This window comes from Bacteroides sp. RCH18 (assembly GCF_058231005.1).
Window position 1 is genome coordinate 807,401 of sequence record NZ_JBIPTC010000001.1, and the last position, 115,343, is coordinate 922,743.

Here is a 115,343-nt window from a genome sequence, read left to right on the forward strand (position 1 = left end):
GCTACGCATATCCGCATAAAATGAACTGTCCACAATTTAACTGCCATATACTGTTTTAATATTGTTCCTTCTCGTTAGGGAAGTCGCAATTCTTCACGTCGGATACGTAACGGCTGATAGCGTCAGTCATCACCGTATACAGGTCTGCATAACGACGTAAAAAGCGAGGACGGAATCCGTTGTTCATTCCAAGCATATCCTGAATGACCAATACTTGTCCGTCAACATGACCACCGGCACCAATACCGATAATAGGTATCGTCAGTTCGGAAGCCACACGTTCTGCAAGGGTAGCCGGTATCTTTTCGAGCACGATGGCAAAGCAGCCTGCCTCTTCGAGAAGATGAGCATCACGAATCAGCTTTTCAGCTTCGCTGTCATCTTTGGCACGTACCGTATAAGTACCGTATTTATTAATGGACTGAGGCATCAGTCCCAAGTGTCCCATCACCGGAATACCCGCGCTGATGATACGTTTCACCGTATCGATGATTTCTTCTCCACCTTCCAGTTTCAAAGCATCGGCATGGCTTTCCTTCATAATGCGGATGGCAGAAGCAAGACCTTCCATTTCGTTACCCTGATAAGAACCGAAAGGCATATCGACTACAACCATAGCGCGTTTTACGCCACGTACCACTGATTTAGCGTGATAAATCATCTGGTCGAGAGTTATAGGCAATGTAGTCACGTTACCTGCCATCACGTTGGAAGCGGAGTCGCCTACCAAAATTACGTCCATTCCCGCACCATCTACGATCTGTGCCATCGTGTAATCATAAGAAGTAAGCATAGATATTCTTTCGCCTCTTTGCTTCATTTCAACCAGGCGATGAGTAGTCACCTTTCTTGTGTCATCTGATATATAACCAGCCATGTTTCTTAAATTTTAAATTAAAACTAGAAATTAAATAAGGCGTCAACGCCATCAAAAATTGCGGCAAAGTTATAACATTTCTTTCATAAGTGAGAAAGAAAAAGAAAAAATCCTTTCAAACACCTCCCCAAGTTAATGAGAAGGCGGCCAAAAGGACAAATCAAGAAGATAACAAGAAAAAACTAACGATGCAAAGCCAATAAGTGTTCAAAGGTCATTTCCGAAAAGTCATCTATTATATAATGTGCTTTTCCGGTGATGGCCTCTCTTGTATTGGTAGTGGCAAGACCGATAACGGTGGCACCGGAAGTCATTCCGGCTTGCAGACCGTGGAAGGAGTCTTCGAACACGTACGAGTTTTCGGGAGTAGCACCGAATATTTCCATACCGAGAAGGAAACAGTCGGGAGCGGGTTTGGAACGGGCAAACATTTCTCCGGTCAGGATGCGGTCTACCATTCCTTTAAATTCGGGATGGGCGTTATAGACGTTTTGCATCTTCTCTTCGTTGGAGCTGGTTACGACGGCTATCTTTGCTCCGTGTTTACGGAGATCGGCAATAAAGGCTTCTACACCGGGGATGTATTCGTAGGACATGCTTTTCTCATAAATATTGAGTCCGGCTGTAATCTCTTGCTGAGCTTCGGGCAGGTCCGAGAAATATTTCTCGTAAATCTGGGTCAGCGTCTGTCCCTTGATGCGACGGCCGAAATCTTCTTCATTCAGATATTTACGCCCTTGTTCATCCCAGAAAACAGTGTACTGTGTTTCCGTATCCATGATGACACCATCAAAATCGAACAGTGCCGCAATTGTCTTTGTTGTATCCATACGTAATCTTTCTTTTTACCTAAAACGTTAAACCTTGTGTATTGAATTGTGCAAAGTTCCGAATAATCATCGAATCAGGCAAATAATTCGTACCTTTGCCCCACTTAAAAAAACGTAACATTCGTTTTCATCCAACAATCCATACGAGCGCATGAGCAAAAACGATCCGCACATATTAGGAAAAGAAAGCATCGGTAAACTACTGTTGCAATACTCCATTCCGGCTATCATCGGGATGACAATCACGTCTATCTATAATATCATCGACAGCATCTTCATCGGTCACGGTGTGGGTGCGATGGCTATTGCCGGACTGGCGGTGAGCTTTCCTCTGATGAATCTGGTCGTTGCTTTCTGTACTCTCGTTTCGGCGGGTGGTTCTACCATTGCTTCTATTCGTCTGGGACAGAAAGACATGAAAGGGGCTACGGAGATTTTGTCACATACACTGATGCTCTGTATCACAAATTCTTTCTTTTTCGGCATCCTGTCTTTTATCTTTCTTGATGATATATTGACTTTCTTTGGTGCCAGTCCCGATACACTGCCTTATGCACGGAGTTTTATGCAGGTGATTTTATTGGGAACTCCCATCACATACACGATGATCGGTCTGAATAATGTGATGCGTGCCACCGGATATCCAAAGAAAGCGATGCTTACTTCTATGGTGACGGTAGTAGCGAATATCATCCTCGCTCCTATCTTTATCTTCCACTTTGAATGGGGAATGCGGGGAGCGGCTACGGCAACGGTTATCTCACAGTTGATCGGAATGGTATGGGTGGTGAGTCACTTCTGCAAGAAAGACAGTACGGTGCATTTTGAGGGAAAGGTCTGGAAAATGAAAGGAAGAATTGTTGAGAGTATTTTCGCTATCGGCATGTCTCCTTTTCTGATGAATGTCTGTGCTTGTGCCATCGTTATCGTGATTAATAATAGTTTGCAGGAACACGGAGGCGACATGGCTATCGGTGCTTACGGAATCATCAACCGGTTGCTGACGCTTTATGTCATGATCGTACTGGGACTGACGATGGGCATGCAGCCGATTGTAGGCTACAACTTCGGAGCACAGAAGATAGACCGGGTGAAACAGACGCTAAAGCTGGGAATTATTTCCGGTGTAGTGATTACTAGCAGCGGTTTTCTGATTTGCGAGTTTTTCCCTCATGCAGTATCGGCAGTCTTCACAGATAGTGATGAGTTAATCGGACTTGCGGTGGACGGTCTTCGGTTGACTGTACTTATGTTCCCGTTTGTAGGAGCACAGATTGTAATCGGTAACTTCTTCCAAAGTATAGGCAAAGTAAAAATAAGTATTTTCCTTTCGTTGACGCGACAGTTGCTTTATTTGTTGCCTTGCCTGTTGTTATTCCCACATTGGTGGGGACTGAAGGGAATATGGATCAGTCTGCCGGTATCGGACTCTTTGGCATTTATTACGGCAGTTATCAGTCTGATGATTTATATAAAGAAAGTATCGAAAGAACATCCGATAGCGGATAAAGTGGCGGAATAAAGCAAAAAGAACGCTATGTCAAAAGAGATATTATTCAGGCACGGATTACACGGATTAACACGACTTCTGCAATGAATGCATCTCTTAAAAACCGTGTTAATCCGTGTAATCCGTGCCTATAAAGATAATAATATTCTTATTCGCTCTTTATACTTTTCACCGGATTCTCATTGGCGATGTGCCATGCTTTCAACACAACGCAAACTACAATCAGCAATAAGACAAACAGCGCCGTACCCACAAACAATAACGGGTTCATATAAATCTGTTCGGCAAACTGGTCAAGCCATGCCTTTCCGACGAAATAGGAAACAATGGTACCAATCAATATGGAGGAAGCGGAGACATACAGAATCTCGCGTATCAGCAGACGCAAAATATGAGAGGCTTCGGCTCCATTCACTTTCCGGATAGCTATTTCTTTGCTTCGACGTTGCGTTTCATCATTCACATATCCGATCAATCCCATTATTACAATCAGCAGAATAAAGCTTGAAGTGATCCAGACTGAATTACGGAAACGATATACACTCTTGTATATATCCTTTATCATACCGTCTACAGAGCTGAAATGCAAGGCTACATTCGGAAATGTCTTATCGGCAAACTCGTTCAGACGTTTCAGATTCTCATCATACGGCTCTTTCAGACGGACATCAAATACATGATTGGCATTCTCCGATCCTATCAAGACAATAGGTGCCTGAGTTGAAAAGAAGCTATAGTTGCGGACATCCCGGAAGACACCGACAATCGTACCCTGTATATCATTCAGTTTCTTTCCTACCGCCCCATCTGTCCATTTCATCAGACGTACCAACTCTTCATTCACCAATAAATCGTCCTGTTTCTTAAGAGTGCTGCCTTCGATAATCTTTATTCCCATCACTTCGGGATAGTTATAACTGCAATAATTAAAGTTAAGTGTAGCGATTCTTTTGCCGTCATTACTCATCAGTCCGCGTGTCCAGTACTGTCCGATTACTCCGCTTGTAGCAACAGCCACTCCCTCTACCATAGGCTGGCGACGCAGTTCATCGGTGACATGCTCTACCGTTTCTTTCGGCAACCAGGTTCCTGCCTGAACCAGTCCCGGAACGTTTATTCCCATATCGCGGCTCATCAGATGGTTGTATTGCAGGAGCGTTACCAGCAGCAGTCCCAAAACAAAGGAGACACCTGTGAACTGTATAAACAACAACGAACGTTTCCAACCTGTTTTACCATCAGAGTAACGACGGAACACCTGCGTGACTGGTATGCGCGAAAACAGCCGTCCCGGTATGCCACCTGCCAAAAGGAAAAGTATCACAATCGTAAGCAAAGGCACCCATAGTGTCTCCCACGTAAAAAGTGAGGATAGACGGACGGAAAGCAAATCTTCGATTATTTCATGTGCGTTGACTATCAGCAGAAGACTAAGAAGTACGGAAAAGATAACAAGGATTCCCGTTTCCGCCAAAAACATGCCGAAGATATTTCCGGAACTGGCACCACTGCATTTATGCACTCCTACTCCTTTGGCACGACGGCTTAGGGTGGCAATAGATATCAGCATATAATTCATGATGGCCACAAAGAAGATTGCGAATCCCAGAAAGCCATATATGATCAAACGCTTCTGTACATCGGAAGATATCAAATGATACTTCACCAATGGGATGACACTGAAATTCATTTTCCAGTCATCATACTGGGCAGGAGTATATTTCTCGATTACCCGTTGGATGTTGTCATTCACCTTATCAATATCCACAGCATTACGCAGGCGGAGAAACGTGTAAAAGACATCATTTCCTTTCCAGCCATATCCTCCCTGATATCCTCCATCCCGATGGATGGAAACAACAAAGTCGTGAGTGAGCATCGTATTCTCCGGCATATCCTTGTATACACCACGAATAGTAAAATCGTTTTGTCTGTCTGCTTTGAGAATTTTACCGATAGGGTCCGCATCTCCAAACGTTTCACGGGCAAAATGCTCTGACACAAACACACTTCCCGGCATGATCATATCTTTCGGGTTCCCTTTTAAGACAGGGATACCAAAAGTCCGGAAGAAACAAGTATCAGCGTATATATAGTTAACGTCCGATAATAATTTATCTTCGTAATATATACTCATCCCTTGTCCGGTAAGGACGCAACTGGCAAACTCTATTTCTTCGGGCATATCCTGCGCCAAAGTAGATGCAACCACATCAAAAAGTGTGTAATCATAATTGTTGCCGTCGTCTCCCATTGTCTCCCCCGTGCTAAGGTTAGTGGTCAGGCAACGTGCAATAGCCAGTCGTTCCGGTTCCGGATAACAATGTTCATAACTCAATTCAAACGCAATCTGCGAAAAAAGCAAAATACCAATAGTAAGTCCCAGCGAAAGAGAAATTACCCTGATAATATTCGTGCCGCGTTCGCGCAGTAAGGTTCGGATGCTATAATAGATTTGTCTCATTGTCGTTTCGGTTTATGCCGTTACACTTGCCACTACACTTCCGTCAAACAGATGTACGGTACGATGTGCGAAGCTCGCATCGTGCTGTGAGTGCGTTACCATGATAATGGTGGTTCCTTCCTTGTTCAGTTCTGTCAGCAGGTTCATTACTTCCGCGCCATTCTTGGAGTCCAGATTACCGGTAGGCTCATCGGCAAGGATAATCTTTGGATTAGTCACTACCGCACGGGCAATGGCCACACGCTGTTGCTGACCACCGGAAAGTTGCTGCGGAAAGTGTTTGGCACGGTGGCTGATATTCATCCTTTTCAGGATGTCTTCTACCATGCGGCGGCGTTCGGAAGATTTGATACCAAGATAGGTCAGCGGAAGTTCTACATTCTCGAAGACATTCAGTTCGTCTATCAGGTTAAAACTCTGAAATACAAAGCCCAGTTTGCCCTTACGGACGCCGGTACGTTCCTTTTCTTTCAGTCCGGCAACTTCTTCTCCCAGTAATCGGTAAGAGCCTTCGGTAGGGTTATCCAATAAACCAAGAATATTCAGTAAGGTAGACTTGCCACAGCCCGAAGGTCCCATAATGGCTACAAACTCTCCTTCCTTTACTTCAAGGTTCACGTGATTTAATGCGACTGTCTCTACTTCGGTAGTACGGAATACTTTACTAATGTTTTCAATCTGTATCATCTTGTTCATTTATTATGTTGTTATACTTTTTATTTCTTCTTTATTCGCTCTTTATACTATTAACCGGATTTTCATTGGCAATCTTCCATGATTTCCAAAGTACGCATGCCACAATGACTGCCAGATTTGCAATTGCTATCAGAAGATAGGCAGCCCAACTGAGCGGAACATGTTCGGCAAACAAATCCATCCACATACCATTGACGTACCATGCTGCTACCACTCCGATTAAAACTGCAACAACAGCTACATAAAGTACATCTTTCACCAACAGTTCCAGAATACCAGTTGCTTCGGAACCATTCACCTTGCGTATAGCTATCTCCTTGGAACGACGGCGAACCTCATCCGTAGTATAGCCTATCAATCCCATCAACATCACAAAAAACATTGTTATTGCCGCCAACATCGTAGCATTACTGAAAACACGAACAGAGTTATAATTCTCTTTGATCATCTGCTGCATCGACCGAAATTCGATAGTCTTATCAGGAAATGCACTCTCCATCTCCTTATTCAGTTTGAGAAGATTCTCGGCAAAAGGTTCTTTCAACCGAATATGGATACAGTCACCAAACCTCTTGGTGTGCATAAGCAGCAACGGTTGTTGCGGGCTGGTAAAACTTCCGATGCGATAATCTTTCATCACACCCACTACCTTACATACGTATCCCGAATTATAAACCGTACGATTCAGTATATTGTTGCCCCAATGCATCCACTCAGCAAAAGTCTCATTGACAACTGTCTCATCATCACCACGGGGCATACGCCCCTCCTTCAGAACCATCTCCATCATCTTCGGATAATCATCCAAAGTACTGCAATAACGGGATGAAAATAGTGACTGTCCGCTTTCATCATTAATAATCGTTCCACTATATCCGTAGACAGGATGATAAGTGGCACTGGACACGGATTCCACATAAGGCATATCCCGGAAAACATTCAAGGCATAATTTCCTTTTTCTTCCTCACCGAAGCTGGCATTGGCCACCACTACACGCTTTGGATTATAACCCAAATCTTTATTCAAGATATAATAATATTGCATCATCACCACATACATCAGTCCGCAAATAAATGCTACACCGGCAAACTGGATAAACAGCAACGGCCGTTTCCAGCCCTTTTTACCTTCCGTGTATCGGCGGAATACCTGAGTAACGGGTATCCTTGCAAACAGTCGTCCCGGCAATACCCCACCCACAACGAAAAGTACAGCTACCGTTAATAAAGGTACCCAAATACGATCCAAGCTGAACAAAGCGCTTAACTTGACAGCTGCCGTATCTTCAAAGAAATCCTGAAAATTCAATAAGATCAATCCCATCAGGATCAGGGCAAACAGAATGATAATCGCTGTTTCCCAAAGAAACATACTCAATATGGTCATGTTTCCTGCCCCATTGCATTTATGCACACCGACCGCTTTCGCCCGATAGGAAAGTGATGAGACGGAAATCAACACATAATTCAATGAAGCGATGAAAAGAATAGTAATACCCAGAATAGTCATGATGTTCCGCATCCGCCTTACATCTTTATTATCACGATATACGTCACGGATTGGTTTTACAAAAGCGGTATATCCAACCACTTTTTGATCTTCCGCAGGACGATACTTCTGTATCATTGCGTCTATCCGGGCATTCACTACCGACTTATCGGCTCCGGGACGAAAACGGATGAACGCCAGCCAGCTGTCACCACCTCTCCATGAGTAATTTCCCCATTTGCGGCTCCATATCGACGGCAGAGAAATCACCGCTTCCGGTCTTACTGTCGCATTCTCCGGTATATCAGCATAGGTGCCTTTTACCGTAAGTTCTATCTCCTTGCTGTATGAAATAACCTTACCTATCGGATTCTCCGTGTCGAACATCTTTCGTGCCAAACGGTCACTCAGGTAAACGACATCCTTCTGTGCTAAATCTTTCACCGGGGTCCCGCTCAACACCTCGATTCCCATTGTCTGGAAAAAGAGGGAATCGGCCGCCAGCTTTCTGGCTTCAAAACGGACACTCCCATGATAAAGAGGATCGTGCACCCAAAGGCAGTAACTGGTAGCCGCCTCCACTTCTTTGGGAAAGTTCTCAAGAATTGCACCTGCTACAGGTCCGCAATTTTGATCCTGCGGTTCGAGTTGTTCGCCATTCATCGTAAAGATGGAAAAGACCTGATATAAGTTATCATAATCCTTAAAGCATTTATCAAAGCTTTGCTCAAAAGCCACGCGGGCAAATAATAAAATACTCATTGTCAGACCAAGCCCTAAAGAGATGACCTTGACAACATTGGAACTACGCCCCCGCAACAAAGTTCGAATGACATAATAGATTTGTCTCATGATTATATAATATATTCCTATTTTTCTTAATGATGCTATGCAGATAACGTGCCACAATAGTGAGGATACTCATTTTCAATCATTTATAGTTATCGGTCATATCATCTACTGTCTAATAATTAGACACATGCGTCTAATTATTAGACAAAGACAATCGTATTTCCTTTCTCAGTGGAAAGTATGCATTAATGCCTATTTATTGTTCCATTTTTCTTATTTCGCCCAAGCAATCGCCCATATCTCAACTGAAAACTCTATCTTCGCATCAAGTTTTCAATTAAATAAATTATTCTATTTATGGTAAACAAGAATTTATACACTCTCCTGGTCTGCCTGCTTCTGGCCGGATGCGATCTGATAGACTACCACCCCTACGATGTACGTATCAGTGGAGAGACAGACGTAAATGCTCATAACATTGAACAAATAGAAGCTAAGTGCAAAGGAAAGACAACCATCCGTTTTATCACGATGGGCGATTCACAGCGATGGTATGATGAGACAGAAGACTTTGTAAAAGAGGTCAATAAGAGAGATGATATCGATTTCGTCATTCACGGAGGAGATATGAGTGACTTCGGGCTGACCAAAGAGTTTCTTTGGCAGCGAGACATCATGAACGGACTGAAGGTGCCTTATGTCGTCCTTATCGGGAATCATGACTGTCTGGGTACCGGAGCAGAAACTTATCAGGCTGTTTTCGGACCTACCAACTTCTCATTCATCGCGGGCAATGTGAAATTCGTCTGCCTTAATACCAATGCGCTGGAATATGATTATTCGGAGCCTATTCCCAATTTCGGTTTTATGGAACAGGAACTGACGGACAGGGCGGATGAGTTTGAAAAAACCGTAGTCAGCATGCATGCACATCCTTTTGCAGATGTGTTCAACGATAATGTGGCGAAGCCGTTCCAGTACTACATCACCCAATATCCGGGACTACAGTTCTGCACGGCTGCCCATAATCACGGATTCGATGACAGAATCCTTTTTGATGACGATGTGCATTATATTGTCAGCGACTGCATGAAAAGTCGCAGTTATCTGGTATTTACTATAACCCCGGAAAAATACGAATATGAACTGGTTGAATACTAAATATATGATCCGCGCAGGAGTACTGACTATACTTCTACTCTTCCCCAGCCTGCTTTCGGCTACTTGCAGGACAGATACAATTATCAGGAACTATAAACCCGACTCGCTGAAACTGGTGATTAAGGCAGATTCTATCATAGCCTTTCATGAGGGTGATTCTGCGTTCACAATAGTCAAAGCAGACACAGTACTGCCTTATGTAGCCGAACCGGTTCTTCGCACCGGCTACGACAAACGTGTACATCGCTTTCGCAAAAACTGGGAACGCATCATTCCGACCCACTCTAAAATACAATATGCCGGAAATATGGGATTACTCTCCTTCGGTACCGGATGGGATTACGGAAAACGAAATCAGTGGGAAACTGACCTGTTGCTCGGATTTATCCCGAAGTATTCGTCCAAGAAGGCAAAAGTGACCATGACACTGAAACAGAACTATATGCCCTGGAGCATCAACCTGGGGAAAGGATTCTCTACCGAACCGCTTTCCTGCGGACTGTATCTGAATACCGTATTCGGCAATCAGTTCTGGGTCAGCGAACCGGAACGTTATCCGAAAGGATACTATGGTTTTTCAAGCAAAGTGCGTATTCATGTTTTCATGGGACAACGGTTGACCTATGATATTGACCCTAACCGCAGATTTCTGGCAAAGTCCGTGACTTTCTTCTACGAGATAAGTACATGCGATCTTTATCTAATCAGTGGCGTAACGAATAGTTACCTCCGTCCCCGTGATTATCTGAGTTTATCATTCGGATTAAAGTTCCAATGGCTATAAATTCAAATCCGAATTTTGAATTATGAATTACTTTTTCGTAAGTTTGTAGCGTACAAACCAATTCGAACATGAGTAAATCAGGAACAATCATCATTGTAGACGATAATAAAGGGGTGCTGACTGCGGTACAAATCCTTTTAAAAAACTACTTTTCGAAAGTCATCACGCTGTCGTCACCGGTCACACTGACCACCGTGATACGGGAGGAAACGCCGGAAGTGGTACTATTGGATATGAATTTCACTTCGGGCATCAATACCGGCAATGAAGGATTGTTCTGGCTGCACGAAATAAAGAAAGTACGACGGGAGCTTCCTGTCGTACTTTTTACTGCTTATGCGGATATCGATCTCGCCATCCGGGGAATCAAAGAAGGTGCATCGGACTTTATCGTCAAGCCCTGGAACAATCAGAAACTGGTAGAAACACTACAGGCTGCCGCCTCATCCGCACAACAAGAACGAAAGACGGGAAACAAAAAGGAACCGGTCAACACTCCGGCACTCTATTGGGGAGAAAGCAAGTCTATGCAACAACTCCGAATGCTGATCGAAAAGGTAGCCTCCACAGACGCCAATATCCTGATTACCGGTGAAAACGGAACAGGAAAAGAAATGCTTGCCCGTGAAATTCACGCTCTTTCCAACCGCAGGCAACAGGAAATGATTGCTGTGGACATGGGAGCAATCACCGAATCTTTATTTGAAAGCGAACTCTTCGGGCATGTGAAAGGTTCTTTTACCGATGCGCATACCGACCGGACAGGAAAATTTGAGGCTGCCGATCACAGCACATTGTTTCTGGATGAAATAGGAAACCTCCCCTATCACCTGCAAGCCAAACTATTGACGGCTATCCAACGAAGAAGTATCGTGCGAGTGGGAAGTAACACTCCGATTCCTATTGACATCCGTCTGATATGCGCCACCAACCGGAATTTGCAGGAAATGGCAGACCGGGAAGAGTTTCGGGAAGACTTACTCTACCGTATCAACACCATTCATATAGAAATCCCTCCTTTGAGGGAACGGAAAGAAGATATTGTCCCTCTTGCCGAAAGATTTATCATCCGCTTCTGCAAGCAATATGATAAGGAACCGATGAAATTCAGTCCGGCAGCGAAAGAAAAGCTTACCGCGCATCCCTGGTACGGCAATATCCGCGAATTGGAGCACGCAATCGAAAAGGTGGTCATCATTAACGACGGGGTGCAAATCCCTGCGGAATTGTTCCAGTTATCCTCCCGAAAGACAGAAACATCCGAAAAGAATATTTCCACCTTGGAAGAGATGGAAGTACAAATGATACGGAAAGCGCTGGATGCCTGTGCAGGAAATCTTTCGGCAGTAGCTGCGCAACTGGGAATTACCCGACAGACTCTCTATAACAAGATGAAAAAATTCGGATTATGAACCGGATTCTACAACAAGTAGCCAACCAATATTGGTTCAGGGTATCACTGACGGTCATTTGCTGTCTGGCAACCGTTTGGTTTGGTGTGTATCAGTCTTATGTCTGGTTCGGTGTCAGTGCCTGTCTGCTGATCTTAAGTATCATCTGGCAAGTCCGGCTTTATCGCCTGCACATCAAGCAGGTGCTCTTCATGATCGATGCGTTGGAAAATAACGACAGTGCCTTCCGTTTCCCCGAAGAGTCCGGTACTCCCGAGAGTAAACAGATCAATCGGGCACTCAATCGGGTGGGCCGCATTTTATATAATGTAAAAGCGGAGACTGCCCAACAGGAAAAGTACTACGAACTGATTCTTGACTTTGTCAGCACGGGATTGCTGGTGCTCAATGATAACGGAGCGGTCTATCAGAAAAACAAAGAAGCACTCCGGCTTTTGGGACTGAATGTATTCACCCATGTCCGCCAGTTGAGTAAAGTAGATGCTACGCTGATGAAGAAGATAGAAAATTGTTGTTCCGGAGATAAGCTGCAAGTGGTGTTTCACAATGAACGGGGAACGGTCAATCTGTCCATTCGCGTGTCAGAAATCAACGTACACAAAGAACATTTGCGCATCCTTGCACTGAATGATATTAATATTGAACTGGACGAAAAGGAGATAGATTCATGGATTCGCCTGACCCGAGTACTGACTCATGAGATCATGAACTCCGTGACTCCCATCACTTCGCTCAGCGATACGCTTCTCTCGATGGTGGAGGACAAGGATGAAGAGATCAGCCACGGACTGCAAACCATCAGTGCCACGGGAAAAGGGCTGCTTGCTTTCGTGGAGTCTTACCGCAAATTCACACGGATACCGACTCCGGAACCTTCATTGTTTTACTTGAAAGCATTCATCGAACGAATGGTGGAACTTGCCCGCCATCAGAATCCTTGTGACCACATCACGTTCCATACAAAGATCGATCCTGCCGACCTGATCCTGCATGCAGATGAGAATCTGATTTCGCAAGTAGTCATTAATCTTCTGAAAAATGCGATTCAGGCAATCGGCGATCAACCGGACGGTCAAATCGACATTCAAGTTTATTGTAACGAAACGGAAGAGGTGCTGATTGAGATAAAGAATAATGGCCCCGTCATTCCACCGGAAATAGCGGAGCACATTTTTATCCCTTTCTTCACTACCAAAGAAGGAGGCAGCGGAATCGGCCTAAGTATTTCACGTCAGATTATGCGGCTTTCGGGCGGAAGTCTCACCCTGCTACCGGACCATAAGGAAACGAAATTCATATTAAAATTCAAATAACGGACTAGCCTATGACACCTGCACTCATCAATAATCCATTGTTTCGGGGGATTACTCCGGAGAAGTTATCCGCCAATCTGGAAGAGATTAGTTTCCACACCCGATCTTATAAAAAAGGAGAAATACTAGCACGACAGGGAGATGTGTGCAATCGTCTCGTGATACTGACCAAAGGAAGTGTCCGTGGCGAAATGATAGACTATTCCGGACGACTCATCAAAGTAGAAGACATTGCCGCACCAAGAGCCCTTGCCCCTCTTTTCCTTTTCGGAGAAGAGAATCGCTTTCCGGTAGAAGTGACCGCCAACGAACCAACGGAGGTAATCGAAATCCCCAAAGCCAGCGTACTGGAGCTTTTCCGTAGGAACGAGCAGTTTCTGGAGAATTATATGAATCTATCCGCCAATTATGCCCGCACCCTATCGGATAAGCTTTTCTTTATGTCCTTCAAGACTATCCGGCAAAAGATAGCATCTTATCTGCTACGGTTATACAAACAGCAGCAACAGCTACAGATCACCCTCGACCGCTCGCAACAGGAACTGAGCGATTACTTCGGTGTCTCCCGTCCTTCTCTGGCACGTGAACTGTCGCACATGCAGGAAGACGGTATGATCATAGCCGACCGGAAACAGATTACTATCTTACAGAAAGAATGGCTGATCCGGCTGATTCAATGATCAAGAGTTCACTCCGGTTTCATTATAGCTAATCTTGTTTTCATTATAGCTAATCGGAATATGATTATAGCTAATATAATTTAGCTCATAGCATCCGATTTTTTCGCCCAATGTAACATTGGTTACAAACTTACCTCAAACTTTCCCCCTACTTTTGCGTTCATCATCAAGAAAACTAATTAAAACGTAAAAGTTATGAGTATGTTCTGTTATCAATGTCAAGAGACCGCAATGGGTACAGGCTGTACCTTAAAAGGAGTATGCGGAAAAACATCCGAAGTGGCTAACCTGCAAGACCTGCTGCTCTTTGTAGTACGAGGAATCGCCGTTTACAACGAACATCTGCGCCGGGAAGGACATCCTTCCGAAGAAGCAGACAAATTTATCTACGATGCCCTGTTCATCACCATCACTAACGCCAATTTTGACAAAGCGGCCATCATCAGAAAAATAAAAGAAGGACTACAACTGAAAAACGAACTTGCCAGCAAAGTAACCATTGCAAATGCTCCCGACGAATGTCTTTGGGATGGAAATGAAGATGAGTTTGAAGAGAAAGCCAGGACAGTAGGAGTACTTCGCACACCCGACGAAGATATCCGTTCGCTGAAAGAACTGGTACACTACGGACTGAAAGGTATGGCGGCTTACGTTGAGCATGCGCATAACCTTGGATACCAGTCGCCGGAAATCTTCGCCTTTATGCAAAGTGCATTGGCCGAACTCACCCGCAATGATATTACGATGGAAGAACTGGTTCAGCTTACTCTGGCAACAGGCAAGCACGGAGTTTCCGCCATGGCACAACTGGATGCCGCCAATACAAACAGCTACGGAAATCCGGAAATATCGGAAGTGAATCTAGGTGTCCGCAATAATCCCGGTATCCTTATCAGCGGTCATGACCTGAAAGACCTCGAAGAATTGCTGGAACAGACCGAAGGAACAGGTATAGACATTTACACTCACAGTGAAATGCTCCCCGCACATTATTATCCCCAACTGAAAAAATACAAGCATCTGGCAGGAAACTACGGAAATGCCTGGTGGAAACAGAAAGAAGAGTTTGAAAGTTTCAACGGACCGATCCTGTTTACCAGTAACTGCATCGTTCCTCCGCGTGCCAACGCTTCTTACAAAGACCGTATCTACATCACCGGAGCCTGCGGACTGGAGGGAGCACATTACATCCCCGAACGCAAAGACGGAAAACCGAAAGATTTCTCCGCACTGATTGCACATGCCAAGCAATGTCAACCGCCGACGGCCATCGAAAGCGGAACGTTGATCGGAGGTTTTGCCCATGCACAGGTAGTAGCTTTGGCGGATAAGGTAGTAGAAGCCGTGAAAAGCGGAGCGATCCGCAAATTCTTCGTTATGGCAGGATGTGACGGACGTATGAAGAGTCGTGAATATTATACCGAATTTGCCGAGAAACTTCCGAAAGATACAGTCATCCTGACTGCCGGTTGCGCTAAATACAGATACAACAAACTGGCTTTAGGTGATATTAACGGCATTCCCCGGGTATTGGATGCAGGACAATGTAACGACAGCTACTCACTGGCTGTCATCGCACTGAAACTGAAAGAAGTATTCGGATTGGACGACGTCAACAAACTTCCTATCGTATATAACATCGCATGGTACGAACAGAAAGCGGTGATCGTATTGCTGGCATTGCTGGCACTGGGAGTGAAGAATATTCATCTGGGACCTACTCTTCCAGCCTTCCTTTCACCGAACGTAAAAAATGTATTGATCGAACAATTCGGAATCGGTGGCATCAGTACCGCAGACGAAGATATTATGAAGTTCTTGTCATAAACACAAGACGTATATACATTCTAAGCCTTAACTATTAAATATAAAAAGGAGGGGTGTCAATAGTAACTAAACTGGGGCTGATTAAAAGTCGGTCCTAGTTTAGTTACTATTAACCTGGACACAGTCCTGATTATTTCAAGAACAGAGTCAATCGTCCTTCGGTAATATCAAATTGAGAAGTACTCCGACCAAAGCGGCCAGTCCGATGCCGGATAATGAAAAGTCTCCCCACGTGAGAACAGCTCCGCCAATACCGACAGTCAATGTCAGAGAGACAATGATGATGTTTCTTGTACGGCTCAGATCAATGCAGTTATTCACCAGATTACCTATTCCGGCACAAGCGATGGTTCCGAACAGCAAAAGCATAATTCCCCCCAGTACCGCACTTGGAATGGATTTCAGCAACGCACTGATTTTACCGACAACGGAGAATAAGATAGCGGATATGGCAGCAATCCGGATGACTTGCGGATTGGTGATCTTCGTTAATGACATCGCACCCGTCACCTCCGAATAAGTCGTCACCGGAGGACCGCCGACCAATCCGGCAAAGCAGCAAGCCAGCCCATCGCCCAACAACGTACGATGCAGACCGGGATCTTTCACGAAGTCTTTTCCTGTAACTGTATTGACTACGTATACATCTCCGATATGCTCTATCACCGGAGCAATAGCTACCGGAATCATAAACAGTATCGGCTCCCATGAGAACTTGGGAAACACGAACTGCGGCAGCCCGATCCATGCCGCATCCCTGACACCGGACAAATCCAGATCATAGAAAAGCCATGCCGCCAGATAACCGACAATGATACCGCAAAAGATGGGAATCAACTTCAAAAGTCCTTTCGCTTTCATCGAAACAACGACTGCCGTAACCAGCGACAACAAGGCCAGCACCCAGTTCTCCTTCGCCATATTTACTCCTGTCCCCGCGAGTGACAAACCGATCAGAATAATAACCGGCCCAATGACCACCGGAGGAAACAGACGTTCAATCACCTTCACCCCTTGCCATTTGACCAGCGCGCTCATTACAAAATAAACCAATGCGACACCCACCATTCCGGACAAAGTACCCGGCAATCCGTAAAGTTCTGTCGCTTTTATTATCGGGGCAATAAATGCAAAACTACTTCCTAAAAAGATAGGCACTTTCCCTCGGGTAACCGCATGAAAAATGAGTGTACCAATGCCGGCTGTGAACAAGGCGGTAGAAGGGTCAAGCCCCACTAAGAGCGGCACGAGCACCGTAGCTCCGAAAGCTACAAACAAGAATTGTACTCCTACCACTCCTTTGCGTAAAGGAGTAAGATTGTTTGAATCCATAAGTATGATGTAGATTAATTGAGTGCAAAATTAATCTTTTTAGACAATTTAACTACCTTTTTTCACAAAAATACATCCAAAAAGAGTCTTTATTTGTTTTAAATAATGTGTAACTTCGCACGGTGAGACCTAATACGACACATTTAATAACTTAATAATATATTGCCTATGATATTTACAGCAGAAAACACTCTACTAATTGGTTCTATCTTACTTTTCGTTAGCATCGTTGTCGGAAAAACAGGATATCGCTTCGGAGTGCCCACCTTATTACTGTTCCTCGTAGTAGGAATGTTGTTCGGAAGTGACGGACTCGGACTCCAGTTTCATGACGCAAAAGATGCGCAATTCATCGGTATGGTTGCCTTGAGCATCATCCTGTTTTCGGGAGGTATGGATACGAAATTCAGAGAAATCAAACCCATTTTAGGTCCAGGTATCGTGCTTTCTACCGTCGGAGTTCTACTAACCGCTCTTTTCACCGGATTATTTATCTGGTGGCTGTCCGGAATGAGTTGGACGAATATCTATCTGCCTATCACCACGTCATTGCTACTGGCATCTACCATGTCCTCTACGGATTCGGCTTCGGTGTTCGCCATCCTGCGTTCGCAGAAGATGAATCTGAAACACAACCTCCGCCCCATGCTGGAGCTGGAAAGTGGAAGTAACGACCCGATGGCATACATGCTCACCATTGTCCTGATACAGTTTATCCAATCGGCAGGTATGGGTGTCGGGGCTATCGCCGCTTCTTTCATCATTCAGTTTATAGTCGGCGCGGCTGCCGGATACGTACTCGGAAAACTGGCTATCCGTATGCTGAACAAGCTCAACATCGACAATCAGGCGTTGTATCCTATCCTGTTGCTGGCGTTTGTTTTCTTCACCTTCTCTATCACTGATTTACTAAAAGGAAATGGTTACCTTGCCGTATATATCGCAGGTATCATGGTAGGAAACAACAAGATCATGCACCGCAAAGACATTTATACGTTCATGGACGGACTTACCTGGTTGTTCCAGATCATCATGTTCCTCTGCCTCGGACTTCTCGTTAATCCTCATGAAATGCTGGAAGTTGCAGCAGTAGCACTATTGATCGGTGTCTTCATGATTGTGATCGGTCGCCCGTTGAGTGTATTCCTCTGTTTGCTTCCGTTCCGGAAGATAACAATGAAATCGCGGCTGTTCGTCTCCTGGGTAGGATTGCGTGGAGCAGTTCCCATTATCTTCGCCACTTATCCGGTGGTTGCAGGAGTCGAAGGATCGAATATTATCTTTAATGTCGTATTCTTCATCACAATCGTTTCACTGGTAGTGCAGGGAACAACGGTTTCTTTCGTTGCCCGCCTGTTACATCTGTCCAAACCGCTGGAAAAGACGGGGAATGATTTCGGAGTAGAACTTCCGGAAGAGATTGATACAGACCTCAAAGATATGACTATCACTCAGGAAATGCTGGAAGAGGCAGATACGCTAAAAGATATGAATCTCCCCAAAGGCACGCTGGTAATGATTGTGAAACGTGGGGATGAGTTCCTGATACCGAACGGAACGCTGAAACTGCATGTGAACGATAAATTACTGCTCATCTCCGAAAAGCCCAAAGAGGACGAGGAAGACAACAGCGAATCCTGATGTTTATAGGGACTGACTAAAAAGTCAATAGTATCTCCAATTCCCCTCCTTTCGGGAAGGGTGGCTGAAAGCCGGGGTGGTAGGTAAAATAAGGTTTATTCCTATTCTATTGTAAACAACAGAGTTATGTGTTCACCTACCACCTCCCCCTACGGGGACTCCTCCTTCCCGAAGGAGGAGATTCAAGATACTACCGACTTTTTAGTCAGCCTCATTTAAGGTACTACTGACTTTTTAGTCAGCTTTTCCTCCCCCGTTAATTAACCGTAAAACTTAATTATAAACTTCGGTTTCCGTTAATGAAATGTTATTTTTGCGCAATTTTAAATCAAATGTGCAAAAATCGAATGGAACAAGAACATCAGTTCATTGATTATATTGAACAGAGCATCATTAAAAACTGGGATAAAGATGCATTGACAGACTACAAAGGAATCACGCTTCAATATAAGGATGTAGCGCGTAAGATAGCCAAGTTTCACATTGTATTGGAAAGTGCCGGTATCCAGCCGGGAGATAAAATAGCAGTCTGCGGCCGGAACAGTGCCCATTGGGGAGTCACCTTCTTAGCCACTATCACTTACGGAGCCGTCATCGTTCCTATTCTGCATGAGTTCAAAGCGGATAATATTCACAATATCGTCAATCACTCCGAAGCCAAGTTACTCTTTGTCGGCGATCAGGCATGGGAAAATCTGAATGAAGACGCAATGCCACTATTGGAAGGTATCGCTTCACTCACCGATTTCACTGCATTGGTATCGCGCAACGAGAAACTGACTTACGCCTTCGAACACCGGAACGCAATTTACGGTCAGCGTTATCCGAAGAATTTCCGCCCCGAACATATCTGTTACCGGAAGGACCGTCCGGAAGAACTGGCTATCATCAATTATACCTCCGGCACTACCGGATATTCCAAAGGAGTCATGCTCCCCTATCGCAGTATTTGGTCGAACGTGGCATACTGTTTCGAGATGCTTCCCGTGAAAGCGGGTGATCACATCGTTTCCATGCTTCCGATGGGTCATGTATTCGGCATGGTGTACGATTTCTTATATGGTTTCTCTGCCGGAGCGCATATTTACTTCCTGACACGTATGCCGTCTCCGAAGATTATTGCGCAGTCTTTTGCAGAAATAAAGCCAAGAGTGATCTCCTGTGTACCTTTGATCGTAGAGAAAATTATCAAAAAAGATATTCTTCCGAGAGTGGACAGCAAAATCGGAAAACTATTGCTTAAAGTACCCATTGTAAACGATAAAATCAAATCGTTGGCGCGACAGGCTGCTATGGAAATCTTCGGTGGGAACTTCGATGAAATCATTATCGGCGGTGCTCCTTTCAATGCCGAAGTAGAAGCGTTCCTCAAAAAGATAGGCTTTCCTTACACCCTCGCTTACGGTATGACCGAATGTGGCCCGATTATTTGCTCCAGCCGTTGGGAAACACTGAAATTGGCTTCCTGCGGCAAGGCAACCACCCGAATGGAAGTCCGCATCGACTCGCCCGACCCTAAAACACATGCCGGAGAAATCGTATGCAGGGGAATGAATATGATGCTGGGATATTATAAAAATCCGGAAGCGACGGCACAAATTATCGATGCCAACGGATGGCTTCACACGGGTGATTTAGGGACAATCGACGACGAAGGATATGTGACAGTTCGCGGTCGTAGCAAGAATCTGCTTCTGACTTCCAGCGGACAGAATATCTATCCGGAAGAGATAGAAAGCAAACTGAATAATATGCCATATGTTGCCGAGTCACTGATCGTTTTGCAGCACGACAAGTTGGTCGCACTGATTTATCCGGACTTTGACGATGCTTTTGCCCATGGCTTGCAACAGACCGATATCATAAAAGTTATGGAAGCCAATCGTATTGAACTGAATCAGCAGCTTCCCAATTATTCTCAGATAAGCAAAGTCAAAATCCACTTCGAGGAATTTGAAAAGACTGCGAAGAAATCAATCAAACGCTTTATGTATCAGGAAGCGAAAGGATAACACATCCTTTCAAAACCATACTCAATAAAAACAAAAACGGTGAACAGGTATCAAAACTCTGTCCACCGTTTTTTCAGTCTAACCTAACCAACTTAATTTTATCTTGTTATCCTCCGACAATCTTTCTCCTTTAACATCCTCACTTATTACCTATTACTTACTACCTATTACTTATTATAAACGAAACAGCCTGCCCGCCTCCGGGAGCCATCCGTATACTCAACGTATTTTCTGATGTTACAATCTGTTCCGTAATCTTATAATCGGTAGGATTCGTTTTCCAGTCAGCCTTTTCGCCATCCGCATAGATGACAGCTTTATACTGCTTGCCCGGTTCCAGGAAGTCCAGTTTTACTTCTAAAGTACGGGGAGTTTCATTGGTAGCTGCTCCCAGGAAATAATTGCCTTTTGCTTTACGTACCACTGCTATGAACTCTCCCGGTTCTCCTGCCAGTGCTTTCGATTCATCACAATCCGGATCGAAATCACGGAAGAACTGGAATGCCGGATGTCCTTCATAATGCTCGATCATATCCGAAGCCATCTGCAAAGGAGAATACAGGATTACCCAATTAGCCAGTTGTTTAGCCAGTGTCGTATTCACACGGCTATTGCCTTTATCCTGATCGTTCCACTTCTGTCGGCGCGGAGAATCCTTCGTTTTCAAGAACAGAATATCAAAAGTTCCCGGCGTATAATCCATCGGACCGGACAGCAGGCGGGTGAACGGTAACATCACGTGATGAGAAGGAGGATTGCCTTCACTCCACGCATTCCATTCCATGCCTCTTGCCCCCTCGCGTGTCATCATATTCGGCCATGTACGACGGATACCGGTATCTTTGATCGGTTCGTGTGCATCCAGAGTCATTTTATGACGGGCGGCAGTTTCCACTACCCGTTGATAGTGATTGACACCGTATTGGCTATGATGCAGATATCCATCCGGAAATGCGCCTGCATACCCTGTCTTTAGGATGTGGATACCATGATCGGTATACCATTGCATGGCATGATCCATCTGACGTTCATAGTTAGGAATATTCCCTCCGGTCTCATGATGTCCCATGATTTCAACACCTTTCTCTTTGGCATAACGTACGATTTCATCAATATTGAAATCCGCGTATGGCTTGGTGAAATCAAAGCTCTGCATACCGCCCCAACTTTCCCAACCTTCGTTCCAACCTTCGAACAGGACAGCTTCGATATGATTGGCTGCGGCAAAATCTATGTATTTCTTTGCATTGGCAGTAGTAGCTCCGTGACGTTCGTCCATCTTCCAGGTTTCTACGCCGAGATGCATCCCCCACCACACTCCTACATATTTCAGCGGGCGAATCCAGTCCGTAGTTTCCAGTACGCAAGGATCATTCAGATTCAGAATCAGCGAAGAGTTGATCAAACCGACAGCTTCCGGTGCGATCTGTACGGTGCGCCATGAGGTCGTGAAGTGATTTCCCTTACGCGCCTTAATGCCGTCAGGCCACGGGGCAAGTTCCGCTTTCAATGTATAATGGCCGATTTGCTTCAGAGTCATTTCCGGGAAATCATACAAAGCGGCTTCGTGTATACTTCCGTAAACTCCATCCGCAGTCTTGAATGTAAAAGGTGTATTGGCCGTTTCCACTTCGGAAATCGGTTGTTGTTGATAGAGTAGTTCATATGTTTCGGCACTGGCGGGAATCGACCACGAAGTTCCGTCACGATGAAAACGGAAAGTAGTCAGTTCGTCGGTAATCAATAAAGAATCTACAGTCGGCACCGTGTATTCATAGCGGAAACCGATTCCATCATCAAATACACGAAAACGAAGCGTCAGTTGTACATGATCTTCATTTGTCAGATTGACTGCCATTTCGTTATAATGATTCCGGTTCTTTTTATTCTCTCCCCACGGCTGTGTCCAAGTTTCGTCTTCACTGCTGAAAGTCGTGTTCTTCACCTGAAAACCTTCTCCCAGAATGATGCCGTTAGCCGCCGTAAAGCCCATGGCTGAATTTTCTATCAAGAGGGAGTCATCCACCGACACATTATAAAACGGTTTGCCGTTTTCGTCTACTGTCAATGTCATCTTGATATGTCCGTCCGGTGACTGGACCTCTGTTTTCGGGCTACTACAAGCATAGCATCCCAGCACACACAGAAAAGCTCCAACTAAATGTTTTACTTTCATAGTATAATCGTCTGTTTATATATAATACAGTTCAGAAAGGAGAAACACTTAAATGTATGCCGTTTTTCTTTCTTCGGATGCAAAGAAAAAGTATCTTTGCATCTAAACAATGTAGATTTATGGCAAAAATACTATTAGCAGAAGATGAAGTCAATATCGCCTCCTTTATCGAACGGGGACTGAAAGAGTTCGGACATTCGGTAACAGTCTGTCATGACGGAAATACGGGTTGGAGAATCCTTCAGGAAGCACCTTTCGACCTTGTAATTCTGGATATTATCATGCCGAAAATAAACGGGCTCGAACTTTGTCATCTCTATCGGCAGATGTTCGGTTACCAGACACCGGTCATTATGCTGACGGCTTTAGGCACTACAGAGGACATTGTAAAAGGACTGGATGCAGGAGCAGACGATTATCTCGTCAAGCCTTTCAGTTTTCAGGAACTGGAAGCACGTATCAAGGCGCTGCTGCGACGAAACAAGGAGGCTGTAACCAATCAACTGACTTGCGACAATCTGGTATTGGACTGTAACACCAGACGGGCAAAAAGAGGTGATGCGGATATCGATCTCACCGTAAAAGAATACCGCCTGCTCGAATATTTCATGACTCACCAGGGGGTAGCCTTGTCACGCATTACGCTGCTCAAAGACGTATGGGACAAGAACTTTGATACGAATACCAACATCGTAGACGTATACGTCAATTATCTGCGGGTAAAGATAGACCGTGACTTCGACAAGAAACTGATTCATACGGTAGTAGGATTAGGATATATCATGAATGCCTGAACATCCATCAAATAAATCCGTGTATGAAAATAGGTTCTAAAATAGCTCTCTTCTATACGTTGCTCAGTGTACTGACAACTATCATCATTATTGCCGTATTCTATCTTTTCAGCACACAGTTTATCAATAAACTCTATGCCTCCTACCTTCGTGAAAAAGCATATCTGACCGCACAAAAGCACTGGGAAAAAGACGAAGTAGACGAACAGAGTTACCAAATTATCCAGCGCAAATATGACGAACTCCTGCCTGAAGCTCATGAGATTCTTTTAAATATGGACAGTCTCTCCGAAGTCCGTGACACTCTGAACAAATATCTGACCCAGCATCAGCAGGCACTTCTGATAGCCGGTGAAGACAGCATCCCTTTTTCTTTTAAATACAAAGACCAGTTGGGAGCCGCCCTTTATTATCCCGATAATGAAGGGAATTTCATCGTCCTCGTCATGTCCCGGAATGTGTACGGTGCAGAAATCAAAGAACACCTCTTGCTTCTCTCCATCTTTCTGGTTTTATTCAGTTCCATCCTGATTTATTTAGTCGGGAAAATCTATTCCGGCCGTATTCTTATCCCCCTGCAGCATATACTGAAGGAGCTGAAGAGGATACGAGCCAACAGTCTGAACCGCCGGTTAAAGACGACCGGAAACAACGATGAACTGGAAGACATGATCGAAACACTGAATAGCATGCTCGACCGTCTGGACAGTGCTTTCAAAGCTGAAAAGTCCTTTGTCAGCCATGCTTCGCATGAACTGAACAACCCCATAACCGCCATACAGGGAGAATGCGAAATCAGTCTGCTGAAAGAAAGAAGTACCGGAGAATATATCGAAGCCCTGCAACGAATCTCGTCAGAAAGCAAGCGAATCTCCAATCTGATCCGCCATCTTCTCTTCCTTTCACGTCAGGATGAAGAGCTCTTAAAAAGCAATATGGAGGCAGTGTCTCTGCCGGATATGCTGAATGACTTAATAAAAACGAACGAACGAATCCGGTTCCATCATGAAGAAACAGGTAAGGCTGCCACTGTAAAGGCCAATCCTTATCTGCTCAAAATAGCTTTAAAGAATATCATCGATAACGCCTGCAAATATTCAGAAAAGGAAGTAGACATTACGCTCAGCCGTAAAGATCAACACCTCGTTCTTGAAATAAAAGATCGGGGCATCGGCATTCCTCCGGAAGAAATAGAACATATATTCCAGTCTTTCTATCGGGGCAGCAACACACATGACTATGCGGGTCAGGGCATCGGCCTCAGCCTGACTCTGAAAATAGTATCTGCCTACAACGCCAGGCTGGAAATATCTTCGGAAATAGAAAAAGGAACAAAAGTACGGGTGATCTTCTGATTCAACCGACTTTTGTCCCTTCCTCACTTCTACCTACTGAAAACGAAATTAAAATTTAATCTATGCCGTTTCTTTCATAGAAAGAATAGAAAATGAATTAGATACGTCTTTGCAATAATTTTCCGTTTTTATCATATAGCATTCGTTCATACACTACTTCCACAATCAGCGGGAAGATGAACAGGGCGAAGAAAGTCGCTCCTATCAATCCGCCGATAATGACAATCGCCAGCGGACGCTGTGATTCCGAACCGATACCATGACTCATAGCCGCAGGCAACAGACCGATAGCCGCCATAGCCGCCGTCATTATCACAGGGCGGATACGTGATCGGACTCCTTCTTTAGTGGCCTCCTGTAAGGGCGAACCCAGTTTCAGATTTGCCTTGATATCGGAAATCATAATAACGCCATTCTGTATGCAGATACCGAACAAGGCGATAAAACCGATACCCGCCGATATAGAGAAATTGAAACCCGTTATCAGAAGGGCTGCGATACCTCCCACGGCAGCAAACGGTACATTCAGCAATACCAGTCCTGCATCTCTTGCATTAGAGAAGAGAATAAACAGAATAATGAAAATAATGGCAATGCTAATAGGTACTACCTGCGCCAGACGTTTCGAAGCACGCTGCTGATTCTCAAAATCACCCGTCCATTTCAAAGAATATCCCGCCGGTAAATGGACGGAAGCATTTACCTTTTTCTGCGCTTCGGCAACTGCCGTACCCATATCCCGTCCTCTCACCGAGAACTTGACAGCACAGAAACGGGCATGGTTGTCACGGAAGATCAATAATGGGCCTGTAATCGTAGTGATATCTGCCAGTTCCTTAATAGGCACCATCGTTCCGTCCATCGCCGGAACCAGTATCTTACCTATCTCCTCTTCATTCTGACGGAACTCTTCACTATACCTCACCATGATATTAAATTTCCGTTCGTCCTCATACAACAGCGAAGCTGACTTCCCGCCAATAGCCATTTCAATGATAGACTGAACATCTTCCTTAGCCACTCCATAACGTGCCAACTGACGTTCGTTCAGTTCGATACGAAGTTCCGGCTGGCCGATATTGCGAATCACTCCCAAGTCTTCAATTCCCTGCACGGTATTTAAGATCTTATCAATCTGGACGGCCAGCTTTTCCGATTCGTACAAATCCTTACCGAACACTTTCACCGCAATAGAACCTTTTACACCGGAAGCCGCTTCTTCCACATTATCCGTAATCGGCTGCGAAAAGTTAAAGTCAATGCCGGGATAAATGGATAAATCGTCCTGCATCTTGTCGATAAGCTGCAGTTTGGTCAGCTTGCTTTCCCAGTCTTTCTCCGGATAAATATCTACGTGAAACTCAATATTATAAAATCCGGTTGCATCCGTTCCGTCGTTGGGACGTCCGGTTTGAGACAGTACCTGCCTCACTTCGGGGAAAGTCAATAGTTTCTTTCTCATCTTATTTGCCAGCGTTACGGATTCATCCAGCGATATACTTTGCGGCAGCGTAGCACGGATGTAGATCGAACCTTCGTTGAGCTGAGGAAGAAACTCCGTCCCGAGGAAAGAGAAAAGCCATAAACCGACTCCTGCAACCACGGTTGCCAGTCCGATAGTCAGCTTGCGATGAGCATAGAAGGTATCAAAAAGAGCCGTGCACTTTTGATTGATGAAATGGACAAAGCGGTTATTCTTTTCGCGTACATTCTTTTTCAGCAGCATGGACGACATGACGGGAACCAGCGTTAATGTGAAAATAAGTGCACCCAGCAAGGCAAAACCCAATGTATATGCCAAAGGTGAGAACATTTTTCCTTCCACTTTCTGAAAAGAGAAGATAGGAATCAAAGCGGTAATGATGATCAGTTTGGAGAAAAATACCGCTTTTGCCTTATCCTTGGCGGTATGACGGATCAGTCCCATCTTGGACATCACATTGAATGCGGGCATTCCCACCTCTTTCGCCTTCTTGTCCAAAGCAACAAACACACCTTCCACCATCACCACTGCCCCATCGATAATAATACCAAAGTCAATGGCTCCCATAGAAAGCAGATTGGCAGACATCCCCATCACGCGTAAACAAATAAATGCGAATAACAAAGCTAATGGAATAATCACCGCAACAATCACGGTTGTCCGCCAATCCGCCATGAAGATTAACACAATAAACGTAACCAGCAATATTCCTTCAATCAGATTATGGGTCACCGTTTTTACCGCCAGATTCACCAGGTCCTCCCGGTCATAGAACGGTACTATCTGTACGTCTTTAGGGAGTACATTCTGATTCAGTTCTTCTATCTTATCTTTCAGATTTGCAATGACTTCACCGGGATTCTCCCCTTTACGCATCACCACAATTCCCTGAACGACATCGTTCTCATCCATTCGTCCCACTTGTCCGAGACGGGGCAGGCAGGATTCGTGAACATCTGCCAGGTTCTTTACGAGAATCGGCGTTCCGTTGATGTTCTTCACTACGATGTTTCGCAATTCATCCAGGTCGTTTATCAAACCGATTCCCCGGACTACGTATGCCTGAGAACTTTTCGTGATGACATCTCCTCCTACATTGATATTACTTTTGGCTATCGCGTCATAAAGTTCGAGAGAGGTAATTCCATAATTAATCAGCTGATGAGGATTCACGCTCACTTCAAATGTTTTCACCTCGCCACCAAAACTGACAATATCGGCTACACCCGATACCGAACGGAGATTTCGTTCGATCACCCAATCCTGAATCGTTTTCAAATCCCGTACACTACGTTTGTCACTGCGCAGGGTGTAGCGATAGATTTCTCCGGTAGGTCCGTACAAAGGCTGTACTTCGGGAGTCACGCCTTCGGGAAGATCGGCATCATTCAGCAAATTGTAGACTTGCTGACGTGCTGTAAAGTCATCAACACGATCTTCGAACATTACATTAATCACAGAAAGTCCGAAAAGAGTGGTCGAACGAATATCCGTTTTTTTCTGTACGGGATTCATGGCTATCTCAATGGGAATCGTGATAAATTTCTCCACCTCTTCCGCACTACGGCCCGCCCATTGCGTGATGATCGTCACTTTTGTATTTGTCACATCCGGAAAGGCATCTATCGGCGTATGTTTGAATGAGACGGCTCCGGCTATAACCGCAATCACCGTACAGAAGAATATAAAGAACTTATTCTTCAGCGAGAAGGCTACTATATTATCTATGAATTTATGCATACTATTCTCTGATTTTTAATCCGCATTCAAAGCATTATACACTAACAATACATTATTATTCAGTACCCTGTCTCCTTCGGAAAGACCGGAACGGACATAACATTCCTTGCTCAACTGTTTGTAAACGTCTACTTCCTTTATCTTCAGACGCTGGTCAGGCTCTACTGTGACCACATAATTCTTTTCTCCCTCGAACACCAGCGCATGGGAGTCGATACGAGGCATGGAAGTATCTTCCGCTTTACACTTCACGCTCACGTTTGTAAACATACCCGGCTTCAGCAAGTAATCCTCGTTTTTCAGTTTGATGCGTACGCTCATTGTCTTGCTTTCACTGTCCAGCAGATGATAGACCTTGTTGATCGTACCTGTAAATGTCCTTTCCGGATATGCCAAAGTCGAGATACGGACATCAGCTCCCTCGGAAACCTTACTAATATCACTTTCATACACATCCGCCATCACCCATACATCGGACAGACCGGAAATCGTAAACAGCGCATCTCCCTGATCGGGGCGCAGCTGCATATCCCTGCTGATCTGCTTTTCCACAATAAAGCCTGATACGGGAGATTTGAGCTGATAAAAAGCATTTCCGGAGAAGTGATAAATGGAGAATATTTCTTTGATTCGTCTTTCCTCCGCTTCCGCACTTGCCAGTTCCTGCTTGGCCTGAAGTACATCTTTATCCGATGCCATACCGGAAGTGTACATATCCTGTGTGGCATCCATATTCCGCCGAGCCAGCAAGAGTTGTTGTTCAGCTTCTTTCAATTGTTTCTCATAATCCGCCACTTCCCCGCTACGGATCACTGCCAGCACTTCTCCTTTGTGAACAAAGTCTCCTATTTCGGCACGCAGTTCCGTCACGGTTCCTCCGAACATCGGATACACATTTGCCACCTGATCCTGATTGAAAGTGACCCGTCCATTCAATGTCAGTTCATCTACCACTTCACATACGTGCACGGTATCGACAGATACAATTCTCAGCAGGCTGTCCGTCAGGCATAGTGTAGTCGGTTCTACTTTGGGTTGTTCTCCTTTTCCGGAGCATGCTCCCAAAAGGCTGCCAAACAATATACAAGGAAGGAATTTATTCCAGTTCATAGTCTTTGATAATTTATGGATTGTAATCTTTAATCGTTTCATATTGGTCGGTTTATTAGTAGTTCAATACATTTTGTCCGACAACTGTATTCAGGTTTTCCATAGCGAGAAATACGTTTTTCTTTATCTCGTATAGTTGGATGCAGGTTTCTTTATAGCTGTCATAATAATCGATAAATTCCAGCAGGCTGATATTCTTTCTGGTAAAATTCTCATTGACTCCTGTGATCAATTTCTCGAAGTTACGTTCCAGGTCCATATTAGTGGATTGATAGAGTTGAGTCGCTTTTTCCAGAGATGTATAAGCGGTGAAGAGTTCCATATCGGCACGATTGGCAGCATATTCCTGCTGCACTCCCGCCTGCTGGATACTGAAGCGGGCTGCTTTGATATTTCCCTGATTACGGTTAAAGATAGGTACGGACAGGCTTACTCCTATCGCGAAATAGTCATTGATAAAGTTTCCGACACGATCATAATTCCCTTTCACTGAGAACTCGGGAAAGGCCATTGACTTCTGTAGTTTCAGATTTGCACGGGAGGCATTCACTGTGCTTCGGGCAATCTTTTGGTCGGGCCGTTCATTGATGATTGCTTTCAGGTCTGCAAATGATAATTGCGACAGGTCCAGTTGTTGCAGTACTTCTTCGTCTAATGAGAGTTGAACTTGTGTATCTTCCGGAAGGTTCAGTAATAAATTCAGTTCTCCCCTGGTAGTCAGTAAATCACTCTCCCGTTCGTTCTTCTCTTTCTTCAAGGAGAAGAGCATCGATTCCAGACGGGAAATTTCCATTAAAGAGATGTTTCCCTTTTCCTGCTGAACTTTCATTCCGCCCAAAAGTACTTGCAGGGAATTTACTTCCTTTTCATAGATGGCAATGGATTTAGAAAGAAAGTAGACTTCTACAAACTTTTCATTCAATTCCTGACGGAGCGTCCGCATTACTTCCTCAAACTGGTATTCAGCTATTTCCTTATTGATTTTTTCCAGCCGGACTTGCTTATTCCGCTGACCGGCAAGATGGATCACCTGTTCTATTTCAACAACAGCTTCCCCTTCTTTTCCAAAATCAAAATACTTCCCGTTCAATCGGTTGTAGACATTCTGTTCCAGCGAAATGACCGGATTTTCAAACAATTTGGCTTGTAATACCTGCGCCTGTGCCATGTCGATATTGTACCGCTCGGCTATCAACGATAAATTGCGCTCTAAAAAACGCTGCTCTGCTTCTTTCAGTGTCAATGTGCCTGCAACCTGTTGCGCACACATCTTTCCTGCCAATAGAAGAAATAGTAAAAATAAAAATGCTCTGTTCATCGCAATCTTTTTGTTACCTTAATTTGTTTTCCGACAAAAGTACAACTCTGCAACGGTAGAGGCTGGATAAAAGCGATTATAAGGCTCTCATTTCAGATTAGAATTTGATTAGAAAATATCTAAGGAAAGGAAAAATTGTAAACACAACAGGAAGAATGGCTATCCCTCTTTCTCTACCATACCCCTATCTTTGCAAAGTAGAAATAAATAATGAATCATTAAAAACAGGAAATATGAAAATTATAGATTTAACCAAAGAAAGTTTTGTTGAGAAAGTTGCTGATTATCAATCTTATCCGGATAATTGGGAATATAAAGGGGATAAACCTTGTTTAGTCGATTTTCATGCTCCATGGTGTGGTTATTGCAAGGCATTATCACCCATATTGGACCAATTAGCAGAAGAATATAAAGGGAGACTGGATATTTATAAAGTAGACGTCGATCAGGAAGAGGAACTGGAAAGTGCATTCAAGATTCGGACAATTCCCAACCTTTTGCTTTGCCCAGTGAATGGCAAACCGATAATGAAACTCGGTACAATGAATAAGGTTCAATTGAAAGAGCTTATAGAAACGACTCTATTTTCATGATAAAATAGAATATAGAGCACTCACATAACTACTTTTCTTACTGAAAAAGTCCGAATCCCAATTGCTTTTTTGCAATTTAAAGGTTCGGACTTTCTATTTTAAAATAGGACATCAGGTACAATTAATACAGAATAAAGCCATGGAACAGCTAGAAGGTATGATATTTCAATTCCATGCGATGTCCTATAATTAAAATGTCATTAAACAGATAGCACTTATCATTTATGCAGCAACCTATCCGTCCCCGGAACAACTTTTCCCATCGACCAGACACACCGTACATTTAATTCCTTATCAAGTATCACAATATCAGCATCTTTACCTTTAGACAATGCCCCTTTCCGATCGCTCACACCAATCAGACGGGCAGGAGTTTCGGAAGCCATACGCACGGCATCTTCCAAAGGAATACTTGCCTTCTTCACCATCGTACGAACCAACACATCCATAGTCGCCAAACTACCGGCTAATGCAGAATGATCCGCCATCTTACATACTCCGTCCTCAATAATATAACGCGGATCAATCGGCTCGTTCCCTTCATTGGCAGCATAAGCCAACGCATCAGTCACCAGACAGGTATTCTCTACTCCTTTCAGTTTATAAACCAGTTTCAGAATAGTAGCAGGCAAGTGGATACCATCTGCAATAACTTCTACCGTCATTCCATCTGTCAGATATACACTCTCTACCGTACCTTCATATTTATATTCGCGACGTTTGTGAAAACCGGGCATCGCATTATAGAAATGAGCAGCATGCGAGAATCCTACCGCATACGCCGCCTTAATCTCATCATATTCAGCTTCCGTATGGGTAACGGCAGTCATGATCCCCTTGGAACGAGTGTATTTTGCAAAATCATGCGCTCCATGCAATTCGGGACTGATATCCCAGCGCTTGATGCAGGAAGTATGCTCCAACAGCGGCACATATTCATTCGCGTCGGGAGTTTTCAGAAAACCGTCATACTGGCTTCCTGCCATCTTCGGATTCAGATAAGGCCCTTCGATATGCAGACCTAGAATCGGAGACTCCGGTTCCTTCATCAGCTTCTCGCAAACATCGACCGCCTGATATATCCTCTCAAACGAAGTAGATGACAAAGTAGGAAATATGCCGGTAGCTCCATGCTTCAAATGAGCAGTTGCTGCGATACGGAAAGCCTCCTCCGTTGCTTCGGTAAAATCATGCCCGCCGCCACCATGTGCATGCATGCTGACAAATCCCGGTACGATCGTCATTCCTCTCGCATCAATCACTGTTGCACCGATAACTGCCAGATCACTGTTGGTTACCTCTAATATTTTTCCATCACAAATCAATACAGAGCCGTCTTTCAGCCAGCCTTGCGGAGTTAGTATTCTTCCGTTGATTATCTGAGTTAACATCGTTTTCTTTTTTAGTCGTTAAAATAACTTGTTCGTGCCTTCTACTAATTGTCCCATCGCCCAGACCGCTCTTACATTCAGATCTCTATCCAAAGCAATCATATCCGCGTCCTTACCACGTTCCAATGTACCTTTACGATCGAGCACTCCCATAATACGGGCCGGAGTCTCGGAAGCCATCCTCACAGCATCCGCCAAAGGAATTTCAGCATTCTGCACCATCGTACGGATCAGACGGTCCATCGTCGCCACACTTCCTGCCAATGCAGAGCGGTCTGCCAGTTTGCACACACCGTCTTCGATAATGACACGCGGATCAAAAGCAGTCTTACTGTCACTTGCCGCACAAGCCAGCGCATCAGTGATCAGGCACGTACGCTCCACTCCTTTTATCTTATAGACCAGACGAAGAATGGTAGGAGGCACATGAATGCCATCGGCCACGACTTCCACTGTCATATCATCAATCAAATAAATACTTTCTACCGTACCTTCATACTTATATTCCTTCCGTTTGTGAAATCCGGGCATGGCATTGTAGAAATGGGTAGCATGCGTATATCCTGCCTCATAAGCAGTCTGGATATCTTCAAATTCAGCCTGCGTATGTCCTACAGATGCCAATACGCCTTTTGCGGTGATATACTTTCCGAACTGCATGGCACCCGGAAGTTCCGGTGCCGCATCCCAACGTTTGATGCAACGGGTTTCTTCCAGCAAAGGGATATATTCTTCCGGATCAGGATTTTTGATATTCTCCGGAATCTGTCCGCCTGCCATCTCCATATTGAAGTAATGTCCTTCCAGATGCAGTCCGAGTACGGGACTGTCCGGCTCTGCCATCATCTTTTCGGTTGTCTCTGCGGCTGCACGGATCATAGGAATAGTAGAAGAAGAAAGTGTGGGGAAAATACTGGTAGTTCCGTGTTGCATGTGAGCTTTAATCGCTGTCCGGAAAGCATCTTCCGTCCCCTCCATAAAGTCTCTTCCACCACCGCCATGAACATGAATTTCTACTCCTCCCGGAACGATATACATGCCCTTGGCATCAATCAGTTTTGCTCCGATAACCGCCAGGTCGCAGTTAGTCACTTCCAGAATTTTATGATCACGAATAAGTACGGACCCATCCTTCAACCAGCCCTGAGGGGTGAGGATGCGCGCATTAATGATTTGTGTTAACATATCACAAGTTCTTAAATTAATTATAGGTCTGTGTAAGTCGATGACACTCTTTTTGGGGGAAGTACACCGACTTTTGTAATTACAAAAAGAGGTTGCCAATCTTATCGACTGACAACCTCACTACTTTGAGCGGAAAACGAGACTCGAACTCGCGACCCTAACCTTGGCAAGGTTATGCTCTACCAACTGAGCTATTTCCGCAAACTAAATTTTCTCCATTCAGAAACCTGAATTTCTTGTGCCCAGAACAGGACTCGAACCTGCATGCCTCTCGACACACGCACCTGAAACGTGCGCGTCTACCAATTCCGCCACCTGGGCAAAATTTAGTTCCAACATTTCAAAGAAACATGAGCGGAAAACGAGACTCGAACTCGCGACCCTAACCTTGGCAAGGTTATGCTCTACCAACTGAGCTATTTCCGCAAATAACTTTAATGACTGTGAAGAGAAGGAGACTCGAACTCCCACGACATAACTGTCACTACCCCCTCAAAGTAGCGCGTCTACCAATTCCGCCACCTCTCCAGAATTTTAAAGTTAAAATCTTTGTGCCCAGAACAGGACTCGAACCTGCATGCCTCTCGACACACGCACCTGAAACGTGCGCGTCTACCAATTCCGCCACCTGGGCAAAGATTATATTTCCAACATTTCAAAGAAACATGAGCGGAAAACGAGACTCGAACTCGCGACCCTAACCTTGGCAAGGTTATGCTCTACCAACTGAGCTATTTCCGCATTTTTTCGTTTGCGGTTGCAAAGGTAGGGATTTTCCGTAATTCTGCAAACATTCTGCATATTTTTTTCACAAGAATCTGCACACTTTGTTTCCGCAAACAAACAATTGTTTTGATTATCAACTCATTCGGTCCCGATAGTCTTCGTAAGAAAATTGCTTGTATATTTCCGCTTTCCCTTCTTTTGTCCACAAAGCGATGGCGGGATGATGGATTCCGTTAAACATATTTGTCTTGACCATGGTATAGTGAATCATATCTTCGAACACAATCCGCTCTCCGATCTGCAACTCATGATCGAAACTCCATACTCCCATATAATCACCACTCAAACAAGAATTACCTCCCAAACGATAAATAAATTCTCCTTCATTCCCCATCTCCGCACCACGAACGGCAGGCTGATAAGGCATTTCCAGACAATCGGGCATGTGGCAGGTGAAACTCACATTCAGAATAGCCGTCCTGATACCGCGACTCTCAACGATATCTACCACTTCCGAAGTCAGGACTCCTGTCTGCCATGTAAAAGCAGAACCGGGTTCAAGGATGATCTGCAAATGAGGATATCGTGCTTTCAGGTCTTGCAATAATTTAATCAGATGTTCCGTATCATAATCCTTTCGGGTCATCAGATGCCCGCCTCCCAGATTCAGCCATTTAATTTGCGGGAACCAGCGGGAGAATTTCTCTTCCAGATGCTGCAAAGTACGTTCCAGCTCGAAAGAAGAAGATTCGCAGTGACAATGACAATGGAAACCTTCGATTCCTTTGGGCAAGGTATCGGGCAATAAATCGGCGGTCATTCCGAAGCGGGTACCGGGGGCGCACGGATTATAAAGTTCAGTCTCTACTTCCGAATATTCGGGATTCACACGGATACCGCAGGAGATTCCGCTTCCTTCGGCTACTGTCATCGGATAGAAACGACGGAACTGTGCCATTGAATTAAAAGTGATATGACTACTGCAACGCATGATTTCCGGAAAATCCTGTTCCGTATACGCAGGCGAATAAGTATGGGCTTTACTTCCAAATTCTTCCAATGCCAGACGTGCTTCATACACGGAACTTGCTGTGGAATGATCCACGTATTCGCGGAATATCGGGAATGAACGCCACATGGCGAATGACTTGAAGGCGAGAATAATCTCCACTCCTGCCCTGTCGGCTACGCTTTTTATCAGACACAGGTTCTTTCGCAAGAGTTCTTCCTCCATGATATAGCAAGGAGAAGGAAATTGGGTGAAATCTATCATATATAAATTTATTATCTAAAGTAACGCCTTACGGACGTGCCTGCAAAAATACAAATTCAAAAGCAAAGAGAGATTCTTTTATTTTTAATTAAGATATTGAGTTTCGAAAACTTTTTCTTATTTTTAGACCTTTATATTATAGATGTAGTTGTTTCATCCTAAATACCCGATTGATTATGAATAAAGATTTAAGAAAAGTGGTGATTCTCCTGGCGCATCCCAACATGAAGGAATCACAAGCAAACAAAGCACTGATTGATGCTGTGAATGATATTGAAGGCGTAGCAGTATTCAATCTTTACGACCAGCAAGGCGCTTCTTTTGATGTTGACGAATGGAGCAAAATCATTTCCGATGCTTCCGCCCTCATTTATCAATTTCCCTTTCATTGGATGGCTGCGCCGTCATTGCTCAAAAAATGGCAGGACGAGGTATTCACCTTTCTTTCCAAGACTCCTGCAGTAGCCGGGAAACCATTGACAGTAGTAACCACCACAGGTTCCGAATATGAAGCATACCGCAGCGGAGGCAGAAACCGCTTCACAGTGGATGAGCTTTTACGTCCTTATCAGGTTAGTGCCATTCATTCGGGGATGTCGTGGCAAACGCCTATTGTTGTTTACGGAATGGGAACCGCAGATGCGGGAAAGAACATCGCTGAGGGAGCTAACTTGTATAAGCAACGGGTAGAGATGCTGATCGGCAGCAGCAATGCAGGAAATAACTGGTAAATTATCTCCTATACCTTATTTCGATTAGCTATTAGCAAAAACAAATTAGCTATTAGCTAATCGAAATATGCTAATAGCTAATTTATTTCTTCAAGGATTCTTCCCCATCATCTTCTTTTTATTCAAAGTCAGTACCGGCAAGAAAATAAACACGCCGATCACAGACATCACCAGTCCACCGATAGTACCTGCAGCCAAAGGAAACCAGAAACCTTCTTTCTCTGCTCCCACCATAAAGGGGATAAAGCCAAGGATGGTAGAAACAACCGTCAGAAAAATGGGAATCACTTTCGTATTCCATGCCTTCACGTAAGCACGAAGAGGAGAAAGGCAGGGAAAGCGTTTTCGAATCGCATTGTACTCATTTAAAATATAAATACTGGCATTCACTGTGATACCGCAGAGCAGAATGAACGAAGCGAAACCACCTTGGTCAAAGTTCAACTTGAACCAGTAGAACGTCAGAAACACACCGATATAAGAGATCGGAATGACAAAGATGATCGCTAACGGCTGTTTCAACGAATTGAACAGAATGCTTGTAATAAAGAAAATGATAGCAATCACAATCAGGAGCAAGCGATACTGTTTGTTGGCACCTCCACCCCATGACCAGTTATTACTTTCCGCTTCCGCCTTATATCCCATCGGGAGAAGTTCATTAAACTCTTCCAGGTCTTTTTTCAGCAACTTATTTCCCTGTTCCGACGCACCGATATACTCATATTGCAGGCATAAGCGGTATTGTTGATTCTCCTTCGCCACTTCCTGCGGCATCTGTCCCTTCTCTACCTTAGCCAGTTCCGCCAGTTTATACTCTTTATCGCCTACACGGAAAGGATAATACTGCATGGCCCATATATCCCGCTGATCCGACTGGCGGGAAGAGAGTTTGATTTTTTCCGTTCCATCTTCGGTAACAACGGAACCGATTTCCTGATTCCGCCCATATATGGGACGAATAGCAGCAAACAGTTCTCCGGCTCCGATCCCCGCTCCGATCATCCGTTGTTTATCCAGCTCAAAATAAAACTCCTGATAATCATCCTTCCACCACGAGAAATTGGAACCGACCGTAACTTCCCTGATACGGCGATGAGACAATAAGACCTCTTTCAGTTTTGTAGCCCAGCTATAAAGTTCATCATAATTATATCCGTACATTTTCACCCGGAATGATCCCGCATTCTCGCGTACACTATTACTGAATCCCTGATCCTGTAATCCATAAATACTCCAATCTCCTCCCCCCAACTGGAGAGCTTTACTGATCATGTTAGCTTTCAGCGTATATGGGAACCCGCTTTTCTGATTTTCCTTTGTGAAACGAATGCTGATAGATGCCCTGCGGGCGCTTTCTACCGATGTCTGAAACTGCTTGATCTCCTTGAACTCGCTCAGATAAGTTTCCATTCGCTTGATCAGTGTATTCATCTGTTCAAGCGTACTGCCGTTCGGTAAATTGGCGTTGGCATAAAGCACCACCTCCTCATTCCGGGTAAAGTAGCTCCCTTCATACACCTTTTGCACAAACAGCCTCAGACTTCCTCCCAACGCTTTATCCACTATCGGTTTCACCTTTTCCTTATAGGTAGGAGTCCCCAGTGTCTTATTATAAATCTCTGCCCATTTGCCATCCCCATCCATCTTTTCCGGCAACAGAAAGACCGGTAATCCGAATGCCAGCAACAGCAACAGACAAACCGCTACTCTCCAGCGGCAAAGCCTCTGTATCAGCCACCTGTAGAAATGACTGAAATAGACCGGCCCCCTTCGCATCTTCGAACGCAGCCATCCTAAGAAACGGGTATTCCCCATTTTCCATTTTCTCTTCACTCCGGTCAGAGAAGACTTCCTGCGTCGTTTCAACCCGATTTTGTCAATCAAAGAAGGTACAAAGAACAGAGCAACCAATAATGAAACTCCCAGATTAATCATCACCACTGCGGCAAAATCCTGCAGATTCAGACGAATCCTCTCGTCCAGAAAGAAGATGATGACCAACGCTCCCATTGTTGTCAGTGTAGCCGCCAATACAGACATGAACGCCTTCCGGTTTTTACATCGAAGATAATGATCACTCATCACAATCGTATTATCAATCACCAGGTTCAGTGAAACCGTGATACCCGCCAAAGAATATAACTGCATTTCCAGTCCGAAGACATAATAAAAGATAACGGCTATTGCCATATTCACGGTCAGACTGGTGACAATCAAAAACAGATATTTGGGGCTGAAAGTAATCAGCAGTACAAACAAGAGCAGGATAGCCACCGTCACTCCCGTACGCAAATAAATCTTGTTCAGCTCGTCATGTATAAACTCTGTAGTATCATAACTGGTATGAATCTCATATCCCGCCGGAAGCGACAGCCTGATGTCATCCATACACGCCTGTACTTTTTTGCTCAGTTCCAGCTGATTAGCTGCCTCTTCAGCGACAACAGACAGATAAATCGAATTCAACCCATTGATCCGGTAATAACTCTGAGGCTGCTCTTCCATACGGACGACCTTCACCAGTTCGTCCAAGCGGATGATTCTCCCATCCTTCACTTTCACCTGTATCTGCCCGGCGTCAAACTCCCGGTTATCATGTTCGGGCATCAGCACCAACCGAATCCACTCCTTGCCCGAAGCCGCCTGTTCCACATCATAAGTCCCCAGAAACTCTTTCTGATAATGCAGACCGACTGCCTGACTAATTTCATCCGTACTCACCCCCAACGCACGCAACTGCTCATAATCATACTCCAGACGCCATTCCATCGGTGTGGCTCCGCTGACGTTTATCTTATAGATTCCCGGAAGCTGCGCAAGGCGTGTCTTTATATGTTCCTCCGCATACTTCTGAATCAGACTGGGAGTGGCAGGCGCATTAATCGTGAATGCGATAAAAGGTCCCTGACTTTTCTGCTCCGGACTTGCCATCTGAATGTACGGGTAACTAACTCCCGCCGGCAATTCCGGCCAAGTCTGACGAATGATGGTCGAAGCCTCAAAACGTGCGACAGCCGCATCTGCATGCTTGTCCAGACTCACATTTATACTTCCCCAGCCATTGCCGGAAGTCGAAGATATGCTTTGTATTCCCTTGACACGGGCAAGCATCGCCTCCAGTTTGCTGGTAGCCGTCATCTCCACGACACGCGCCGAAGTCCCTCCCATGCCGAACCACACAGAAAATCCGGGTAAGGTCCGTGACGGATTCAGCTTCACCGGCAGCAACGGAACAAGTGCCAGCCCGACCAACGCCACGCTGATAAAAGCGACAATGAGCGTAAAAGCGGAAGCCTTTGATGACTTTTTAATTTCAGAACCTATATCTTGCATGATTCATTTGTCTATATCCCAAAAGAAATTACTATCTAATCAGTCTTCCTCCATTAAAGTCGAAACGATCCGAAAGAGAAAGCTTCGTAGCAAAATCGAATAAAGTCAGACGACGTATTTTATAATAATTCAGCCAGTAGTTCTGCAAGGCAGAAATGTAGTTGCGCTGCGCCTCCTGCTGCCTGTTGAGCGAAAGCGTCAGACTATTAATATCCGCTTTACCGATAATAAAACGTTGCCTTGTCTCATTATAAGCCAGTATCGCCAGGTCCAGCGCTTCTTCCGCACTGGCAATCAACTGCTGCTGGATATTAAAATCACTCACCGTCATGATGACTTCCTCCTCAATACTGATCTCATCCTGACGTGCCGAAATCTTCACTACATTCAGATTATTCCGTGCCATGTTGTATTTGCCCTTACGAACGCCCCAGTCCAGCAGCGGAATCGATACGCTGACCGCTACCAAGTCCTGCTGCATCGGTTTATGATACACATCTCCGAAGTTTTCCGCCACCTGGTTGAAACCGATACTGGCATTCACGCTGGCATTGAAACGGGATTCCTTCTTTGTTCTGTCCACATTCCGCTCCGCTTCCAGTACATTCTGCTTCAGTTCCAGCAACTGCGGATTATTGCTCCTTCCCCATCTCAAAGCCTCATCCACCGGAATCTCCATCATACTTGGGCGTGAAGGAAGCTCCAGTTCGATCTGGGTATTCTTATCCAGATTCAGAAAAGATGCCAGTGAGAACATTGCCCGTTTCAAGGCGCTTGCCCTATTCTGCAATGTATTCTGTGCATTCACTTTATCCAGCTTTAAAGTCAACAGGTCCGCCTGTGAAATAGCGGCGATCCGGTGCCGTTGCTGTCCGATGCGGTACAAAGTATCCGTAGATGCGAGGTTTTCCTTTGCCAGTTTGTATTCCGCCTGCGCCATCGCCAGCGAAAAGAAATAATTCGTCGCCGTTTCCGAAACCTTTTCCACATTATAAAGAAATTCCTTTTTCACACGCTCGTATTTCAGCGGTTCGATCTTCCGGTCCCATTTGAAAGGATTATACCCGACCAGGCTCTGCGAATAACCGAGCCGTATCGGGACGCTGGTAAACTGCGTCGCACTATTATCCCCGAAATTACGCATATAGGCAAGGTTCGACTCCAGATAGAACGTACCTCCGGTCAGGTCCAGATTTTGACGGACACTTAATCCTCCATAGGCATAATATGACTGTTGCGTACGGTAGACATCCAGGTCCTGTCCCGAATCATAACGTTTCGTGATATCCCGGTTATATTGTGCCGGGGTAAGGTCCATTGTCAGACTCGGCAAACGGTTTGCCCGGTACGTCCGGTATTCCCAATAACCGGACAGGTACATATTTTGTGTGCGGAATGACTCCAGCGAGCTGTCGTTAGCTAAAGCGATGGTCTGGTTCAAGTCCAGCACCAGACGTTTCTGGGCATATACTGAAGAGAAACAGATCCCCGATGCTGCCATCAATACAAAAAGAACGGATGATTTCTTCATAATTCAACATGTTTTTCATTTGGTTTGTGATTCCCGCTTTTTCCCCGATAGATAAACCAGTAAAGCAGCGGTATGATAAAGAGGCTGACCGCCGTACCGATGGACATCGTGCCTATCATGGCGATAGACAACGGCTTTTGCAGTTCCGATCCCATATCCGAGGAGAACAGCAACGGCACCATGGCAAAGATGGTCGTCAGCGAAGTCATGATAATCGGCCGCAGACGCCTGCGGCCTGCTTCGTGAATAGCTTCCAGCAAAGGAACGCCTGCCTTGCGCAGTTCATTGATAGCATCCAGTTTCAGGATAGAGTCATTGATTACAATACCACAGGTCACAATCAGACCGATGGCAGACATCAGATTCAGCGTATGCCCGCATATCCAAAGCAATAGTAAGGCAAATGCCACATCAATCGGGATTTCCGCCAGTACCAGCAACGGCTGCAGAAAACTCTCGAACTGTGCGGCAAGAATGAAATACATCAGCAGCAGTGAGATCAACAGGATCACGACCAGTTCATCCAGCATCTCCTTGTTGGAGAAGATACTGCCGGAGAAGCCCGTATCCCAGTCCCCTGTTTCCTCCGCCACCTGTTTCACTTCACGCATCAGCCGGTTCGCATCCTGCACGCCGTAAAAGTCGAACGGGACATACTCGCCGTTACGTCCGGAAGTAATACTTTTCAAGTCTTCGGCGGGAGCTACGTTGATCAATTCCCGAAGCGGGATAAAGTCGACATTCCCGGAGTTATCCGGTTGCGTCTGCACCAGTGTTTCCTGCAACACCTCGTTCACAGTCTTTTCATCCCCGGCAATGTTGATCGGCAAATACTGCTGATAAGAGTGCAGCATCGTCACACTGTTTTCCCGGAAAGCCGTTTTCAGTACCCGATACAGTTCGTTGTAGGAAACACGGTAGAGCAAGAGTTTCTCTTTGCTGATACTCAGATTCAACTGGTTTTCGAAGGCGATACCTGTCGGATTGATTCCGGTTTTTCGTCCCAGTTCCTGTTCAACGCTACGGATTGCTTCCGCTTTGGGGGCTTCCGCTTTATTACGGGTGTAAAATTCCGCCACCACATCCGGTTCACCCGTCACAAAGAGTTTCTCAAATACCGTTTCCGGCGGAGAGAAAGAAATGACAGAGAGCGGATAACGTTCCTTCAGTTTCCGATATACCGCCTGTTCCAAAGAGGCAATAGCGTCGGAAGTCTCCGTACGGAAATAAAGTTCCGCTTCGGAAGAAGACAGTTCCCGTTCCCGATTGAGAATGAAATCCTGTCTGCCGATAGAGGCTGTTTGCTCCAGTACTTCATCCTTCAGTTCTTTGAAAAGTTCATCCACCCGTCGTTTGTTTTCATCCACATGGATATTCTCATTCCATTCTATCCGGGCGATCAGTTCATTTTCCTCGATATCGGGCATCCGTTCTTTGTCTATAAAGAAAAAGAAGAATACGCAAAGCGGGATGGAAATCACACAGAACAGTACACTGAACGTTTTATGGCGGAATACCCAGTCAACACCCGCATCATAGAAGCGGTCCAGCGTGTGATCCTTGATCGGGTTATTAAAATTGAAAGAAAGCCACTTCCATTTCCGGGTGCGGACACCTGTCCGGTAAACCAGCAGATAAAGTACGGGAAGCAGCATGATACCAGTGAGATAAGACACCATCAGTCCTACAGTGACAGAAAAAGCCTGATCAAAGAAAATAGCGCCTGCAATACCGCTCATAAAAATCAGCGGGGCAAAGACGGCAATAGTCGTCAGAGAAGAACTCAGCATGGGGGTGACCACTTCACTGGTTCCCGTCACACAGGCACGGCGCAAGGAGTATCCCCGTTCACGGTATTGCGATATATTCTCGGTCACAATAATCGAACTGTCAATCATCATTCCCAATGCCAGGATCAATCCGGCAAGTGAAATGATATTGAGAGACATATTGCAAAGGTAGAAAAAGACAAAGCTGATCACGATGGACACCACCATACTGAGTCCGATGACCAGCGGAGACTTTACATCTCCCAGAAACAGAACCGCTACCAGACAAATAAAGAGAAAACCCAGGGAAAGATTCTGTTGCAGATTAGAGATGGTGTAGTCCAGCAGTTCCGTCTGATTACGGCTGATGCTGAAATCGATTTCCGGGTATACTAACTGAAAATAGGTCATCGTGCCTACCAGCGCCTGCTTCATCTTATCCATGTTCTCATCCGCCTGTTTGATGACGGCAAGGCTCACCGCCCGTTTTCCATTGGACAAGGATACTCCTTTTTCTTTTACGGGTACGACGCTTACTTTGCAAAAGTCTTTTAACTGTACGATGCGGTCACCCTTACGCAGATAGATATTTTCCACATCCTCCGCCGTACGCAGCAATGTCGAGAATTTAATATTGTATTCATAATACCCGTCGCGCACTGTCATGCTGCCCGGTTCCACATTATTAGAAGATAAAGCCGATTCGATATCTCCAATGGAGAGTCCCATCATGGCGAGCTTGTCCTTGTCGGGCACTATTTGTACCTGCCGTTCCAAAATTCCGGTCACGTCCACCATGGCAACTTCTTCAAGCTGCTCTATCCTGCGCTTGATGACAGACTCGGCAAACTCACACAATTCAAGGAAGGAGTGCTGTTCCGTAGCTCCGTAAGCACTGTCATTCTTCAGTGTCAGATTCAGATAGAATACGGGAATATCCGTTGCACTCGCTTTGATTACCTTCGGGCGTTCCGCTTCTTTCGGAAGATAGTTCATGGCGGCATCTATCTTCTCATTTACCTCGATAAAGGCAAGGTCCGTATTCGTTCCATATTCAAATGACAAACGAATAATGCCCGCCCCGTCTCTCGATTCACTATGGATATCCTTCAGGGTAGAGACCTGAATCAGCTGCCCCCGCAAAGGTTTGACAATCGTGTTTTCCAATTCCCGGGCAGAGGTATTGGCAGACGCCACCTGTACCGTAATCTCAGGAATAGCGATATTGGGAAGCAGCGATATAGGCAGCGTAGAGTATGTCACCAGCCCGATGATGAAACAGGCGGTAAAGGCCATCAATACGGCAATAGGGCGCTGAATTAAGAATTTTATCATAGATTCATTATTTAATTCTTAATTCTTCATTTAACATAGACTTCCGCCTCATGCGCCAGATTCAGATTTCCGGTGACGATCACCGTATCTCCTTCCAGCAGACCATCCTCGATACCTTTCTGCGACTTGTCGGAGACGACACATTCTGTCGCATTCTCCAGTCCCGTATTCACATAATTCCACATTGCCTTGCCGTCTTTCAGGGTAAATACCACTTGTTTGCCGGAACGCAATACAACGGCACTCTTCGGAATAACCAGCCGCTCTCCCAGCGAACGGCGGACACTTACCCTTACATTCATTCCGCTGAACAGTTTTCCTCCCGCATTTACCAATGCTTTCACTTTCACCATGCCGTTGGCATCCACCAATGGATTTATCTCTGATACACTGCCTTCAAACGCATCTCCTCCGGCATAAGGAGTAATTACCACTTTATCTCCCATCCTGATAAAAGCAAGTTCATTTTCCAGCACTGTGAAATCAGCTTCCATTCCTTTGGAATCAATAATAGTACAGAATGCTTCAGAAGTATTTGCCGGATTATAAGGCTTTGAAAATAAATTGGCTACCACACCGTCAAAAGGAGCAATCAACGTAGCATGCTCCATCTCTCTTTTCGCCAGTTCATACTGGGATTTCGACTGTTCATACCCGCTTTTTACTTTGGCGATTTTCATTGTTTCAGCAGGGACTTTACTAAAGTCGTCAGGAGAATATCCCTGCCCGATCAGTACGTCTTTCAATTCCAGTTCGGCTTTCAGCAAAGCATCTTCCGACTGAGATAATTTCTGTTCCAGACGGAATTTATCCAGATCAGCTAGTTTCTGCCCTTTCTGTACACGGTCGCCATTCTTCACATAGATATGAGCGATGACTTCACCGGTTTCAAAACGCAGATCAGCTTTGCCACGGGCACTGATTTTGCCGTTACTCACCAGTTCGTGATTAAAATCACGCTTCTTCAATATCTGAAAAGCCACTTCATTCTTTGCATCCGGAAGGACTGTGGAGACGCCTTTCTCCGATTCATTTGCAGTATTCTTCTTGTCGGAACAAGAGAGCGTCATCATACATGCAAGGCACAATAAAATCCATGTAGAATTATTTTTCATCGTATTTATTGGTTTGTTTATTCTAAATTATCTCACATATAATTTCTTATATATTGTATGTAAGTTTGTATCATGTTTGCCAAATTTAGACAAAAATATCTATTAATCAAGTTTGTACAGTCATTTTTTTTCTTCACCCATTTATTTTAGCAGTTTCACTTCTTCTCTCATCTCCCTTATTGCAGTCGATTGTACCTTTGGTTCCTTCGTCAATACAATCTGAATCGCCTGTTTTAATTTCTCCGGATGTCGATATTCCGGTTCCGCATAAAGCTTTGCCAACAAGTAATATGGATAAATTCTTCCCGGAAGCCGATGAGTAGATCGTATGAAATACTCTTCAGCCTTTTCATATTTTCCTATAGCCTGATAATTCTTTCCTATTATGTTCAAAATCATAGGATCGCAACTATGTGCCATTGCCTCTTTCAAAATTGCTGTAGAACTATTATATTCTTTCAACTTATGTAAAGAATGTCCATATTCAAACAAAAATGCTCCCCTATCATTCAATTCCGGATAAATTTTCTTATACCCTTCTTTGGCTAAACGAAATGCGCCTATATTATAGTGCATTTTATACCTAAACCATTCTTCACAAGCATTATACTGATTATATTTCCAATAATAACTTCCCAATAAAGCAATCATTATAATAAAGAACAATATTTGTAACCGTGAAGAACCCACTACACAAGCAGCCAATAAAAAATAGAATGCTATAGCAAATCCGGGTATTTGCATCGGATAAGATGAAAATGCAAATACTAAAACAGAAATCAAACCAGCGCATGCACTTAGTCTTTTCTCTGTTATTCCTATCCAAAGGCAAAAAACAATAATCAATAACACAACCAATAGAAATAAGGCTCCATATTCTACAGCTATTTGCAGATATTCATTAAAAGCGTATTCAGGACTTCCAGCTACTAATTCTTCTGTAGATGTAAACTCTTTTTGGGAGAAATATTTTTCCTGAGCCATTCCATAAGCCGATGCAAAGTTTCCAGTACCATGTCCAAGGAGAGGTTTTTCCACAATAGCCATAACACTCACTTTCCAAATTAACAGACGTCCATTAGCCGAATCTACTTTTAATTGAAAAAGAGCATAACCAACTATTATCAATACCATTCCCCCGGCAATAATAGCCGGAAATACTCTTTTCTTATATTTTCTGCCTATCTTCCTTAAACTAGTTCCCCATGAACGATATGTAGCATATACCCATATCCCAGAAATCGCAACAGCCATCCATGCCGAACGACTCATACCTGCCGGTAAAACACAAAGAATTAATAGCAAGACTCCCAAAGCCATACAATATTTACCTTGCTCGATCCAAGTACGTTTCTTCACCTTTTTTAGATTCAACCATTCACTCAAACAAATAGGAAATACCATTGCTAAGTATCCGGAATAAGGCCCCGGATTGTAGAAAGAACCTGTTAGCGCATATAATGAATGATTGGATACAGTTAAACCATATATTTGTCTTAACCCCCAAACAGCCTCAACCCCACCTAAAATAATAAGAGACCAAACGACTGATAAATAAAATATATTTTTCTTACAATCTAAGCACAAAGACATAAGAGTACATATCACAAAGACAATAGACATATGCCCCAAATATAGCTTCTGATATGCCATATCTCCGACCGCAATAGTATAAGATGAAACAGTCACAACACTTAAAAGTGCAATGACTCCAAACAACATTAATAAATGAACGATATATTTATTCTGTAATAACATCTTCTATCATCTCCCATTTTTATTTGATCTTCATGAAAATCCGTTCCCAACGTATCTGATCGGTATATTTTTCTTTTGAGTTCCAAATACGGATAGCTTTACCTACAATATATTCTTCCGGCAACATCCCCCAATATCTGGAATCCTGCGAATTCGCCATATTATCACCAGATACAAAATAATAGTTCTTTTCAAAACGGTATTGATGAATAAGGCTATCACCAATAAGCACCTATCCTTCTTTTAGTTCTATTTTTTCTTTTGTTCCCATGCTATCAGTTGTCTATATAAAAAATATAAGATTAATTGAATCTAATCCCTCTATTATCTCCTTCTAGCTAATAATTGTAATCCACAACTATGTACCACATTACATCGGCATAATTCAATATAGAGTAGGTAAATCATTCTCTTGTATAATTTGTCCTCAAAGCCATATATCGAAACGGCAGGTTCGAAGCTCGTTATCAGTTTTTTTATGATACCTAAAGTCCCTTCCACTAGAACAGGGGACGGGTCTGTAACTTGTATCCCTATGCCATTTCTCAATTTTTTATTAAAGCAGAACGACTGTACAAATCAACTCTCTTCCTATACAATATTTTGACGTTTACTCAAGAATGGCACATTTCTTTAAAATCAAAGGGACGTTGTTTTGAAGAAACGTGCCATTCTTGAGTCTATATCAGTATAATTCAATATTAATAAATCATAAAGTCACCTCCATCATTTCGAAAAGAATGTAAACTAATCATCCATAGAAAGACATTTCTTAATAAAGTCATCTAATTGTTTTTTATCTTGTGATATTTCGAATATACACGCATCTCTTATTCGACAATTATTATCAACAATTATCATAACAGGAGTCGGTATATACCTCAATTCTTTTCTTATTAAATCATTCTTATCTTTATAAATAAACCCTCTATATGAATTCCTTTTTTGAGTAGACGTAACTTCATGAAACATACTTACAACTACTTTTACATATTCTCTTTTTTTACTATTATCAATGAGGTTTACTATTTCAAAGCCTTTATCTATGCATGTCTCACAGTCATAATAATTAAAAATATATACAATTACACACTTTTCAGTCTCCCCCACTACAGAATCCAAAGAAAGAATTTGCCTTCCTTTCAGCCTATCAACATCCTGATTCAACAAAGATGAAATATTTTGCTCTACCATTTTATTTTTTTTATTGCTATTACAATTAGGAAACAAACAAAGAAAAAAACTAAAAAGGCATATTAATCTTATATATTTCCATAGCACACTGCTCATAATTCATTGCATAAATATAATTTTCATTAGCACAAATCGTATTATATATTTTACCAGGCAAACGGCAAACATAAGATGGGGTTAAAGCCGAGTCTAGAACAAGAATAGTATTTACTTCATACCCTTTTTCCCAAGTAGCACACAACAAATATAATTTATCTTTATTCCAATAAGCATCGCATAAATATGTAAAAAAGCTTCTAGAAGATATATTTTTCTGCTTTATATAAGATAGATTATTTTTAATAATATTAATATCTGAGAGATCACATGAAGCAAGTAGTCTATTTTCATGCAAATCATATTTTTCTATTACAGGATAACTTGGACATATAGCATACAAACAATCTTCACCTTTTACTAGATGGCGTTGATTACGTAATATATTCATATCTGTATGTTCAGTTATAGAAAATACCTCCCCACAAAATTGTATGTCGCCACTATTTATACGGTCCCAATTTCTTTCAGTCTTAACATAACATGAACTATCAGTCATTGTTGTTGCATAAATAGTGTCATTTTCTATAAAGAAACGAAATTCATTACATGTTGGAACCGATACTGATTCTATGAATCCCTTCCCATCATAAAATTTCAAAGCCATTGAACCAGCATCTAAGATACCAATAGTATCCTTCTGTACATAAAATCCTGTTGGCGATACCACTTCTTTAGGGCCTTCTCCAAATTTGCCAACAGTATAGAAAGTATCTTTATCAATATCCAGAATAGCGACATCAGCCCTTGACGGATCAAACATATAAAGTTTACCATCCTCAAAATATAAGCATGAAATACTCTTAAAAAAAGTTGAATCAGGATAAGTTCTAAAAGAGGAAAATAGAGAACATTCAAGTTCCATTAAGTTTCTTTCCTCTTTGCAACTCATGATATTAAACACAAATAAAAGAGTACAAATACACAATATAATCAGCCTCATTTTTCTATTTATTTAGCAATATGTCTTCAATCCGTCACATTCAACCCATCGCTTCTCTTTTATTATGATAGTGCCACTCTTATCAATCCCTCGATGACATTTTTCAGTCCCCGTACACTTAACTTCACCGTCTCTTTGGCCCGACGAATTTATACAGTCATAACTAATAGAGCATGTAGCTGTTCCGGTCTCAGGAGTTCCCAAAGCTTCAATATTAACTATATCCATTAAACTAAAAAGAGAATTAGTCGAGCTTTTGCTACAATAAGCCCATGAATACACACTAAAAACAGCAACACAAATAGCTAGCAATACATTTACTTTTTTCATAACACTAATTTTTAAATAATAACTATAATATAAATACATATTTTTCAATAAAAAAAACAGGATTCAATAAACTTTTCATCCAATCAATACGATTGAAAAAACAACAAAATAGGAAAATTCTTATAAGCCTCTCTGACATTTCATCAGAGTGACACAATATTAGCATATTCTATTTTCCATAATTTATTATATTTCCATCCATTATTTATTTCTAAATCTTAGCCAATTCTCTTCATTATCCTTTTCCAACGCACATTCTCTGTATACCTTTCTTTTGAATACCAAACCCAGGTAGCTTTACCTACAATATATTCTTCTGGCAACATGCCCCAATATCTGGAATCCTGCGAATTCGCCATATTATCCCCCGATACAAAATAATAGTTCTTTTTAAAGCAATACTGATGAATAAGACTATCACCAATAAACACCTGTCCTTGTTTTAGTTCTATTTTTTTCTTTTGCTCCCATGCGATCAGTTGTCTGTATAAAAGATAAGTAGTATGGTTCATTATTACAATCTGATCCTTTTGTGGGATAGGCAATGGCCCGAACTCTCGAATATTCCATCCTAGGCTTTGATCATAAGGAAATGTTCCTACTACGATTCCTTGTTTTTCCGGTTGCTGTAGTCCGGCAAGATATTGCTGAGCTTCATAATTTCCCAACTGTTCGCGACATCCACGCACTGTATAAAATCCTCCTCTGATTTCCAATGTATCCCCAGGCAAAGCTATACAACGTTTCACATAATACTGCATTACGTTCATCCGGATGCTATCCCACCGATTCATCTGATAAGGAAAATTAAAAACCAGTACATCATTTCTTTTAAAATGCCCCAATCCCGGCATCCGGTAAATAGTAACATCTTTGTTATCCAAAGCAGCAAACACATTAAACAATCTGGCTCCTTTTATCATTTTATTAACCAATATTCTATCTCCATCTTTTAATGCAGGTCCCATAGAATCTGATGGAATTTTAAACGATGTGAAACAGAATAACTGTACCAAGAACAAAATTACTATCATGCAGAATATCATGAATATTAAATTCTCTATTATTGCTAGAAATTTCTTCACTTTATTCATATGCATCCTTTAGTTGAATCAATTTATGATAAGCCATCAATCCCAGCACACATTTCACACGTTTGTCATTTGCATCTAATAACTCAATAGAAGGAAGAACTTCACCTTTCATCTTTTCTTCCAGATAATTTGCCCACAAACACAAATGACTCCAATGCAATTCAGCATAACTGAAATCTTGTTCTGCCTCCACAATAGCAACCATCATCATCAACATATTTGCAGCAGCCTCTTCAGCACAATTATCCACTTTTATTTGTTTGCTTGCAACCGGATATAATCCAATATCGTAAGGCGGATATTTTCTTTTCCAATGTTTATCTTCACAATATTCAAATATTGGATTTAATAAACTTTTCATCCAATCAACACGATTAAAAAATAACAAAGCAGGAAAATTCCTATAAGCATCTCTAACATTACCCAAAGTATCTCCGAAGCAGAATGACTTATTATCCGAAGATAACACAAACCTATGGGAAGAAATAAAATTACGATATGAAGGAAGAATCTGTTCTGCAAATGTCTTATCACCCACTTGAAATGCTTTATTATTCCACAAATTATCCAATTTATTACATTCTTCCTTAAGTTTCTGATACCTGTTTCCGACAGCCTTCATTAATTCTTTAACCTCCCCTTTTCCATTGTCATTCCCAAGAGGTTGTAAAAGCTCACCAACATAATGTATCCTCTGCCCTTCTCCGTATCCTATTAACAATATGCCTTTATTTCCATTTTCTGCACACAACTTTTGAGACAGAACAACATGACTATCATCGCATGAAAACGATGTTCCATCCGCCGTCATACCTAAATTTAAACTATCAGACTTGACAAACCGCCACTCTTGTTCAACCCAACTATCAATCTTCCTCCTACCAAACATCCATTCCATATCCACATCGAACAAAATTTCCACTGTATGCTCCTTTTTATCTTCTGCATGAACTTGATAGGAAAGGAAACCGACAGGCCATCCTGTCATATTCCACTTCTCTGACAAAGAAGGTGAAACAAAATCAATCTGAAGTTCTACATCCCCACATTGAAATACATAATGAGTTTGAGTAGCTTGTACATCTATTTGCTTCAATAGGGCCATATCTGCTTCACTATAAGTTTTATTTTCAATATACAGACCAAAATCTAACAACGCAGGGCCTCCTGTATTACGTCCATAAGCAGCCAAAACATTTGTTCCATTACCAATATGAGCAATAGCTTCATCTGTTAAACGTCCACATTTTGTTTGATATGTTATTTCTTTTTCAAATAAAAAATCTCCATTCCAAAAAAGTTTTATCTGATCATCGCAAATATAACAGACGTAAATTTTATGCCCTTCCAAAGCATCTTTATTATCTATCTTAATATGCCTGCGGACATATATATTTTCCGCCCCCCAAGCGGTACGAATCTTAGAATTTCCTTTTACAGGTCCAAAAGCAGCATTTCCTTCTTCCCAAAAAGAATCATCATATTCCTTTTGCTCCCACCCTTTTCCAGGAAACAAATAAGAATATTTCCCTGACCAACTGACGCTGTCATTTGCAAGAGAAGCTATAGGGGATATACGTAAAGAATCTCCTCCCATAAAACGATAGGTCCTACCATCCACCTGCAAAATCCCTGTCACTGGAAATATCTTTCCAGACTTCAATCGTAGATAATGTTTATTCAATGTATCTCCTGCCATTTTTATAGAGAATTCCGGCGTAATCGCCAGTAACGTATGCTCATCAGGAATAACGGCAATAGAAGATACAACCTCCTTCTTCGAATGGAAACAAGCAGATAGCAAGACAATTATTCCTAATAAGACGATTGTCTTCCACAACACAACTAATTTAATTTTAAGTCCTATTTCCATAGTTGCTCTCCTTTTTCATAAACAAAGACTCTCTCATCTACGCCGCGCGTATGGTTACGTAAGAACAAAAGTGCATTCTGGGGAATCCCTCTGTATACTAATGAATCAACTGTAGCTTTAACTCTTCCGGCGGATTTCCAATATCGGTCACAATAATATAACTCGTAGATATCACCAGGACGAATATAATTATCCCTGTTGCGCGGAGTATATACAATACGGTCTATCTGCACCTTTCTACCCAAATCAAGTCCTGCCCATCCCCCGGAAAATTTAAAATAATCAAAAGAAGTCCACGTTTTTCCATCAAACACATTTGTATATTCATGCGTCCCGTCATGTTGATAGCATCCGGGAGTTCCTATAATTTTCCCAGACAATGGAAGAGTATCATTTTCTTCATAAAATGCGACTTCAGCCACATTACATAATCCTCCGGGAGGACCTACATATCTGATATAACGATATTCTTTATTTGAAGAACTTCTTACTGTCGTATTCAAACGATCAGGTTTACACTGTATGATAAACAAGGTATCGCTTACTGCAAAATCCAGTTGGTTACTGCCTTCAAAAACACCCCCTATCATTCGGTCACGGAACATATTTTCTCCGTCTATATTACATTTAGCATACAATACCACATCTTGTGTATCTCCTTCGACCGAGAAATAATGCTGCTCATTCTTTTGTTTATCTACATAAAAAGGATCAGTCAAAAAGTTCAAAGTACCATTTTCATAAGTAGCCACCCTCATAAGCGTACCATTTCGAACATTTCGAAAAGCCAGATGCTGTGCGTCATATTCAGTCCAATCAATGGGTATCCAGTTATCTCTATTAGTAACACATAAATAAGCTATTCTCCCATTACTTTTATTCTTATAAAGTTTTTCCAATGGAATAACCAGTTCCTTTTCAAAAGAGTAAGCATATTCATAAGTAACATCCATAAATTTCGGTAAACTCCAAAATGGATATACCTTTTCATTATATTGCGCCATTCGCTCATATAATTCTTTGTTTATATCAAAAGCATATCTATACACTTTGGGACTATCATCCCAACGATACCACCAATTTTTGCGAACCATTCCCAAATTCTCCGGGAAATTAGCCATATATGTTTCGCCATATTTATTCCATGTTACCAACCAAAAATGCCCGGCATTAACATAGCTACGTACAGGAACAAAATCAATAGCACAAGGAATTCCCAAAGCCCGAAATAGATATACCGCAAAGTCAGTCACTTCACGACACGTTCCTGATAAGTATTGTACATACTCAGGTCCGATATGCCCAAAAGAATAAGGAGTCGTTGAAGTATAATAATGCCACTTATCAGGCAATTTATTTATTAAATAATTAGCAGCTACTACCGGATCTTCTATATCTAGCGAATCAGACATCTTTAATGAATCCAATAGTTGATTATATTTCTCATAATACATCTCACGCCAATAGCCTAAAGACTCATCACCAATACGATAAGGCAACAAATTTTCACAAAACATATCGAATGATATGTTCTTTCCCCAAGGTTGTTCACGCCAAACTTTAAAAGCCCATTCTATATTACTACATAAATAAGCTGAATCAATTTCCTGCAGATCATATTTTATGTCTAACTTTCCAATTGAACCAAACGTTTTTATTATGGAGTCCACCACTTCTTCAGGTGTTTTTCCATGACTGCCCTTCAGCCATGCATAATATTTTTTATATTCCTCTAATTCCTCTCCGTATGTATAAGAATAATATGGCATATTTTCTATCAAAAAGCATGCGGCCTCATATTTCAGGCTATCTGCCAAATTCTTTTGATAATAACAAAGCACTTTTTCAAGCTCCCTACGATTATTTTTTGCCACACGCAAAGCAAATTCCAAAGAAGATATAGACTCTTCCTTGAAATTTGCTTTATTTACGACTAACCATCCCAACCCTATTATCAATATTATCACAAGAATATATTGAACATTTCTCCAATACTTTGCCATATATTATGCGCTACTTATTTTGCATTACCACTGATCTTCAACCGAAAAGGCGCTTTTTCAGCATTACAATGTACTATGATAGTTTTATCAAAATGCTCGGGATGCTCTGCTTTATATTTTATTCTCAAAGTTAAATCTTTACCTTTTAGTACAGGTTGTTTTGAGTATTCGACAGTAGTACAACCACAAGAGGTTATTACATCATTAATCACTAACGGTACTTTTCCACAATTAGAAACGACAATCTCAACAGTCTGCTCTTCACGCCAGGAGAAATTTCCTATATCGACAGAATCTTTTGACAAAGATGCGATAGTCAAAGGTTGATTTATATTTGACGAGGGCATTACTTCACCAGAAATTACATTTAAATAAATTTCCTTTACCTTAGAGTTAAGAACAGGATTTCCTATTACTACTATTTTATCGTCCTTGTTAAGAAGAAATGTACAAAAATGTTCTTCATGCAAAAATTTATTCATCAGATTTAAAGAGTCCATTTCATCAATATATACAAAACGATCAAACCGTTCATTTCTTAAGTATTTAATCAATTTTGTTCTCTCTTTCGGATAAAAGACCATTAAAAAATTTACTCTATTAGGATAAATAGAATCTAGATATCCAACCATTTCTTTCCATTTTGGCAATTGTAATCTACAACTGGTACACCCTATTGTATCTACATAGCTCAAAATTGTATATGAAGATTGTTTTCTTGTGCACTGCGTTATAACCGTATCATTGACAAAAGAAGTAAGGCACATCTGACTAGGAAATTGAATGGTCTTTCCAATCCATACATTGACCAAACGAGCTATTCTATCTTGTTCTGATTCTTTACAAGATACAAATAATATAGCTATAAACAACAAAGACATTAAACGTATCATTTTTTCAACTCAAATTTGACTATTGCAAGACTATTATATTGTATTTTACATAGGTTTGAACCGTAGTATCAATTAAGAATAATATATTTACTATCGTTAAAATTTTAGTAACTCTAGTTTTTCTAGGTTCTAATAATCAGCAATAGATCAAAATATGTCATATAATTCATAAGTATATATGACATTATCTCTATCATTACTGATAGCATATATTTTTTTATATTTCTCTGAAACAACAAAAGTATCTACACTTTGGTTTAAAATATAATGCGCAATTGGAACACCTTTCCACGACCATATTTGTAAATATTTCCGTCCACCCAATTCATTAGCTAATACATATATATATTGATCAGTAGCATATGGAAAAGTTGAATAATAAGCAAATCTACTTTCATCATTAGTTACGTCAGTAGGTTGTTCCATTAGTAGTTCTTTCAACATATTTCCATTCTTATCATAAATCTTCATCATTTTAATATAAGCATAAAAAGATGCGAACTTTTCACCATCTGGTTTACCTACAAGCAACTTATTATATAAGTAAGCTTTAGCTTCTTCATTTCTCCCATATAATAGATCAGGGTAAGGACTAAACGAATGAATGTTATTTTCTTTATCTAATAATGTATATTCATATTCTTCATTATTAGATAAAAAACAATAAGAACTGTCAGATAGAAAAGTAAAACGATTGAGTGGTATTTGGTCTATCGCCAAACGTTTATCAGCATATAGTTTTAGTCTACCATCACCTACGATATCAATTTTCAAATCCTTTATCTTATTTGAAGGTAATTCGAAAGTTTTAAAACCATTAGCTGTTTCAACGAAAACTCGATCTAACAGTAATAATTCATCAGGTCCCTCTCCTTTAGAACCCGCACTAAATAAATATTGGCACTGAGGCAACTTCCAAAAAGAAAACAAAGTATCTTTCTGTTGTTCATAAATTACCAACATATCATGAGCTATAAACATTCGTGTAGCAGATAATATTACTGGAGGTACTAAAATACTATCCGAATGAATTTCAGCAGGTTCTGGTAAAGACAAAAGTTCTTTCTTATGAGAAGTACAGCTACATATAAGAATACCCATAAGGAACAATGCAACAATGTGTGGCTTCATATATTAATCATTATTTTGAGCATTCATTTCTTTGCCCTGCCTCTAATAGCCAATATGATTCGCAATCTTGACATACCCAATCCCATATAGCCAAAGCATCTTGAGAAGATGCCTTTCTCCACTTTCTATAGCACTTTTACTTATTGGGGTTCGATTCATTTTGTGCTAAAGCTTCTACATTTGCTAAAGCCAAATCAGATAATCTTATTTCAGATCGCGAAGAATACATATTATATCCTGCAACTGCTGCAACAGCAACTATAGAAATGATACCCATTAATTTATTTTTCATTTTTCTCTATTTTTTATAAATTATTTATATCCAATTTCCCTTCAATCAGAAAATCTTTTCCACAATTCATTTTTATGAAGTTAAGGAGCAAGATAATGTATATCAATCCGACAAGATTTAACAAATCATTAGCCTGCCCCTTTCTTTTCTTGACAATTAATAATCTCATATCTAATCATCATTTCCTCATATCAAATTTAAAAATATCACTTCCCCCTTCCTCAGACATTTTAATGCCATATATGTATTTATTTGTAGGATTAACTGATATTTTCTCAAGTTTCATATCAGTTTGCATGACTGATAAGAGATTTCCTTCCCAATCAAATTTAAAGACACTAGAGAATCCAGATGCATCTGCATTATATAAACAATACAAGAAATCGTTAGTACCAGTCATTGATACAAAATATTTTTTTGCATTGGGAAAATCTAAATATTGCGGATCAGGTTCTGGATAAGTTATTTTATCTCCAACAATCAGTTCTTTTTTTAAATTTCCTGTTAAATCAAATAAATACAAAGCATTTACATTAATCATACCTACGCAAACCGCATCTGCACGCTCATTAACAACCAGGTGATTTTCAAACAGATAAGGCATTATTTTAGAAGAATATTTATTAGATATTTCCTTATCATCATAATAGTAATCCACAGAGGATATGTCTTGAGTATTTTTATTATATATGAAAAACAAACCATGCTGCATGTCAGCGTCTATTCCATAAATACAAGAATCAGTTTCATTATACTCTTTTATGGCTGGCATTATCGGTAAAGGTAATACAGTATCAATATTTATTCTTGACAAACTGTTATTATTGCAGGGATTGATTTCCTTCACACTCCAAGAATTCAAATCAACTAATTTTATCTTATTATTTCTTGATTGAAATGAATTGCGCATAAAAAAAGGAAAAAGCAAATCATTTGGTCCTTGACCTTTCATACAATATCCAATCAGTGAAGAAGAATTGATACTAGGAAAAACTTTCAATATTGAATCATTGTAAAAATCTAAACAATAGACAAAAGAATCACTAGCACATATATCATAAAACACATTTAAGCTTGCATTCTCTGATAAATATAAAGTTCCACGAATTTTCTCCGTTGGTACATCTGAAATAAATATCTTTTTATTTTCTACATTTTCACTACAAGCACTAATAAACAATACAATACAATATATTAGCCATCTTCTTTTCATATCAATATTACTTTACATTTTACAATCAGCAGCAGTCGAAACATTTATAAGGAGTTTAAAAATACACTTACCGTTATCATCGTTTATTCTCTTCAAGCTTCCATTAGATGAAAGAGTACCTTTTACTGCTGAATATAATTTAGGAGGATTTTCATCTTGCGCTAAAGCTTCTACATTAGCCAATACCAAATCTGATAAGACCACATATCTCTTCTGAGAAGAATATGTATTATATCCTATAGCCATAACAATAGCAACAAGACTAATAATACTCATTATTTTCTTTTTCATTTTAATTATTTTATTTACATATTTTCATTTATACTATTTCTCTAAATCCGGCAAAACGCATTTGCTACAAATCTATATTATTTCTATCTTTGCCTGACCTCCTTTCTAACGTGGTTAAGGAGCAGATGATGTAGAAGAAAATCCGGCAAGATTAATCAATTCATCACCCTGCTCCTTTTTAATTAAATTAACGATCTCATCTTCAACCAAAATAAAACTCCACTATTGGTTGATCATTATTTACATCCGTCGCCATAATAGTTTTAGTAGATTCATCTACCCAAATACCATATACATAATGGTCAAGTAAGTACTTGCATCGTGGTTCCCCTTTCAAACTGAATACGTAGATATACTTTCCCCCATCTGGAAGATGACCGTTATTCTTTGCAATCTCTTTAAAAGTAGTTCCATTAAATACTACATAAATAGCACTATCTGTAACCTGTACATCACTAAATCCCATAATTCCTGTTGGTATTCCATACCCATCAGATATTTTAAACTCAGGCTCACCATTTTTTCCAACACGAATAACAGACGTGCTATCTTTTAAATTATACACTTCAAGCACTTCACCTAATTGAGTAACCATTGCCAATACACCGCTATGAGGATTATAATCAAGAAAACTGCGCCATGCTTGTGCTAAAGCCGGTCGAGCATTTTGGAATACCTTCTTCTTTACCGTTGGAATGGTACCAATCTTTCCAATTAACCTCCCATTACGATTTACCGTACATAAACGGTTTTCACCTGAATAATCAGGAATTATAAAGGTAGTATCATTATATATGGCAAAATCAAGCGGTCTTAAAATATCTTCACCCAATGTTACCGCTTCGTCACGGAGCAGTGAATCACTGGATGAAGAAAAACCTAACCGTGCTAATTCTCTTTTATTAGCATCTAATATCCATACTTGATGATTGTAAAAACGGACATTCTCTATTGATAGCATTTCTGTAGGTGAATCACCACGTCTCCCAAAAGAAGACAAATAGCGGAAACTAGGATATTGGAACAAATGAGCATAATAATCAATACCATGCAAATCCATTACAATGGCTTTATCTCCTTCAACTCGTATCCGGAATGGACAACGAAATAAAGCAGTATCAAGCTCTATTACCTCTCCCTTTAACTCCTTCTCTAGTGGAAATTCTGAATAAGGAAGTACATTTTCGGCATATTCCTTATGCTTTGTTCCACAAGAGACAAAGATAAAAAGAAGGAGAAAGCTAATATAGATCTTCAAGACTATATCCTCCAAAAATGTATTCAACCTTATCATGAGATACAGGGCAATCTAAAGTACCCGTCCCATAACATCGACCCTGTTGCGCATGTTCGCCAGCAGCTAATGCTTCTATATTATATAAAAGCAATTCACTCTGCACATTTTTATGAGATGAAAAGTATTTAGCAGATAAAACTGCTACTATACATAAAAGAAGGAAAATTATTTTTTTCATACTACTTTTGTATTAAAGATTAATTATGTGGGCAAAAGTAGTAATGAAACGTTAGATATTCAAAGAATATCGCTAACCAATCCTAACCTAGCATTATTTTTTATTTAACAAAATCAAGTCATAATCCAAAAAGTGCCATTTCATCGACATTTTTTGCTACTTCATTTAACAGGGGGCTTCTCTGGAATAATTAGCTGATATGTACCATTTTTATTTATTATACTAAATGAAGTATCTATTTTTTTGAGCAACAAACGTAAACGTCCAATCGCTGAATGCATTCGTTCACCATACCCTGAATAATTAGGCCATAATTTCTCCTTGATAAAATCTTCCTCTAAAATGTATCCATTATCTTTTTGATTAATAAACAACTCCAAAAGTAAGCTAGTTTGAGCCTGAATATTTTGCTTAATTCCATCTACTTCTATCAAATTTTGATCTGCATAAAATATTATATTTTCTCGCAATAGATAGGAACGCAAAGGAATATTCTCCACTCTCTGTACTTCTTTAATTACCTGTATTTCTACAGGAACTTCCTTTATAATTTCTACAGATACCTCTTTAACAACTTCCACAGGTACTTCTTTAACAATCTCCACTGTTTCTTTGGTACGTAATAATTGCATTTTGTGGCTGATAATAATGAAAGACTTATAAAATCCGTACCCTAAAACTACGTATAAGAATAAGTATAACAGCATTTCCCTGCATATCATACTCCACATAGTATAATATAAATAACCCATTACCTCAATTTCATAACCATAACCTATATAAAATGTAAAAACTAAATTTGAAGTATTGCACCATTCACTCTGATATGTATTTGAAGATCTTACATTACCATCTTTAGTTGTTAAAGAAATACATAAAGCCGATTTAAAGGAAATACCTGATATCAGTAACTGTTCTCTCCATTTAGCATTCAAAGAGTCTGGAATAAGCGGTTTTTTCCCAAATGCAATTGAATGTAAAGAACGTACATTAGCATCATTATTTATATTCTTATGTTTTTTCTCAAAATCAATTTGATACGAATACCTCCCTGACTCATCTTCCCAATAAACAGTATCTGGTGTTTCAGAGACTACATTTCCTAAGTTTAAATAAACTGAAAAATTTCCTTTCAGTTGTCTATCTTTTAATTCTCGGTCCACCGCCTCAACAAAAGTCTTTTTTGCTTTCTCCTTAAGTTCGGCTACTTTGGATTTATATGTATATCTAGAAGCGAAGAAGAATGCAATTCCTCCAATGCAAGCTATAACAGATAACAGAATAATGCTTTTAGGTCTCATTTTATTTTAATTTATGTTGTTTTACAACACAAAGATAACATCTTTCATAACATTTGAAATCTTTTCGTTTAAAAGATATAATTCATTCTACTAAATTAAGTACAAAAGTGGTATTATAGCCCAATAAATGTTCATAATATAAATAATACCGTATCATTATCTTTGGTTCTTTACGCCATGATTGTTTAAATATTTCTCAATTCCACAAGTTCAAAAACACATTTTCATAAACACCTGATTACAAGCCTTATACAAATCGCTATTTTTTCTTTAAAACCAAAGTATCGTTCCTTTAAAACCAACGGGCCTTTGGTTTTAAAGAAACGGACCATATTAAAGCAAAAAGAATAAGTTTGTTAACAATATTCAATATCCGATAACATTACTGGGCACTTATTCCCAGATGATTTTCAATTGTTTATAATTTAGTTCTTTGACATTTTTGTAATCGTGCTCAGTAAGTATCTCATTTACAGGTGTTCTATCCAGTAATGATACTCCTAAAATCTATAGAATTTCGTAGATCGGTCGGCCTACTTTCAATTTGTCAGCAACAATCGCCACCAAGCAGTACGTGATGAGCGCACAATAGACCTGCGTCTTAACAGCATTCATCGTTGTACCCCAGAATGACAAACCATGCCTCAGACTGATCTATGCGATACAAGCGGGAGAAGTCAACGTACCCTCTATCGAAGATATAAAAGCTTCCACTCTCATAATGTAGCCAGTCCATAGCATTGACGTCATGCATCTTAGCAGGAGTTATTAGCATAAAGCTTGGAATGGAAGTCTTCACATCATATAAAGTATGCAGTTTGATACCTCCTTTATGGTTTCTGAATTCAGCCCACCAAAAGACACTTAAACATAAGTTAATGGTAGAAGAATCAAAAGCATACACATTACCTTCAACCGCTGTCTCAAAATCATCCTTGTAGTAACGCTTACGAGCAGTTTCTATCAGTAGATAAACAAACTCTTCAAAGATTTTACAATTACGATTGCGGTTAGCTTTCTCAAGATTTGTACGGGTAACAGTAGAACCGAAACCTAAGTGATAACATTTTGATTGATGGGTTTCTAAAGCCAACATCAAATCTCGCATACTATCGCATGCCATTAACTGACCGAAGATCATGTAGAGCATCTGATTCCAGCAAGTGAAACTTTTCACATACTTGTTGCCGGAATATCTTGCAACGATGTTGTCGAACTGTCTACGAGAAAGAAAATCTGTAAATTGAGCGAAGATATATTTGCCTTGATTCATGCTTTAAGCTTTTGGACAAAGCTAAAAAGAACAAAGTCAATTCTAATCGTCACGCAATAAAAAACTTCTGAAAACATTTTCCTCTAGTCATAATCAAATCCCATATTTTTCAATTAATATATCTATAGCATTTTTCTTAAAGTAATATTGATAAACGACAGGGTTATCATCTTCTAACAAATAGCCAACCAATTTAGCTAGAAATCTATCATTACCTTTCAATATTAGCTCCTTGTTAGCATAAAGAAAATCTGCAGAATAAAAACCCAGATGCTCATCTGATACTCCACCAGGCAAAAGTAAGTCAGAATAAAGATTCAAATTAGGATCATAAATATTAGATATTTGAATTGATCTTTTTTTATCCCATATCAACGTACTTTTATTACTAATTGACATAAATAAATAATCAGAAGAAGACTCAACAGCAGTGATTCCCCAACCTATATTACTTTTTTTTAAAGTTTCAATCAATTCAAAAAAGTTCAAGTCTTTATGTTCTTCTATAAAATCTTCACTTGGCTCATTTTCTGGTATATTTACGTAATATCCAGGCATTATTTGACCTCCCTCATATACAAAAAGCTCATTCGACAATGCCGATATAAAAATACATTGATTATCTAATAATGCTATTGGATAATGCAAAAAAGGATAATGTATATTTTGAGTTCCTATTTCTTTTGCTTTTAACAGCGTTTCACCAATGAATGAGTTATTCTTGATTCTGAACACACTGTATTCACTTTTGCTTTGAGAATAATTATTTGGTAACGGATAATATGCAATAAGCTCACCTTCACCACACATCAAGGCAGATTCAATGTTAGCATCTTTGGCATCTAATTGAATTGTATTAAAGTAAGTTCCAGAATAAGTATATTGTAAAATTTTTCTCATAGAATTACAGATAAGACATACCAATTTATTATCACGATCCAAATAGAAATTATCCGAATAAACATATTCATCCGGCCCTATTCCTCTATGACTTATTTCATTAATAAAATATCCTTCTTCATCAAAGACAAATAATCCTCTTGAATCTTTTACAAAGTAAAAATTTCCATCATTCTTTATACATTCAATATCACTTAATAAGCATTCACTTGTTCTCAATGGAACATATTTGACACTATCCACAATATCGTACAAATTGATTTGTATAGGATTATTTCTATTCAAAACATCAATAATTTCAACATCACCTTTATGATTTGAAACCTGTCGTTGACAGGATGACATAGTTAGAAAAATTATCATAATAATTTTTCCCACATGTACCACTTCCGCCAACGAGCTATTATTTCCAGCAATCATTATTACTACTTAATATAATGTGAGTTAGATATAAGATTAAAATATTCTTTTGATTATAAGAAACATAGCGATAAAAGTATTAAATTTATAGTGCTCAATTATAACATTTAAACGATTACCACTATGTTCACAGAGGCTAAAGGTACAGAGATTTATTGTATGGCGGATGATTTCTGCAAGGAATTTGCATTGCAACAGGGAAAATATATGTCTGCAAGCATTTAACACATCAACTTAATATAGTATAAGGAGATATAATTCTATCTTTCTTCGTTTCCTTACACGAACACAACAAAATAATGACAAATATAAGACCTAGAATACGTATCATTTTTTCAAATAGTATTTCAATATTACAGGATTATCATCTTCTTTCAACTGTGTCATTTTTAAAATATCCTCAGATGACATGAATTTGGGATCTGTATACATAGCGACTTCGTCTGGATGACAAATTGCCATTAAAATATTATCTACTATACCAAAACAAAATTTCATAATAAAAGGCTTCTTATCCCTCAGTAAAAATCCCTCTTTCTTTTTTCTGTTAAATATAAAATTACCGCCAGTATCTCTATTCTGTACAAAAACAACATAAACATAATCGTCATTAAAGAATTTAATCAATGGAATAACATAGTTAGAACTTCGTAAAAAATCAGCTCTCTCTGCTGTTTCTTCTGTTAATTCCATCATTTCTTTATCTGATTTATATTTTTTTGCAGTTGCACATCCCGGTAAATCGTCTTCTTCTATCATTGAATCCCCAAAGTCTAGATACATAATAGGAGTAAGCTCCATTGCTTTGTCATCAATCTGATAAAAATAATAATTAACACCATTAGGTACAAAATAGAACTTTTCACCTATTGTATAAAATTTCTCCTTGTCCATCGTATTTTCTACAGAAATAGTTCCACTATAACCAACATTAGTAATTTGCTGAGTTTTCAAATTTGCAAATAACACTTCTTCATCTGTCCAAATAAAAGGATTAGTAAATACATATTTATCAAGACTTAAGGCCATAAGACTATTAAGCGCAAATTTTGATTTAATTTTTCGTTTTGATAATAATTTAAAATCAAGGCTATATGTATATATTACTCCATATGGATCCAACAAATCAATTCCTTTTAAAAATGGATTAAATTTTATATCTACAGCCATAGAATACTCTTCAGGCCCTTGACCTTGTCTATTTATTGAATTAGAAATAAATTTACCTGTACCTGAAAATGTAGAGACAACTTGATCTTTATCATAAATCGCATATATATCCATTGCTTGGTCATACATGACTTTTTTAAATTTACCTATTAATGATGAATCTTTCGTTTCTAAAGGAGTAATTTCTATTTTCTCTAAAAACACGGAAGCATCAGAAGAAGCATTACGTACTTCAATAGGTATTTTTTCGATACCATCAATGATTTTTTGTTTATTAGATGAGCAAGCACATATAATCATTAACAATAGAAGTATAATTATCTTATTCATAATATAAATTGGGTATTTTCAATTATTTCTCAGGGGATTACCCCTGAGAAATAATCCATTAAACTATTCAATTTGGGCATGTAGTGATACATGAATATATTTTAATAGCAAACAATGCTGTGATACTTAAAAAGATTTTATTCATAAACTTTTTTATTATTTATAAGAGCCTGTAAAAAAATGATTGAAATAAAAAATAAGAAAATTTTCGTACCTGCCAATGTATTCCTTTATTTGTAGTGACCCAACTATAATAAAGAGTTTAACGGAAACCGAATCGCAATATATAACAAAAGTATTGAACCTGCAAGTCCGAAAGCGAAAATATGATTTACGTATGATATGAACGCTTACGTGGTAGGTACTTTATTAACATTATTCGATTTGCATAATTCTATTCAAATAACTACCTTTACAGAAAATTGAAACAGGTATGGCAAAAGAAATTAACCCATTTATAGTAACTGGAAAAATAGAACCCGAGTACTTCTGCGATCGCGTGAAAGAATCAGAGAGGCTGGTTAAATCATTAACCAATGGCAATAACCTTGTCATTATCTCACCCAGAAGAATGGGTAAAACGGGACTAATCCGTTTCTGTTATGAGAAACCTGAAATAAAAGAAGAATATTATACTTTCTTCATTGACATACTCCATACATCAAGCTTAAGAGAATTCACTTATCTGCTTGGCAAAGAAATTTATGAAACACTATTGCCCCGCAGTAAGAAAATGGCAAGCCTGTTTATCCAGACAGTTAAATCAATCAATGGTAAATTCGGATTTGACCCGCTGACCAATCTACCTACTTTCAATCTGGAACTGGGGGATATTGATCGACCCGAATATACACTGGAAGAAATATTTCAATGTCTGATAGCAGCAGACAAACCTTGTATTGTTGCCATCGACGAGTTTCAACAAATTGCTAAATATCCCGAGAAGAATATAGAAGCATTACTGCGCACACACATACAGAAAATAGAAAACAGCAACTTCATCTTTGCCGGAAGTGAACGGCACATGATGCAGGAAATGTTTCTATCTTCATCCCGTCCATTCTACCACAGTGCCGATATTTTGGAACTGAAAGCCATTGCACCGGAAATCTATATACCATTTATTGCAGACCATTTCCAAAAAAGAAAACGGCATATTGAAATCGAAAATATAGAAAAAGTATATCGGCTATTCAAAGGACATACCTTTTATATCCAAAAAACATTCAATGAAGCTTTTGCAGATACACCGAAAGGGAAAGAATGTACACTGGAAATTATCAAAACAGCTATAGATAACCTTATTGCATATAATGATACAATCTTTCGGGAAATCTTATCTAATATTCCCGAAAAGCAGAAGGAATTGCTTTATGCCATTGCCAAAGTAGGTGAAGCAGAAAACGTCACATCAGCGAAATTTATCAAACGATACAGTCTGACATCCGCAAGCTCTGTACAGTCCGCAACTAAAAAACTGCTTGAAAAAGATATTATTACAGAAATAAATAAAGTATATTCGGTTACCGACAAGTTCTTTGGTATGTGGATCAATACTATTTATGGCAATAAATATACCCTTTAGTAAAGATGCAACTAAAATTACCATCAAATAAATTATAAAGTTAACACAATATATGGTAATTACCGAATGCCAATTATATTATTATGTTCTCATTATAAATATTTTAGCCCTATTTCTCTTCAATATCCTTGTTTTTCAAAACACATACGTTATCTTTGTAGTTATAGTACAAAATAAAGCAAAACAAAATGAAATCTAAAAACATCATTCTATTGTTTACTTTGGCATTGCCATTGTTCAGTTGTAGTGAATCACAAAAAAGAGTATCCTTTAGCGAAAGCACATCTGCTAAATCTACCGCTTTGAAGGAAGCCTTTATCTCCATTCCAATGGATATAAAAAAGAAAGGAGATATCTTATATGCCGGTGATTTTAAAGGAGACAGCCTTTTATACTGCTATAGTCTTAGTGAACAACGCTTTGTAAATCAAATGCTACCACAAGGACAAGGACCTGATGAATTTTTAAGCCCTGTCGAATTCTTTCTGTCTGATTCGTCTGCCTTCATACACAATCGATGGCACTTCACAGCGCAAAACTATACATTCAACGCGAAAGACTTTTCCATCCGGCGACAAGGAGAATTGATACACCTGCCCATGAGCATTGACAGAGTCTATCCGATAAGCGAATCACGCTTTATAGCGTCCGGCGTTTTTGAAGATTGCAGATTCCTTATTTTAGATAATGACGGCAATGTTATATCCAAATCTGGCGACTTCCCGAACTATCAAAGTGGAGAAGAAACCATACCCAATACGGCTAAAGGTATGTTTCATCAATCACAATTCGGTTACAACACCGACCGGAAACGTCTGGCATGTGCTACCAGTAATGTACTTGAGCTATGGGACTATAAGCCGGAAACATTAACGCTCCATAAAAGACTATTGTTAGCACCCTATCATTATCAGTTCAATTCAAGCCCAGACGGTGTGTATGCGGAAAGTGATAATCCTGATGCCGAACTGGGAGCACGAGGCATTGCCGTTTCCAATAACTATGTTTATGTACTGTATAACCCAAACACCAATCGGATGCACGAAGAACAAAAAGAAACTCTAAACAGCGAGATTTGGGTTTTCGACTGGGAAGGAAAACCGATACGTAAAATTTTGACAGATACTCATATAGAATGCTTCTGTGTAGATGAAACCGATACTTCATTTTATTGTGTAATGACTGCACCGGACTATTGTATTGGGATAGTGTCACCATCCCATTAACATAGTGACAGTATGTGCCAAGGATAGTGTCACTATCCCGAGCACATACTGTCACTATAACAAATCGAATATTTCGAGCTATTCTTGTCCTAGTCCGCCCGCTGTGTAGGCAGCGTAAACTCCTGAGAATCACAGATTACTCCATTCTCATCGGACACCGCTACGCGGAAAGTCACTTCACCATCTTTCAACTTACTTCCGGCATAGACCGTAGCCGTATAGCGGATACCCTCACCCGGAAGAATTTCTTCTATCATTACAGTAGGAGAAATGCCGATATGTTTCACTTTCCCGACCGTCTCTACAATAGGAACCACGTCATAAACCGGATTTCGTCCTTCATTCATGATTTCAAAGATGATCTTGCTGCTTTCTCCCCCGTCTATCGCATGATTGCGGTTATCGTCAATAAAGCGAATCTTGCGCAGTTTCAACTGAGTCAGTTGCTGCTGAGTCTGCGTCCGAGGTTTAAACTTAGAGTGAGACTGCCCTTGTCTGACTTCCGGAACGTAAGCATATTCCTCTATCGGGTCCGGTTTCGGAGCAGTCAGCGCATTCCCTATCGCTGCACCGGCAATGGTGCCAACAATATTTCCAATGGCAGAGCCGCGATATCCGCCCCTCCAGCCACGATTATTATCTCCGATAAGTCCGCCTATCGAACTTCCCAGACTTCCCCCAATTGCAGCACCACCTACAATTGCTCCGGGATTTCCCATACGTCCCGATGCACATCCGCTCAACATCAGAGCAGAAAGCAGAATTACAGTTAGTTGTTTCCTCATGATCATCTCTAATTTTACTATGATTACTCTATCACTTTAAAACGTGCAAAACGCAACAACAGTTGCTTGTCCCCTGCATTTTTAAAATGAATCGTTGCTTTGGCATTATCACCCGTTCCTTCTACCCTGATCACTTCGCCCAAGCCGAAACGTTCATGTTCTATCATCTGCCCCGCCTGTACTCCTGTTACAGATACCGAACCGGCTGAAGCCGACCGTGTACTGTTTCCACTCACCGCACTGACCTTCTTCAAATTCTTCGGCACACTGGGTGCAATCACCTGAGCCTTCGGACGTTCACGATCGGAAAATTTAGTACCATAAGGCGTTCGTGTAGGAGATGCCGTACGCGTAAATCCACCTTCGATTTCCCTGCGGAAACGCCCTGCACCTTCATCCACCGACCGGCTGACTCCCGCCTCATGCGGCAACCGCAAATAATTCACATCGATATCGCGCAAGAAACGGCTGGGACTTCCAAACTCCATCTTTCCATAACGGAAACGGGTCTTGGCAAAAGAAATATAACAATGTTCTTCGGCACGGGTAATGGCCACGTAGAACAAACGACGCTCCTCTTCCAGAGCACGGGGAGAATCGCCCACCATACCACTGGGAAAAAGATTTTCTTCCAGCCCCACTACGAATACGTTTTTAAACTCCAGCCCCTTGGCCGAATGAACGGTCATCAACGTTATCTTTTCTCCATCATCCGCTTTGTCCGAGTCCTGATCAGTAAGCAAGGCAATCTCCGAAAGGAAATCTGTCAGAGAAATATTCGGGTTGCCTTCTTCCTGCCTCAAAGCGCAGAAATCGTTCATACCATTCACCAATTCCTCAATGTTTTCCTTGCGACTCAGATTCTCCGGCGAAGTATCCTGACAGACATCATTGATGATGCCGGACCGGCGGATAATATCCGTTCCTATCTCATACGCACTCTTGTCCACCTGATCGGTCATAAAGCCTTCTATCAGTTCACGGAAGCCTTGCAGTTTGGTATGCGTACCTTTATTGATGTTCAGCCCGTAGCTCAATGGCTCGCAAAGCGCCGCCCAAAGACTGACACCATTTTCAGTGGCTGCGGAGATGATTTTTCCAACCGTCGTATCACCGATGCCACGGGCAGGATAATTAATGATTCGCTTGAATGCTTCTTCATCATTCGGATTCACTACCAAGCGGAAGTAAGCAATGACGTCCTTAATCTCCTTACGCTGGTAGAATGAAAGTCCGCCATAGATTTTATAGGGCATACTTCGTTTCCGAAGAGCCTCCTCGAAAACACGGCTCTGCGCATTCGTACGGTATAATATGGCAAAATCTGCATAGCCGTAACTATGTTCCCGACGCAGTTCAGCTATCTTATTGGCTACGATATCCCCTTCTTCCACATCACTGTAAGCCTGAAACACGCCAATCGGTTCGCCACGTTCTTTTTCAGAGAATACTTCTTTCCGAATCTGACGTTCATTCTTTTCGATCAGACTGTTGGCAGCACAGACGATGGTTTGCGTAGAACGATAATTCTGCTCCAGTTTAAAGACTTTCGTATTGGGATAAACCTTCGTGAAATAAAGGATATTATCAATATCCGCTCCACGGAAAGAGTAAATACTCTGCGCATCATCGCCTACCACACAAACACGCTGATTTTCTTTCGTCAGCTGGAGTACGATGCTATGCTGGGCATAATTCGTATCCTGATACTCGTCCACCAGCACATAACGGAACTGCTCCCTATAACGGGCCAGCACTTCCGGAAAGTCGCGGAACAGAATATACGTATACACCAGCAAATCATCGAAATCCATAGCTCCCGCCTGACGGCATCTTTCCCAGTAACGGGTATATATTTCACGGACAGCGGGCACTTTGGCTGCCATATCTCCTTCATACGCTTCTTTGTTGGCAGCATATCCCGTAGGAGAAACCAAATGGTTTTTGGCACTTGAAATGCGGGCTTGCACCATCCCCGGCTTATATGTCTTTTCGTCCAGTCCCATCTCCTTGATGATGGAACGGATCAGACTTTTACTATCCGCCGAATCATAAATGGTAAATTGGGAAGTGAATCCGATATACTTTGCTTCGGCACGGAGAATGCGGGAAAAGACGGAATGGAAGGTACCCATCCACAAATAACGTGCCCGCTCCATGCCCACCTGACGGGCTATACGTTCTTTCATCTCACGCGCCGCCTTATTGGTAAAGGTCAGTGCGAGGATGTTCCACGGTTGATAGCCGTTTTCCAGCAGATAGGCAATTTTATAAGTCAACACACGTGTCTTTCCCGAACCTGCACCGGCTATCACCAGCGAAGGCCCGTCATTATAAGTCACTGCTGCACACTGACTCTCATTTAATTCCTCTATATAGTTGGTATTCATAACAGCATTATAAAAACAATGAGGATTTTTAACAAACCCTTGGCGTTCAAATTTGTTTCAATACGACAAAAGTATAACATTCATTTGACAATGAAGATATTTTTATGATTTTTCATCACTAACTATTTAACCTAACCACTCAAAGCAATGAAAAAGAGTATATTTTTATCATTTATTTTATGTTTGTGCCTCATCGCCTGCATACCACAGCAAGCAATGGCACAAAAGCAAAGCCGCATGGAAAAGCTGCTAAGGTATCTGAACGACAATGACGCCGACAAATGGCAGAAGAACAGGGAAAAACTGGATGACGAAACAAAGGCGTACTATGCCGAAGATTTATCATTGATGGACGTCCTCAACGACCTGTGGAATGGACAGAGCGAACAGGCAGCCACCCTCTACTTCGGCTGCTACGAGAAAGCCGCCCAAAGTAACTTCCCCGGTATCTGTGAAGGGGAAAAGATTCCGCTTTCTCAGATACGGGACAAGGCGGACCAGTCCATTATCAACCTGCTGGAGGCCTCGAAAGATAAAATTCCTTTCAGCCGGGCACTGCTGGACAGCATTCACGCCACCGAATATCCGGTTGACTCCGCCATGCTGCAACGGCTGCAGAACATCCGCGAGGTGGCACTGCTGGAAGGAATGCTCAAAGCCCCCACTCCCATCATTTACCAGACTTACGTCAAGGAGTATCCCAACGGCAAATTTATCGCACAAGTCAACGCCTCCGAAAACGTACGGCTCTACCAACTGGTGAAGACCGCCCCGACTCCTGCAAACTTCAAAGCCTTCTTTGAAGACCCCGAAATGCAAAAGTATTATCAAGACAGAGGTCCGCGCCCCTATCTTGCCGAGGTCCGTACCTTATACGATGATTTCCTGTTCCAACGCATCGACAGCCTGAAAAAAGAAGGAAATGCCACCGCCATCCGGCAGATTATCGATGATTATAAGAACACACCTTATCTGTCCACCGGTGCACGGACTCACCTGAACGATCTTGAATATCTCAGTGAAAAGGCAGACTTCGAGCTTCTGAAACCGGCAATAGTCAACTCCGAATCGCTCGGTTTATTGCAGGAATTCCTCAAAACACACAAGTATAAGGAATTTCGTGACCAGGCAAAGAATTTGCGTGCTCCATTTATCCTGCAAGCCATCGTTTCCACCCCGACTACTGTAAAATATTACACTCAAGGACGATTGATAAAGTGCTGCGAGACCGACAGCACCGGCAATATTACGACCAGCTACACCTACAATGACAAGGGGCAGCTTACCACCACATTATCCGTGACTGAAAAGAACGGGCAACCCATCAACGAAGTGCAAACCAGCAGGCTGTACGACCCGCAAGGCCACTGCATCTTCGAAGTGAAGACTAATCCGAAAACCAAAACGGACTTCTACCGCCGTGCACACCGCATCGGTATCGACGGAAGCATCGAAAGCGATTCCCTAAAATACATGGACGGCAGATATACCGTCAGCAGCTACAACAAGCAGGGATTACTGACGGAAACCAAAGAGTACAACAAGAACGGGGAAATGGAGGGATATACAGTCAACAAATACGACGACAAAGGCAGAATGACCGAATCTCAGCATCAGAATATGCTCTTTGTCAATTCGCCCAACCAGATTCTCTCGCAAAAAGAATTGTATGAATATGATAAATACGGATACCTCACCCGCATCGTCTACCAACGTATCTTCGGCAACAGCCAGAAGACGTCCGGCTGCCTGACCTGCCTGTACGACGAGTACGGAAACCGGATCGATGGTGACTCCTATTACGAATATGACAATACGGGGCAATGGATATGCCGCACCAGCTATGACAACCCGCAGCAAGTGGAACGTATACAGTACATTTATAAATAAAAATAAAATACCGTGAACCTTTTGCGAACTATGGCTGTTATTATAGTATAACAAAACCATTTAAAGTTTTGACAATATGAATACTATATTAATGTCTTTAATAATTATGACCATGACTTACGAAATGCCTAAACTTCCTTACGCAAACAATGCGCTGGAACCTGTAATCAGTCAGCAAACGATAGATTTCCATTACGGAAAACATCTGCAAACATATGTAAATAATCTGAATAGCCTTGTGCCCGGAACAGAATATGAAGGCAAAACGGTAGAAGAAATCGTTGCCACCGCTCCCGATGGAGCTATCTTCAACAACGCCGGCCAAGTGTTGAATCACAATTTATATTTCCTCCAATTCGCTCCGAAACCTTCGAAAAAGGAACCGGCAGGCAAACTGGGAGAAGCCATCAAACGTGATTTCGGCAGCTTTGAAAACTTCAAGAAGGAATTCAATGCAGCAGCAGTCGGATTGTTCGGTTCAGGATGGGCTTGGCTGTCAGTAGACAAGAACGGTAAACTGCATATCACCAAAGAAGGAAACGGCAGTAACCCCGTACGCGCCGGACTGAAACCACTTCTGGGTTTTGACGTGTGGGAACACTCCTACTATCTGGACTACCAGAACCGCCGTGCCGACCACGTAAACGCCCTGTGGAACATCATCGACTGGGATGTGGTAGAAAAACGAATGTAACCGGACTCATTAAAATTAAGCTAAACTATACTATTGAAAAGGTCGTTGTGGATTTCACAGCGGCCTTTTTTCTACAACAAAAAACCTAAGCTTTCTATTGTATTTCAAAGGCATAAATTGTATTTTTGCAATAGCCGAAAATCAAAACAGACAATTATGACACTTCAACAAAAAAATAAAGAATGGCGCATTTTCTTTGTTGCCTTCTTCCTTTTGCTCTCTTTCATCAGTAACGCGGCTACCCCGGAAGAATTGGAAGAGGAGATACTTTTCGTGACGTCCTACAATTCCGATACTAAATATACCTACGATAATATCAACACGTTCGTAGAAACGTACCGCCAACTGGGTGGCAAGTATTCCACCATCGTAGAAAACATGAATGTTACCGACCTCAATCAATCCAGAAAATGGAAGAAAACGCTTACCAACATTCTGGACAAACATCCGAACGCCAAGCTAGTCATCCTGCTGGGTGGCGAAGCATGGAGCAGTTTCCTGCACCTCGAAGACGAGAAGTACAGACAACTGCCCGTATTTTGCGCTATGGCATCGCGCAACGGCATCCGTATTCCGGAAGACTCTATTGATATACAGACCTACGAACCTCAGAGCATCGACTTAACGGAAAGAATGAGCGAATACAATATAATATATTGTAACACATATGAATATGATGTCGATAAAGACATCGAAATGATGCGAAGCTTTTATCCGGATATGGAACATTTAGTGTTCATCTCGGACAACACCTACAACGGACTTGCCGAACAAGCGTGGGTGAAAAAGAATATGAAACGCTATCCGGAAATATCGACGACCTATATTGACGGCCGTATCCACACCCTTGATGCTGCCGTCAAACAACTACGCGATATCCCCAGAAATTCGGTTGCACTACTGGGTATCTGGAGAATTGATAATCGGGGCATAACGTATATGAACAACTCTGTATATGCTTTCTCCAAAGCGAATCCAGAGTTGCCTGTTTTCAGCCTGACTGCTACTGCCATCGGTTATTGGGCAATCGGAGGGTATATCCCCCAGTACGACGGAATAGGGAGAAGCATGGGAGAACAGGCTTATCAATTTCTGGACAAGGGGAAAAACAATGTCAGCCACATTCATTTGTTGCCCAACAGATACAAATTTGATGCCAACAAACTGCATGAATGGGGATTTCAGGACAAGAAACTACCTTTCAATTCACTTATCATCAACCAACAGGTGCCTTTCTTTCAGGCATATCGGACGGAAGTGCAATTCATCCTGTTTACCTTCCTTGTACTGATAGGCGGACTGTTTATCTCACTGTATTATTATTACCGGACAAAAATCTTAAAGAATCACCTTGAGAAGACTACAGCCCAATTAAGGGAAGATAAAAAGAAACTGGAATTATCGGAAATTGCGCTACGTCATGCCAAAGAGCGTGCCGAAGAAGCCAATCAACTGAAAAGTGCCTTCGTATCAAATATGAGCCACGAAATACGGACACCGCTGAACGCTATTGTCGGCTTTTCCAGCCTGCTGATCGATACCGTGGAAGCAACGGATGAGCAGAAGGAATATGCGGATATCATCCAGACTAATTCCGAATTGTTATTGCAGCTGATCAGTGATGTACTGGATGTATCACGCTTGGAATCAGGTAAACTGCTGTTCAAGTATGAATGGTGCGAACTGGTAAATCATTGCCAGAACATGATCACACTGACCAGGAAGAACCGGACAAGAGATATAGATGTCAGGCTTCAGATGCCGAAAGAGCCTTATATGCTCTATACCGACCCGCTACGTTTGCAGCAGGTGATCATCAACTTACTGAACAATGCGCTGAAGTTTACTCCCGACGGCGGAAGTATCACGCTGGATTATAAAATAGACGAAGAAGACCAGTGTATGCTGTTCTCTGTGACCGATACAGGCGCGGGCATCCCCGAAGACAAGCAGGAACTGGTATTCCAGCGTTTTGAAAAGCTCAACGAATTTGTGCAGGGAACAGGCTTGGGACTGGCAATCTGCAAACTGACCATACAACGCATGGGAGGCGATATCTGGATTGACAAGAATTATAAGAACGGAGCACGGTTTGTCTTTTCTCATCCTATCAAAAAGCGGGAATCGGAAGAAAAATGAAAAAAAAACGGATAATTTGATGAATCTTTGTTTCTTTTTCGCTTACTTTGCTCCCGTAAAGACAAAGGGGTGCCCCAAAGAGGGGCTGAGATTATACCCTAGGAACCTGAGGCAGTTAGCACTGACGTAGGGATTGTGTTTCTTTCTTATCGCCTTTCTATATAAGCACGCTCTTTGTATTTACTTTCAACTTATTAATACTGATAGGACAATGAAAGTACAAGTTAACAACAAAGAGGTGGAAATGACTCCTGCTTCTACCCTTACACAACTGGCTGCCCAACTGGAACTTCCGGTACAAGGCATCGCTATTGCCGTAAACAACAAAATGATTCCACGTTCCGAATGGGAGAAATTCACGTTACAGGAGAATGATAACCTCGTGGTCATCAAAGCGGCTTGTGGAGGGTAAAAGTATGGTCAGTCTACAATTTATCACCCACCAGACCGATCGGTATACTTATTTCGAATCGGCACTCATGGCACTTGAAGGAGGATGTAAATGGATTCAGCTACGCATGAAGGAAGCTCCGTGTGAAGAGGTGGAAGCTGTTGCCCTCCAACTAAAGCCGCTCTGCAAAGAAAAAGAAGCGATCTTACTTCTGGATGACCACGTCGAACTTGCCAAAAAGCTGGAAGTGGACGGAGTGCATCTGGGCAAAAAAGATATGCCGATAGATCAGGCACGACAATTACTTGGAGAAGCATTTATTATCGGAGGTACGGCAAATACATTCGAGGATGTCGTACAGCACTACCGTGCCGGAGCGGATTACCTCGGCATCGGTCCTTTCCGGTTTACCACTACAAAGAAAAACCTGAGTCCTGTTCTGGGACTGGAAGGTTATACCGCTATTTTATCTCAGATGAAGGAAGCGAATATCGAACTGCCGGTAGTAGCCATCGGAGGAATCACCCGTGAGGATATACCCGCCATACTCGAAACCGGAGTGAACGGAATCGCGCTTTCCGGAACGATTCTTCGGGCGGAGGATCCGGCAGCGGAAACACGAAAGATTTTGAACATGAAACGTATAATCAAATAAAATAATTGAAAAGTGGAAAAGTTAGTAATTGCAGGCCGTGAGTTCAACTCCCGCCTTTTTCTGGGTACAGGAAAATTCAATTCCAATGAAGTAATGGAACAAGCCATTCTGGCATCGGGCACTGAAATGGTAACCGTAGCCATGAAGCGCATCGACATGGATGACAAAGAAGACGACATGCTGAAACATATTATTCATCCGAATATCCAGTTGCTACCCAACACATCGGGAGTACGTGATGCGGAAGAAGCTGTTTTCGCCGCACAGATGGCACGTGAAGCTTTTGGTACCAACTGGCTGAAACTGGAAATCCATCCGGATCCGCGCTATCTGCTCCCCGACTCTATCGAAACCCTAAAGGCTACAGAACAGCTTGTTAAACTGGGCTTTATCGTATTACCCTATTGCCAGGCCGACCCTGTGCTCTGCAAACGACTGGAAGAAGCCGGTGCCGCTACCGTAATGCCGCTGGGTGCTCCCATCGGAACTAACAAAGGACTGCAAACCAAAGAATTCCTGCAGATTATTATCGAACAGGCCGGTATCCCCGTTGTCGTAGATGCCGGAATCGGTGCACCGAGCCACGCTGCCGAAGCAATGGAACTGGGTGCTTCTGCCGTACTGGTAAATACCGCTATCGCCGTAGCAGGCAATCCGGTAGAAATGGCGTTGGCCTTCAAAGCCGCCACCGAAGCCGGAAGACGGGCATACGAAGCAGGACTGGGTCTGCAGGCTGATAACTTTATAGCAGAAGCAAGTTCACCTTTAACTGCATTTTTGGAATAAGTAATAGGTGATAAGTAATAGGTAATAAGTAGGGAGTAGTGTTTGTTTCACTATTCTTAATAATACGATAATAAAATTCTATGGAACAAAAAATAAAATTTTCCCGTTCTCAGAAAGTATATCTGCCGGGTAAACTCTATCCGAACATCCGTGTAGCCATGCGGAAAGTTGAACAAGTGCCCAGCGTCAGCTTCGAAGGCGAAGAAAAGATAGCTACTCCGAATCCGGAAGTATACGTATATGACACCAGCGGTCCGTTCAGTGACCCGTCAATGAGCATTGATCTTAAGAAAGGACTTCCCCGCTTACGTGAAGAATGGATTGTGGGACGCGGTGACGTAGAGCAACTCCCCGAAATCACTTCGGAATACGGACAAATGAGACGTGATGACAAAAGTCTGGATCATCTCCGCTTTGAACACATCGCCCTTCCCTATCGTGCCAAAAAGGGAGAAGCCATCACTCAGATGGCATACGCCAAACGAGGAATCATCACTCCGGAAATGGAATATGTGGCGATCCGCGAAAATATGAACTGTGAGGAACTGGGAATTGAAACTCACATTACTCCCGAATTTGTCCGTAAAGAAATAGCAGAAGGACGTGCAGTGCTGCCTGCCAACATCAATCATCCGGAAGCCGAACCGATGATTATCGGCCGTAACTTCCTAGTGAAAATCAATACGAATATCGGAAACTCCGCCACCACTTCCAGCATTGACGAGGAAGTGGAAAAAGCTTTATGGAGCTGCAAATGGGGAGGTGATACGCTGATGGACCTTTCAACAGGAGAAAATATTCATGAGACACGTGAATGGATCATCCGCAACTGCCCTGTACCGGTAGGCACTGTACCTATCTATCAGGCACTTGAGAAAGTGAATGGCGTAGTGGAAGACCTTAACTGGGAAATCTATCGGGACACACTGATCGAACAATGCGAACAGGGAGTAGATTATTTTACGATTCATGCAGGTATCCGCCGTCATAATGTTCATCTTGCCGATAAACGTCTGTGCGGCATTGTCAGCCGTGGAGGAAGCATCATGAGCAAATGGTGTCTGGTGCACGATCAGGAAAGTTTCCTGTATGAACACTTTGACGATATCTGTGATATTCTGGCTCAATACGACGTTGCCGTATCATTGGGAGACGGACTGCGTCCAGGCTCTATCCATGATGCCAACGACGAAGCACAGTTTGCAGAACTGGACACGATGGGAGAACTGGTACTTCGTGCATGGGAAAAGAACGTGCAGGCATTTATCGAAGGACCGGGACACGTACCGATGCATAAAATCAAGGAGAACATGGAACGTCAGATTGAGAAATGCCATGATGCGCCATTTTATACACTCGGCCCTTTAGTGACGGATATCGCTCCTGGCTACGATCACATTACCTCTGCCATCGGAGCTGCTCAAATCGGCTGGTTAGGTACGGCGATGCTTTGTTATGTCACTCCGAAAGAGCACCTTGCCCTGCCGGACAAAGAAGACGTACGTGTAGGCGTTATCACTTATAAGATTGCCGCTCATGCTGCCGACCTTGCCAAAGGACATCCGGGAGCACAGGTACGCGACAATGCCTTGAGCAAAGCCCGTTACGAGTTCCGCTGGAAAGATCAGTTCGACTTGTCTCTCGATCCGGAACGGGCACAGGGGTATTTCCGCGCAGGACATCACATTGACGGAGAATACTGCACAATGTGCGGACCTAATTTCTGCGCCATGAGATTATCCCGTGATCTGAAGAAAAATGCCAAGAGTGATAAATAATGAATTGTGATTATACCAAAACCAAATCACAACCTCATTTCTTTTTAATTTTCAACTTTCAATTAATTAAAATGTTCTCAGACGAATTAGAAAAAATATCCTGGGAAGAGACGACAAAAGCCATCTATTCCAAGACAGATGCCGATGTGCGCCGTGCATTAGGCAAAAAAGAGCATCTGGATGTCAACGATTTTATGGCATTGATCTCACCTGCCGCCACTCCCTATCTGGAAGTGATGGCCCGTCTCAGCCAGAAATATACGATGGAACGGTTCGGCAAAACAATCTCTATGTTTGTGCCGCTCTATATCACCAATTCATGCACCAACTCCTGCGTCTATTGCGGTTTCCATATCAGCAATCCGATGAAAAGAACGATTCTGACAGAGGAGGAAATCGTCAACGAATACAAAGCAATCAAACGGCTGGCTCCTTTTGAGAATCTTTTACTCGTGACAGGTGAAAATCCGGCAGCAGCAGGTGTACCTTACATTGCTCGTGCTCTCGATCTGGCAAAACCTTATTTCAGCAACCTGCAGATTGAAGTGATGCCCCTCAAAGCGGAAGAATACAAAGAACTCACCCATCACGGGCTGAACGGAGTCATCTGCTTTCAAGAAACTTACCATAAGGCGAACTATAAAAAGTATCACCCGCGAGGCATGAAGTCCAAATTCGAATGGCGTGTCAATGGTTTCGACCGTATGGGACAGGCCGGTGTCCATAAGATCGGCATGGGTGTCCTGATCGGTCTGGAGGAATGGCGGACAGATGTGACAATGATGGCTTACCACCTCCGCTACCTGCAGAAGCACTACTGGAAGACCAAATACAGCGTCAATTTCCCCCGTATGCGTCCATCCGAAAACGATGGCTTCCAACCCAACGTTATCATGAACGACCGGGAACTTGCACAGCTTACTTTCGCCATGCGAATCTTCGATCATGATGTAGACATCTCCTATTCTACCCGTGAAAGCGCCGAGATACGAAATCACATGGCAACACTGGGCGTGACAACCATGAGTGCCGAAAGCAAGACAGAACCGGGCGGATATTACAGCTACCCGCAAACGCTGGAGCAGTTCCACGTGAGTGACGAACGGAAAGCGGTAGAAGTGGAACGTGACCTGAGGAAATTAGGACGTGAACCGGTCTGGAAGGATTGGGACCAGTCTTTTGACTTTAAAAGATAAAACGATGCGGTACGACAGGCAAATGATCCTTCCCGAAATCGGAGAAGACGGTCAGCAGAAACTGAAACAAGCAAAGGTTCTTATTGTAGGCGTGGGAGGGCTAGGCTCTCCCATAGCCCTCTATCTGACCGGAGCAGGAGTAGGCTGCATTGGACTGGTAGACGACGATGTAGTCAGCATCAGTAATCTGCAACGGCAAGTGCTCTATTCAGAGAAAGAATTAGGTAAACCCAAGGCAATATGTGCCGCCGAACGACTTTCCGCACTTAACAGCGAGATAACTATCCGGACTTATCCAACCCGTTTAACAGAGGAAAACGCACAGGAAATTATCAGTCAGTATGATATAGTAGTAGATGGCTGCGACAACTTCTCTACCCGCTATCTTATCAACGACATCTGCGCGGAAATGGGGAAAGTGTATGTCTATGGAGCAATCTGCGGCTTTGAAGGTCAGGTATCCGTTTTCCATTACGGAGAAGAGAAAAAAAGTTATCGGGACTTATATCCGGACGAAGAAGAAATGAGGCGAATGCCTCCGCCCTCCAAAGGTGTAATGGGCATTACTCCTGCGGTAACAGGAAGCATCGAAGCAACGGAAGTGCTGAAAATTATCTGCAGTTTTGGCGAAGTATTATCAGGTAAACTATGGACTATTGACTTGCGTACATTGCAATCTAACAAATTTTCACTATAAACGTTGGTTTCTGAAATAGTTAATTAGTAACTTTGCTAAACTTTACAACTTTACAAAGGAAATGAAACTAATTGTAGTTACCACGCCCACGTTCTTCGTTGAAGAAGATAAGATTATTACCGCTCTTTTCGAGGAGGGACTGGATATTCTACATCTCAGAAAACCTGAGACACCGGCCATGTATTCCGAACGATTACTGACGCTGATTCCGGAAAAATATCATCGCCGCATTGTGACACACGAACATTTTTATCTGAAAGAAGAGTTCAATCTGATGGGTATCCACCTGAATGCACGCAACCCGAGCGAACCGCATGATTATGCCGGACACGTCAGTTGTTCCTGCCATTCCGTAGAAGAGGTGAAGAACAGAAAGCATTTCTATGATTACGTTTTCATGAGTCCCATTTACGATAGTATTTCGAAGGTTAATTACTATTCTACTTATACGGCAGAAGAACTACGTGAGGCACAGAAAGCTAAGATCATTGACTCTAAAGTAATGGCACTCGGAGGTATTAATGAAGATAATCTATTAGAAATAAAAGATTTCGGATTTGGAGGGGCTGTTGTACTGGGGGACCTTTGGAATAAATTTGATGCCTGTCTGGATCAGAATTATCTGGCTGTGATCGAGCATTTCAAGAAGTTGAAGAAATTGGCGGACTAAGAAATATCGATTCGAATATTATATACAATCATAAATAAAGAAACCGCTGTAAGTAATCTTTTACAGCGGTTTACTTTTTAGTAATTTTCTTATCAGAATTTATATCCTAATACAATAGAAAAGTTTGTATTTTTAGGATTACCTATTTTTTCTACATCTACTAAACCAAATTGACCATCCAATCCTACAATAACCTTACCTAATTCCAAAGCTACTCCAACACCAAGACCGGCATCAAAACGTTTTAAAGCATCATCACCAAATGTATCATACTTACGTTCCGTATCATTCCCCAAATCAATTTTGGTTTTACCAGCAATACCACATGCCAAATAAGGACCAGCATTAACCACAATATTTGTATTATCCGCAACATTAAAACGAGCAGCAGCCATAACTGGTAATTCCAAATACATTGCATTTATGCTATTACCATCCTTTTTTGCTCCTTTAGTCGACAAAAACAATGATGGTTGTAATGACCAAGTATTATCAAAAGCATATTCAAAACCACCTCCAAGTTTAAAGCCAATCTTTGCATTCAAATCAGCATCACCTGTATAATTACTAATGTTCATTCCTACCTTAGCATTCCAACCTGTAATCTGTGAAAAGCCAGCAACTGAAATCAGCGCAAATAAAATAAATAAAGCACTCTTTTTCATAATTCTAAAGTTTTAATTAATACTATAGTTAAATCATCTGTTTAATTAACAATGCAAATATATGATTGATATATATATCAAACAACTTTTTCGTTAACAAACGTGTAAAATATAGAGATTACACATAAAGAAAGGGAATTCCCTATTTCAGAGAATCCCCTTTCCTATTTTTTTATTATCTACTACTCAATTAGAAATTGTAGTGGAAACCAATAGAAAGATCTTCGCTAGTCAACATCAGACCGAAAGAATCTCCGGAAGTGTTCACATTCTTACGATATCCCAAGAAACCATACTTGGCGATAAAAGAGAAGTGATCGTTCAGTTTAACAGCGATACCCGGTCTCAAACCGATCTGACCTGCTTTAGTGGTATCACCATCTTTGATTTTCACGAAACCAATAGCAGCAGTTCCGTCCAGGAACAGACGTACAGCATCATTCTGATAGTAAGACCAACGGATGTACGGAGCAACAGTAACTGTATTTGCAGTCACTTGTTTCACATATTCGTGTGAATAGTTCAGTTCAGCACCCAATGCCCATGTTTCATTAAAATTGTAGCCGATTTCCGGAGCAACTTTAAAAGAAGTAGTGTTGCCTGTGCTGTTACGCCATACGTTCAAAGACCCGCCTACGTAAATGTCTTGTGCTTTTACAGCGATAGTTGCTAACATTACAACTACCAATAATAAACCCTTTTTCATCTTCTTTCTTTTTAAGTTATAAAATAAAAACATGTTTTGTTTTCGGGGGCAAAATTAAACTTCTTCTTCATCTTAAACAAATATTTAGTTAGTTTTTTATAATAATCACCAAACAAATCCTTATTAACAGCTGATTATCAGGGCTGAACAAATACAATAAAAATAACATCATCCAACAAAAAAAGGCTGTAATCATTCTCTCACGAGACGATTACAGCCCAATTATCAGAAAGTTAACTTTCTAACCAGTTTATCTTTCTATCCTTCAATTGCTGCCTGAGCCGCTGCTAATCTTGCGATAGGCACCCGGAACGGAGAGCAACTAACGTAATTCAAACCTACTCTATGGCAGAACTTCACTGAAGACGGTTCACCACCATGTTCGCCACAGATACCGCATTTTAAATCCGGACGGATAGCACGACCCTTTTCTGTAGCCATACGTACCAACTGCCCTACACCATTCTGATCGAGCACCTGGAACGGGTCTACTTTCAGAATCTTCTTTTCCAGATAGACCGGAAGGAAGGAAGCGATATCGTCACGAGAATATCCGAAGGTCATCTGAGTCAAGTCATTCGTACCGAATGAGAAGAATTCAGCAGATGAAGCAATACGGTCAGCAGTCAGAGCTGCACGAGGAATTTCAATCATAGTACCTACTTTGAAATCAATGCTGTCGCCCACTTCTTCAAACAACTTGGCAGCCTCTTCACGAATCACCTTCTCTTGTTCCTTGAATTCATATAAAATACCGGTCAACGGAACCATGATTTCAGGATGTGTCTCTACTCCTTCTTTCTTCAGTTCAAGAGCAGCACCCAAGATAGCGCGTGTCTGCATCTGAGTGATTTCAGGATATGTATTTCCCAGACGGCAACCGCGGTGACCCAACATCGGATTGTGTTCACACAGCGATTCTACACGTTGCTGGATATATTGCAGGCTTACACCCATCGTATCAGCCATTTCCTGCTGTCCCTTCGTATCATGAGGAACAAACTCATGCAAAGGAGGATCGAGCAGACGAACAGTCACCGGACAACCGGCCATTGCTTTAAAGATGCCCTTAAAGTCGGCTTGCTGATACGGAAGAATCTTTGCGAGTGCTTTACGACGTCCTTCTGCATTTTCTGCCAGAATCATTTCGCGCATTGCCTTGATCTTTTCACCTTCGAAGAACATATGTTCCGTACGGCAAAGACCGATACCTACTGCACCAAAGTTACGTGCTACTTCCGCATCGTGCGGAGTATCCGCATTGGTACGTACTTGCAGACGGGTATATTTATCCGAGAGTTTCATCAAATCGGCAAAGTCTCCGGAAAGTTCGGCAGCTTGAGTTTCTACCTTACCATTATATACTTCGCCTGTACTACCGTTCAAAGAAATATAATCGCCTTCTTTCAAAACAATGCCGTCAATTTCTACTGTACGAGTCTTATAGTCGATATTCAATGCTCCTGCACCGGATACACAACATTTACCCATACCACGAGCTACCACAGCAGCATGAGAAGTCATACCACCACGAGCTGTCAGGATACCTTCGGCAACTGCCATACCGGCCAAGTCTTCCGGAGAAGTCTCGATACGTACCATTACCACTTTCTTTCCGGCAGCATGCCATTCGGCAGCATCATCAGCGAAGAATACAATCTGACCGGTTGCAGCACCCGGAGAAGCCGGAAGACCGCGAGTCAGCACTTTCGCCTGTTTCAAAGCAGATTTATCGAATACCGGGTGAAGAAGTTCATCCAGTTTGTTAGGTTCTACACGCATCAAAGCAGTCTTTTCATCAATCATGCCCTGACGGAGCAAGTCCATTGCGATTTTCACCATAGCCGCACCGGTACGTTTACCGTTACGAGTCTGCAGGAACCATAACTTACCTTCCTGCACGGTGAATTCCATGTCTTGCATATCTTTATAGTGGTTCTCCAATTTAGTCTGCAATGCATCCAGTTCCTTATAGATTTCCGGCATAGCTTCTTCCATTGAAGGGAATTTCGCAGCACGAATATCTTCAGTTACACCTGCCAGTACAGCCCAGCGCTGAGAACCAACCTTCGTAATCTGTTGTGGAGTACGGATACCGGCTACCACATCTTCACCTTGTGCGTTGATTAGGTATTCACCGTTGAAAAGGTCTTCACCTGTACCGGCATCACGAGAGAAACAAACACCCGTTGCAGAAGTGTCACCCATATTACCGAATACCATTGCCTGTACGTTTACAGCTGTTCCCCATTCATCGGGTATACCTTCCATCTTACGATAAAGGATAGCACGCTCGTTCATCCATGAATCAAATACGGCACAGATAGCTCCCCAAAGTTGTTCGTAAGCACAAGTCGGGAAATCTTTTCCGGTCTGTTCTTTCACAGCGGCCTTGAACTTCTTCACAAGTTCTTGCAGGTCTGCTACTTCCAGTTCGTTATCAAGCTTTACTCCTTTTGATTCTTTTACTTCTTCAATGATTGCTTCGAACGGATCGATATCTTCCTTGTTCGTCGGCTTCATGCCCAGAACAACGTCACCGTACATCTGTACAAAACGACGATAAGAGTCCCATGCAAAACGGGCATTACCAGTCTTGCGAATGATACCTTCCACCACCTCGTCATTCAGACCCAGATTCAGAATAGTATCCATCATACCCGGCATAGACGCACGGGCACCTGAACGTACAGAAACCAACAATGGATTTTCGATATCACCGAATTTAGATTTCATCAATTCTTCTACACGGGCAATGGCCTTTACTACTTCATCTTTCAGCAACTCAACCACTTTATCACGTCCCAACGTATTATACTCCGTGCAAACTTCTGTAGTTATTGTGAATCCGGGAGGAACGGGAATTCCAATTAAATTCATCTCGGCAAGATTGGCACCTTTACCACCTAACAAATTCTTCATGTCGGCCTTTCCTTCTGCCTGACCATTTCCAAAGGTATAAACTCTTTTTTTATCCATAATATTGTGTTTAAAGTTACATTATGATTTTTTTCTGTTCGCAAATCTAAGTATATTTCGCAAACCAGAAAACTTTTTGAGAAAAAAACTTTCTATTAAAATGCAATTTCGACATTACAATCTGGAATATTTTCATAGACACGAAAGTTTTCCAAAAAAAATACCTACTTTTGCATCATAATTATTAGATTGGTGTAAAAGTGGCAAGAAAGAGAAAAGAACTTCCCCTGCTGGAGAAGGTAACAATAACGGATGTGGCTGCCGAAGGAAAAGCCATCGCAAAAGTAAACGACCTGGTGATTTTTGTTCCTTATGTAGTGCCAGGTGATGTTGTAGACCTGCAGATCAAGCGCAAAAAGAACAAATACGCCGAAGCCGAAGCTGTGAAATTCCACGAGCTGTCGCCCGTACGTGCCGTTCCTTTCTGCCAACACTACGGCGTATGCGGCGGTTGTAAATGGCAGGTACTCCCCTATTCGGAACAAATCAGGTATAAGCAGAAACAAGTAGAAGACAATCTGAGACGTATCGGAAAGATTGAACTTCCGGAAATTTCACCGATTCTGGGTTCTGCCAAAACAGAGTTCTACCGGAATAAACTGGAGTTCACTTTTTCGAACAAACGCTGGCTCACGAACGATGAAGTTCGGCAGGATGTGAAGTATGATCAGATGAATGCGGTAGGTTTCCATATTCCCGGTGCTTTCGACAAAGTGCTGGCTATTGAAAAATGCTGGTTGCAGGACGACATCTCCAATCGTATCCGTAATGCTGTACGCGATTATGCTTACGAACATGATTACTCCTTCATCAATCTGCGTACTCAGGAAGGGATGCTGCGGAATATGATTATCCGCACTTCGTCAACAGGAGAGCTGATGGTCATTGTCATCTGCAAGATTATGGAAGACCATGAAATGGAACTATTCAAGAAACTGCTGCAGTTCATTGCCGATTCATTCCCCGAAATCACTTCTCTCCTATACATTATTAATAATAAGTGCAACGATACGATCAATGATCTGGATGTATATGTATTCAAGGGAAAAGACCATATGTTTGAAGAAATGGAAGGACTGCGTTTCAAAGTCGGTCCGAAATCATTCTATCAGACTAACTCCGAACAGGCATACAATTTATATAAGATAGCCCGCGAATTTGCCGGGCTGACCGGAAAGGAACTGGTATACGACTTATATACCGGAACGGGAACCATTGCCAATTTTGTATCCCGCCAGGCCCGTCAGGTGATTGGTATCGAGTATGTACCGGAAGCTATCGAAGACGCAAAGGTAAATGCCGAGATTAATGAGATTAAGAATGCCTTGTTCTATGCCGGAGATATGAAAGATATGCTGACTCAGGAATTTATCAATCAGCATGGACGTCCGGATGTAATTATCACCGACCCCCCACGTGCAGGTATGCATCAGGATGTGGTTGATGTTATTCTGTTTGCCGAACCGAAGCGGATTGTGTATGTAAGCTGCAACCCGGCTACGCAGGCACGCGACTTACAACTGCTTGACGGCAAATATAAAGTGAAAGCTGTGCAACCTGTAGATATGTTCCCGCATACGCATCATGTGGAAAATGTAGTGTTGCTGGAGCTTCGATAATACGTTAGTTGAATTGTTCGCAAAAGAAAAAAGAAATGGAAAAAAGACCGAGAAGAACTCCTGCAGAAAAAGCACGTGCCCAATATACGAACTATGCAGTCAAAGAGCCCATGGAACTAATGGAGTTTCTGGCTGCTAAAATGCCGGACGCAAGCCGTACGAAACTGAAGTCATTACTGAGCAAACGAGTGGTGTTGGTAGATAACGTAATCACCACTCAGTTCAACTTCCTACTGCAACCCGGAATGAAAGTACAAATCAGCAAGGAAAAAGGAAAGAAGGAATTTCATAACAGACTGCTGAAAATTGTATATGAGGACGCTTATATCATTGTAGTGGAAAAAATGCAAGGACTCTTATCTGTCAATACCGAGCGACAAAAAGAGCGCACCGCTTATACGATTCTGAATGAATATGTACAGCGTTCGGGCAGACAGCACCGTGTGTTTATCGTACATCGTCTGGACAGGGATACATCAGGATTAATGATGTTCGCAAAAGACGAGAAAACACAACGGACATTACGTGACAACTGGCATGAAATAGTGACTGACCGCCGTTATGTAGCTGTTGTTGAGGGAACAATGGAGAAGGACTATGACACTGTGGTTTCCTGGCTGACGGATAAAACTCTTTATGTAAGTTCCAGCGATTACGATGATGGTGGTTCAAAATCCATCACACACTACAAGACAATCAAACGTGCTAACGGTTATTCACTGTTAGAACTTGATCTGGAAACAGGACGTAAGAATCAGATTCGTGTACATATGCAGGATTTAGGACATCCTATTATAGGTGACGGAAGATATGGAGGCGAAGAATCGCTTAACCCGATCGGAAGACTGGCACTCCACGCCTTCAAACTTTGTTTCTATCATCCGGTGACGGGAGATTTAATGGAGTTTGAGACACCTTATCCGGGAGAGTTTAAGAAGTTGTTCCTGAAGAAATAAAAAAGTATGATATAATAAAGGAGAGGTTGATTAGCTCAACCTCTCCTTTATTATATCGTCTCCTCTTATCTGTTTATTCCCTTCTTCAAAGAAAGACTCAATACATCAATCGTTATTGCATATATAATTCCACATCTCCAAAGTAGAACCCATCAATATATAAAGTTCCCGTCATACGTCCATGACTAACATATACATTACGTAATTCGCGTGGAGCAGCAACATTACCATAATCAATATAAAGAGCTCCGTTTCCCACCCTCCATTGTAGTCTTAATGGTTTTCCATAATAATCTCCATTATCATAGTAGCATAGCTGATCCTCTCCAAATCCATCAGCGCCTAAGTAGATGCCACTTTCCAAAGGATCATGATAACGATCATCAGATTCAAATCCTAAATCACCAACCCACGTACGTCCAACGATTCTATCAAATATAGTTTCATCATCTTCGCACGAAGTAAAGCCGACCAATAAAGTCAGCAACATAAGAACACCTACGTATTTTTTCAAATTCTTCATAATTTTCTAGTTTATTGCGTTTATTATTGCAAAATTAGCGTTTTTATTTTACTATATGCCTTAAGACGCAAGTTTTTTGTACCTTTGCCCCACTAACAGTAAAATTTACACATGAAACTTCTTTGGCTTGATTTAAATAGCTCCTATGCGCACTCATCGCTGGCATTGCCTGCATTACATGCTCAAATAGCAGATGACACTACCATTGAGTGGTGTACAGTATCGGCAACCATCAACGAAAATACCGGAATGGTAGTCAACCAAATCTATCACCATCAACCGGATATTATTGCTGCTACCAACTGGCTATTTAATCACGAGCAACTGTTGCATATCGTTTCACGTGCCAAAGCTTTGCTATCTCATTGCTGCATCGTACTCGGCGGTCCAGAGTTTTTAGGAAATAACGAAGCCTTCTTAAGAAAGAACAAATTTGTCAACGGAGTGTTTCGGGGAGAAGGCGAAGAAGTATTCCCTATTTGGTTAAAAGTATGGAATCACCCTGTGAATGAGTGGAATCAGATATCCGGATTATGTTATCTAGACGAATCAGACCAATATAAAGACAACGGCATTGCCCGTGTCATGAACTTCTCTCAACTCGTCTCACCGGAGAAAAGTCGTTTTTTTAATTGGAACAAGCCTTTCGTACAACTGGAAACTACCCGAGGATGTTTCAACACATGCGCTTTCTGCGTCAGCGGAGGTGAAAAACCGGTTCGCACCATTTCATTGGAGGCAATCCGCGAACGATTGAATGTTATCCATCAGCATGGCATCAAAAATGTGCGTGTACTCGACCGCACTTTCAACTATAATAATAAGCGAGCCAAAGAACTTCTTCACCTCTTCCGTGAATATGCCCCAGACATCTGTTTCCATTTGGAAATTCATCCGGCACTTCTCTCCGAAGAATTAAAAGAAGAACTCGCTATTTTACCTAATGGTTTGCTACACCTCGAAGCAGGTATTCAAAGCCTTCGTGAACCCGTATTAGAGAAAAGCCGACGTATCGGAAAATTATCTGATGCCCTTCAAGGTTTGAAATATCTTTGTTCCCTTAAGAACATGGAGACACATGCTGACTTGATAGCCGGTCTTCCTCTCTACCACCTATCCGAAATATTTGAAGACGTTCGTACACTTGCCGAATATGGTGCAGGGGAAATACAACTGGAATCATTAAAATTACTTCCCGGCACGGAAATGCGAAGAAGGGCGGAAGAGTTAGGCATTCAATACTCTCCTCTCCCTCCCTACGAAGTTTTGCAAACTAAAGAAATTTCCGTAGAAGAATTGCAGACTGCCCACTATCTGTCCCGTCTTTTAGACGGATTCTATAATACACCTACATGGCGAAGTCTGACTCGTACCCTCATTTTGAATAATCCGCATTTTCTGCATGAGTTACTTGACCATCTAATACAGACAGATGTCATCGACACTCCTTTGAGCCTGGAAAAAAGGGGACTTATCCTCTATAATTTCTGCAAGAATCATTATCCCGATTACGTGACACAAGTCAGTATTGCATGGATAGAAGCCGGTATGTCGTTAAAAAAAATCCCCGCTGAGAAAGTAAAGACAAAACGCCAAGTTCCTCCCGATAATTGGGAAATTATATATGGCTCATATCGTGAGAACCTCCGGTTATGTTTTCTTCCTATTGACGAAGAAGGACATGGCTATTGGTTCGGATTTGAATCGGAGATTCAGAAGATAGAACCGGTATTTAAAGCAAAAAGATTATCTTAAATACAAACATCACAGAATGATAACAAGAACTATGAGTCCTGGAATGCTCAGAAAAGAAATGGTTGTAACTATGCCATCTATATTTTTCCACCTCATTTTTTCTCTCGACATCATTCAAGATTTATGAAAGATGAACCAATCAAGAAACTAGAACTTATCACTCAATACATAAAACAGCTATATAGGTTTTGTTTCCATAGGTGCGACTGGACACGATAAATGTGCTTAATACACCTATACAAAAAAAGAAAAGTATTCTCATATTATGTGAAATACCCATTATTTATTGATTACATAAAGCAGCATTTTCACTTTTTCGTCGTCCATATAATTAAACTTAACTAGCACATTATATGGACGTTTATAAATATCGTTTAAGCACTCTTTGTCTGATATTACTTCCTTTATCCGTAACAGGACAAGAGTGGAGCAAACAAGATTCATTGAGGTTACAGCAAACATTAAATTCTGAGCAAGAAATCAGAATCAATAAGGAATTCGTAAAGAAGACAGAACAAAACATGTTGTATCATACAAAACCCTTTGTTGACTTTGATCCAACATTACCGACTCTTAAATCAACAATCATATCTCCGAAATTACCTTTTCATACTCATAACATCTTTCGACAGACCAATTCTACTTTCTTACCCACTTATTCACGGCTCAAAATAAACAAAAATTTCACTCTGCATAGTAAAAGTAACTTTAGTGAAAGTTCAAACCACTTTCATATCCAAACTCAAATGGATTATAAGCTCTCTAAAAAATGGTTTCTTAGCATATATGGTAAACAAAATCTGGACACCCAAAGATATCGTGGACTTTCCTCTGAAGCAATACCAACCACACTAGGCAGCGACATTGTTTTAAAAGTAGGCAAAGGCTGGAAATTGAAAACCGGCGTACAATATCAATATAACACCATACAAAAGAGATGGGAATGGGTGCCTCAGATCAGTATTTCTTATGAATGGTAAAAATCCTTTTTATTATTATTCAAACTACAAAAAAATAAATAAACTAAAAGCAAAGACTGACCTTATTATTCTATAAAACTATATTTCAAGAATCAGTATATAATTAAAACCACCTTCATATATAAAATAATATCAAAAATAAAGTACTCTAGCCAGTTTAAGTCTTTTTCATTAGTATCAGAATAGCAATCAATCAAAAAACGAAATCACAAGTTTTAATTCCACAAGGTCCAATTAATACCTATCAATGAAAGAGTCTTTTGCCAGCGTACGCAGTTTCAATTCCGCAAGGTCCAATTAATATTTCATCCATTGCAATACAGAGACTTTTCTGTATATTGTTTCAATTCCGCAAGGTCCAATTAATACCTCGAAGACCAAGGTCTGAGGCATAACACGATAGTGTTTCAATTCCGCAAGGTCCAATTAATACTTTTCAATGAATAGTGAAGGCCGGCTGTCTTTTGTGTTTCAATTCCGCAAGGTCCAATTAATACTAAATAAGGGACTCACACCCTACGAAGCTCCTTACTTGTTTCAATTCCGCAAGGTCCAATTAATACCAAGAGGCGAAGAGTATTGCTGAGATTTCTCGTTGTTTCAATTCCGCAAGGTCCAATTAATACCAAGAGGCGAAGAGTATTGCTGAGATTTCTCGTTGTTTCAATTCCGCAAGGTCCAATTAATACATGAAAAAGGCACCGAACAAAAACTGCCGCTGTCACGTTTCAATTCCGCAAGATCCAATTAATACTCTCTCATCAATCCAACAATCACCATTATAAATGAGTAAGTTACAATTCTAAAAAAGTTTTTTAAAAGAACAAAAGAGTGTCGATCCCTAAAAGTATAAAAAGTACTGGAGATCGACACTACACTTATATTGCTGTAAATCAACAAGTCAAAGAGCTCTTAAAAAGTATCTTCCCTGGGAAGGAAGCTAGTATTAGAATCATCGACAACTAAGTTACAGAAAATTATCTATACTACACCGTTCTTTCCCTACTATTTCTTTTTCCAAAGAGCTATGATTAGGTCCTTTGAAAACAATGATGCTATCTTCAGATTCATCTATAAACTTTTTAGCTGAAGATAAGAGTTCTTTTAAGCGTACTTCAGATATTTCACCTTCAAAAACAGAATTCTGTATCCAGTTTAAATATTTACGACACAGTTTCAACATTTTAGCCACCCTTCTCTCTCCACAATCATATACTAAAATGACATACATACTCTACCAATACATCTTAAAAGGTTTATACTCTTCAATTTCCAGTAAGTGTTTTGCCAACTTATAACACTCCAATTTTATCAAATGTCTATAACTTACATTACGATTCAAAGTCCGATGCTTTATTGTTTCTAATAATTTATCTTCTATAGCCTTCACAAATATCTTTTTTCCAGATTGATTAAGCAAGCATTTATTCAACTTTCTATCAAAATGTTTTTCCTGAATTTCTTTCTTATTCAATACTTTAAAAATAACCCTATCAATAATTACAGGTTTAAAAACCTCTGCAATATCCAATGCCAAGGAATAACGTCGTTCACCCGGAGTATGCAAAAAACTAATAGTCGGATTCAACTGAGTCTGATGAATTGCACGCAAACATAAAGTATAGCACATCATATTTCCAAAAGATATCAGTGCATTTACTTCATTCTGAGGAGGCTGTTTGGTTCGGTTACCCATTTCAAAATCATTTAATATCAAGTTAAAAGCATCATAATAGGTCTGACGAATCATGCCTTCCGTCCCCATTAGCTCTTGCACAGAAACAGTTTGAGGAAGTTTTGCTGCATATCCTTTTATTATATCGATTATATCTTCCACGTCCTTCCCCCGGCGATTATAATACTGCAGATTCTTAATCATATTATAAGCGGCAGATTCTATGAATTTCTGAGCAATTAAAAGTCGTTTTTTCTTATTCTGAAAAGCAGATGTTTGTGCAAGAAGCATTCTACCACTCAATAAGGAATCTTTAGGCATAAAGGATCCAGTATAATTCTCATAATAATCGAAAAAATGTACAGCAATATCTTTCTGTCCTAAAAAATTAAATAGCGAACTATTAGCTCGCAAAGAACCGAAAACATAAAACTCATTAATATCCTCGACAGGTAAGTATCGCGGTGCCCCGACAGACTCTTCGCCATTACCATCTTCAACGACCGGAGTAAATTTCAGAGTATTATCTTTTCGTTCTAATTGTCCCGGATTAAATAAATAATATGTTTTCTTCATTCTTCTTCCTCTCCGCTATAACAAAAATCTAAGTAACTACAATTTTTACATACCCTCTTCTTTTCCAACGGTGGACAAGAATCCGATTCTATTATCTGCAAAATATCATGTTCCATTTCGCAAATCATTTCACGATCAATATCGCTAAGATATATCAGATCTTTTTTGCGTAAAACCGGATATTCTAATATTCCGGTTACTCCTTTCATTCCATTCCGCTCAAATATGTATATATAATATTTCAACTGCCATTCATGAGCCCGTTCTATCTTGTCTGACTTTTTGATCTCATGAATTATCTTATTTCCGGTATTATAATAATCAACTTTAATGCCATCTATCTCAACTTCTTCATACTTGGCCGAACGTTGTAGATATGATTCCTCATGAATCAGTTTCCCCTCATAGACTAAATCTGAAGTATGCTCCATTGTTATACCATTAGCAAACAACCAAAGTTTACGTTTACAAACTTGATAATAATTAAAATGAGTACCGGTTACTTTCATCTTCTACCTATATTTTGAAAAATCAGGCAGAGTAAAATGCTCTGCCTGAAAATATAAAAAGTATTATTTCTGATTTTCGTAATCAAAAGCAGATAGTAATTCTATCAAACGTTCTTCCGCTTTCTGTAATGCATCTGCAGATTCTGTTTCAGTCACCATATATCCGGAACACGGTAGGGTTACAAACAACTCTGCTCCGGCCGTTTCATCCACCATGGGCTTAGCTTTTGTTTTTTCCGAATCATCAATTAATTTAGCACGTATAGCTCCAGCCAAAGTATTCGCATTATCACTAATTGCAATAGCTAATGTTTCCATCAGACTGAACGTCCTTGATTGATTACTGGAAATCCGCCAATTGATTAAAGCCTTTGCTATAGCTGGTATTGCTTTATACCGACTCTCTTTAGGCATAATTAAACACTCTCCAAATACATTTCGGGAACTTATCCATCCTTTCTCTTTCAATTCATCAATTTTCTCCTTTGTCAGTTCCGGTTCCATCTGATTTACAGAAACGGCAAACAAAGTTCGTAAATCAATGGCTACGTCATAAACAAACAATCCGGTAGCTCTTGCGTTATCAGGAATCCATTTACGATATAAACTTCTATCCGTACCTGCCAATAATTCTTCAACTGCCTCTTCGGACATAGGTTTACCTGATGCATCTCTTACAACAACCTTATGAATTTCAGGTTTGTCACTCCGATCAAAGGTTGCATTCTCTGAAAATCGTCCACCTAACAAAGGATGAAGCAGACGCATGGCAGAAATAGAAAATGGACTTCTTCTTTTAAGAGTTCTCTCCTTCCCTCCCTTGGCAGCTTTCATCCAACCACCAAGAAGTTGGTCAAAGTATTGAGGATCACAAAGCGAGAGAACTTCTCCTTCTCCCAAAGCACCCTTATTGTTCACATCAAAAACAAAAGTGACCGAAGAAGGATCTACTTGCAATTCGCTGTTTATAGTATCCAAGATACTTCTTTTCACTTGTTGACCACTGGAGAAAGGCACCCGTACATTGAACACAGGATCCCAATATGATTTTTGACCACTCTCTACACAAAATACGGACAAGTCTACATGACGTAATCCCCTCAAATAAATGTAAGGTTTCATAGTAATAATATTTTTATTTATTCAGTAATGCATATTGAAATCTAATGAGCGTATTAAAATACGGAAAATTATCCTTTGGCATCATATTTACCATTTTCCCTATATTTTCATATCCAGTTCTTTCTTCTTCATCTTTTACAATAGGTATAAGATTCAAAAGAAACTGTTTTGTCGAAACTGATTCAAGCAGTTGATTAACATTATTTGTTCTATCCTTTCTGCCCTTTCCGGCACCTGCTTCATATTTTAAAAGCAGTTCTGCAAATTCACGGGACATATCCCATAGCTTTTCGTTGTTCAACATGGCTAATATCCAAATTAAGTAAGTATTAAACGTTATTTCTTGTTCCTCGTCACCTTTATAGGAGATCTTTTTCATGCCTTTTTCTGTCGGAAAAAAAGCTCTAAGTCCTTTAGGTTCCATAGCAGGTATCCCGATACATCCGGCTTGACACGCTGCCCTAAGCCCTATGGCAGTTCCATATAATGCCTCTACCTTCTTTCGGTTTTGCATCCATACAGATTCACCAAATATCTTTGCATATAACTGACTGGGCCGTATGATATCTTGAAGTTTAAAAGGAATAAAACCAACGGTAGTGTTTGTCTGTCCGATACTATACAGATATCCCACCATATTTGACGTCGGATTATTTCGGGCAATCCCTGCAATTACCTCCGCCCAAGGAACCGTCTGCAAATTGAACAATCCATCGCTCATCGGCACCAAAGGATTAAAATTCATCAACGGATCATCCGAATCATATTCCCGGTCATAACGTTGTGAGATCCAGCGTCCATTCCATGTATTTATCTGGTTCCCTTTCAATAAAGGATTTTTCTCCAAATATTGTCGATAATAATGCCAACCTTCAAATATATCCAATAGGATTTGCTCATGATTAAAGAGAATGGTTAATCCACCTACAACCCCAATTCCAAGTCCGGCACCAATCCACGAAAGATAAATATCTTCTTTGTTATCAGGAAAAGCGATGCTTGAAATTTGTCCGGTAGTGGCAGCTGTAGCATCAACAACTCCATAGCCGATAGCAATACTTGCATCAGCCTTCTCTGTTTCAATCTTATGAATCATTTTATTGATTCTCTCTTGTCTACGCTCCGGAGTCTCAAAAGGCTTTTTCCCTTTAATCATATCATCCCAACTTAACTTGGGATTCTCCAGTGGAGAATTACCGGCAGTCATCATATATTTATGATGATCAAAAAATAACGGCACAAACACGTCTTCAAAAAAAGACTTTGCTGTATATTCTGTTTTAAACTTACAATTATAAGCTTTTAAAAATGTGCGTCCTATAGTTGTTGCATACATAAGCTACCATATTTGATAATTAGTATCATAATTTTCTGCTCCGGTTTTAGCTAAATCCAATCCTCTTTCCGAAGAATATGCAATATCCGGAACGACAAAAGGATGAGAGCCAACATCCAATTGTTTCAATTTTTTCCATCTCAAAGAACTATATCTGACCGGAATTTCCATTAAAATTCGTTCTTCCTTATCAGCCTCTCTATACTTACCACTCTCATCATCTTCCTGTGTAATACATACTACAGAATCGATATCAAGTTTTTCAATCAGTGCAGACTTCGAAAGATGCCAAAGCTCTTTCAACCTCCATTTCCCATCTACAAATACAGCATCCAAGTCTATGTCAAGCCTCTCTATTTTAGGATATACCTGATTTATTAATGACTGTAGTTCTGTCTCTCTCAAAAGCTCACCACCATTTGGCAATACCTTAAAGCTATCCCTTAATATTTTAGGATTATAAGGCAAACAGTCAGGATCTTTTTGGGGTGGTGCTATTATGTAAATCGGTTTGTACTTTCCGATGGTTTCAGCAGTACGTTTCCTGTTTATTCTTCCAAAACGCTGAATTAATGCATCAATAGGAGCAGTTTCTGTTATCATCAAATCAAAACTTATATCCAGACTAACTTCCACGACCTGTGTAGCAACTACAATACAAGCATACGGACTCACGTTGTATTCATTCTTCAATTCTTTTTCAAGACAATTTCTTTCTCCCCGTTTGAAGCGGCTATGGATCAGCATCTTTTTTGTTTTAGGATAGAGTTCTTCTATTCGTTCAAAAATGACTTGTGCATTAGCCACCCGATTACATACTATTAAAATTTTCTTCTCCTGCTCCACAGCTTGTTGAAGAACAGGAAGTAAATCAGTAAATGCTTCTGCCTTATATATTTCATGTCGATTGAACGAAGTCAATACCTCATCTGATAATTGCACATATTGCACTTGCTCTTTTCCTAAAATTTCAAGAATTTCTTTCTCCATAGCAGAAGGTATTGTGGCAGTTCCTACATGAATCCGGCAACCTACATGATTCAACACTTCAATCATCTTCAAGACAATAGCCTGCATAATATCCGAATAAGTATGAATCTCATCCAGTATAATATCACACCCTTGCAAATCAAATAAAACAGATTCATATCCCCTTATACCAAAAGCAATGGAAGTAAGTTGATGCGGAGTCAGCACTTTTATCGATGCACCAAATTTATCCTGTATCACTTTTTCTGTAATACGTTCCTCACCAATAAGAAGTTGTGATATAGAATGCAGTAAACGAATATCCTCCACATGATCTCCCAAATCATGCAGGATACGTTCATACATGGCATTGATAGAAGCCTGAAAAGGCAATGTATAAAAGATACGCCCCCGACAACGCTTGATAAGGAAATCTGTTTTCCCTGCCCCTGTAGGTGCTTTCACAAAAGTATGCTTCTTAGTTCCATCCGAATCAATAAGCGATAACGGATACAACTCACCCTTTCTATTATAAAAACTGACATCAGGATCGGCAAACAATGCCGGCACTTTCTCTTTAAAGTCTCCGACAGCGGAAGCAATATGATCAGCCCCCATCAACAAGCCTTTCCATTGAGACCATCCCTTTTGTCTTTTCCTGCAATAATCCAAAGCAAAATAATAAGCTTCACGTGCATCCTCTTCAGTAATCACTGTTTCATGGGTAACTCCGGGAAAATTTAATTCCGCCAAAATTCCGATAGCTTCCGATGCCCATGACGAAAAATCAGATAGATGAAACTGAAAAATATCCTCTTCATATTCATTATCCAAATCTATAAATCCTGTCCCCGAAACATCTTTGTAGATCGATTTATGGTGGGCCACAATCATATCTATCACAGAAGGTCGCAAATCAGGAGACACGAGTTTCAAAAAAAACAAGGAAGCTATTTCGTGCCGAAAAGGTAATTCTAATGGAGACGGTTTACTTCTCAATCTCTTTTGAAACACAACACTAGCTTTACCAATATCGTGCAACAATGCACCCTGACGAGCAACCTCAGTATCCATTCCGGCATAACGGGCTGCTACAACTGCAAACTCAGCAACAGACTCCAAATGTGATTCCAAAGTAGTAGCTCCATTTTCTACACTCTTGGCTAAAATATGATTATAATTGTTCATACCTTTCTTTTTGGACAGGATTGCCGACTATTTCAATATATCCCATCATTTCTTCATTTTCTTTGAATCGGTTATATCCGACAAGAAATGAATCTGAGTTTGTCTCAAAACGAAGTTCATATCCGTCCAGCCGATCAAATTCCTCCTGAGTCATCTCCTGAATTAATGCATCCGGTAAAAGCACATCTTCATTTCTACATAAACAAATATGTTGTAGTGCTGCTCTTTCAGCATCATCCGAGTACTCAAAAGCTAGATATAAACTAGGATAAAGCATTACTCCACGCTTAAGGATAGAACGTTCTTTTATATATTCTTTTCCCTTCTTACTCCAGGCTTTAGCTTGAACCACCTCTTGTTGTACATCGATACCGGCATAAGTTAACCTATGCCTCAATATACTTTTCACTTCAAGTTTTTGCCTGATCCCTTCTACTATGGAAGGAGTCAGAAATTGCTGAGAATAAGTTTCACCGCCACTCGCATCCCTAACTGCGGACCAAGGCTTGATAAAGCCAAAAGGACCTGTAAATTTAACTACATAGTATTTCATAACAGATCGTTTTATAACAAAGAACCGAATGAAGAGCCTGTTGAATTTCCAAGACCTACTGTCCATGCAAACAGTTTACTTTGCGGACTTCCGTGAATAATGACAGGACACATACTGGCTTTACTTTTGACCTTATTTGCACCGCTGTGTGTTTCTCCTTCATTCAGACAGGACACATACTGGCTTTACTTTTGACACCGTGTATAGTCACCATTTTTACCTGCTTTTGGGGATAGTTCAGATCAAATTCGATTTTTAATGTTTCATCCTCAGGCAGTCCTGCCTCTTCCATCTTATGTTTCAAAGTTTCCGTCATTAGCATACCACTGACTTCATCATCATATAGGTAGAACTTATAATTCCGAGTTCCATCTTGAAGCCGTTTAATAAAAATAGGAGAAGCCAATCTGAAATACTCTGCGTCTTCCGAAAAAATCGGTTGATTGACTATTGTAATATCCCGCACCGCAAGTCCACAAAACATTTCAGGATCAGATAAAATTGTTCTAATTAATATCTTCAGATACTCATCTTCATAAAAGCTAACAAAGAAATCTGCACCATCAGGAAAATTAAAGCCTTGATTTTTAATCATCTTCCCACCCAATAACCAAGAAAAAGAATATAAAGAAATCTTATCATGTATTTCATTATTCCCTAACCATTTATGAATTGTTCCTATTAGCTTTTGTTGATAATCAAAAGGAACTACAGAAGAGTTCGAAGTTGTTTGTATGTGTATTCTCATATTCGTTTTATTTTTACGTTGCAAGTAAAAGATTTTATTTTAGAATCCAGTATATTTGTTCCTCTTTTTTTAGATATATGCTCAGAAACATAAAAGGAAAACCAATATCACAAAGTAAAAAATTACGTATGCTATTTATAAAGATAACAAAGTTTTAGAATACAGAAAAGAGTATCTTCCATTTATTCTCGTACCTTTGTAGTACGATTAAAAAACATCCTATAATAATGAAGAACTTTATCAAGGGATTCCGGTTTACTCCCTCCAATTACCCGGCTGAAGTAGAAGCGAAAATACAGAAATACAGAAAACAAGGTTACAAACTCCCACCGCGCAAAGTACTGCGTACTCCCGAACAACTGGAAGGAATCCGTGAGAGTGCCAAAATCAATACTGCCTTGTTGGATTATATTTCGGAGAATATCCGTGAAGGGATCTCTACCGAAGAAATCGACGTCATGGTATATGACTTCACCACAAAGCACGGTGCCATCCCCGCTCCTCTCAACTACGAAGGATTTCCTAAAAGTGTCTGCACCAGTATCAATGATGTGGTATGCCACGGTATTCCCAGCAAAACAGAGATACTGCAAAGCGGAGATATCATCAATGTAGATGTTTCTACCATTTACAAAGGATATTTCTCCGACGCATCCCGTATGTTTATGATCGGTGACGTAAGTCCCGAAATGCGTAAACTGGTTCAAGTGACTAAAGAGTGTATGGAAATAGGTATAGCCGCCGCACAGCCTTGGAAACAATTGGGAGATGTAGGCGCCGCCATTCAGGAACACGCAGAAAAGAACGGATTCAGTGTGGTACGTGATCTTTGCGGACATGGTGTAGGAATGCAGTTTCACGAAGCACCGGATGTGGAACATTTCGGACGTCGGGGAACGGGAATGATGATCGTTCCGGGCATGACCTTTACCATTGAACCGATGATAAATATGGGTACTTATGAAGTATTCGTTGACGAAGCTGACGGATGGACGGTATGCACGGATGACGGACTGCCTTCTGCCCAATGGGAGAATATGATTCTGATTACTGAAACCGGAAACGAAATTCTGACTTATTGATGGAACTGATTCTACTTATTGTTATTGCCGCATTAGCAGTAATCTCGATTGTACTATCACTGGCAAAAGGAAATAATCATGCGCAAGTGGAACAATTACAAGCAGCCTTGCGCCAGCAAATGCAAGAGAACCGCGAAGAACTAAACCGCAGTATCCGGGAACTTCGTATGGAAATGACCCAAACGCTGAATCAGAATATGCAGCAACTGCAAGACGTACTGCATAAGAACATGATGACAAACGGGGAACTGCAACGCCAAAAGTTCGACACAATGGCACGCCAGCAAGAGGTCTTGATAAAATCGACTGAAAAGCGGCTGGATGATATGCGACTGATGGTGGAAGAAAAATTGCAGAAGACATTGAATGAACGCATTGGACAGTCCTTTGAAATCGTCCGCTCACAACTGGAAAATGTACAGAAGGGACTGGGAGAAATGAAATCTCTCGCACAAGACGTCGGTGGACTGAAAAAAGTATTGAGTAACGTAAAAATGCGCGGTACATTCGGTGAAGTTCAGTTAGGAGCATTGCTGGAACAGATGATGAGTCCGGAACAATATGACGCCAATGTGAAAACCAAGAAAAGCGGAACTGAATTTGTGGAATTTGCCATTAAGTTACCGGGTAAGGATGATGCGAACAGCACTGTATACCTGCCTATCGATGCTAAATTCCCGAAAGATGTATATGAGCAATACTACGACGCTTTCGAGGCAGGAGATACTGCATTGATGGAATCATCCGGCAAGCAGCTGGAAACGACTATCAAGAAAATGGCGAAAGATATTCATGACAAATATGTAGACCCGCCTTTCACCACAGACTTTGCCATTATGTTCCTGCCTTTTGAAAGCATCTATGCAGAGGTGATCCGAAGAACAAGCTTGGTAGAGACGCTACAAAAAGAATATAAGATTGTTGTGACGGGACCGACTACCCTTGGTGCTATATTGAACAGTCTTCAGATGGGATTCCGCACGCTGGCTATTCAAAAACGTACCGGAGAAGTGTGGACCGTTTTGGGAGCAGTTAAAACCGAATTCAGCAAATTCGGAGGACTACTCGAAAAGGTACAGAAGAACCTGCAAAGTGCCGGTGACCAACTGGAAGAAGTGATGGGAAAAAGAACCCGCGCTATTGAACGGAAACTACGCCAAGTGGAGCAACTACCGCATGAAGAAAGTCAGAAAATTCTGCCGATAGCGGATGACGGGGATGACGAATAAAACAAAAATTATAGACCTTTTAAGATGGTGTCGCTATCCGGTTGGGATAGTGTCACCATGTTGATTGGATGGTGTCACTATGCTGATTGGATAGTGTCACTATGCCGGCTATATAGTGACACTATTTATAAACTAATTAGTTATCAGTTGAATAATTAATCTTCAATGCACTACATTCCCTTAGCACCTGCTTGATACCCGTCACGTATCCCATCTTACACCCCTTCTCTATCTTGAGGCCAATAACCAAACTTTCCGGATCAGCTTGCTTTGCACGTACAGCAGTGACTTTCTGTTTCAATTCCGTTAAAGTAAAATCTTTCATTACTTCCTGCCCTTCCGAAGTGTGAAGTGTTACCACAATCCCACTGATTTTTTCCTCCATTGAAGGCTCTTTTAAGTTATGCTCCATTGGCAACTCTTTTAATCCATATCTTTTCGGAGACATTTCTATTAGAAGAATTGGAAACAACCGATCGAGATACTCTACACTTTTATCAGTCGATGCAGCTGACAAATCAGCACGAATTTGTTCAAATGCCCCTTTTACTTCTTTGAGTATAGCAGTGAGTGCATCAAATGCAGTTTCAGCATCATACTGCAAGAAAATAACCGGAGGATCTTTCCTGTTGCTTTTCTCCCAAGATCCCAACAAATTCTTCACTATAATAGACTTCAACTCATCTACCGAACAATATTCATTATCAAATAATATCTTATTATGAGCATTAACCCAAAGTCCATGGGCCTGCTTCTCTTTTACCCGAGGAGGTGGATTTGATCCATTGACCAGTTTACTATACTTCTCTTCTTCCTTCCTGAAGAAAATCATTAAAGACACATAATCATCCGCTTCTTTTTGCTGAAGTTCAGCCTGAATCTGTCGCGGAACTTCTTTCACTTCCGGCTGTGCAAACACATAAAGCGCTCCAGCCATCACAGGCACGGCAAGCAACAGCTTTAATCGTGCCCAACGATTGGTTCTTTCTTTTAACATCATAGTGATACGTTTTTTAAGTTTAGAGTGATTAAAGCCATTGGCCATAGAGTAGAGCCTTGTACCAACAGCTTTTTTCACCAGTAATAATTGATATTTAGTTGCATCGATGCCTGTATTAATTACGCCATTATCGGCTTCAAATTCATGTATTTCCTGCAACTCCCGCTTTAGCAGCCAAACAACAGGATTAAACCAATGAACAAGCAGGAATATCTGCATAAACAATAAGTCCAAAGTATGATGGTTTCGTAAATGCATCGTTTCGTGGAGGAGTATTTCTTCGGACTGTTGAGAGTAGTCAGCTGCTGAAATAACAATGTATTTACCCCAGCTAAATGAAGCAATCGGCTGCTGAGGAATCACTAATACATAGTTTCCAAACAGTTTCTTCTCTGACGTACGAATCAACTGAATCAAACGGCAAGTGGATATGGATAACCAGATAAATGTCGCCAAAGCCCCCACTCCATATATAAAAGCCAAAGTCACAGGAACCCAATTCAAAGACCTTATTTCCGGATTCTTTTCAGGTATAAGAATAGGATCTTCCATCTGTTCCGGATTTAGAATGACAGACTCCGTGCTTTGCAATATGTCGTGAATGGCATACAACGGAGTATGCAAAAAAGTCTCCTCAGTAGTTGTCAGCTCTATAAGTGGAAGCAAAGTACATCCTAACAACCCAACTAACAAAGTGATACGGTTGAAACGGAAAAAAGTACTCCGGCTCATCAGCAACTTAAAGAAAATATAAAAGACCACTAAGCAACATCCGGATTTCAGCAGATAGAATAAAAAGGCTCCCATTGTGTTTTCAGATTAAAAGTTGTTTGTCCATAGAATAAAAATCGTATCTGTCCGATAGACCACAGAGAAATTACTTCTTCTTTTTACCTTGCTCTATATACTCTATCAACGATTTAAGTTCATCAACAGACATCCCTTCTTCTTCAATAAAAGAAGACACAACATTGATATAGGAATTATTATAATACTGGGAAACCACTTCTTTGAGTGCCGAACTCTTATACTCCTTTTCCGAAACAAGAGCATAATATTGATAAGTATTTCCGTAGGCTTTATACCCCACAAAACCTTTCTCCTCCAGCCCTCGAACAAGGGTAGAAACTGTGTTATAATGCGGTTTTGGTTCATCATAGAATGATAGAAGTTCACGAACAAACATAGGTCCATGTTCCCAAAATATACGCATAATTTCTTCCTCTTTGACGGTCAATCGTTTCATCTGTTTCATAGTCTACATATTTTTTGTTCTTCCAATGGCACAAATATAATACTATTTTTCAAACAAACAACTAACATTATTAGTTAATCTACTAAATAAAGCAGTTGTTTAACTAATATTATTAGTAGATATCATTTTCACCTTATATTATATATACAATAAAAAAGGCATATCGCCTGATGAATATCCGATATGCCTGAACGACTGATCTCTAATAATTATTTCTGCTTTCGGACAGGTAACACTATCCTGAGTACAATGTATCCTAATAACCCGGAAAGAATAGTCCCCGAAAGCACTCCGAACTTAGCCTGATTCAACAGAACAGGATAGTTTGCACCAAAAGAAAGATTGGCTATGAAAAGCGACACCGTAAAACCGATCCCTCCCAACAAGGCTATACCGGAAAGATTCTTCCAAGTCATACCCGGCGGCATTGGAGTAAGTTTTATCTTTATAGCCAACCAGGTAAAGAAATAAATTCCCGCAAATTTACCAAACAGCAACCCTGCTGCCACTGCCATCCCTACACTTCCCACCAACTCACCGCCACCACTAAAGACAACGCCTGCATTGACAAAGGCAAACAACGGAAGAATCAGATAATTGACAGCTCCATGCAAATTATCCTCCAAAGACTGCAGAGGACTGATAACACGGTCGGAAGCAGATTCGACCTCTTTCAGTTTGGCAATCTGCTCATTAGTCAATACGATACTTCCCGATTCCACCACCGGGAAACCTGCAATTGTATGACGAATATGCTCGATATATTTTCCAACATCCAAACGGGGTTTCGCCGGAATGACAAACGCCAGAATAACTCCCGAAATAGTACTATGAATGCCGGATTGCAAAAATAAATACCATATAACGACACCGATCACTAAAAAGAAAATCTTATTGGTAGTCCCACGCTTTCCTATAAAATAAAGTAAAACGTAAAGCAATGTGGCTATCAGAATATATCCATATGACACATGCGAACTATAAAAAAGAGCAATTACAAGGATACCTCCGATATCATCAACTACTGCAAAAGCCGTCAGAAATATCTTCAGGCTCAACGGCACACGGCTTCCCAACAGACTTAATACCCCTAACGAAAAAGCAATATCCGTTGCCATTGGAATGGCCAGTCCCTGACTTCCCTCACTGCCCGGAGGACAGATTGACATATAAACAATCACCGGAAACAGCATACCGCCACAGGCAGCAATAAAGGGAAGCGCCGCCTTGCGGAAGGAAGAAAGCTCACCAACCAGCAACTCCCGTTTGATCTCCAGTCCTACCAGCAAGAAAAAGATGGTCATCAACCCGTCATTGATGAACTCGATCATCCGCAGATTCTCTCCGCCATGCGAAAGCAGATTGAAATTACCGATCTGCAAATGAAGTTCATGCAAAAGGAACTCCTGATAAACCGGAGCAACCGGAGAATTGGCAATAATAGCAGCCGCTATTGCCGCTACAAACAAAAGGATACTCGCCGCGATATTCATTGACGAGAAATTTCGCATTGTACGCAAAATTGTCATAATGAAAGGTGTTTATAGTATTTGATCCGCAATATATGGATTTTTTTAATCATTATAGCTCCTTAAAGCCAAGTTTTTCACCCAAAGGACAAATATTCCTGTCAGAATAAGATTCAACACCAATGTAAGTACGGAAATGACCAGTGCCGGACCGCCGAGATTATACCCCAATGCAATAAATATAATTCCGGCACCTACCTCACCACGAGTAAACATACCAATGGAAAGGGCCAGTCGCTCACTCAACTTCCGGTCACGATAGAAGAACATCGGACAAAGTTTGCCTATATTCGATAAGAAAGAGACTATGACAACATGGAACAAAATCATTCCCCAGGACATCATCTCCTGCGAACCTGTCACCGAATGCGTGCCCGCATGAGTTTCCGCAAAGTTAACTCCGATAAAATGAGGCATACTCATACCTACCAGGAACATAAACAGGAAGGAGATTCCGGTAGAGACTTTTCGTTCTACAGGAGTATCGTGCTCTTTATGCTTCATGATCATACCCAATACAAATGCCGGCAACAGGACTTCGATATGGATACTTCCTTCTTCTCCATACAGCTCTTTACTGCCGAGATAAAGTATCTGCGTAGCCAAAAATATGATAACGGAATAGAAGAGAATAGCTTTCCAATCCTGCCGCCAGTTATACTTATTCAGTTGTTTCCATCCAATGGACAACAGCATAAATACGATAACCACCACAATAATCAGCTGCCAACGCAAACCAATCATCATGATCTGAAGAGGGATCATCAAAAGAATGGTATCCAGGTCATCAAAAATAGCCAGGACTTGAATCTTCTTATATATCCAGCTGGACTTTAATCCGATAGCCGCCAACATCGTAAACAAGATGCCGGCCGACGTAGGTGCGGCAAAACGACTTAGCAACAGATTCTCTTTCCAAGCCTCCCAACTGTTCCAGTAATCAGGCGGAAGAAGCACGAATACATAATAGATAGCAATCATGAACCAAGGCAGGGCAGCTGTAGCCATCGCTATAAAATAATCCTCGGCATAACTTTTCCAGCGGACTTTGTCGAGCACAAACTCCCGACCCACATTAATCATTATAAAACTAAGACATACATAAAGTAGTATATTCGACAGAACCTTAACAGTTCCATATCCTTCTCCCGCTATCATCGGGAGGAATTGTGAAATGACGAGCCCCAACATCAGGAAGCCCGAAAAAGACAGAACTTTTCTCATATTTATAGTTGTTTGTTTCAAAAAAGGTGATTGCCAAGGAAAGCTCTGCAGACAGAAGACAATCACCTGGTGTATTAAAAAACTAACCGCAAGCCGATTTGTTCAGAATAACTCTCTGAAAAATCGCTTGCGGTTCATTTTTTAATCCAGCTTCAGTACAGCGAGGAAGGCTTTCTGCGGCACTTCCACATTACCGATTTGTTTCATTCGTTTTTTACCTTTTTTCTGCTTTTCAAGCAATTTACGTTTACGGCTTACGTCACCACCATAACACTTCGCAGTTACATCCTTGCGAACTGCCTTAATAGTTTCACGAGCTATAATCTTAGCCCCGATAGCTGCCTGAATAGCGATTTCAAACTGCTGGCGAGGGATTAATTCTTTCAGTTTCTCACACATCCGGCGTCCCATATCATACGCGTTATCGAAGTGAATCAGCGTAGAAAGCGCATCGACCGGCTCACCGTTCAACATGATGTCCAGTTTCACCAACTTGGAAGGACGGAAACCATTGGGATGATAGTCGAACGACGCATATCCTTTCGAAATACTCTTCAATCGATCATAGAAGTCGATCACGATTTCTCCCAAAGGCATGTTATAATATATTTCCACACGATTACCGGAAATATACTCTTGTTTCAAGAGTTCTCCACGTTTCCCCAGACAGAGGGTCATAATCGGGCCGATATAATCGGTAGTCGTAATAATAGACGCTTTGATATAAGGTTCTTCAATATGGTCGATCAACGTCGGATCAGGCATACCACCAGGGTTATGCACTTCTTTCATATTGCCTTGTTTATCATATATATTATAAGATACGTTAGGCACGGTAGTAATCACGTTCATGTCGAATTCACGATCCAAACGTTCCTGTACAATCTCCATGTGAAGCAATCCGAGGAAACCGCAACGGAAACCGAAGCCCAGTGCCAGTGAAGATTCCGGCTGGAAAGTCAGCGAAGCGTCATTCAACTGCAATTTCTCCAGAGAAGCACGCAGATCCTCAAAATCTTCCGCCTCAATCGGATAGACTCCGGCAAAGACCATTGGTTTCACTTCTTCAAAACCTGCAATCGCTTTATCGCACGGACGGGCAACGTGAGTAATGGTATCTCCCACTTTCACCTCTTTCGAGGTCTTGATACCCGATATAATGTAACCTACATCGCCCGTACGAAGTTCGTTACGTGGAACCAGTTCCATTTTCAGTACACCTACTTCATCGGCATCATATTCTTTTCCGGTATTAAAGAACTTTACTTTATCTCCTTTGCGGATCACTCCGTTTTCGATCTTAAAGTAAGCGATAATGCCACGGAAGGAGTTGAATACAGAGTCAAAAATCAATGCCTGCAACGGAGCTTCCTCATCACCTTCGGGGTGTGGAATGCGTTCGATAACAGCTGCGAGGATTTCCTCCACGCCCATTCCGGTCTTACCGGAGGCACGGATAATCTCATCACGCTTGCAGCCCAGCAGTTCTACGATTTCGTCCTCTACCTCTTCGGGCATGGCACTTGCCATATCACATTTATTGATAATGGGAATAATTTCGAGATCATGTTCGATAGCCATATACAGATTGGAGATGGTCTGTGCCTGCACTCCCTGCGATGCGTCTACGATAAGCAGTGCGCCTTCGCAAGCGGCAATGGAACGGGATACCTCATACGAAAAGTCCACGTGTCCCGGAGTGTCAATCAGGTTAAGGGTATACTTTTCACCCTTGTAGTTGTACTCCATCTGGATAGCATGGCTCTTGATGGTGATACCTCTTTCCTTCTCCAAATCCATATCATCAAGCATCTGCCCGTTAGTCACCTGAATAGTGTTGGTAAACTCCAGCAAACGGTCTGCCAGGGTTGATTTACCGTGGTCAATGTGGGCAATGATGCAGAAATTTCGTATATTCTTCATTCTGAATTCTTATTATTTTGTCTTTTTGGTGTGCAAAGATACGTAAATGGCGGAATATAAAAAAATGCGTTGATAACATTATAATCATGTACCAACGCATTTTTTTATTGCTTAAGTGAGTTACTCGCTTAGATCAATTTGATGAAGAGTTCACCTTCTACTTCTTCAGCAGAAACTTTATCTTCTCTCAATAACCAGCCAAGGCCGAGGAACAAATCTTTGTCAACCAATTTAGTTGCTTTTTTCAGTTGCTTGGCAGTCATTCCTTCTGTTTCATTCAGTGCATTCCAGATATTACCTGCGATTACACCTGCTTTTTCTTTCAACATTTGCTTTTGAAATTATAGTTAGACATGCTTTAAAAATCATCCGGCCCGAAAGCTTTCAGATTTTATTTCGGGGACAAAGATAGTTATTTTTATGTTATATAACACTTTATTGAATCTTTTTTTGCTGATTTTGTAATAAAAAAGCATTTTATCCCCTTATTTAGGGTGTTTTTCGAGGTATTCTACCCAAATTCTTGCCGCCTCTTCCACCATTTTAGCACACGGTCGTTTGCTATAATATTGAGTATTACGTTCTTCGGGAACAGTCGAAATCGGCTCTTTTTTCTTTAATCCCAACAATTCTCCGCAAATCAACGACCCGTTGCGTTTTTTAAATTCGGCAGCCAATTCCTGCACTACCGCATAGTTTGCAGCTTTTCCTTCACGATCTGTCGCTTCGGTAGCTCCGGTTTCCAGTCCGGCTATCAGGAACAGTCCGCAAGCAGCCCCGCATGTCTCACGCATCCGCCCGATTCCTCCGCCAAAAGAGGCTGACATACGCACTGCCTGCTCTTGTGTGAAACCATACATATCGGCAAATGCAGCTACTACAGATTGCGAGCAGTTATATCCGCTCTTAAAAAGTTCTACAGCTTTTTGTATTCTATCTTCCATGCTATTTTCTGTTTTTATTCTATTTCCAAAGCCATTGGACAATGATCTGAATGTACGGCATCGTTCAGTATGCTGGCACTTTTCAGCATCGGACGTACCGGCTCACTGGTCATGCAATAGTCAATCCGCCAGCCTTTATTCTTGGCACGCGAATTAAAACGATAGCTCCACCACGTATACTCCTGTTTCTCCGGATAGAGCAGACGGAAAGAATCAATAAATCCTGCAGAAAGGAAACGGGTCATCCATTCCCGTTCTTCGGGCAGGAAACCGCTGTTCGTGGCATTCCGGACAGGATCATGAATATCAATCGGCTCATGACAGATATTATAGTCACCGCAAAGGATAAGGTTCGGACGAGTCTTGCGCAGCTCTGTCACATATTTCTGAAAGTCTTCCAGCCACACCATTTTAAATGCCTGCCGTTCGTCTCCGCTCGTTCCCGAAGGATGATAAACACTGACTACGGACAAGTCGCCAAAATCCGCACGGATAAAACGTCCTTCATTGTCATAAGCTTCTATCCCCATACCATATTCCACATGATCGGGTTCCTGCTTAGTGAGGATCGCCACACCGCTATATCCCTTCTTCTGTGCAGAATAAAGATAAGCCTTGTAACCCAAAGCTTCAAACACTTCTGCCGGATATTGGTCCGGCTGTAGTTTTGTCTCTTGCAGACAAAGAATATCCGGATTCTCCTGTACCAGCCATTCCGGCAAACCTTTAGAAACGGCAGCACGAAGCCCGTTCACATTATAAGTAATAATCTTCATCATTTTATAGTTTATAGATTTATGTTCGTTTTATGAAAACAGCAGCATTATATTCAATACCGAAACTATGACTGCAATAGCATATAATACAAAAGTACTCCAACGGCTATTGACATAATTCCCCATTACTTTTCGGGATGAAGTCAGTCCTACTTGCAGGAATACCGTGAAAGGCAACTGGATACTCAATATCATCTGCGAAATCAGTAATCCCTTGAATGGATCGCCAATAAAGAAAATCAGTAACAGCGCAATTCCCAACGAGAGGATCACCCCTACCTGCGAGTGACTGTCTTTGATATGATATGATTCTCCGAAGATACCTGCAAAGATAGAACCTGCTGCCATTCCGCTTGTTATGGTGGACGAAATACCTGCCATCAACAGAGCCAAAGCGAATACGATTGCCGCATTACTGCCCAACAATGGTTCAAGCAGTGATTTGGCTTGCTGCAATTCCTCCACCTGAATGCCGCTTTTAAAGAAAGTAGCAGCAGCCAGCAGAATCATAGCACTGTTAATTGCCCAGCCGACGATCATCGAGAAAAGCGTATCGAACAACTCGTATTTCAAGACTTTCTTGATAGACGAATCGTCTTTCTTATTATACTCATGACTCTGTATTACCTCCGAATGCAAGAACAGATTATGAGGCATCACAACCGCTCCCAGCACACTCATAATAATCAGCATACTGCCCTTCGGGAAAGCAGGTGTCACCCAGCCCATCGTCGCAGCCGGCCAATCTATCTCTACCAGAAACAATTCATAAATAAATGAAAGACCGATCACCGAGACAAAAGCAATAATGGAACGTTCTATCTTTTTATAGGAGTTGGTAAAGAGCATGATGGAGACAAAGAGAGTGGTCAGCACCGCCCCCCACATAATAGGCATATCAAACAGCATCTCCAATGCGATGGCTCCTCCCAGAATCTCAGCCAATGAAGTAGAAATGGACGCCAATACCGCCGTACCCAAAATAGGACGGGATACCCATTTAGGAGTATATTTCGTAGCGGCTTCCGAAAGGCAAAGCCCCGTAACAATCCCCAAGTGAGCAACATTATGCTGAAGGACAATCAACATGATAGTAGATAAGGTGACCACCCAAAGAAGTGAATAGCCGAACTCGGAACCTGCGGCAAAATTTGATGCCCAGTTGCCCGGATCAATAAATCCGACAGTTACCAAAAGCCCGGGACCAATATATTTAAAAACATCCAGTCCGCCCAGATAGCGTTTATGATCTTTCCGTTTTAAGTCTTGAAAAATATTCTTCATCATTGCATAATAGTTTATTCAGCACAAATATACTTATAAATAACGACCGAAGGTCGATTTTGGTTCAAAATACCGACAAATAGGGAAAGGTACGGCACAATAAAAAAGCCTCCGGCAAAATGAATTGCCAGAGGCCAGTGTATATTTTATAAAGGGAGACTTCCGTTAATATCCCATTTCATGCAGTGCATGGCACAACTGATCGGGACAGGACGTCGGTCTGCCACTGCAACGTACTCCTTCAAGTTTCTTGATAACCTCTTCTACCTTCATTCCCTTTACCAGACGTGAAAGTCCCTGAAGATTTCCGTTACATCCTCCCCAAAAGGCAACTTCCTTCACAACTCCATCTTCTACATTCAGTTCGATGTTTGTGCTGCAAGTACCCTGGGTTCTATAAACATATTCCATAATCCGCTTACTCCTCGTTTCCGCCTTCTTCCGGCTTCATGTTTGTATAAACAGTCTGCACGTCATCAAATTCTTCAAGACGTTCTATCATCTTATCTAAAGTTTCGCGTTGTTCCGGAGTCACGTCTTTCAGATCGTTCGGGATGTAAGTGAAGTCACCACCGACATCTTCGAAACCACATTCTTCAAGATGTTTCTGAATAGCTGCATAGCTCTTAGGATCACCGTAGATAGTGATTGTTCCTTCTTCGTCATCCTGTTCGTACTCATCTTCTACGTCATAATCGATCAGATCAAGAATCAGTTCTTCCATATCCATGCCGTCCTTTATCTTGAAAGTGAACATACATTTATGGTCGAAAAGGAAAGCCAATGATCCCATTGTTCCGAGGTTACCACCAAATTTGTTGAATACAGAGCGTACATCAGCTACCGTACGAGTCGTATTATCAGTCAGCGTATCTACAAAGACAGCAATTCCGTGAGGACCGTATCCTTCGTAAGTCATGCTCTTGTAGTCGCTCTGGTCCTTACCCATCGCATTCTTAATCGCACGTTCGATATTGTCCTTCGGCATATTCTCACGCTTACAAGTAGCGATGACCGAACGCAGTGTCGGATTATTTTCCGGTTCCGGACCACCCGCCTTCACGGCAATAGCGATCTGTTTACCCAGTCTTGTAAATGTTTTAGCCATGTGGCCCCATCTTTTCAGCTTTGCGGCTTTTCTATATTCAAATGCTCTTCCCATTGGTTTGTATTAATTTTGAATTGTGAATTTTAAATTTATCTCAATTTTGCATTCAGCTTGTCTTCCAGATTCTTCACCAGTTTAGACATGATCTTATCGATCATCTTATCGTTCAGCGTCTGAGTTTCATCCTGAAGCAGGAAGCTGACCGCATACGATTTCTTGCCTGCTTCGATGTTCTTACCTTCGTATACATCGAAGAGTTCGACTTCTTTCAGCAGTTTCTTTTCTGTATCGTAAGCGATTTTTTCGATTTCGGCAAACTGTATGTTCTTATCGAGCAACAATGCCAAGTCACGCTTCACAGCAGGGAATTTGGAAATTTCCTTGTAGCTGATCTTCACTGAACGGATAGCCTTCATCAGTTCTTTCCAGTTCAAGTCGGCATAATACACCTCATTATCTATATCGAATGCTTTCAGCAGTTTCTTCG

At 41.4% G+C, this 115,343-nt stretch carries 93 protein-coding genes, 6 tRNA genes, 1 pseudogene, 1 CRISPR repeat array and 1 riboswitch (2 of these 102 running past the window's edge); of the genes and pseudogenes, 31 read left to right on the plus strand and 69 right to left on the minus strand.

Features of this window, described 5'->3' with window-relative positions:
• The 3 genes from ACHLI0_RS03085 to ACHLI0_RS03095 form a co-directional block, all read right to left on the minus strand.
• On the minus strand, window positions 1-47 hold the 5' end (the start) of the coding sequence (locus ACHLI0_RS03085; RefSeq protein WP_490748420.1) for an MFS transporter. It extends 1,111 nt beyond the left edge of the window; 47 of the gene's 1,158 nt are visible here — the first part of the coding sequence; it begins with the start codon at window positions 45-47; its stop codon lies off the left edge, out of view.
• A gap of 8 nt (window positions 48-55) precedes the next feature.
• Window positions 56-877, minus strand: a complete 822-nt coding sequence (panB, locus tag ACHLI0_RS03090; protein WP_008765576.1) for a 3-methyl-2-oxobutanoate hydroxymethyltransferase — start codon at window positions 875-877, stop codon at window positions 56-58.
• 182 nt (window positions 878-1,059) lie between these two features.
• The gene (locus tag ACHLI0_RS03095) at window positions 1,060-1,707 is read right to left on the minus strand and encodes an HAD family hydrolase (protein ID WP_008761373.1); all 648 of its coding nucleotides are present in this window, start codon (window positions 1,705-1,707) and stop codon (window positions 1,060-1,062) included.
• Between the two features lie 151 nt (window positions 1,708-1,858).
• Here ACHLI0_RS03095 and ACHLI0_RS03100 point away from each other — a divergent pair, with 151 nt between their 5' ends.
• The gene (locus ACHLI0_RS03100; protein ID WP_008761372.1) at window positions 1,859-3,229 is read left to right on the plus strand and encodes an MATE family efflux transporter; all 1,371 of its coding nucleotides are present in this window, start codon (window positions 1,859-1,861) and stop codon (window positions 3,227-3,229) included.
• Window positions 3,230-3,365: 136 nt separating this feature from the next.
• Here the strand turns inward: ACHLI0_RS03100 and ACHLI0_RS03105 are convergent, their stop codons facing one another.
• The 3 genes from ACHLI0_RS03105 to ACHLI0_RS03115 are packed head-to-tail and all read right to left on the minus strand — an operon-like array spanning window position 3,366 to window position 8,718.
• Window positions 3,366-5,681, minus strand: a complete 2,316-nt coding sequence (locus ACHLI0_RS03105) for an ABC transporter permease (protein WP_490748421.1) — start codon at window positions 5,679-5,681, stop codon at window positions 3,366-3,368.
• 12 nt (window positions 5,682-5,693) lie between these two features.
• The gene (locus ACHLI0_RS03110; RefSeq protein ID WP_032813781.1) at window positions 5,694-6,368 is read right to left on the minus strand and encodes an ABC transporter ATP-binding protein; all 675 of its coding nucleotides are present in this window, start codon (window positions 6,366-6,368) and stop codon (window positions 5,694-5,696) included.
• Between the two features lie 40 nt (window positions 6,369-6,408).
• Window positions 6,409-8,718, minus strand: a complete 2,310-nt coding sequence (locus ACHLI0_RS03115; RefSeq protein ID WP_490748422.1) for an ABC transporter permease — start codon at window positions 8,716-8,718, stop codon at window positions 6,409-6,411.
• A gap of 297 nt (window positions 8,719-9,015) precedes the next feature.
• Between ACHLI0_RS03115 and ACHLI0_RS03120 the strand changes: the two genes are divergently transcribed.
• The 6 genes from ACHLI0_RS03120 (at window position 9,016) to hcp (ending at window position 15,835) form a co-directional block, all read left to right on the plus strand.
• Window positions 9,016-9,819: a metallophosphoesterase family protein gene (locus ACHLI0_RS03120; RefSeq protein WP_008761368.1), complete on the plus strand. Its 804-nt coding sequence runs from the start codon at window positions 9,016-9,018 to the stop codon at window positions 9,817-9,819.
• A complete protein-coding gene (locus ACHLI0_RS03125) occupies window positions 9,800-10,603 on the plus strand; it encodes a hypothetical protein (RefSeq protein WP_081030414.1) in 804 nt (267 codons plus the stop codon). Before ACHLI0_RS03120 ends, ACHLI0_RS03125 begins: the two co-directional genes overlap by 20 nt.
• Window positions 10,604-10,671: 68 nt before the next feature.
• Window positions 10,672-12,015, plus strand: a complete 1,344-nt coding sequence (locus tag ACHLI0_RS03130; RefSeq protein ID WP_225710075.1) for a sigma-54-dependent transcriptional regulator — start codon at window positions 10,672-10,674, stop codon at window positions 12,013-12,015.
• The gene (locus ACHLI0_RS03135) at window positions 12,012-13,328 is read left to right on the plus strand and encodes a sensor histidine kinase (protein WP_490748423.1); all 1,317 of its coding nucleotides are present in this window, start codon (window positions 12,012-12,014) and stop codon (window positions 13,326-13,328) included. Before ACHLI0_RS03130 ends, ACHLI0_RS03135 begins: the two co-directional genes overlap by 4 nt.
• 11 nt (window positions 13,329-13,339) lie before the next feature.
• Complete coding sequence (locus ACHLI0_RS03140; RefSeq protein ID WP_490748424.1) at window positions 13,340-14,008, plus strand: Crp/Fnr family transcriptional regulator; 669 nt, start codon at window positions 13,340-13,342, stop codon at window positions 14,006-14,008.
• Window positions 14,009-14,203: 195 nt separating this feature from the next.
• Window positions 14,204-15,835, plus strand: a complete 1,632-nt coding sequence (hcp, locus tag ACHLI0_RS03145) for a hydroxylamine reductase (RefSeq protein WP_008761363.1) — start codon at window positions 14,204-14,206, stop codon at window positions 15,833-15,835.
• 147 nt (window positions 15,836-15,982) lie between these two features.
• Here hcp and ACHLI0_RS03150 read toward each other — a convergent pair whose 3' ends face one another.
• Entirely contained in the window at window positions 15,983-17,167 is a 1,185-nt protein-coding gene (locus tag ACHLI0_RS03150; RefSeq protein WP_074855536.1) for a uracil-xanthine permease family protein, read from the minus strand.
• Window positions 17,168-17,335: 168 nt separating this feature from the next.
• Between ACHLI0_RS03150 and ACHLI0_RS03155 the strand changes: the two genes are divergently transcribed.
• Together ACHLI0_RS03155 and ACHLI0_RS03160 are read left to right on the plus strand one after the other, a co-directional pair.
• Window positions 17,336-18,808, plus strand: a complete 1,473-nt coding sequence (locus ACHLI0_RS03155; RefSeq protein WP_195567891.1) for a potassium/proton antiporter — start codon at window positions 17,336-17,338, stop codon at window positions 18,806-18,808.
• A 347-nt stretch (window positions 18,809-19,155) separates the two neighbouring features.
• The gene (locus ACHLI0_RS03160) at window positions 19,156-20,820 is read left to right on the plus strand and encodes a long-chain fatty acid--CoA ligase (protein ID WP_055218142.1); all 1,665 of its coding nucleotides are present in this window, start codon (window positions 19,156-19,158) and stop codon (window positions 20,818-20,820) included.
• 160 nt (window positions 20,821-20,980) lie between these two features.
• On the opposite strand, the gene ACHLI0_RS03165 is transcribed toward ACHLI0_RS03160, so the two are convergent.
• Window positions 20,981-22,996, minus strand: a complete 2,016-nt coding sequence (locus tag ACHLI0_RS03165) for a glycoside hydrolase family 97 protein (protein WP_490748425.1) — start codon at window positions 22,994-22,996, stop codon at window positions 20,981-20,983.
• 119 nt (window positions 22,997-23,115) lie between these two features.
• Between ACHLI0_RS03165 and ACHLI0_RS03170 the strand changes: the two genes are divergently transcribed.
• Together ACHLI0_RS03170 and ACHLI0_RS03175 are read left to right on the plus strand one after the other, a co-directional pair.
• On the plus strand, window positions 23,116-23,790 hold the full coding sequence (locus ACHLI0_RS03170) for a response regulator transcription factor (protein WP_490748426.1): 675 nt from the start codon (window positions 23,116-23,118) through the stop codon (window positions 23,788-23,790).
• 23 nt (window positions 23,791-23,813) lie between these two features.
• Window positions 23,814-25,145, plus strand: a complete 1,332-nt coding sequence (locus ACHLI0_RS03175) for a sensor histidine kinase (protein ID WP_490748427.1) — start codon at window positions 23,814-23,816, stop codon at window positions 25,143-25,145.
• 97 nt (window positions 25,146-25,242) lie between these two features.
• On the opposite strand, the gene ACHLI0_RS03180 is transcribed toward ACHLI0_RS03175, so the two are convergent.
• The 3 genes from ACHLI0_RS03180 to ACHLI0_RS03190 are packed head-to-tail and all read right to left on the minus strand — an operon-like array spanning window position 25,243 to window position 30,796.
• Entirely contained in the window at window positions 25,243-28,368 is a 3,126-nt protein-coding gene (locus tag ACHLI0_RS03180; protein WP_272195294.1) for an efflux RND transporter permease subunit, read from the minus strand.
• Between the two features lie 15 nt (window positions 28,369-28,383).
• Window positions 28,384-29,478, minus strand: coding sequence for an efflux RND transporter periplasmic adaptor subunit (locus tag ACHLI0_RS03185; protein ID WP_490749548.1), 1,095 nt, complete (start codon window positions 29,476-29,478; stop codon window positions 28,384-28,386).
• A 55-nt stretch (window positions 29,479-29,533) separates the two neighbouring features.
• Complete coding sequence (locus ACHLI0_RS03190; RefSeq protein WP_195365059.1) at window positions 29,534-30,796, minus strand: TolC family protein; 1,263 nt, start codon at window positions 30,794-30,796, stop codon at window positions 29,534-29,536.
• A 233-nt stretch (window positions 30,797-31,029) separates the two neighbouring features.
• On the opposite strand from ACHLI0_RS03190, the gene ACHLI0_RS03195 reads away from it, so the two are divergent.
• Entirely contained in the window at window positions 31,030-31,389 is a 360-nt protein-coding gene (locus tag ACHLI0_RS03195; protein WP_008761355.1) for a thioredoxin family protein, read from the plus strand.
• Window positions 31,390-31,607: 218 nt separating this feature from the next.
• Here the strand turns inward: ACHLI0_RS03195 and nagA (ACHLI0_RS03200) are convergent, their stop codons facing one another.
• From nagA (ACHLI0_RS03200) to nspC, 9 genes are all read right to left on the minus strand, one after another.
• Window positions 31,608-32,780 (minus strand): N-acetylglucosamine-6-phosphate deacetylase, encoded by a 1,173-nt coding sequence (nagA, locus tag ACHLI0_RS03200; protein WP_258972906.1) that lies wholly within the window; start codon window positions 32,778-32,780, stop codon window positions 31,608-31,610.
• 18 nt (window positions 32,781-32,798) lie between these two features.
• Window positions 32,799-33,965 carry an N-acetylglucosamine-6-phosphate deacetylase gene (gene nagA, locus ACHLI0_RS03205; protein ID WP_055218154.1) on the minus strand — a complete coding sequence of 389 codons (1,167 nt, stop codon included), beginning with the start codon at window positions 33,963-33,965 and terminating at the stop codon, window positions 32,799-32,801.
• Window positions 33,966-34,093: 128 nt separating this feature from the next.
• Window positions 34,094-34,166: transfer RNA gene (locus tag ACHLI0_RS03210), tRNA-Gly, on the minus strand.
• Between the two features lie 38 nt (window positions 34,167-34,204).
• Window positions 34,205-34,286: transfer RNA gene (locus ACHLI0_RS03215), tRNA-Leu, on the minus strand.
• Window positions 34,287-34,318: 32 nt separating this feature from the next.
• Window positions 34,319-34,391, minus strand: a tRNA-Gly gene (locus ACHLI0_RS03220).
• A gap of 18 nt (window positions 34,392-34,409) precedes the next feature.
• Window positions 34,410-34,493: transfer RNA gene (locus ACHLI0_RS03225), tRNA-Leu, on the minus strand.
• A 24-nt stretch (window positions 34,494-34,517) separates the two neighbouring features.
• A tRNA-Leu gene (locus ACHLI0_RS03230) sits at window positions 34,518-34,599 on the minus strand.
• A 34-nt stretch (window positions 34,600-34,633) separates the two neighbouring features.
• A tRNA-Gly gene (locus ACHLI0_RS03235) sits at window positions 34,634-34,706 on the minus strand.
• Window positions 34,707-34,824: 118 nt separating this feature from the next.
• On the minus strand, window positions 34,825-35,964 hold the full coding sequence (nspC, locus tag ACHLI0_RS03240; RefSeq protein ID WP_195383354.1) for a carboxynorspermidine decarboxylase: 1,140 nt from the start codon (window positions 35,962-35,964) through the stop codon (window positions 34,825-34,827).
• Window positions 35,965-36,140: 176 nt separating this feature from the next.
• On the opposite strand from nspC, the gene ACHLI0_RS03245 reads away from it, so the two are divergent.
• Entirely contained in the window at window positions 36,141-36,695 is a 555-nt protein-coding gene (locus tag ACHLI0_RS03245; RefSeq protein WP_195383355.1) for an NAD(P)H-dependent oxidoreductase, read from the plus strand.
• Between the two features lie 90 nt (window positions 36,696-36,785).
• On the opposite strand, the gene ACHLI0_RS03250 is transcribed toward ACHLI0_RS03245, so the two are convergent.
• From ACHLI0_RS03250 to ACHLI0_RS03360, 23 genes and pseudogenes are all read right to left on the minus strand, one after another.
• The gene (locus ACHLI0_RS03250; RefSeq protein ID WP_490748429.1) at window positions 36,786-40,031 is read right to left on the minus strand and encodes an efflux RND transporter permease subunit; all 3,246 of its coding nucleotides are present in this window, start codon (window positions 40,029-40,031) and stop codon (window positions 36,786-36,788) included.
• Window positions 40,032-40,062: 31 nt separating this feature from the next.
• Window positions 40,063-41,562 carry a TolC family protein gene (locus ACHLI0_RS03255; RefSeq protein ID WP_008761349.1) on the minus strand — a complete coding sequence of 500 codons (1,500 nt, stop codon included), beginning with the start codon at window positions 41,560-41,562 and terminating at the stop codon, window positions 40,063-40,065.
• Window positions 41,559-44,666, minus strand: coding sequence for an efflux RND transporter permease subunit (locus tag ACHLI0_RS03260; RefSeq protein ID WP_490748430.1), 3,108 nt, complete (start codon window positions 44,664-44,666; stop codon window positions 41,559-41,561). Before ACHLI0_RS03260 ends, ACHLI0_RS03255 begins: the two co-directional genes overlap by 4 nt.
• A 26-nt stretch (window positions 44,667-44,692) precedes the next feature.
• Window positions 44,693-45,781, minus strand: a complete 1,089-nt coding sequence (locus tag ACHLI0_RS03265) for an efflux RND transporter periplasmic adaptor subunit (RefSeq protein WP_103877721.1) — start codon at window positions 45,779-45,781, stop codon at window positions 44,693-44,695.
• A gap of 141 nt (window positions 45,782-45,922) precedes the next feature.
• Complete coding sequence (locus tag ACHLI0_RS03270; protein ID WP_490748431.1) at window positions 45,923-47,539, minus strand: O-antigen ligase family protein; 1,617 nt, start codon at window positions 47,537-47,539, stop codon at window positions 45,923-45,925.
• Window positions 47,540-47,558: 19 nt separating this feature from the next.
• Window positions 47,559-47,836 (minus strand): annotated as a pseudogene (locus ACHLI0_RS03275) (S26 family signal peptidase); the annotation flags it as partial.
• A gap of 450 nt (window positions 47,837-48,286) precedes the next feature.
• The gene (locus ACHLI0_RS03280) at window positions 48,287-48,733 is read right to left on the minus strand and encodes a hypothetical protein (protein ID WP_103877718.1); all 447 of its coding nucleotides are present in this window, start codon (window positions 48,731-48,733) and stop codon (window positions 48,287-48,289) included.
• 49 nt (window positions 48,734-48,782) lie between these two features.
• Window positions 48,783-49,721 carry a 6-bladed beta-propeller gene (locus ACHLI0_RS03285; RefSeq protein WP_161800178.1) on the minus strand — a complete coding sequence of 313 codons (939 nt, stop codon included), beginning with the start codon at window positions 49,719-49,721 and terminating at the stop codon, window positions 48,783-48,785.
• A 63-nt stretch (window positions 49,722-49,784) separates the two neighbouring features.
• Window positions 49,785-50,102, minus strand: a complete 318-nt coding sequence (locus ACHLI0_RS03290; RefSeq protein ID WP_129654790.1) for a hypothetical protein — start codon at window positions 50,100-50,102, stop codon at window positions 49,785-49,787.
• A gap of 218 nt (window positions 50,103-50,320) precedes the next feature.
• Complete coding sequence (lepB, locus tag ACHLI0_RS03295) at window positions 50,321-51,196, minus strand: signal peptidase I (RefSeq protein WP_103877760.1); 876 nt, start codon at window positions 51,194-51,196, stop codon at window positions 50,321-50,323.
• Window positions 51,189-53,069, minus strand: coding sequence for a glutaminase domain-containing protein (locus tag ACHLI0_RS03300; protein ID WP_490748432.1), 1,881 nt, complete (start codon window positions 53,067-53,069; stop codon window positions 51,189-51,191). The genes lepB and ACHLI0_RS03300 overlap by 8 nt, the downstream gene beginning before the upstream one ends.
• A complete protein-coding gene (locus ACHLI0_RS03305) occupies window positions 53,060-55,072 on the minus strand; it encodes a transglutaminase domain-containing protein (protein ID WP_490748433.1) in 2,013 nt (670 codons plus the stop codon). The genes ACHLI0_RS03300 and ACHLI0_RS03305 overlap by 10 nt, the downstream gene beginning before the upstream one ends.
• Before the next feature lie 14 nt (window positions 55,073-55,086).
• Complete coding sequence (locus ACHLI0_RS03310) at window positions 55,087-55,965, minus strand: DUF1573 domain-containing protein (RefSeq protein ID WP_048693313.1); 879 nt, start codon at window positions 55,963-55,965, stop codon at window positions 55,087-55,089.
• A gap of 147 nt (window positions 55,966-56,112) precedes the next feature.
• The gene (locus ACHLI0_RS03315) at window positions 56,113-57,096 is read right to left on the minus strand and encodes a BF3164 family lipoprotein (RefSeq protein ID WP_490748434.1); all 984 of its coding nucleotides are present in this window, start codon (window positions 57,094-57,096) and stop codon (window positions 56,113-56,115) included.
• A 136-nt stretch (window positions 57,097-57,232) separates the two neighbouring features.
• On the minus strand, window positions 57,233-57,388 hold the full coding sequence (locus ACHLI0_RS03320) for an NVEALA domain-containing protein (RefSeq protein WP_103877715.1): 156 nt from the start codon (window positions 57,386-57,388) through the stop codon (window positions 57,233-57,235).
• 178 nt (window positions 57,389-57,566) lie between these two features.
• Window positions 57,567-58,601 (minus strand): hypothetical protein, encoded by a 1,035-nt coding sequence (locus ACHLI0_RS03325; RefSeq protein ID WP_146072603.1) that lies wholly within the window; start codon window positions 58,599-58,601, stop codon window positions 57,567-57,569.
• A 12-nt stretch (window positions 58,602-58,613) separates the two neighbouring features.
• Window positions 58,614-58,892 (minus strand): NVEALA domain-containing protein, encoded by a 279-nt coding sequence (locus tag ACHLI0_RS03330; RefSeq protein WP_103877713.1) that lies wholly within the window; start codon window positions 58,890-58,892, stop codon window positions 58,614-58,616.
• A gap of 202 nt (window positions 58,893-59,094) precedes the next feature.
• Complete coding sequence (locus tag ACHLI0_RS03335) at window positions 59,095-60,186, minus strand: BF3164 family lipoprotein (RefSeq protein WP_490748435.1); 1,092 nt, start codon at window positions 60,184-60,186, stop codon at window positions 59,095-59,097.
• Complete coding sequence (locus ACHLI0_RS03340; protein WP_103877711.1) at window positions 60,134-60,367, minus strand: NVEALA domain-containing protein; 234 nt, start codon at window positions 60,365-60,367, stop codon at window positions 60,134-60,136. The genes ACHLI0_RS03335 and ACHLI0_RS03340 overlap by 53 nt, the downstream gene beginning before the upstream one ends.
• A gap of 161 nt (window positions 60,368-60,528) precedes the next feature.
• Complete coding sequence (locus tag ACHLI0_RS03345) at window positions 60,529-61,668, minus strand: hypothetical protein (RefSeq protein WP_103877710.1); 1,140 nt, start codon at window positions 61,666-61,668, stop codon at window positions 60,529-60,531.
• Window positions 61,669-62,269: 601 nt separating this feature from the next.
• Window positions 62,270-62,941, minus strand: a complete 672-nt coding sequence (locus ACHLI0_RS03350) for an IS4 family transposase (RefSeq protein ID WP_425285382.1) — start codon at window positions 62,939-62,941, stop codon at window positions 62,270-62,272.
• Window positions 62,942-63,034: 93 nt separating this feature from the next.
• The gene (locus ACHLI0_RS03355) at window positions 63,035-64,261 is read right to left on the minus strand and encodes a DUF4934 domain-containing protein (protein ID WP_490748436.1); all 1,227 of its coding nucleotides are present in this window, start codon (window positions 64,259-64,261) and stop codon (window positions 63,035-63,037) included.
• Between the two features lie 327 nt (window positions 64,262-64,588).
• Complete coding sequence (locus tag ACHLI0_RS03360) at window positions 64,589-65,761, minus strand: DUF4934 domain-containing protein (protein ID WP_490748437.1); 1,173 nt, start codon at window positions 65,759-65,761, stop codon at window positions 64,589-64,591.
• A 433-nt stretch (window positions 65,762-66,194) separates the two neighbouring features.
• Here ACHLI0_RS03360 and ACHLI0_RS03365 point away from each other — a divergent pair, with 433 nt between their 5' ends.
• Together ACHLI0_RS03365 and ACHLI0_RS03370 are read left to right on the plus strand one after the other, a co-directional pair.
• Window positions 66,195-67,346, plus strand: coding sequence for an AAA family ATPase (locus ACHLI0_RS03365; RefSeq protein WP_490748439.1), 1,152 nt, complete (start codon window positions 66,195-66,197; stop codon window positions 67,344-67,346).
• Between the two features lie 188 nt (window positions 67,347-67,534).
• Window positions 67,535-68,572: a TolB-like 6-bladed beta-propeller domain-containing protein gene (locus ACHLI0_RS03370; protein WP_016267385.1), complete on the plus strand. Its 1,038-nt coding sequence runs from the start codon at window positions 67,535-67,537 to the stop codon at window positions 68,570-68,572.
• A gap of 89 nt (window positions 68,573-68,661) precedes the next feature.
• Here the strand turns inward: ACHLI0_RS03370 and ACHLI0_RS03375 are convergent, their stop codons facing one another.
• Together ACHLI0_RS03375 and ACHLI0_RS03380 are read right to left on the minus strand one after the other, a co-directional pair.
• Window positions 68,662-69,357 (minus strand): YMGG-like glycine zipper-containing protein, encoded by a 696-nt coding sequence (locus ACHLI0_RS03375; protein WP_008761331.1) that lies wholly within the window; start codon window positions 69,355-69,357, stop codon window positions 68,662-68,664.
• 23 nt (window positions 69,358-69,380) lie between these two features.
• Window positions 69,381-71,747, minus strand: a complete 2,367-nt coding sequence (locus ACHLI0_RS03380; protein ID WP_490748440.1) for an ATP-dependent helicase — start codon at window positions 71,745-71,747, stop codon at window positions 69,381-69,383.
• A gap of 147 nt (window positions 71,748-71,894) precedes the next feature.
• On the opposite strand from ACHLI0_RS03380, the gene ACHLI0_RS03385 reads away from it, so the two are divergent.
• From ACHLI0_RS03385 to ACHLI0_RS03430, 10 genes are all read left to right on the plus strand, one after another.
• The gene (locus tag ACHLI0_RS03385; protein ID WP_490748441.1) at window positions 71,895-73,637 is read left to right on the plus strand and encodes an RHS repeat protein; all 1,743 of its coding nucleotides are present in this window, start codon (window positions 71,895-71,897) and stop codon (window positions 73,635-73,637) included.
• Window positions 73,638-73,713: 76 nt separating this feature from the next.
• Window positions 73,714-74,331 carry a superoxide dismutase gene (locus tag ACHLI0_RS03390; RefSeq protein ID WP_008761328.1) on the plus strand — a complete coding sequence of 206 codons (618 nt, stop codon included), beginning with the start codon at window positions 73,714-73,716 and terminating at the stop codon, window positions 74,329-74,331.
• Between the two features lie 156 nt (window positions 74,332-74,487).
• A complete protein-coding gene (locus ACHLI0_RS03395; protein ID WP_490748442.1) occupies window positions 74,488-76,470 on the plus strand; it encodes a sensor histidine kinase in 1,983 nt (660 codons plus the stop codon).
• A 55-nt stretch (window positions 76,471-76,525) separates the two neighbouring features.
• Window positions 76,526-76,620, plus strand: a riboswitch (TPP riboswitch).
• A 61-nt stretch (window positions 76,621-76,681) separates the two neighbouring features.
• Window positions 76,682-76,882 carry a sulfur carrier protein ThiS gene (gene thiS, locus ACHLI0_RS03400; protein ID WP_490748443.1) on the plus strand — a complete coding sequence of 67 codons (201 nt, stop codon included), beginning with the start codon at window positions 76,682-76,684 and terminating at the stop codon, window positions 76,880-76,882.
• Window positions 76,883-76,886: 4 nt separating this feature from the next.
• Window positions 76,887-77,516: a thiamine phosphate synthase gene (locus ACHLI0_RS03405; protein ID WP_011107374.1), complete on the plus strand. Its 630-nt coding sequence runs from the start codon at window positions 76,887-76,889 to the stop codon at window positions 77,514-77,516.
• A 12-nt stretch (window positions 77,517-77,528) separates the two neighbouring features.
• The gene (locus ACHLI0_RS03410; protein ID WP_055218179.1) at window positions 77,529-78,302 is read left to right on the plus strand and encodes a thiazole synthase; all 774 of its coding nucleotides are present in this window, start codon (window positions 77,529-77,531) and stop codon (window positions 78,300-78,302) included.
• Window positions 78,303-78,382: 80 nt separating this feature from the next.
• On the plus strand, window positions 78,383-80,080 hold the full coding sequence (gene thiC, locus ACHLI0_RS03415; RefSeq protein ID WP_008765534.1) for a phosphomethylpyrimidine synthase ThiC: 1,698 nt from the start codon (window positions 78,383-78,385) through the stop codon (window positions 80,078-80,080).
• Window positions 80,081-80,151: 71 nt separating this feature from the next.
• The gene (gene thiH, locus ACHLI0_RS03420) at window positions 80,152-81,276 is read left to right on the plus strand and encodes a 2-iminoacetate synthase ThiH (RefSeq protein ID WP_413554951.1); all 1,125 of its coding nucleotides are present in this window, start codon (window positions 80,152-80,154) and stop codon (window positions 81,274-81,276) included.
• 4 nt (window positions 81,277-81,280) lie between these two features.
• On the plus strand, window positions 81,281-81,973 hold the full coding sequence (locus ACHLI0_RS03425; RefSeq protein WP_103877702.1) for a HesA/MoeB/ThiF family protein: 693 nt from the start codon (window positions 81,281-81,283) through the stop codon (window positions 81,971-81,973).
• Between the two features lie 61 nt (window positions 81,974-82,034).
• Window positions 82,035-82,643 carry a thiamine phosphate synthase gene (locus ACHLI0_RS03430; protein ID WP_008761321.1) on the plus strand — a complete coding sequence of 203 codons (609 nt, stop codon included), beginning with the start codon at window positions 82,035-82,037 and terminating at the stop codon, window positions 82,641-82,643.
• A gap of 92 nt (window positions 82,644-82,735) precedes the next feature.
• Here ACHLI0_RS03430 and ACHLI0_RS03435 read toward each other — a convergent pair whose 3' ends face one another.
• The 3 genes from ACHLI0_RS03435 to ppdK form a co-directional block, all read right to left on the minus strand.
• The gene (locus ACHLI0_RS03435; protein WP_008765529.1) at window positions 82,736-83,308 is read right to left on the minus strand and encodes a porin family protein; all 573 of its coding nucleotides are present in this window, start codon (window positions 83,306-83,308) and stop codon (window positions 82,736-82,738) included.
• A gap of 190 nt (window positions 83,309-83,498) precedes the next feature.
• Window positions 83,499-84,014 carry an outer membrane beta-barrel protein gene (locus tag ACHLI0_RS03440; RefSeq protein ID WP_055218188.1) on the minus strand — a complete coding sequence of 172 codons (516 nt, stop codon included), beginning with the start codon at window positions 84,012-84,014 and terminating at the stop codon, window positions 83,499-83,501.
• Window positions 84,015-84,272: 258 nt separating this feature from the next.
• Complete coding sequence (gene ppdK, locus ACHLI0_RS03445) at window positions 84,273-86,993, minus strand: pyruvate, phosphate dikinase (protein WP_008761269.1); 2,721 nt, start codon at window positions 86,991-86,993, stop codon at window positions 84,273-84,275.
• A 200-nt stretch (window positions 86,994-87,193) separates the two neighbouring features.
• Between ppdK and rlmD the strand changes: the two genes are divergently transcribed.
• Both rlmD and ACHLI0_RS03455 read left to right on the plus strand, forming a co-directional pair.
• A complete protein-coding gene (rlmD, locus tag ACHLI0_RS03450; RefSeq protein WP_490748444.1) occupies window positions 87,194-88,612 on the plus strand; it encodes a 23S rRNA (uracil(1939)-C(5))-methyltransferase RlmD in 1,419 nt (472 codons plus the stop codon).
• 35 nt (window positions 88,613-88,647) lie between these two features.
• On the plus strand, window positions 88,648-89,568 hold the full coding sequence (locus ACHLI0_RS03455; RefSeq protein WP_132061581.1) for an RluA family pseudouridine synthase: 921 nt from the start codon (window positions 88,648-88,650) through the stop codon (window positions 89,566-89,568).
• 112 nt (window positions 89,569-89,680) lie between these two features.
• Here the strand turns inward: ACHLI0_RS03455 and ACHLI0_RS03460 are convergent, their stop codons facing one another.
• Window positions 89,681-90,091: a hypothetical protein gene (locus ACHLI0_RS03460; protein WP_234118079.1), complete on the minus strand. Its 411-nt coding sequence runs from the start codon at window positions 90,089-90,091 to the stop codon at window positions 89,681-89,683.
• 111 nt (window positions 90,092-90,202) lie between these two features.
• Here ACHLI0_RS03460 and ACHLI0_RS03465 point away from each other — a divergent pair, with 111 nt between their 5' ends.
• On the plus strand, window positions 90,203-91,846 hold the full coding sequence (locus tag ACHLI0_RS03465; protein WP_490748445.1) for a B12-binding domain-containing radical SAM protein: 1,644 nt from the start codon (window positions 90,203-90,205) through the stop codon (window positions 91,844-91,846).
• Between the two features lie 353 nt (window positions 91,847-92,199).
• Entirely contained in the window at window positions 92,200-92,826 is a 627-nt protein-coding gene (locus ACHLI0_RS03470; RefSeq protein ID WP_490748446.1) for a DUF4858 domain-containing protein, read from the plus strand.
• Window positions 92,827-93,037: 211 nt separating this feature from the next.
• Window positions 93,038-93,580: direct repeats of the CRISPR family, unit length 30 nt; unit sequence TGTTTCAATTCCGCAAGGTCCAATTAATAC.
• 213 nt (window positions 93,581-93,793) lie between these two features.
• Here ACHLI0_RS03470 and cas2 read toward each other — a convergent pair.
• From cas2 to cas6, 8 genes are all read right to left on the minus strand, one after another.
• On the minus strand, window positions 93,794-94,057 hold the full coding sequence (cas2, locus tag ACHLI0_RS03475) for a CRISPR-associated endonuclease Cas2 (RefSeq protein WP_055218201.1): 264 nt from the start codon (window positions 94,055-94,057) through the stop codon (window positions 93,794-93,796).
• 3 nt (window positions 94,058-94,060) lie between these two features.
• Complete coding sequence (gene cas1b / locus ACHLI0_RS03480) at window positions 94,061-95,077, minus strand: type I-B CRISPR-associated endonuclease Cas1b (RefSeq protein WP_490748448.1); 1,017 nt, start codon at window positions 95,075-95,077, stop codon at window positions 94,061-94,063.
• On the minus strand, window positions 95,074-95,586 hold the full coding sequence (cas4, locus tag ACHLI0_RS03485; RefSeq protein ID WP_490748449.1) for a CRISPR-associated protein Cas4: 513 nt from the start codon (window positions 95,584-95,586) through the stop codon (window positions 95,074-95,076). The genes cas1b and cas4 overlap by 4 nt, the downstream gene beginning before the upstream one ends.
• A 63-nt stretch (window positions 95,587-95,649) precedes the next feature.
• On the minus strand, window positions 95,650-96,708 hold the full coding sequence (locus ACHLI0_RS03490; RefSeq protein WP_490748450.1) for a CRISPR-associated protein Cas7: 1,059 nt from the start codon (window positions 96,706-96,708) through the stop codon (window positions 95,650-95,652).
• A 13-nt stretch (window positions 96,709-96,721) separates the two neighbouring features.
• The gene (locus ACHLI0_RS03495; protein ID WP_234118087.1) at window positions 96,722-98,044 is read right to left on the minus strand and encodes a hypothetical protein; all 1,323 of its coding nucleotides are present in this window, start codon (window positions 98,042-98,044) and stop codon (window positions 96,722-96,724) included.
• 3 nt (window positions 98,045-98,047) lie between these two features.
• Complete coding sequence (gene cas3 / locus ACHLI0_RS03500) at window positions 98,048-100,201, minus strand: CRISPR-associated helicase Cas3' (RefSeq protein ID WP_234118088.1); 2,154 nt, start codon at window positions 100,199-100,201, stop codon at window positions 98,048-98,050.
• Entirely contained in the window at window positions 100,188-100,754 is a 567-nt protein-coding gene (locus tag ACHLI0_RS03505) for a hypothetical protein (protein WP_234118089.1), read from the minus strand. Before ACHLI0_RS03505 ends, cas3 begins: the two co-directional genes overlap by 14 nt.
• 163 nt (window positions 100,755-100,917) lie before the next feature.
• On the minus strand, window positions 100,918-101,502 hold the full coding sequence (cas6, locus tag ACHLI0_RS03510) for a CRISPR-associated endoribonuclease Cas6 (protein WP_490748451.1): 585 nt from the start codon (window positions 101,500-101,502) through the stop codon (window positions 100,918-100,920).
• Between the two features lie 227 nt (window positions 101,503-101,729).
• On the opposite strand from cas6, the gene map reads away from it, so the two are divergent.
• On the plus strand, window positions 101,730-102,584 hold the full coding sequence (gene map, locus ACHLI0_RS03515) for a type I methionyl aminopeptidase (RefSeq protein ID WP_234118091.1): 855 nt from the start codon (window positions 101,730-101,732) through the stop codon (window positions 102,582-102,584).
• The gene (locus tag ACHLI0_RS03520; RefSeq protein WP_490748452.1) at window positions 102,584-103,813 is read left to right on the plus strand and encodes a DNA recombination protein RmuC; all 1,230 of its coding nucleotides are present in this window, start codon (window positions 102,584-102,586) and stop codon (window positions 103,811-103,813) included. Before map ends, ACHLI0_RS03520 begins: the two co-directional genes overlap by 1 nt.
• A gap of 136 nt (window positions 103,814-103,949) precedes the next feature.
• Here ACHLI0_RS03520 and ACHLI0_RS03525 read toward each other — a convergent pair whose 3' ends face one another.
• The 12 genes from ACHLI0_RS03525 to pheT form a co-directional block, all read right to left on the minus strand.
• On the minus strand, window positions 103,950-105,620 hold the full coding sequence (locus ACHLI0_RS03525; RefSeq protein ID WP_490748453.1) for a M56 family metallopeptidase: 1,671 nt from the start codon (window positions 105,618-105,620) through the stop codon (window positions 103,950-103,952).
• 70 nt (window positions 105,621-105,690) lie between these two features.
• Window positions 105,691-106,059, minus strand: a complete 369-nt coding sequence (locus tag ACHLI0_RS03530; RefSeq protein ID WP_055218606.1) for a BlaI/MecI/CopY family transcriptional regulator — start codon at window positions 106,057-106,059, stop codon at window positions 105,691-105,693.
• 218 nt (window positions 106,060-106,277) lie between these two features.
• On the minus strand, window positions 106,278-107,597 hold the full coding sequence (nhaA, locus tag ACHLI0_RS03535) for a Na+/H+ antiporter NhaA (protein ID WP_258972935.1): 1,320 nt from the start codon (window positions 107,595-107,597) through the stop codon (window positions 106,278-106,280).
• Between the two features lie 45 nt (window positions 107,598-107,642).
• Window positions 107,643-108,821: a cation:proton antiporter family protein gene (locus ACHLI0_RS03540; RefSeq protein WP_016267371.1), complete on the minus strand. Its 1,179-nt coding sequence runs from the start codon at window positions 108,819-108,821 to the stop codon at window positions 107,643-107,645.
• Window positions 108,822-108,962: 141 nt separating this feature from the next.
• Window positions 108,963-110,744, minus strand: a complete 1,782-nt coding sequence (gene lepA / locus ACHLI0_RS03545; protein ID WP_055218225.1) for a translation elongation factor 4 — start codon at window positions 110,742-110,744, stop codon at window positions 108,963-108,965.
• A gap of 128 nt (window positions 110,745-110,872) precedes the next feature.
• Window positions 110,873-111,073 (minus strand): winged helix-turn-helix domain-containing protein, encoded by a 201-nt coding sequence (locus ACHLI0_RS03550; RefSeq protein WP_008761257.1) that lies wholly within the window; start codon window positions 111,071-111,073, stop codon window positions 110,873-110,875.
• Between the two features lie 156 nt (window positions 111,074-111,229).
• A complete protein-coding gene (locus tag ACHLI0_RS03555; protein ID WP_008765511.1) occupies window positions 111,230-111,688 on the minus strand; it encodes a C-GCAxxG-C-C family protein in 459 nt (152 codons plus the stop codon).
• 14 nt (window positions 111,689-111,702) lie between these two features.
• The gene (locus ACHLI0_RS03560; RefSeq protein WP_016267370.1) at window positions 111,703-112,464 is read right to left on the minus strand and encodes an exodeoxyribonuclease III; all 762 of its coding nucleotides are present in this window, start codon (window positions 112,462-112,464) and stop codon (window positions 111,703-111,705) included.
• A gap of 30 nt (window positions 112,465-112,494) precedes the next feature.
• Window positions 112,495-113,748, minus strand: coding sequence for an Nramp family divalent metal transporter (locus ACHLI0_RS03565; RefSeq protein WP_032813770.1), 1,254 nt, complete (start codon window positions 113,746-113,748; stop codon window positions 112,495-112,497).
• Window positions 113,749-113,913: 165 nt separating this feature from the next.
• Window positions 113,914-114,159 carry a TIGR03905 family TSCPD domain-containing protein gene (locus ACHLI0_RS03570; protein WP_008761253.1) on the minus strand — a complete coding sequence of 82 codons (246 nt, stop codon included), beginning with the start codon at window positions 114,157-114,159 and terminating at the stop codon, window positions 113,914-113,916.
• Window positions 114,160-114,166: 7 nt separating this feature from the next.
• Window positions 114,167-114,910, minus strand: coding sequence for a YebC/PmpR family DNA-binding transcriptional regulator (locus ACHLI0_RS03575; protein ID WP_016267368.1), 744 nt, complete (start codon window positions 114,908-114,910; stop codon window positions 114,167-114,169).
• 35 nt (window positions 114,911-114,945) lie between these two features.
• On the minus strand, window positions 114,946-115,343 hold the 3' end of the coding sequence (gene pheT / locus ACHLI0_RS03580) for a phenylalanine--tRNA ligase subunit beta (RefSeq protein WP_055218227.1). The gene runs 2,065 nt beyond the window's last position; only the last 398 of its 2,463 coding nucleotides appear in the window; the start codon falls outside the window, past its right edge; the stop codon is at window positions 114,946-114,948.

Excerpts from the sequence above, each read along its gene's own strand:
- ACHLI0_RS03120 (WP_008761368.1), top strand. The coding sequence starts at position 9,016 with ATGGTAAACAAGAATTTATACACTCTCCTGGTCTGCCTGCTTCTGGCC.
- nagA (WP_258972906.1), bottom strand. The coding sequence starts at position 32,780 with ATGTTAACTCAGATAATCAACGGAAGAATACTAACTCCGCAAGGCTGG.
- ACHLI0_RS03180 (WP_272195294.1), bottom strand. The coding sequence starts at position 28,368 with ATGCATAAATTCATAGATAATATAGTAGCCTTCTCGCTGAAGAATAAG.
- ACHLI0_RS03575 (WP_016267368.1), bottom strand. The coding sequence starts at position 114,910 with ATGGGAAGAGCATTTGAATATAGAAAAGCCGCAAAGCTGAAAAGATGG.
- ACHLI0_RS03270 (WP_490748431.1), bottom strand. The coding sequence starts at position 47,539 with ATGTTATTACAGAATAAATATATCGTTCATTTATTAATGTTGTTTGGA.
- ACHLI0_RS03310 (WP_048693313.1), bottom strand. The coding sequence starts at position 55,965 with ATGATACGTTTAATGTCTTTGTTGTTTATAGCTATATTATTTGTATCT.
- ACHLI0_RS03490 (WP_490748450.1), bottom strand. The coding sequence starts at position 96,708 with ATGAAACCTTACATTTATTTGAGGGGATTACGTCATGTAGACTTGTCC.
- ACHLI0_RS03395 (WP_490748442.1), top strand. The coding sequence starts at position 74,488 with ATGACACTTCAACAAAAAAATAAAGAATGGCGCATTTTCTTTGTTGCC.
- ACHLI0_RS03095 (WP_008761373.1), bottom strand. The coding sequence starts at position 1,707 with ATGGATACAACAAAGACAATTGCGGCACTGTTCGATTTTGATGGTGTC.
- cas6 (WP_490748451.1), bottom strand. The coding sequence starts at position 101,502 with ATGAGAATACACATACAAACAACTTCGAACTCTTCTGTAGTTCCTTTT.
- ACHLI0_RS03175 (WP_490748427.1), top strand. The coding sequence starts at position 23,814 with ATGAAAATAGGTTCTAAAATAGCTCTCTTCTATACGTTGCTCAGTGTA.
- ACHLI0_RS03195 (WP_008761355.1), top strand. The coding sequence starts at position 31,030 with ATGAAAATTATAGATTTAACCAAAGAAAGTTTTGTTGAGAAAGTTGCT.
- nspC (WP_195383354.1), bottom strand. The coding sequence starts at position 35,964 with ATGATAGATTTCACCCAATTTCCTTCTCCTTGCTATATCATGGAGGAA.
- panB (WP_008765576.1), bottom strand. The coding sequence starts at position 877 with ATGGCTGGTTATATATCAGATGACACAAGAAAGGTGACTACTCATCGC.
- map (WP_234118091.1), top strand. The coding sequence starts at position 101,730 with ATGAAGAACTTTATCAAGGGATTCCGGTTTACTCCCTCCAATTACCCG.
- cas1b (WP_490748448.1), bottom strand. The coding sequence starts at position 95,077 with ATGAAGAAAACATATTATTTATTTAATCCGGGACAATTAGAACGAAAA.
- ACHLI0_RS03330 (WP_103877713.1), bottom strand. The coding sequence starts at position 58,892 with ATGAAAAAGAAAATAATGAGTATTATTAGTCTTGTTGCTATTGTTATG.
- ACHLI0_RS03560 (WP_016267370.1), bottom strand. The coding sequence starts at position 112,464 with ATGAAGATTATTACTTATAATGTGAACGGGCTTCGTGCTGCCGTTTCT.
- ACHLI0_RS03325 (WP_146072603.1), bottom strand. The coding sequence starts at position 58,601 with ATGAAAAGAAGATGGCTAATATATTGTATTGTATTGTTTATTAGTGCT.
- ACHLI0_RS03375 (WP_008761331.1), bottom strand. The coding sequence starts at position 69,357 with ATGAGGAAACAACTAACTGTAATTCTGCTTTCTGCTCTGATGTTGAGC.
- ACHLI0_RS03320 (WP_103877715.1), bottom strand. The coding sequence starts at position 57,388 with ATGAAAAATAAATTAATGGGTATCATTTCTATAGTTGCTGTTGCAGCA.
- ACHLI0_RS03110 (WP_032813781.1), bottom strand. The coding sequence starts at position 6,368 with ATGATACAGATTGAAAACATTAGTAAAGTATTCCGTACTACCGAAGTA.
- ACHLI0_RS03335 (WP_490748435.1), bottom strand. The coding sequence starts at position 60,186 with ATGATAAGGTTGAATACATTTTTGGAGGATATAGTCTTGAAGATCTAT.
- ACHLI0_RS03280 (WP_103877718.1), bottom strand. The coding sequence starts at position 48,733 with ATGGTAGAGCAAAATATTTCATCTTTGTTGAATCAGGATGTTGATAGG.
- ACHLI0_RS03550 (WP_008761257.1), bottom strand. The coding sequence starts at position 111,073 with ATGTTGAAAGAAAAAGCAGGTGTAATCGCAGGTAATATCTGGAATGCA.
- ACHLI0_RS03140 (WP_490748424.1), top strand. The coding sequence starts at position 13,340 with ATGACACCTGCACTCATCAATAATCCATTGTTTCGGGGGATTACTCCG.
- ACHLI0_RS03370 (WP_016267385.1), top strand. The coding sequence starts at position 67,535 with ATGAAATCTAAAAACATCATTCTATTGTTTACTTTGGCATTGCCATTG.
- ACHLI0_RS03300 (WP_490748432.1), bottom strand. The coding sequence starts at position 53,069 with ATGGAAATAGGACTTAAAATTAAATTAGTTGTGTTGTGGAAGACAATC.
- ACHLI0_RS03100 (WP_008761372.1), top strand. The coding sequence starts at position 1,859 with ATGAGCAAAAACGATCCGCACATATTAGGAAAAGAAAGCATCGGTAAA.
- ACHLI0_RS03250 (WP_490748429.1), bottom strand. The coding sequence starts at position 40,031 with ATGCAAGATATAGGTTCTGAAATTAAAAAGTCATCAAAGGCTTCCGCT.
- ACHLI0_RS03190 (WP_195365059.1), bottom strand. The coding sequence starts at position 30,796 with ATGAACAGAGCATTTTTATTTTTACTATTTCTTCTATTGGCAGGAAAG.
- ACHLI0_RS03305 (WP_490748433.1), bottom strand. The coding sequence starts at position 55,072 with ATGGCAAAGTATTGGAGAAATGTTCAATATATTCTTGTGATAATATTG.
- nagA (WP_055218154.1), bottom strand. The coding sequence starts at position 33,965 with ATGTTAACACAAATCATTAATGCGCGCATCCTCACCCCTCAGGGCTGG.
- nhaA (WP_258972935.1), bottom strand. The coding sequence starts at position 107,597 with ATGACAATTTTGCGTACAATGCGAAATTTCTCGTCAATGAATATCGCG.
- ACHLI0_RS03355 (WP_490748436.1), bottom strand. The coding sequence starts at position 64,261 with ATGATTGCTGGAAATAATAGCTCGTTGGCGGAAGTGGTACATGTGGGA.
- ACHLI0_RS03555 (WP_008765511.1), bottom strand. The coding sequence starts at position 111,688 with ATGGAAGATAGAATACAAAAAGCTGTAGAACTTTTTAAGAGCGGATAT.
- ACHLI0_RS03135 (WP_490748423.1), top strand. The coding sequence starts at position 12,012 with ATGAACCGGATTCTACAACAAGTAGCCAACCAATATTGGTTCAGGGTA.
- ACHLI0_RS03170 (WP_490748426.1), top strand. The coding sequence starts at position 23,116 with ATGGCAAAAATACTATTAGCAGAAGATGAAGTCAATATCGCCTCCTTT.
- ACHLI0_RS03365 (WP_490748439.1), top strand. The coding sequence starts at position 66,195 with ATGGCAAAAGAAATTAACCCATTTATAGTAACTGGAAAAATAGAACCC.
- ACHLI0_RS03440 (WP_055218188.1), bottom strand. The coding sequence starts at position 84,014 with ATGAAAAAGGGTTTATTATTGGTAGTTGTAATGTTAGCAACTATCGCT.
- ACHLI0_RS03540 (WP_016267371.1), bottom strand. The coding sequence starts at position 108,821 with ATGAGAAAAGTTCTGTCTTTTTCGGGCTTCCTGATGTTGGGGCTCGTC.
- thiS (WP_490748443.1), top strand. The coding sequence starts at position 76,682 with ATGAAAGTACAAGTTAACAACAAAGAGGTGGAAATGACTCCTGCTTCT.
- ACHLI0_RS03185 (WP_490749548.1), bottom strand. The coding sequence starts at position 29,478 with ATGAACTGGAATAAATTCCTTCCTTGTATATTGTTTGGCAGCCTTTTG.
- ACHLI0_RS03455 (WP_132061581.1), top strand. The coding sequence starts at position 88,648 with ATGGAAAAAAGACCGAGAAGAACTCCTGCAGAAAAAGCACGTGCCCAA.
- ACHLI0_RS03385 (WP_490748441.1), top strand. The coding sequence starts at position 71,895 with ATGAAAAAGAGTATATTTTTATCATTTATTTTATGTTTGTGCCTCATC.
- ACHLI0_RS03430 (WP_008761321.1), top strand. The coding sequence starts at position 82,035 with ATGAAACTAATTGTAGTTACCACGCCCACGTTCTTCGTTGAAGAAGAT.
- ACHLI0_RS03345 (WP_103877710.1), bottom strand. The coding sequence starts at position 61,668 with ATGAGACCTAAAAGCATTATTCTGTTATCTGTTATAGCTTGCATTGGA.
- cas4 (WP_490748449.1), bottom strand. The coding sequence starts at position 95,586 with ATGAAAGTAACCGGTACTCATTTTAATTATTATCAAGTTTGTAAACGT.
- ACHLI0_RS03380 (WP_490748440.1), bottom strand. The coding sequence starts at position 71,747 with ATGAATACCAACTATATAGAGGAATTAAATGAGAGTCAGTGTGCAGCA.
- cas3 (WP_234118088.1), bottom strand. The coding sequence starts at position 100,201 with ATGAACAATTATAATCATATTTTAGCCAAGAGTGTAGAAAATGGAGCT.
- ACHLI0_RS03265 (WP_103877721.1), bottom strand. The coding sequence starts at position 45,781 with ATGAAAAATAATTCTACATGGATTTTATTGTGCCTTGCATGTATGATG.
- ACHLI0_RS03160 (WP_055218142.1), top strand. The coding sequence starts at position 19,156 with ATGGAACAAGAACATCAGTTCATTGATTATATTGAACAGAGCATCATT.
- ppdK (WP_008761269.1), bottom strand. The coding sequence starts at position 86,993 with ATGGATAAAAAAAGAGTTTATACCTTTGGAAATGGTCAGGCAGAAGGA.
- ACHLI0_RS03405 (WP_011107374.1), top strand. The coding sequence starts at position 76,887 with ATGGTCAGTCTACAATTTATCACCCACCAGACCGATCGGTATACTTAT.
- lepB (WP_103877760.1), bottom strand. The coding sequence starts at position 51,196 with ATGAATAAAGTGAAGAAATTTCTAGCAATAATAGAGAATTTAATATTC.
- ACHLI0_RS03130 (WP_225710075.1), top strand. The coding sequence starts at position 10,672 with ATGAGTAAATCAGGAACAATCATCATTGTAGACGATAATAAAGGGGTG.
- ACHLI0_RS03245 (WP_195383355.1), top strand. The coding sequence starts at position 36,141 with ATGAATAAAGATTTAAGAAAAGTGGTGATTCTCCTGGCGCATCCCAAC.
- ACHLI0_RS03115 (WP_490748422.1), bottom strand. The coding sequence starts at position 8,718 with ATGAGACAAATCTATTATGTCATTCGAACTTTGTTGCGGGGGCGTAGT.
- ACHLI0_RS03390 (WP_008761328.1), top strand. The coding sequence starts at position 73,714 with ATGAATACTATATTAATGTCTTTAATAATTATGACCATGACTTACGAA.
- ACHLI0_RS03360 (WP_490748437.1), bottom strand. The coding sequence starts at position 65,761 with ATGAATAAGATAATTATACTTCTATTGTTAATGATTATATGTGCTTGC.
- ACHLI0_RS03460 (WP_234118079.1), bottom strand. The coding sequence starts at position 90,091 with ATGAAGAATTTGAAAAAATACGTAGGTGTTCTTATGTTGCTGACTTTA.
- lepA (WP_055218225.1), bottom strand. The coding sequence starts at position 110,744 with ATGAAGAATATACGAAATTTCTGCATCATTGCCCACATTGACCACGGT.
- ACHLI0_RS03255 (WP_008761349.1), bottom strand. The coding sequence starts at position 41,562 with ATGAAGAAATCATCCGTTCTTTTTGTATTGATGGCAGCATCGGGGATC.
- ACHLI0_RS03315 (WP_490748434.1), bottom strand. The coding sequence starts at position 57,096 with ATGAAGCCACACATTGTTGCATTGTTCCTTATGGGTATTCTTATATGT.
- ACHLI0_RS03425 (WP_103877702.1), top strand. The coding sequence starts at position 81,281 with ATGCGGTACGACAGGCAAATGATCCTTCCCGAAATCGGAGAAGACGGT.
- ACHLI0_RS03340 (WP_103877711.1), bottom strand. The coding sequence starts at position 60,367 with ATGAAAAAAATAATTTTCCTTCTTTTATGTATAGTAGCAGTTTTATCT.
- ACHLI0_RS03530 (WP_055218606.1), bottom strand. The coding sequence starts at position 106,059 with ATGAAACGATTGACCGTCAAAGAGGAAGAAATTATGCGTATATTTTGG.
- ACHLI0_RS03435 (WP_008765529.1), bottom strand. The coding sequence starts at position 83,308 with ATGAAAAAGAGTGCTTTATTTATTTTATTTGCGCTGATTTCAGTTGCT.
- ACHLI0_RS03470 (WP_490748446.1), top strand. The coding sequence starts at position 92,200 with ATGGACGTTTATAAATATCGTTTAAGCACTCTTTGTCTGATATTACTT.
- ACHLI0_RS03495 (WP_234118087.1), bottom strand. The coding sequence starts at position 98,044 with ATGTATGCAACAACTATAGGACGCACATTTTTAAAAGCTTATAATTGT.
- ACHLI0_RS03260 (WP_490748430.1), bottom strand. The coding sequence starts at position 44,666 with ATGATAAAATTCTTAATTCAGCGCCCTATTGCCGTATTGATGGCCTTT.
- ACHLI0_RS03565 (WP_032813770.1), bottom strand. The coding sequence starts at position 113,748 with ATGAAGAATATTTTTCAAGACTTAAAACGGAAAGATCATAAACGCTAT.
- ACHLI0_RS03155 (WP_195567891.1), top strand. The coding sequence starts at position 17,336 with ATGATATTTACAGCAGAAAACACTCTACTAATTGGTTCTATCTTACTT.
- ACHLI0_RS03525 (WP_490748453.1), bottom strand. The coding sequence starts at position 105,620 with ATGGGAGCCTTTTTATTCTATCTGCTGAAATCCGGATGTTGCTTAGTG.
- ACHLI0_RS03290 (WP_129654790.1), bottom strand. The coding sequence starts at position 50,102 with ATGAAAAAAGTAAATGTATTGCTAGCTATTTGTGTTGCTGTTTTTAGT.
- ACHLI0_RS03285 (WP_161800178.1), bottom strand. The coding sequence starts at position 49,721 with ATGAGTTGCAAAGAGGAAAGAAACTTAATGGAACTTGAATGTTCTCTA.
- ACHLI0_RS03150 (WP_074855536.1), bottom strand. The coding sequence starts at position 17,167 with ATGGATTCAAACAATCTTACTCCTTTACGCAAAGGAGTGGTAGGAGTA.
- ACHLI0_RS03105 (WP_490748421.1), bottom strand. The coding sequence starts at position 5,681 with ATGAGACAAATCTATTATAGCATCCGAACCTTACTGCGCGAACGCGGC.
- thiH (WP_413554951.1), top strand. The coding sequence starts at position 80,152 with ATGTTCTCAGACGAATTAGAAAAAATATCCTGGGAAGAGACGACAAAA.
- ACHLI0_RS03505 (WP_234118089.1), bottom strand. The coding sequence starts at position 100,754 with ATGAAATACTATGTAGTTAAATTTACAGGTCCTTTTGGCTTTATCAAG.
- hcp (WP_008761363.1), top strand. The coding sequence starts at position 14,204 with ATGAGTATGTTCTGTTATCAATGTCAAGAGACCGCAATGGGTACAGGC.
- ACHLI0_RS03465 (WP_490748445.1), top strand. The coding sequence starts at position 90,203 with ATGAAACTTCTTTGGCTTGATTTAAATAGCTCCTATGCGCACTCATCG.
- ACHLI0_RS03570 (WP_008761253.1), bottom strand. The coding sequence starts at position 114,159 with ATGGAATATGTTTATAGAACCCAGGGTACTTGCAGCACAAACATCGAA.
- thiC (WP_008765534.1), top strand. The coding sequence starts at position 78,383 with ATGGAACAAAAAATAAAATTTTCCCGTTCTCAGAAAGTATATCTGCCG.
- ACHLI0_RS03165 (WP_490748425.1), bottom strand. The coding sequence starts at position 22,996 with ATGAAAGTAAAACATTTAGTTGGAGCTTTTCTGTGTGTGCTGGGATGC.
- ACHLI0_RS03125 (WP_081030414.1), top strand. The coding sequence starts at position 9,800 with ATGAACTGGTTGAATACTAAATATATGATCCGCGCAGGAGTACTGACT.
- ACHLI0_RS03350 (WP_425285382.1), bottom strand. The coding sequence starts at position 62,941 with ATGAATCAAGGCAAATATATCTTCGCTCAATTTACAGATTTTCTTTCT.
- ACHLI0_RS03520 (WP_490748452.1), top strand. The coding sequence starts at position 102,584 with ATGGAACTGATTCTACTTATTGTTATTGCCGCATTAGCAGTAATCTCG.
- cas2 (WP_055218201.1), bottom strand. The coding sequence starts at position 94,057 with ATGTATGTCATTTTAGTATATGATTGTGGAGAGAGAAGGGTGGCTAAA.